We start from the raw sequence: 101,255 nt of genomic DNA on the forward strand, positions 1-101,255 counted from the left end.
TTCGCTCGGTGCTTGCACCTTGGGTCCTGATTACCAGCGGCCGGATCTGCCCGTTTCCACGGAGTTCAAGCAGGCCGAAGGATGGAAGACCGCCGCGCCGGCGGACGTCTTGCAGCGTGGAGACTGGTGGGCGCTCTACGGCGATGCCGAGCTGAATGCGTTGGTTGGTCGGCTGAACGTTTCCAACCAGAACCTGGCGGCAGCCGAAGCGCAGTATCGCCAAGCGCGTGCATTGGTCAGAGGCGCGCGCTCGCAACTGTTTCCCGTCGTGGGGGCCAGTGGCGGTGTGTCGAGAGGGGGGCAGGGCAGCTCCAGCAATAACGCTTCACAGAACTTTGGTAGCAGCAGCGGTGTAAGCGAGAGCTACGAGATCGGCCTCGACGCCTCTTGGGAACTCGATATCTGGGGGCGCCTGCGCCGCAATCTGGAGGCCAATCGCGCCAACATGCAAGCGAGTGCGGCGGACTTGGCGGCGGTCCGCCTGAGTCTGCAATCCGAACTGGTCCAGACCTATCTGCAATTGCGCGTAATGGACGAGCAGCAGCGGTTGCTGGACCAGACGGTCGAGGCGTTCGCCCGCTCGCTGCGCCTGACAGAAAACCAGTACGAAGCTGGCATCGTGCCCAAGTCCGACGTCAGTCAGGCGCTGACTCAGCTTAAAAGCACCCAGGCCCAGGCGATCGACCTGGGCTGGCAGCGGGCACAGATGGAGCATGCCATCGCGGTGCTCGTTGGCGTGCCGCCCTCGGAGCTGACCATTGCCGAGCGCCGCGACATCCCACAGTTGCCCGAGGTGCCACTGGCTTTGCCGTCGCAATTGCTGGAGCGCCGACCAGACATCGCCTCGGCCGAGCGCCAAGTCATCGCAGCCAATGCGCAGATAGGCGTGGCCGAAGCGGCCTGGTATCCGGACCTGACTCTGAGCGCCAGTGGCGGCTATCGCAACAGCAGCTTCAGCGATTTGATCAGCGTGCCCAACCGCTTCTGGTCGCTGGGCCCTCAGTTGGCGCTGACGCTGCTCGACTTCGGCGCTCGCCGTGCCGAACTGGAACAGGTGGAAGCCAGCTATGACCAGACCGTGGCCAACTATCGCCAGACGGTGCTCGATAGCTTCCGTGAAGTCGAGGACAACCTCGTGCAACTCCGCGTCCTGGCCGAGGAGGCGGTTGTACAGCGAGAAGCGCTGGAAGCGGCGCAGGAGTCGCTGCGCCTGATCGAAAACCAGTATCGCGCGGGCACTGTCGACTTCCTCAGCGTCGCGACGGTGCAGACCACTGCATTGAACAACGAGCGGACCAACCTCTTGTTGCTGGGTGATCGGCTGACGGCCAGCGTACAGCTGATCGCGGCGCTTGGCGGTGGTTGGGACGAGGCTCAACTGGAGCAGGAACCGGTGTTCGAAGGGCCGGAGCGCTGAGTGTTTGGCGCCTGTGGTGGCCGGTGATGGATGACGGGGGTTCGTCTAATACCTGGCCCGCGATGCAGAGCGTTCGATTAAAAACGAAACCCCGCAATCGCGGGGTTTCGTCAGATCAGGCGAGCGCCTGGGTGAACTGGTAGATCAATCGCGCTGCTTGCGATTTACCGTCTGTGCCGCTTTGATGATGTCGGCACCGATCACCGGTTCGAACTCCTTCCATACCGGCCGCATGGCTTCACGCCAGGCTTCGCGCTCGGCAGCGGTGAGCTCGATGATTTGCGACGTGCCGGCCTGGCGGATGCGCTCGCGATGGGCCTGGTTGGCTTCTTCGGCCGCGCGGTTCACCGCGTAGGTCACCTCATCGATGATGCCTTCGAGTTCGGTGCGAATGCTGTGCGGGATGCCGTACCAGAAGCGCGTATTGCTCACTAGCATGTAGTCGAGCACGCCGTGGTTGCTCTCGGTGATGTACGGCTGCACGGTGTGCATGTTCTTGCTGTAGATATTCGACCAGGGATTTTCCGCGCCCTGGACGGTGCCGTTCTGCAACGACGCGAAGACATCGGCGAAGGCGATTTTTTTGGTGGGTGCCCCCACCTGGGCGAACTGTGATTCCAGAACCGCTGACGGCTGAATGCGGAAGGCCAGGCCGTTCGCATCGCTCGGTAAGCGCAGCGCCTTGGTAGCCGACAGCTGTTTCATGCCGTTGTGCCAGTAGGCCAGGCCGGTGATGTTTTCTTTCTCCATCGAGCGCAGCAGCTGACGCCCCTTGGCGCGTTTTTGGAAGCGATTGACGGCGTCCAGATCGTCGAACAGGAACGGCAGATCGAAGACCTGCACCTGCTTGGTGTACTGCTCGAACTTGGCCAGCGAGGGCGCGAGCAGTTGGACTTCGTTCTTGCTCAGGGCTTCCAGTTCGTCGGCATCGCCATACAGCGTGGAATTGGGGTAGACCTCGACGGTTACCTGACCCGGCAGGCGCTCTTCGACCAGTCGTTTGAACAGCAGGGCGCCCTTGCCCTTGGGGGTTTCTTCGGCGACGACATGGGCGAACTTGATAACGATTGGCTCTGCTTCGACCACTGTCGCGGTCAGTGCCAGCATCAGTCCTGCGAGGGTGATGATCGGCTTGATCATTTGAAAGGCTCTTTATTTTTGGTTGGTTGGCATTACATCCGGGAGCCGAATGCGATTGAGCTTCAACGCGACGTTATGCCAAATAAGCCGAACCACCTAAAGCGCTTTCTCGCAAAATTCATAATTGAAAGAGCGGGAGCGGGAATACATCACAATTTGCCACCCCATGCGCCGCTGCTTTACCTAGCAAAGCAGCGGCGCAGAGCTATCCGCGTGTCAGCTGTTGGATAGCTGCCAACCGCCACCCAAGGCTTTGTAGAGCGCGACGACACCCCGGTAAAGCTCGACTTCAGCCTGTGCCTGGGCATCTTCGGCGGCGAGCCGTTCGCGTTCGGCGTCCAACAGTACGAGGAAGTCCACCGTGCCCTCGCGGTAGCGAATTTCCGCTTGCTGCGCCGCCGCTCGGCTGGCGCTGGATTGACGCAGCAGTGACAACAACCTTTCCTGAGCACGGGCGTAGTCGCTGAAGGCGTTCTCCGACTCTTCCAGCGCCAGCAACACCTGCTGTTCATAGTTCGCCAGCGCGCCCTCGGCATCGGCCTCGGCACCGCGCAATCTGGCGCGCACGCTGCCCATGTCGAACGCCGCCCAGCTGATGCTCGGTGCGGCTCCCCAGGCCTGCGCGGCGCTGGAGCCAATCTGCGAACCGCGTCCGGCGATGAAACCGAGGAAGCCGGACAGGCTCACCCGCGGAAACAGATCCGCCGTCGCAACGCCAACATTGGCCGTGGCTGCGGCCAATTGGCGCTCTGCCGCCCGGATGTCTGGACGACGGCGCAGCAGTTCGCCGGGGTCGCCAATCGGCAACGCTTTGGCAATCGCCGGCAATTCACGTGGCGACAGGTCGATGCTGAGCTGATCGGCGCGCTGGCCGAGCAGCGTAGCGATGCGATTGCGCGCACGGCTTTGGGCCGCCTGAAATTGCGGCAGGCTGGCCTCGGTAGCGGCCAAACGAGCATCGGCGCGCAGGACATCGAGTTCGCTTCCCATGCCGGCGTCGCGCAGCTGCTCGGTCAATTGATGTGAGTCGCGCTGATTGTCCAGGTTCTCCCGAGCGATGCGCTCGCGCAGCTGGGCGCCGCGCAGCTGTCCATAGGCGTCCACCAGCTCGGCGATCAGGCTCACTTGCAGTTGGTAGAGCTCGGCTTCGGCGGCTTCAGTCTGTGCTTCGCTGGCTTCGATACGCCGCTGGATACGCCCGAACAGATCCAGCTCCCAGGCCATGTCCAGACCCAGGTCGTAGCGCTCGATGTTGCTGCGCTCCTCGCTGAAACCGGGTTGCTGCGCTTTGCCGTATTCGGCACTGGCGCCGGCTGTCACGGTAGGCAAGCGATCATTGGCGGCATCGTCACGGATCGAGCGCGCCGCACGTAGTCTGGAGAAGGCGATGCGCAGCTCACGGTTTTCGGCCAAGGCCTGACCGACCAACGCGTCCAGCGTGGGGTCTTCAAACTGGCGCCACCAGGCGGATTCGAACCGTGAGCGGTCGAAGTCTTTTGCGGCGGAGCGATCAATCTCTGCCGGCGCCGTTTCTGGCGTACGGTAATCGGGCCCGACCGCACAGGCGCTGAGGGCCAATATTGCGGCTAGCAGGAGCGGTGTGGTGATAACAACCTTCATGCATGGATCTCCTTCAGTACAGCCTTTTTCTCCTCGCGCCGTTCGACGAAAGCGCGAATCACCAGATAGAACACCGGGGTCAGCAGTAGCCCGAAGAAGGTCACGCCGAGCATCCCGCTGAACACCGCCACTCCCATGGCATGGCGCATCTCGGCACCGGCACCGCTGGACAACACCAGCGGCACCACGCCCATGATGAAGGCGAAGCTGGTCATCAGGATCGGGCGCAGCCGTAGCCGGCAGGCTTCGAGTACTGCAGCCAACCGATCCATGCCTTCTTCCTGCTTATCCTTGGCGAACTCGACGATGAGGATCGCGTTCTTGCACGCCAGACCCACCAGCACGATCAAGCCGATTTGGGTGAACACGTTGTTATCACCGCCCGAGAGAATTACTCCGACGATGGCCGACAGCAGCGTCATCGGCACGATCAGGATCACGGCCAGCGGCAGGCTCCAGCTCTCGTATTGCGCCGCCAGTACCAGGAAAGCCAGCAGCACGCAGAGTGGGAAGACGAACATCGCGGTGTTGCCAGCCAGGATTTGCTGATAGGTCAGCTCGGTCCATTCGTAACTCATGCCGTTCGGCAGCTCGGCCTGCAGCAAGCGCTCCATGGCATCTTCGGCTTGACCGGAGCTGTAGCCCGGAGCCGCAGCACCATTGATTTCCGCCGTGAGGAAGCCGTTGTAGTGCATCACCCGATCCGGTCCGGCGCTGTCGCTGACCTTGACGAAAGTCGACAGCGGCACCATCTCGCCACGGTCGTTGCGTACCTTCAGCTGGCCGATCTGGTCAGGCGTCAGGCGAAACTTCTGTTCAGCCTGAACATTGACCTGATAGGTGCGCCCGAAGCGGTTGAAGTCGTTCGCATACAGGGAGCCGAGGTAAACCTGCATGGTGTCGAAAATCTGGTCGATCGGCACGCCATGGGTCTTGGCTTTTTCACGGTCGATGTCGGCATCGATTTGCGGCACGTTGACCTGATAGCTGGTGAACAGCCCGGCCAGCTCCGGATATTCAGCGCTCTTGGCAAGGACGTTCTGGACCTGCTTGTACAGTTCCTCGTAGCCAAGGTTGCCGCGATCCTGCACCTGAATGCGGAACCCCCCGATGGTGCCCAGCCCCTGGACCGGCGGCGGAGGGAAGATCGCGATAAAAGCGTCCTGAATCTGAGCGAACTGACCATTCAGATCGGCAGCGATAGCGTTGGCCGACAGCGATGGGTCTTTGCGCTCATCGAACGGTTTGAGCGGGGTAAAGACAATGCCGCTGTTGGGACTGTTGGTAAAGCCGTTGATCGACAATCCCGGGAACGCCACGGTGTTTTCCACGCCCGGATGCTCACTGGCGATTTGCGACATGCGCTTAATCACGTCCTCGGTACGGTCGAGCGTGGCGGCGTCCGGCAGCTGAGCAAAGGCCACTAGGTACTGCTTATCCTGCGGCGGCACGAAACCTGTCGGCGTGCTGGCAAAGCCCATGTAACCGAGGCCCACCAGGCCGACGTAAACCACCAGCGCAATGCCGCTGCCGCGCAGGATGCGTTTCACCGCGCCGACATAACCGTGGCTGGCACGCTCGAACACACGGTTGAACGGCGCAAACAGCCAGCCGCCGAAGAGCTTGTCCAGCAAGCGCGAGAAACCGTCCTTAGGCGCGTCGTGGCTGCGCAGCAGTGCGGCCGCAAGTGCCGGCGACAGGGTTAGCGAGTTGAAGGCCGAGATCACCGTGGAGATAGCGATGGTCAGCGCGAACTGCTGGTAGAACTGCCCGGTAAGGCCAGAGATGAATGCAGTCGGAATGAAGACCGCGCAGAGCACCAGGGCGGTGGCGATAATCGGACCGGTCACTTCCTTCATGGCCTGCTTGGTGGCTTCGACCGGCGACTTGCCGAGGCCGATATTACGTTCGACGTTCTCCACCACGACGATGGCATCGTCCACCACGATGCCGATTGCCAGCACCAGGCCGAACAGCGACAGCGCATTGAGCGAGAAGCCGAGCATGTGCATGACGGCGAAGGTACCGATCAGCGACACCGGCACTGCAGCGAGCGGAATGATCGAGGCACGCCAGGTCTGCAGGAACAGGATCACCACCAGCACCACCAGCACGATGGCCTCGAGTAGCGTGTGCACCACCGCCTCAATGGATCCGCGAACGAAAATGGTCGGGTCGTAGACGATTTCGTAATCTACGCCCTCAGGGAAATCCTTTTTCAGCTCGGCCATGCGCGCCCGCACCGAATCGGAGATCTCGATGGCATTGGAGCCGGGACGCTGGAATACCGGGATGGCGACGGCGGGCTGGTTGTTCAGCAGCGACCGCAGGGCGTACTGACTGGACCCCAGTTCGATACGTGCGATATCCCTGAGGCGAGTGATCGAACCGTCTTCACCAGCGCGAACGATGATGTTCTCGAATTCTTCCTCGGTGACCAGTCGGCCCTGAGTGTTGATTGAAAGCTGGAAATCAGTCGCCCCCGGTGCTGGCGGCGCACCCAGCGAGCCGGCCGCGACTTGACGGTTCTGCTCACGGATCGCGTTGACTACATCGGACGCAGTGAGATTGCGCGAGGCGACCTTGTTCGGGTCGAGCCAAACGCGCAAGGAATAGTTGCCCATGCCAAACAGCTGCACGTCACCGATGCCGTCCAACCGCGCCAGCTCGTCTTTGACGTTGAGCGCCGCGTAGTTGGACAGGTAAAGCATGTCGTAGCGCTCATCCGGCGAGGTCAGGTGCACCACCATAGTCAGGTCCGGCGAGGCCTTGTCCACCGTCACACCGAGGCGCTGCACTTCGGTGGGTAGGGTCGGCATGGTGCGCGTCACGCGGTTCTGTACCTGCACCTGGGCATTGTCCAGATCCGTGCCGAGCGCGAAGGTGATGGTCAGGGTCAACTTGCCGTCGGCGGCGGCCTGAGACGACATGTAAAGCATGCCCTCGACGCCAGTGATGGCCTGTTCCAGCGGCGAGGCGACGGTCTCACCGATCACCTTGGGGTTGGCGCCGGGGAACTCGGCGCGCACCACCACGGTGGGTGGGACGACTTCCGGGTATTCGCTGATCGGCAGCTGGAACAGCGAGATGGCGCCGCCGATGAGGATCACCAGGGACAACACCGCCGCGAAGATTGGCCGCTGAATGAAGAATTGAGAGAAATTCATGACGCACTCCGGGGGGAGAGGGTGCGTATCACGCACCCTGACGGAATCGATTGTTTTGATGTGCGCCGAAGCGCTCGGACGACGGGCTGGGCGTTAGCTCAGCTGCTATCTGTTCAACTGCTAGGACGGCTCGCCACGCTGCGGTCGACCACTTCGGTCTTGAACGCCGCAGTGATGGCGCGATGCTGCTCCTTGAGCGCGGCGAGGGTGTCGGCGTCTGCCATCGGCACGGTTTGCGGTTCAACTGCATTGCCTGGGCGGACGCGCTGCAGGCCGTTGACGACGATGGTTTCGCCTTCGTTGAGACCGCTACGGACGATGCGCAGCCCTTCGAGTTTCGGTCCCAGTTCGATGGAGCGGTAATTCACCTTGCCGTCCTCGCCAAGCACCAGTACGAATTTCTTGCCCAGATCGGTTCCCACCGCGACGTCCTTGATCAACACCGCATCGTAGGTGGCGCTGCCAACCAGCTTCATCCGCGCATAAAGACCAGGCGTGAAGCGCCCGTCACGGTTGTCGAACACGGCGCGCCCGCGAATGGTGCCGGTACGCGGATCGACCTGGTTGTCGATGAAGTCCATGCGGCCGAGGTGCGGGTGACCGTCTTCACTGGAAAGCCCGAGATAGACCGGAGTCGCTTCGCCACGTGTGCCGTTGCGGGCCAGCTCGCGGTACTTCAGGTAGGTACGCTCATCCGCCTCGAAGTAAGCGTAGACCTCGTTGGTGGAAACCAGCGTAGTGAGCAGCGCCTCGCCAGCGCTCACCAGATTGCCTGCGGTGATCATGGCGCGACCCGCGCGGCCATCGATGGGTGCAGTGACGCGGGTAAAGCTGAGGTCCAGCTTGGCTGCGTCCAGTTGTGCCTGTATGGCCGCGACTGCGGATTTCGCTTCGCTGGCGGCGCTGACGCGAGCGTCGGCCAATTCAGCGGAAATCGCGTTATTGGCCCGTAGGCGCTCACCGCGCTGGGCTTCACTGGCGGTTCGTTGCTGCGTGGCGCGCGCCTGTTGCAGTTCGGCCTGCAGACGCTTGACCTGCGCCTCGAACGGGCGCGGGTCGATCTGGAACAGCAGATCGCCTTTCTTGACCAGTGCGCCTTCTTCGAACGCGACCTTGTCGATGAAGCCGGAAACCCGCGGGCGGATATCGACCGACTCCGGCGCTTCCAGACGCCCAGTGAGCTCATCCCATTCGGTGACCTGTTGCTCGATGACTTCAGCGACGCTGACAGCCGGGGCCGGCATCGCCGCCTCGGTGGCTTCAGGCGCCTGCCCACATGCACCGACAAGCGCAGCTACAACTGCAACAAGTGGGTAACGCAGGGCGTTGAGTGAACGTTCCATGCTTGACTCCGCAACTGGGTTTTTATGTTGGGCGAAGTGTGCGGGGCGGGTTCTCGATCCAGAAATCGAACGAGGCGAATGTGAATATCATTCCCGATGATGTTGCAGACTGTTTCATCAATGGCGGGATGAGGAATTCTGGTGGGCTGAAGCCCACCCTACGGAAGGTTTCGCGCTCTTATAGTGATTGTAGGGTGGGCTTCAGCCCACCACAGCGGGCGAAGCGCCGCTGGCCCACACGACAGAAAACGCGGCGATCAGAGACTATCCGGATCGCCGACGAACATTTGAATCCGCGAGCGCAGCCAGCGTTCGGCGGGGTCGTTGTCCTGGGCGCCGCGCCAGGCCATGGAGAGTTCGAAGTCCTGGCTGGTCTCGAAGGGTAGCGGCTCGGCGCGAACGCCCCCGTTGGCGGCCAGGGCCGCAGCGGCGTAATCCGGCACGGTCGCGACCAGATCGGTGCCGGCCAGCAGACTGGCCAGTCCATTGAACTGCGGCACGGCCAGCACCACCTTGCGCTTGCAGCCGTGCAGCGCCAGTTCTTCGTCGATGTAGCCGTTCAGGTCGCCGGCGAAGGACACCATCGCGTGCGGGCGCGAGCAGTAATCGTCCAGGCTCATGCGGCCTGGGATGCTGTCGGCGCGCAGCAACATGGGCTTCGGCCGTCTCAACACCTTGCGCTTGGCATTGGCCGGCAGCTCCACCGTGTAGCAGACGCCCACCGAGATTTCCCCGGATGCCAGCAGGCCCGGCATCAAAAGGTAATTGGCGCGCCGCACCACCAGCACCACACCCGGAGCCTCGGCGCGTATGCGCCTGAGCAATTGAGGCAGCAAGGCGAACTCCACCTCGTCGGTCAAACCGATGCGGAACACCAGTTCACTGGTCGCCGGATCGAAAGTCGAGGCGCGGCTGACCGCGGTGGAAATCGAATCCAGCGCAGGCGAGAGCAGGCCGGCGATTTCCTGTGCGCGAGCAGTGGGCTCCATGCTGCGGCCCGTGCGCACGAACAGCGGATCGTCGAACAGCGTGCGCAGACGAGCCAAAGCGGCGCTGATCGCTGGCTGGCCGAGAAACAGCTTTTCAGCCGCCCGCGTCACGCTGCGCTCGTGCATCAGCGTTTCGAAGACGATCAGCAGATTCAGATCCAGGCGGCGGAGGTCGTTGCGATTCATGCCATTCATTCACGCGTGTGTGGCCACGCAAGATGCTGCGGGCTTCAGAGGGTGCGTCTGCATTCTAGACAGATCGGGGTGACGCCGGCATGTCCATTTCCGCTTTGCAATGACACAAACCTGCAGGACGGGATGCGGCTTTACGTACAGCCGAACATCATTGGCGCGCATGGCGACTATCGAACGGAATGCGGGCATCGCGACTGGAGTTGTGCCGACAGTGCAGATAGAGTCGCTAATACAGTAGTAATCGAGGGGTCTTTCAATGTCCCGCATGATCCGTTTCCATCAGTTCGGTCCTGCCGAAGTGCTGCGTTATGAACAGCAGGACGTGCCACGGCCAGGTCCTGGTGAAGTGCTGATCGGCGTGAACGCGATCGGCATCAGCTGGAGCGATGTGCTCTGGCGGCAAGACCTTGCGCCACGCCATGCACAGTTGCCCGCCGGGCTCGGCTGCGAAGTCGCCGGTGAAGTGCTGGCGGTGGGCGATGAGGTGGATGGTTTTGTCGTCGGTGATCGGGTGGCGAGCTTTCTTGCTCATGACCTCAACCGGTATCCGTTGTACGGCGAGCAGGTGCTGCTGCCTCAGTTCTCTCTTGTTCACTATCCGGACATGCTCAGCCCGGTTGAGGCCAGCGTGCATTACATGCCGGCGTTGGTCGCGTACTTCGCATTGGTCGAACTGGCGCAACTCGAACCCGGACAGTATGTCCTGGTGACCGAAGCGAGCCATTGCACCGGACCGATCGCCGTGCAGCTGGCCAAGGCGTTGGGCGCTCGGGTGATAGCCACCTGCGAGACCGCCGAAGATCGGGACTTTCTCCGCACGCTGGGCGCCGAAACGGTGATCGTCACCGAAGAGGAAGACCTGGTTGGCCGCCTGCAGAAAATCACCGCTGGCGCGGGCGTCGAGGTGGTGCTCGACGCGTGTGGCGGTCCTCAGATGAAGCTGCTGGGCGATGTCATCGCACCACGCGGCAAGCTGATCCTCTACGGGCTCAACGGCGGCAACGAGACAGCCTTTCCTGCGTGCGCGGCGTTCAAGAAAAACTTCAAATTCTTCCTTCATTGTTTGTGCGATTTCACCGGCCAGCCGGAATTGGGCATCGAGCAGAACCGTGACGCGGTCCGGCGCGCGCTGCTGCACATCAACCAGCTCACCGCCGACCGGCTGATCACGCCCCAGGTCGACAAGGTATTCGCGTTCGATGAGGTGGTTGCCGCCCACCGGTACGTCGAGAGCGGTATTCCGCGCGGGCGGGTCGTGCTCGGCGTCGAATGATGGAGGCGCTGCGCAGGGGGCCTCTCATCGCTTCATAGAAACTTTCCACTCTCCGTCCAAGTCCTCCGAAGACAGGTAATTCACTCGACGGAGGAAAAGCACATGGGCGAAGAAAACCAGACCTTGCCACCTCAAGAGCAACCGGAGCCCGGCAAGGAAGGCTTGATGAACCCGCGCCCGGAGTTCAAGGGCGAAGACTACAAGGCAGCCGGCAAGCTGCAGGGCAAGGTGGCGATCATCACGGGTGGCGACAGCGGCATTGGTCGCTCGGTGGCCGTGCTGTTCGCCCGAGAAGGCGCCGATGTGGCAATTCTCTATCTCGACCAACACCAGGACGCGGACGAAACCCGCAAAGTGGTCGAAAGCCATGGCCGTCAATGCCTGACCTTTGCCGGCGACGTGGCCGATCGTGAGGTCTGCCGCAAGGTCATCGACGAGACGCGGGCCAAGTTCGGCAAGCTCGACATCCTGGTCAATAACGCCGCCGAACAGCATCCGCAGGAGCGCCTGGAAGACATCAGCGAAGAGCAGTGGGAGAAGACCTTCCGCACCAATATCTTCGGCATGTTCCAGATGACCAAGGCGGCGCTGCCGCACCTCAAGCAGGGTGCGTCCATCATCAATACCACCTCGGTAACGGCCTACAAGGGCAGCCCGCAGCTGCTCGATTACTCGGCCACCAAAGGCGCTATCACTGCGTTTACCCGCTCGCTGTCGATGAACCTGGCCGAGCGCGGCATCCGTGTGAACGGCGTAGCGCCAGGCCCGATCTGGACGCCGCTGATTCCGTCGACCTTCGATGCGGACAAGGTCGCGAAATTCGGCGCCAACGTGCCGATGAAGCGTCCTGGCCAGCCGGACGAAGTGGCGCCGGCCTATGTCTATCTCGCCAGCAGCGATTCGTCCTATGTCAGCGGCCAGGTGATGCATGTGAACGGCGGTACGGTGCTCAACGGCTGAGCACCAGTCGACAGGAGAAAAGCTTATGCCTCGCACGATCTGGAAGGGCGCCGTCAGTTTCGGCTTGGTTCATATTCCCGTCGCGCTGGTGCCGGCCACCACCCGCACGGGAATCGATTTTGATTGGCTGGACAAACGCAGCATGGACCGGGTCGGCTACAAACGCATCAACAAGACCACCGGCGAAGACATCGACAGCGAGAACATCGTCAAGGGCGTCGAATACGAGAAGGGTCACTACGTCGTGATAAGCGACGATGAGATCAAGGCCGCGCACCCGAAGGCGACGCAGACGGTGGATATCGTCGCCTTCGTCGATGCCAAGGACATCTCCTTTCTTTATATCGATACGCCGTACTACCTGACGCCCGACCGGCGGGGCGAAAAAGTCTACGCACTCTTGCGTGAAACGCTGATCCAGACCGGCAAGGTCGGCATCGCCAATGTGGTGCTGCGCAACAAGCAGCACCTGGCGGTGGTGATGCCGCTGGGCAAGGCGCTGGTGATGAACACGCTGCGCTGGGCCGATGAGGTGCGCGGCGTGGAATACCTCGAAATGAAGGACGAAGCGCTCAACGCCGACCTCAACCTGCGCGAGCTGGACATGGCCAAGCGACTGGTCGAGGACATGAGCGACGAGTGGAACCCCGACCAGTACAAAGACACCTTCCAGGACCAGATCATGGACCTGGTGGAGACCAAGGCCCGCGAAGGCAAGCTCGAAGCCGTGGGCGGACCGGAAGAGGCGGTCGATCGTCGCAGCGCCGATGTCATCGACCTCACCGAACTGCTCAAGCGCAGCCTGGCCGGGAAACCTGGCAAAAAAACAGCGCAGGCCGAAGAAGTCGATGACGAAGACGACACCGAGGAACAGGCGCCGCCGCCCAAGCGCACGGCGAGCAAAAGCGCCGCCAGCAAGCCCAAGGCACCGGCCAAGTCCACGGCGAGCAAATCCTCCGGCAGCAAGTCGTCCACCACAAGCAAGAGTGCCGCCAGTAAGTCCACCAGGAAGAAAGCCAGCTGATCCAGGCCGTGTGAAAACGTAGCGAGCGAAGGTTAGGCAAGGCAGAAACAGGCGAGGAAGCGGAGTTTACGAGTTGTAAATGAGCATTCCGAGCCTGTTTTTAACGCCGCATAACCGAGCGCAGTAGTTTTCACACGGCTTGGATCCACGAGGAGCCTCATGTCAGCAACACCCGGCAAAAGCAAACGCCCCGATGTGGGCGGCATCGGTATCAGCAGTCCGCAACGCGTCATCGATGCGCAAAGCGGCGCCACCAAGTTGCAGCTGGCGGAATACTATCTGTCGGTGGGCAATTGGCTGACGCCGCATCTGGCCGGACGCCCCCTGTCCATCGTCCGCGCGCCGAACGGGGTGGATGGAGATAGTTTCTTTCAGCGCCATTGCGGCCGACTGAAAATGCCGCACATGCGCGTGCTGGACAAATCCCTCGACCCTGAACACGCCCGCCTGATCCAGGCCGACAGCATCACGGCAGTGGTCGAGGCGGCGCAGATGGGCACCGTCGAGTTTCATACCTGGAACGCCCGCAGCGACCGTATCGATCGACCGGACCGAATCGTCTTCGACCTCGATCCTGACCCGGCGCTGCCGTGGTCGAGCATGGTCGAGGCGACCTGTATGACACTCGATCTGCTCGACGAGCTGGGTCTCAAGGCCTTTCTCAAAACCAGTGGTGGCCGCGGTATGCACGTGGTGGTGCCGATCGATCGCCGTCAGGGTTGGGATTGCATCAACGAGTTCGCTCGTGGCGTGACGATGCGCCTGGCGCGAGAGGCGCCAGATAAATTCGCGGAGAAGATGGGGCCGAAGAATCGAATCGGCAAAATATTCGTCGACTATCTGCGAAATCAGCGCGGCGCCAGCACAGTCGCGGCTTACTCGGCTCGTGCGCGGCCCGGCTTGCCGGTGTCGGTGCCTATCGGTCGCGACGAGCTGGAGCAGATCGCCGGGGCGAACCAGTGGAACATCCTCAACCTGCATCAACGCTTGGCGGAGCAGTCTGGCGATCCTTGGTCTGATTACGCATCGACTCGCCAATCCATATCGGCATCGTTGCTAAAAGCACTCGCGCAAGACGGGTGACCTTTCTTTTGCCGAATCTCCAGCTAGCCTTTGAACTAGCGTAGCGAACATGCACCTAACCCATCAGCAGTCTGCAATAACCGCCGTAGAGCGGTTGCAGATGTGATGGGCAGAACATAACGAGTAACAGGAGATACCGATGACCGTGCGAGTATCCCGGCGACAGTTCCTGAAGTTCGGTGCGACCGCTGTAGGCGCATCGAGCATGGCCATGATGGGGTTTGCGCCTGATGAAGCCGTCGCGTCGATTCGTCACTTCAAACTGACCGGCGCCAAAATTTCTCGCAATATCTGCACCTACTGCTCGGTAGGTTGCGGCATGTTGCTCTACTCACGTGGAGACGGCGCCGCCAACGTGGTCGATCAGATCTACCACGTCGAAGGCGATCCGGACCATCCGGTCAGTCGTGGCTCGCTCTGTCCAAGAGGCGCAGGCGTACTCGACTTCATCAACAGCGAATCCCGGGTCAAATATCCGGAAGTGCGTGAACCGTTCACCAACGAGTGGAAGCGCATCAGCTGGGATGAAGCCTTCACGCGCATCGCGCGACAGATGAAGGACGACCGCGACAAGAATTTCGAAACCCATGACGAGCAGGGGCGGCTGGTCAACCGCTGGTTGACGACCTCCATGGTGGCGGCCTCGGCCTGTACCAACGAGACGGCGTACATCACGCAGAAGATCACCCGGGCGCTCGGCATTCTTCAACTCGACAACCAGGCGCGCGTTTGACACGGACCAACGGTGGCAGGTCTTGCCCCAACATTTGGTCGCGGTGCCATGACGAACCACTGGGTCGACATCGCCAATGCTGACGTCATTCTGTCCATGGGCGGCAACTCGGCCGAAGCGCATCCCGTGGGATTCCGCTGGGTCATGCATGCCAAGGAGCGCAGCAATGCGATCCTGATTTCCATAGATCCACGCTTCAACCGCACCACGGCGGTTGCGGACTATCACGCCTGGCTTCGTACCGGCACGGACATCGTGTTCCTGGGTGGTTTCATCAACTACCTGATCGCATCCGACCGTTACGCCCACGAATACGTGCGGGAATACACCGACGCCAGCCTGATCGTCGCCGAAGGTTTCGGTTTCGATGACGGGTTGTTCGTGGGTTACAACCCCGAAGATAAGACCTACAACCGCGAAACCTGGAATTTCGAGCTGGATGAGCGCGGCTTCGCTCGCTCCGATCCAAGCCTCGAACATCCACGTTGCGTGTTCCAGCTGATGCGCGAGCATTACAGCCGTTACACCATCGAACAGGTGGAAAACGTCTGCGGCATGCCCAAGGCCAAGGTGCAGGAGTTGTGGGATCTGATGGCGCAGACATCTGCGCCCGACAAGACCATGACCATCCTCTACGCACTGGGCTGGACGCAGCACACCATCGGTTCGCAGATCATCCGTTGCGGTGCGATGGTGCAGCTGCTGCTCGGCAACATGGGTATGCCTGGTGGTGGTGTGAACGCTTTGCGAGGCCACTCCAACATTCAGGGCCTGACCGACATCGGGCTGCTGTCCAACCTGCTGCCCGGCTACCTCAACCTGCCATCGGCAAACCTGCAAACCTACGCCGACTACATGGAGACGCGCATCAAGCCGCCGCTGGTGGAAGGTGAGGTGTCGTACTGGAAATTCTACGAGCGCTTCTTCGTCAGCCTGATGAAAGACTGGTACGGCGACGTCGCCACGGCGGAAAACAACTGGTGCTACGACTGGTTGCCGAAACTCTCCGTGCCGATCTACGACGTGCTTTACGCCATCAACGACATGACGCTGGGCAAGATGACCGGTGCGTTCTGCCAGGGCTTCAATATCCTGGCGGCGTTTCCGAACAAGGCCAAAGTCATGGATGGGCTGTCGAAGCTCAAGTACTTCGTGATCATGGACCCGCTCACGGTGGAGACCGGAGAGTTCTGGAAGAACTTCGGCGAATACCACGATGTCGATCCGTCGCAGATCGGTACTGAAGTATTCCGCCTGCCTACCACCTGCTTCGCGGAGGATGACGGCTCCATCACCAACAGTTCGCGCTGGCTACAGTGGCATGAGAAGAGTGCACCTGGCCCAGGCGAGTCAATGACCGACACCGAAATTCTCGGTGAGGTCATGTTGCGGTTGAAGCACATGTATCAGGAGGAGGGCGGTGCGTTCCCGGACCCGATCCTGAACATGAGCTGGAACTACAAGGACCCGAAATTTCCGAAGCCCGCCGAATTGGCTCAGGAATACAACGGCAGGGCGCTGGTGGATCTCACCGACGAAGCAGGCAATGTTGTCCGCCGCAAAGGCGAGTTGCTGAAGGACTTCAGCGAGCTGCGTGACGACGGTTCGACGGCCTGCGGTTGCTGGATATATTCCGGCGCCTGGACCGAACAAGGCAACATGATGGCCCGGCGCGACAACTCCGACCCGTACAACACCGGCAATACGCTGGGGTGGGCCTGGGCTTGGCCAATGAACCGGCGAATTCTCTACAACCGTGCATCGGCGCGGCCAGACGGCACGCCATGGGCGCCCAACAAGGCGTTCGTCTGGTGGAACGGTGAGCGCTGGACGGGCGCGGACGTACCGGACTTCCCACTGACATCGCCGCCGTCCCAAGGTGTCGGGCCATTCATCATTACCCAGTCCGGAGGCGGGCATTTCTTCGCCTGCGAATGGTTGAATGAAGGGCCGTTCCCCGAGCATTACGAGCCGATGGAAACCCCCATCGACCGTAACCCGATGAGCCCGAATAACCCGCTGGCGCTGAATAACCCCATCGTCCGCGTGTTCGAGCAGGATCGCGATTCGTTTGGCTCCAACAAGGACTTCCCCTATGCGGCAACGACCTACCGTCTGACCGAACACTTCCATTACTGGACGACGCATGCGCGGCTCAATGCGATCGCCCAGCCTGAGAAATTCATCGAGATAGGTGCGGTGCTGGCCGAGGAGTTGGGCATCGCGGCGGGCGAGCGGGTGCGGGTGACGTCTAAGCGGGGCTTTATCACCGCCGTTGCTGTAGTGACCAAACGGTTGGTGCCGCTGCAGATCGACGGTCGCACCGTGCATCAGATAGGCATTCCCATTCACTGGGGCTTCAAAGGTGTGGCGAAGAAGGCGCACCTGACCAACACCCTCACGCCCTTCGTGGGTGACGGAAACACACAGACACCTGAGTTCAAGTCGTTTCTGGTGAACGTGGAGAAGATTGGAGGAGCCGTCTGATGCGTGGTGACCAGATCAACCTGCAAAACATCATCGCTCGCTCGGCGACCACCACGCCTTCGCCGCAGGTGCGGCAAGGTGGCGTGGAAAAGGTCACCAAACTGATCGACGTGTCGGTCTGCATCGGCTGCAAGGCGTGCCAGGTCGCTTGTTCGGAATGGAACGACCTGCGCGACGAGGTCGGCGAATGCGATGGCACTTACAACAACCCGCAAGACCTGTCTGCCGAGTCGTTCGAGGTCATGCGCTTCAGCGAATACGAGGACGAACAGGGCAACCTTGAATGGCTGATCCGCAAGGACAACTGCATGCATTGCGCCGAGCCGGGCTGCCTCAAGGCCTGTCCATCGCCCGGTGCCATCGTGCAGTACGCCAATGGCATCGTCGATTTCAATTCGGAACACTGCATCGGCTGCGGCTACTGCATCGCCGGCTGTCCCTTCGATATCCCGCGGATCTCGAAAAAGGACAACAAGGCGTACAAGTGCACGCTGTGTTCCGATCGGGTATTCCATGGCCTCGAACCGGCTTGCGTGAAGAGCTGCCCGACCTCGGCGATCATGTTCGGCACCAAGGAAGACATGCTCGACTACGGCGCCAATCGGGTCCAGCACCTTCAGGGGCGGGGCTACGAGAACGCCGGCATCTACGATCCGTCCGGCGTCGGCGGCACCCATGTGGTGTACGTGCTGCAACACGCCGACAAGCCGGAGATCTACAGCGGCCTGCCTAAGGACCCGCATATCAGCCCGACGGTAGAGCTGTGGAAAGGCGTGACCAAGCCGATCATGTCCGTGGCCTTGGGCATGTCGGTACTGGCCGGGTTCTTCCACTACGTGATGAAAGGTCCGAAGGAAGAGCCGGAAGATGATCCGGGCCCAGAACTGGCGGCGTCTGATCGGGCGCTCGATCGTCGAGGGGAGGACCGGTTATGAGCCATTCCAACGTCAAGTACGGCATCCTGCGTTATGGCTGGTGGGCACGGGCCAATCATTGGCTTATCGCGATCAGCTTCGTGCTGCTCACGCTGAGTGGTCTGGCGCTGTTCTACCCGGCTTTCTTCGGGCTCACCACGCTGTTCGGTGGGCCGGAGCCGACGCGAATCGTGCATCCGTACATCGGCGTGTTCATGTCGTTGTTCTTCATCATCCAGGCGGTGCGCTTCTTCGGCGACAACCTGATACGTCGCCACGACGTGCAATGGATGAAGCAGATCGATGACGTGCTCAGTAATCGTGACGAGCGTCTGCCGCCGGTAGGCAAGAACAACGCCGGGCAGAAGCTGGTGTACTGGATCTTCCTTGCCACCGTGCCGGTGCTGCTGATTACCGGCATCGTGCTCTGGCGGCCCTGGATCGCCGACGGCATGCCGGTCTGGGCCTTGCGCTGGGCGGTGTTGATACATGCGATCGCCGCGTTCATCGCCATCATCACGCTGGTCATCCACATTTACTCGGCCATCTGGGTCAAGGGCTCGGTGCGGGCCATGACGCAGGGTCGCGTCAGCCACGCCTGGGCACGTCATCATCATGAGCTGTGGTACGAGGACATCATGCGCAACAAGAAATCCGATACCGAAGCAGCGTCGCCCACCAGCGAAATACAGGATCGTCGTCGATGAACGGAGCTGCAGTGAATCACTCGTACGGAAGCGCGCCGTCCGGGATCATGGAGGCGCCCCACGTGGTGCTGCCGGACGCCAAGGTGTTCAGTAAACGCGCGACTCGGCTGAGAGAACTGGTCGTGCAGGTGCCATCGCTGGATGAGTTCCTGGCGTTCATGGCGCGTCTGGTACAGGCGCAGCATCAGGTGCTGACCGAGCATGAACCTGCTTGGCGACCTGCGGCGGATGCGTTCGATCAGGCGTTGAAGCACGGCATGCCGCCGCTGGGGTTCCAGGCATTGCGACGAGACGTGCGTTGGCATGCCGATTTGCTCGCCATCCTCGACGCAATAGAGCTGCATGTGGGCGAGCGCCAGCGGCCGTTGCTCGCTGCGCTGCGAGAGATGCCCGCTGAGCGACTCGATGAGCTGGCCGATGACGTGTTCGAAATGCGTCCCGGCAATGAGGCGACTCGCGCGCTATTGCCATTGGTCGCTGCGGCGCTGCAGGTAACCTGGGCACGCCTGGCCATCGGACTACCCAACGCGCCGGCGCGTCCCATCGGTGAGGCGAAGGCGCTTTGCCCGTGTTGCGGTGCCGCACCTGTGGCCAGCGTGGTGCACAACGAGCGTAATCGCAGTGGCGTGCGCTATTTGCATTGTTCGCTTTGCGCGACCGAATGGCATCTGGAACGTGTGAAATGCAGCGTGTGCGACACCGGCGGCAAGCTGCTCTATTTGACGCTCGATGAAGGGCAGGGCAAAGCATTTCTGCCGGTCCAGGCAGAAGCCTGCAACGAATGCCACAGCTACCTGAAAGTCATGCAGCGCGAGCTCCACGGGCGCGCAGACCCGGTTGCCGATGATCTGGCCAGCCTCGCGTTGGACATGCTGCTGGCCGAGCAGGACGAATACGCACGCAGTGGCTACAACCCGTTGCTGGTGATGGGGGCTTAGGCCTTTCCGCGATTGCGGGACTCGGTAGGAAACGACTCTTATCGGTGTCCCGCCACGAGTCTGCAACAGCCGTAAAGCGCCTCGAAGACTACCCAAGTAGGGCACAAACGCATCGGCAGTGTTCCGATACGATTTCCTTCTGATTTCTCGACCTTTTCTTGGGCGCTCACCTCGCAACTCAACGTCCGTCAGACAGCCGTACGCAGCGGCTCTCAAGCGGGCTTTCGTGCTGAACTTTTACAGCCTCCTTTGGTTCGGAAGAACAGAGCCCGTGAAACCCGCAGCGGGGTTTCACGACGACAACCCCAACCTTGCCGATGCCGCTCGCGAAGCGGTTGGGTTGCCGTATCGCAATGATTTAGGCCCCAGGAGCCCGTTCGATGAACGACGCACAGCCCCACGCAACCATCCATCCCCGACTTGAACAAGCATTGCAGATGCCGCGTATAGCCATCGAGGCGACCGAGCCGGTGCTCGACGGTGGTCGATTCGCTGCCAAGGCCATCATCGGCCATCCGGTGACCGTGACCACCAAGGTATTCGCCGATGGCCATGATCAGCTGGCCGCCGCGATCTGCTGGCGGACCAACGATGAAAGCGGCTGGCGTCGCGCTCGTCTCAAGCTGCTCGGCAACGACAAGTGGGAAGGTCATTTCACCCCAACGCAGGTGGCAGGCCATGAGTTCATGATCGAGGCCTGGTGGGACGTCTATGAAACCTACCGCTACGAGCTATCGAAAAAACATGCGGCGGGTGTTCCGGTGCAGTTGGAGCTGGAAGAAGGCCGTCTATTGCTGGAGCGTGCCAGCGGGCGGGCCATGGGCGAAACCAAGGCAATCATTGATGATCTCTTGCACCGCCTGAGCATGGCGCATCTGGACGACGAGCGTGTTTCGGTAATGCTGGCCGACGAGACGGCTGCGGCAATGGCTGATGCTGACCCGCGTGAGCATTGCAGCCAGAGCCCGGTATTCCCGCTTGAAGTGGAGCGCCCTCTGGCTCAGTTCGCCAGCTGGTATGAACTCTTCCCGCGCTCGGAGACCGACGACCCTAACCGCCATGGCACCTTTCGCGACGTGCACAAGCGCCTGCCGTCGATCCGTGACATGGGCTTTGACGTGCTCTACTTCACGCCCATTCACCCCATCGGGCGCCAACATCGTAAGGGCCGAAACAACACTCTGAACGCCGGACCCAACGATCCGGGCAGCCCCTATGCCATCGGCAGCGAAGACGGTGGCCACGATGCGGTCCATCCGGAGCTCGGCACGCTTGGCGACTTCCGCGATCTGGTAGCGGCGGCGCGCGACCACGGACTTGAAATTGCGCTGGATTTCGCCATTCAGTGTTCCCAAGATCACCCCTGGCTAAAAGAACATCCGGGCTGGTTCTCCTGGCGCCCTGACGGGACCATCCGCTACGCGGAAAACCCGCCGAAGAAGTACCAGGACATCGTCAACGTCGACTTCTATGCTGAAGACGCCATGCCCGACCTGTGGATCGCCTTGCGCGACGTGGTCTGGCATTGGGTGGAGCAGGGCGTAAAGATCTTCCGCGTCGATAATCCGCACACCAAACCCCTGCCTTTCTGGGAATGGATGATCGCCGATATCCGCGAGCGCGACCCGGACGTGATGTTCCTGTCCGAGGCCTTCACCCGCCCGGCCATGATGGCGCGCCTGGGCAAGGTCGGCTTCAACCAGAGCTACACCTATTTCACCTGGCGCAACAACAAGGCGGAACTGAGCGAATATTTCACCGAGCTCAACGAGCCGCCATTGCGCGATTGCTACCGGCCGAACTTCTTCGTCAACACGCCGGACATCAATCCTTTCTTCCTGCATGACTCCGGTCGCGCCGGTTTCCTCATCCGAGCGGCGCTGGCGACCATGGGGTCCGGTCTCTGGGGCATGTACTCGGGCTTCGAGCTGTGCGAATCCGCTGCGATTCCCGGCAAAGAGGAATATCTGGACTCGGAGAAGTACGAGATCCGTCCGCGCGACTACCACGCGCCGGGCAACATCATCGCCGAGATCGCTCAACTCAATCGCATTCGGCGCCAGAATCCGGCCCTGCAAACCCACCTCGGTTTCCAGGCCTACACGGCCTACAACGACAACATCTTCTATTTCGGCAAGCGCACGGCGGATCGCTCGAACTTCATTCTGGTCGCGGTGAGCCTTGATCCACATAACGCCCAGGAAGCGCATTTCGAGTTGCCGCTCTGGGAACTCGGCTTGCCCGATCACGCTGAAACCCGCGGCGAAGACCTTATGAATGGGCATCGCTGGACTTGGTATGGCAAGACCCAATGGATGCGGATCGAGCCCTGGCATCTGCCATTCGGTATCTGGCGTCTGAGCGCTGGGGCCCCAGATCCAGACCTCAAGTGATTTATTGAGAACAAGGCTATAACCCTATTTATCAGTAGGTTAGAAGTAACAGTTGATCTGATTTGTTACGCCTACTGGTGACCTTTGCCGCCTCGGCTGGAATTCCGCGTCCAGTCTTGAGGCAGAAAAAAGGAACGAGACATGGCCAAATCACGCAAGCCAGCCGCCTTCATCACTGACCCGCTCTGGTACAAGGACGCAGTGGTTTATCAAGTCCACTTGAAATCCTTCTTCGACTCGAACAACGACGGGGTAGGTGACTTTCAGGGTTTGATCGAGAAGCTCGATTACATCGCCGACCTGGGTGTGAACACCGTTTGGCTGTTGCCGTTCTATCCCTCGCCGCGGCGTGATGACGGTTACGACATTGCCGAATACCGTGGTGTGCATGCGGACTACGGCACCATGGCCGATGCCAGACGCTTCATCGCCGCAGCGCATAAGCGCGGGTTGCGGGTGATCACCGAACTGGTCATCAACCACACTTCGGACCAGCACCCCTGGTTCCAGCGTGCGCGCAAGGCGAAGAAGGGCTCTGCAGCACGCGACTTCTATGTTTGGTCGGACACGGACGATAAATACGACGGCACGCGGATCATCTTTCTCGATACCGAAGTATCGAACTGGACCTGGGACCCGGTCGCCCAGCAGTACTTCTGGCATCGCTTCTATTCGCACCAACCGGATCTCAATTTCGACAACCCGCAGGTCATGAAGGCCGTGCTCAGCGTCATGCGCTATTGGCTCGACCTTGGCATCGACGGATTGCGGCTCGACGCTATCCCGTACCTGGTGGAGCGCGACGGCACCAACAACGAGAACCTGCCCGAAACCCATGTGGTGCTAAAACAGATACGCGCCGAGATCGACGCCAATTACCCCGACCGCATGCTCCTGGCCGAGGCCAACCAGTGGCCGGAGGATACCCAGCTGTATTTCGGCGGCGAAGACGGTGGCCCGGGCGACGAATGCCATATGGCCTTTCACTTTCCGCTGATGCCGCGCATGTACATGGCCTTGGCGCAGGAAGACCGCTTCCCGATCACCGACATCCTGCGCCAGACGCCCGACATTCCGGAGAACTGCCAATGGGCAATTTTCCTGCGCAATCATGACGAGCTCACGCTGGAAATGGTGACCGACAAGGAGCGCGACTACCTCTGGAACTACTACGCCTCGGACAAGCGCGCTCGGATCAACCTTGGCATTCGCCGCCGGCTGGCACCGCTGCTGGAACGTGACCGTCGCCGCATCGAGCTACTCAACAGCCTGCTGCTATCGATGCCTGGCACCCCGGTGATCTATTACGGCGACGAAATCGGCATGGGCGATAACATCTTTCTCGGTGACCGCGACGGTGTGCGTACGCCGATGCAATGGTCGGTGGATCGCAACGGCGGCTTCTCCCGAGCCGATCCGCCGAGTCTGGTGCTGCCACCAATCATGGACCCGCTGTACGGCTACCAGGCGATCAACGTCGAGGCACAACAGCGCGACCCGCATTCGTTGCTCAACTGGACGCGGCGGCTGCTCTCGATCCGCAAGCAATTCAAAGCGTTCGGACGGGGCACGCTGAAAATGCTCGCACCGAGCAACCGACGGATTCTGGCGTATTTGCGCGAATACACCGGGCCCAATGGTGATACGGAAGTCATCTTTTGCGTTGCCAACGTATCGCGCTCGGCTCAGGCCGCAGAACTGGAACTGTCGCATTACGCCGGCATGGTGCCGGTGGAAATGGTCGGCGGCAGTGCCTTCCCGCCGATCGGCCAATTGCCGTATCTGCTGACGTTGCCACCTTACGGCTTCTACTGGTTCCAGCTGGCAACCAGCCACCAGATGCCCAGTTGGCACCAGGAACCGGTGGAAACCATGCCCGACTTCCAAACCCTCGTGCTCAAGCGCCTGGATACGCTCACCGCAGCGAATAAGCGCATTCTCGAAACCGAGTCGCTACCGGCTTACCTGCCGAAACGGCGCTGGTTCGCCAGCAAGGATGCCGCGATCGACTCGATCAAGATCTGCTACAGCGTGCCGTTCGGCGATCCACAGCGACCGGTACTGCTGAGCGAGATCGCAGTGGCGACGACCGGGCGAACGGACCTCTATCAGCTGCCGCTGGGCTTCCTCGACGAAGACGACTTCGACATCGCGCTGCCGCAGCAACTGGCCATGGCACGGGTGCGACGTGGCCCGCAGGTGGGTCTGCTGACCGATGCCTTTGCGCTCAAACAGTTCGTCCTCGGCGTGATTCAAGGATTGCGCGACGAGCAAGTGCTGCCTTGCGTAGAAGGCGAGATTCGCTTCGAGCCGATCGGCAATCTGGCCGACGTGGAGTTGCCGGCCGACGCCGAGGTGCGTTACCTCACGGCTGAACAATCCAATAGCTCGGCCATCATCGGCAGCAGCATGATGATCAAGGTGCTGCGCCGGGTTTCGGCGGGCGTGCACCCGGAACTGGAAATGGGCCGCTTCCTGACCGAGCAGGGCTTCCAGCACATTTCGGCGATGCTCGGCCAGGTTACGCGCGTCAACAAGCGGGGCGAGCCGCATGCGCTGATGGTCGCGCAGCGCTTCCTCGACAATCAGGGCGACGCCTGGGAATGGACGTTGAACACCCTGGACCGCGCCGTCCGCGATCAGATTGCCGGCGGTGTATCCGAGCACGAAAACCAGTTCAGCGCGCTGGCGGAGGTCGAAGCCTTCAATCGCTTGCTTGGGCAGCGCCTGGGCGAGATGCACATGACGCTGGCGACGCAGACCAGCGATCAGGCCTTTGCCAGCGAGCCGACCCGTCCGGCTGATAGCAAAGAATGGATCAAGACCATATCCGCACAGGTGGACCGCGCGCTGGAACTACTGCAAGCCCGTCGCGGCGATCTCGACCGCAAGGCCGCGTCGCTGGTGGATCAGCTGCTCGGGCAACGTGAACAATTGCTGGCCGAAGTCAAACGGCTTGCCGAACGATCCGTTGGCGGTCTGCGCACGCGTGTGCACGGTGACCTCCACCTTGGCCAGGTGTTGGTGGTTCAGGGCGATGCGTACTTCATCGACTTCGAAGGTGAGCCGGCGCGCTCGCTGGAAGAGCGCAGAGGCAAGCTGAGCCCGTTCAAGGATGTCGCCGGCGTGCTGCGTTCGTTCGAATACGCAACTGCCATGACCCTGCGTAACGCGCAGATCAGCGACAGCTCTGAAGAGGCGAATCTAGCCCGCCGCACTATTTCCGACACCTACCAGCAGAGCGCGCACGATGTGTTTCTCGAGGCCTACCGCGAGGCGACCGCGCAGATGCCGCACGCCTGGAAGGATGCCGCCGGCGCTGACGCTGCGCTGGCGCTGTTCAGCCTGGAAAAAACCGCCTATGAAGTGGCCTATGAGGCAGAGAACCGCCCGGCCTGGCTATCCGTTCCGCTTCAGGGACTGGCGAAGCTGGCACAACAGATTTCCGATGGAGATTCCCGATGAATGATCGTCCGGCCGTGACCATGCCCGGTGAAACACTGCTGCCAACCGATGCCGACGTCGACGCGCTGGTGCGCGCCGAACATGGCAACCCATTTTCGATACTTGGCCCGCACCCTGACGGCGATGGGCTTGTGGTGCGCGCCTATCTGCCCAACGCGCTGGGCGTCGAAGTGCTCGAACGCTCCAGCGGTCGCCTGCTGGCAGCGATGGAACAGGGCCAGGTGCCCGGCTTCTTCTTCACCCGGCTAACCCACCAGCAGCCTTATCTGCTGAACATTCGCTGGGCAGGGGGAGAGCAGATCACCGAAGACCCTTACAGCTTCGGGCCGCAACTCGGCGAGATGGACATGTATTTGTTCTCCGAAGGCAACCATCGCGAGATCGGCCGCGTATTCGGCGCTCAGCCAATGGAAGTCGATGGGGTCCAGGGCGTGCGTTTCGCCGTGTGGGCACCCAATGCGCGGCGCGTGTCAGTAGTGGGTAGTTTCAATGACTGGGACGGGCGTCGGCATCCCATGCGTTTGCGCATTCCTTCCGGCGTGTGGGAAATCTTCATCCCGCGCTTGCAGCCTGGTGATAAGTATAAATACGAGATTCTGGGGCAGAACGGTGTTCTGCCGCTGAAGGCCGATCCGATTGCGCTGGCGACCGAGCTGCCACCCGGCACCGCTTCGGTGATTTCGCATCCGCTGGACTATGAGTGGAAGGACGAGGCCTGGCTGCAGCATCGCGCGGCGCGCCAGTCTTATACCGCGCCGATGACCATCTATGAGCTGCATGCCGGCTCCTGGCGCAAGGAGGGCGGCGATAACGGGCGGCTCTACGATTGGCACGAACTGGCCGAACGGCTGATCCCGTATGTCGTCGATTTGGGTTTCACCCATATCGAGCTGATGCCGATCATGGAACACCCCTTCGGCGGCTCCTGGGGTTATCAGCTGCTGTCGCAGTTCGCGCCCAGCGCCCGCTACGGCAACGCGCATGACTTCGCCGCCTTCGTCGATGCCTGCCACAACGCCGGCATCGGCGTGATCCTCGACTGGGTACCGGCGCATTTCCCGACCGACGCGCACGGGCTGGGCGAATTCGATGGCACGGCGTTGTACGAATATGCGCACCCCTTCGAAGGCTTCCATCAGGACTGGGATACCTACATCTACAACTTGGGCCGCACCGAAGTGCACGGCTTCATGCTTGCTTCAGCGTTGCACTGGTTGCGTGAATTCCACGTCGACGCACTGCGTGTCGATGCGGTCGCCTCGATGCTCTATCGCGATTATTCGCGCAAGGAAGGCGAGTGGATCCCCAACCGTCACGGCGGTCGAGAGAACCTCGAAGCGATCGACTTCCTGCGTCACCTCAACGACGTGGTAGCCACCGAAACGCCCGGCGCGTTGGTTATCGCCGAAGAGTCCACGGCCTTTCCCGGCGTCAGCAAGCCGACCTCCGAGGGCGGGCTGGGTTTTGCCTACAAATGGAACATGGGTTGGATGCACGACACGCTCAAGTACGTTCAAGAAGACCCGGTCAACCGTCAGTACCACCACGACAAGCTCACCTTCGGCATGGTTTACGCTTATTCGGAGCACTTCGTGCTGCCGATCTCCCACGATGAAGTGGTGCACGGCAAGGGTTCGCTGATCGACAAAATGCCCGGTGATCGCTGGCAGAAGTTCGCCAATTTACGAGCCTACCTGTCCTTCATGTGGACGCATCCAGGGAAGAAGCTCTTGTTCATGGGCAGCGAGTTCGGCCAGTGGCGCGAATGGAGCCACGACCGCGAACTGGACTGGCATCTGCTCGAGGAAACCGATCACCGCGGTGCGCAGAACTTGGTACGGGATATCAACCGTCTGTACGCACATGAGCCTGCCTTGCATGAGCTGGACAGTGATCCGCAGGGTTTCCAGTGGCTGATCGGTGACGACCGCTCCAACAGTGTGTTCGCCTGGCTGCGCAAGAGTTCGACGGGGTATCCCCTGTTGGTTGTGGGCAATTTCACGCCGGTAGTACGTGAGGGCTATCGGGTAGGCGTTCCCGGGGAGGGACGCTGGGAAGAAATCTTCAACAGCGATGCCGGATGCTACGGCGGCTCCAACGTAGGCAACGGCGGCGGCCTGCTGGCCGAACAGGTGCCTTCGCATGGGCAGGACGTATCGCTGATGCTCACGCTTCCGCCGCTTGGGGTGGTGATCCTGCGACCACAGGAGTAGCGGTCGTCACGAATGGGGCGCCCATACTTAGGCGTCCCAGTCCATCGGTCCTCACTCGGCGTCCTGTCTCGCGTCCCCTGTGCACTACGTCCACTCGGCCTCTTGATGGGAACGAAGTCCGTACCGCCTGGAAGCCTTCCGATACCTACTATGGCTTTTATTATTTTTAGAACGAACTGTCAGACAACTCCAGACGCCCCATCAGGAGGGTGAGCGTAATCGTTGCGTAGAGGGGCGAGCCGCATGGATGCGGCGAGAGCCGTATTGGGCCATGGATGGCCCTTGTACGGCGACCCTCGGAGCGGCGATGGAGTGAACGAACCCGGAGCGAAGCGCGGGGCCGGATGCAGGGGCAAGCGTTTTTGGTTACTTTTTCCGCGTCTGGAAAAAGTGACTCGCCCAGCAGGGCGAAACCAAGCTTTCAAGCGACTCGCTAACTGCGCCATGAACGCAAAAAGTTCTTTCACACACCCAATCTTGCCAGCTCGTCATCAAGCTTTTGCGTCCCTGGAAAAGCGCGATGTAATACGAAAAGCCGGAGCGTCGCTCTGGCTTTTTCGTATCCGTTTCCGCTACCGGCTGACGGCTTTTTCTGCGTTGGGCTCTTCCGGCGATTCTTCGTTGGGTTGCGCCTCGTTGCCGGAGCGCAGCTTCTTCGCCCGCGCTTCCAGCACGACGTAGAGAATAGTGGCGAAGAACAGCGGTACCAGGAAATACACGACGCGATAACCGATCAGTCCAGCCACGATTGCACCTTTACTGAGTTCGCCACCCAGCATGGCCACGAACACCGCTTCGATCACACCCAGCCCTGCCGGAATATGAGCAACTACACCAGCGATGCTGCTGATCATGAGAATGCCCAAAACCTCGGGGTAGGGCGCTTTCTGCGACAGCATGAAATAGACCACCAGCGCCATCAGCGACCAGTTGGCGGCGCCCAGCAGCATCTGCACGACGGCCAGTCGCAGCGAGGGCAGATGGATTTCATGCTTGCGTATGGTCCAGTGACGGCGCTTGGAGAAACCACAGGCCCATAGATACACCGCCGCTGCCACCAGCAGACCAACGCCGAGCACACGCAATGCGGTGTGGCCTATTTCCCAGGAATCCGGTGGGGTGATCCAGCCCATGGCGAAGATCAGACCGGCCAGCCAGATGTAGCCAAGCCAGTTGGTCAGCACGCTCATGGTGAACACACGGGTGATTTGGGACGCGCGCAATCCAAGCCGGGAATAGAGGCGATAGCGCAACGCGATGCCTCCGACCCAGGCGCTCAGGTTCAGGTTGAACGCGTAGCACACGAAGGTCACCGGGATAATTTGCCGAACCGGCAGGTTGTGCTGCGCATACCGCTTGCCGAGCACGTCGAAGAAGCAATAGACGACGTAACTGGCGAAGGCCGCAGCGCCGGCCATCCACAGCGTCTTGGCGCTGTAGTTGCGCAAGGTGGTGTAGACCTCGTTCCAGTCGACGTTGCGGGCAAGGCCGATCAGCAAGCCGGCAACCAGAATGAAGAAGATGTAGGTCAGGATCTTCTTGATCTGCGGCCAGCGACGTCGCCAGCCACTGCGTGGCTCAGCGTGGTTGGACTCGGTCATTGCTGATCTCGCTGCAAGGGGGCTGAACGGGCTCCAGCGGCTCGGCATCGAGAAGCTGCAGCTTGGGTCGGTGTGCGGGGAACAGGCCCACCATTTGTGGGAAATGACGCAGGAAATGGAAGATGAAGAAGGCCAGCGGCGCACGCCACCAGTAACCACGAACCATGCGCTCCAGCGGAATACGCCGGCAGTCGTCCTGGAGTAGCTGGTCAAGCTTCTCGTGCAGCTGCCGGTTGAAATTGTGATCGCGAATGATCAGGTTCGCCTCGAGGTTCAACGAGAGGCTGAGCGGGTCGAGGTTGCTCGAACCCACCGTGGACCACTCGTAGTCCGCCAATGCGACCTTACCGTGCAGCGGCCGACGGCAGTACTCATGGATCTCCACGCCGTCGCTCATCAGGTAGTTGTAGAGAATGCGCGCGCCGAACTTGGCGATCGGCATGTCCGGCTGGCCCTGAAGGATCAGCCGCACCCGCACACCGCGGCGGGCTGCGTTACGGATTTCGCGCAACACCCGATAACCGGGGAAGAAGTAGGCATTGGCGATCACCAGCCGCGAGCGTGCATCACGTATCGCTTGCAGGTAATGCTGCTCGATATCGGTGCGGTGTTCGTTGTTGTCACGGGTCACGAACAGCGCACGCGCCTCGCCCCGGCTGACACCGACGTACCCATTGCTTTGCGTGCGCACCCGACGCTGCCACCAACGCCGGTTCGCCTGCTCTGGCGCGATGGTGCTGAGGGCGAAGCGATGGATGTCGTGAATGATCGGACCTTCGACCCGCAGAGCGTAGTCCTGCTTGGCGCCTGGCCCGTAGTCGCCGAGGTGATCGGCGGAGAAGTTGATTCCGCCGATGAAGGCAAGGTCGCCATCCACCACGACGATTTTGCGGTGCATGCGACGGAATACGTTGAGGCGCCAGCCCATCAGTCGTTTGCCGGGATCGAACACATGAATGCGCACCCCGGCGTGGGTCATCGCCGCGGCAAAATCACCGTCCAAGTCCGCCGAGCCATAGCCATCGACAGTAACATCGACGCTGACACCGCGCTCGGCGGCGGCGATCAGCACTTTCTGCAGCTCCTGACCGACCTTGTCCTTGAAGAAGATGAAGGTTTCCAGCAGGACTTCTTTTTTTGCGGCCGCGATGGCCTCGAACACGGCGGGAAAGAATTCCTCGCCGTTTTCCAGCAACTGAAGGCGGTTACCGTCTCTCCAGTGAAAATTCATAGATGTATCTCCACCGCCAAGGGCAGATGATCGGACAAGTGCGTCCAGGGTTTGTTACCAAGTATTTGCGGTTTATGGCTGGTGGCATTACGCACGTAAATGCGATCCAGACGCAGCATGGGCCAGCGGGCCGGGAAGGTTTTGGCGACCTTGCCTTGGGAAACCGCGAACACTTCGTGCATACCGGCGCAGCGATCCAGCACCTGAGCGCCTTTGAGCCGCCAATCATTGAAGTCTCCGGCCACGACCACGGGCGCATCGTCGGGCAAGGAGTCGAGCAGGTCGCACAGCAGGCGAAGTTGCTGCTGGCGATGGGACTCACGCAAGCCTAGATGCACGCAAATCGCGTGGAACTGGTCATGCCCCGGCACCTGTAGCACGCTGTGTAACAAGCCACGGCGCTCCGGTCCGGCGATGGAGATGTCGAGATTCTCGTACTTGGTGATGGGGAATTTCGACAGCAGCGCATTGCCGTGATCGCCGTCGGGGTAGACGGCGTTGCGGCCATAGGCGAAATCGGTCCAGATGCTGTCAGCGAGAAACTCGTACTGCGACATTTTCGGCCAGTCATGAAAGCGCAGGGCATGTTTCTCATGAGTGCCCAACACTTCCTGCAGGAACACGATATCGGCGGAAACGGCCCTGACCGCTTCGCGCAGCTCCGGGAGGATGAATCGCCGATTTAGGGCGGTGAAGCCTTTGTGGGTGTTGACGGTCAGCAGGCGGACGGAACTGACCGCCGTGGACATGTGCGCGTCCAGGTCACTGCTGTCGAGTGGATGATTTTTGTCCAGGTTCACACCAGTACTCCTTCCAGATGGCCCGGAGTGGTTTCCAGGTCTTCCTCCAGCCCGAGCCGGCGCAACAACTGTCGCGCGTCGTATGGCGCCCGGACCTTCACGTCGTTATCGAAATAGCAATAAACCGCTCGCGCCTTGCGTGGCCGGGGTTTAGTGGCGGAGATGAGTTGCGCGTCGTCGGGTTGCCGTCCCTCGCTCCAGCGCGTGATGCGTCGGCACCAGTTATCCAGCGCCTCGTCGCTGTAACCGCTGGTGTAAAGCTCCTCGGCGCCGTGCAGACGGATATAGACGAAATCGCTGGTCAGATCCTCGCGATAAGGCCATTTGCCGGCGGTATCCGCCACCACTAGCGCGACCTTGTACTTGCGCAGCAGCGCAACGAACGCGGGGTCGACAAAGCTTTCGTTGCGGATCTCCACGGCGTGTCGCAACTGGCGCTTTCGATCGATCTGCAGATAACTGCGACCTTCCATGCGCGCCTCGCAGCCCTTGGCCATTTCCAGCGCCGCTTCGGTGTCGTGAGGTAACAGTTTGAGAAAGGTCTCGAACAGCTCGGGGTCGAACTTGAACGACGGCGGAAACTGCCAAAGCATCGGTCCGAGCTTGTCCTTGAGTGCCAGTACGCCGGAGGCGAGGAAGTTGGCGATGGGCTTTTCCACGTCGCGCAACCGCAGAATGTGCGTGATGTAACGCGGCGCCTTGACGCTGAAGACGAAGCCCTTCGGGGTTTCGTCATACCAGCCGGCATACAGCTCTGGCCGTTGCAACGAATAGAAAGACCCGTTGATCTCGATACTGCTTACGGCACGCGACGCGAACTTCAATTCGTTCTTCTGGGTGAGGCCCTTGGGATAGAAATCTCCGCGCCAAGGTGCGTAGCGCCAGCCTGAAATTCCGATATGGATGGCTGCCATCGCCTGCTCCTTTGATTATCGCGGGTTCTGCATGCTGGTCGGATCGCTGGCCGGGAAGGTATCGGCTACCGCCTTGTCGATCACGGTTTCTTCCGACCCGGCGCCGGAGGGGTTGCTGCGCTGTGGCTGCAACTCAACCTTGATCCAGCCGCGCTCGCGCCGATCGAAGGCCTCGAATGCAGCGATGACGTCGGTCATCGGCTTTATTTGAGTCAGTATCTTCGCCGGGTCGATGCGCCGCGCCTGGATCATTTCGATCAGCCGAGGAATGTATTTGCGATGGTGGCAGTTGCCCATGTTCATGGTGATGTTCTTGTTCATCGCCATGCCGATGGGAAAGGTCATGGCATCTGGAGGATAGACACCGATGATCGACAGCGTGCCGGCCTTCGCCAGGCTCTGGACCGCCCATTCCAGCGCTTGCGAAGGAGCGTCGCCCGGCTGCCACTGGCCGCCTTGATCCGCCTTCGCGCCGTCGGCCGGCTTGCCTCCGCAACAGCCATGTTCGGCATCAATGCCCACTGCATCGATGACTCGATCCACACCGATGCCCGACGTGAGGCGCTTGAGTGTCTCGACCGGCTCTTCCCGGTTGAAATCGATGATTTCCGCGCCCTGATGCTGGGCCATGCGTAACCGATCCTCGAACTGGTCGATGGCAAATACCCGACCGGCGCCCAGCAGCTTGGCGCTGGCGATAGCGAACTGACCGACCGGGCCGCAGCCGAACACCGCGACCGTATCGCCGGGTTTGATCTCGGCCATTTCGGCACCAAAGTAACCGGTCGGGAAGATGTCGGAGAGGAGGATCGCCTGGTCATCGCTGACCTCGGGTGGCAGCTTGACCAGACCGATGTTGGCAAACGGAATGCGCGCCTTTTCCGCCTGCAACCCGTGGAACGGGCCGGTAGCGGATGGGCCGCCATAGAAAGCCGTGCCGGCCTCCTTGCCGTTGGGATTGGCCACGTCGCATTGAGCGAAATAACCCGAGCGGCAGTAGGAGCAATTACCGCAGGCGATGGTCGATGGGATCACCACCCGGTCGCCGATCTGCAGGTTGCGTACGTCCGCACCGAGCTCTTCGACGATGCCCACGGCTTCGTGCCCCAGGATGGTGCCGGGCTTCATGCCGCTGAACGTGCCCCGCACGAAGTGCAGATCGGTTCCGCAGATGGCCGAGGCGGTAATGCGCACAATGGCGTCGGTTGGGGCTTCGATGCGCGGGTCGGCTACGTCTTCGAGACGGATGTCGCCCACACCGTGATAAACAACAGCTTTCATAGCGTCTCCGGGGCGGCGGCGCGATGCCGCAGAGGTGAATCCGGCCTTGCGCGCGGTCCGCGCCAAGGTCAGGTGATGCGGAGCCAACCAGGCCCCTCGCATCTATTCCGACTGGCGTCGCCAGCGGCAGTTCACCTTTTGTCGTCTGCGCCCGGTAGGAAATTTGGCGCTATAGCGCCCAGGGCTGAGCGCCAGAGAAGGCTTCGACGAGATAGTCGATCATCACCCGGACCTTGGCCGGCGGGCGCCGATCGGGCGGGTAAAGGGTGTAAATGCCGTCGATGATCAGCGCCGGATGATCCAATTCCAGTACGACCAGTTCGCCACGGCGCACCGCATCTGCGGCGATGAATTGCGGGCCGTAGAGCAGCCCTTGTCCACGCACGGCCGCTGCGAGCAACGCCTCGCCATTGTTGGCCAGCAGGTCGCCATCGACCTTGGCCCGTATGTCGCCGTTGCGTCCGAATACCCATTCATGCGCGCTAGTGGATGTCGACAGGCTGTAGGTCAGGCAATTGTGTTGCGCCAGATCGGCGACTCGGCGCGGCACGCCACGGGCGTCCAGATAAGCGGGCGCAGCGCACAACACCAGCGGGACGTCACCGAGCTTTCGGGCCTGAAGCGAACTGTCGCCGAGCCGGCCGATGCGTACCGCCATGTCCCAGCCGCCATCGATGAGATCGACCTGGCTATCGGACAGTCCCAGTTCCACCTTCACCGCCGGATGCCGGTGGCTGAACTCGAACAGTAGCGGGGCGATGTAATGAGTGCCGAACACCAGCGGCACGTTGAGCCGCAGCAGTCCGGTCGCCTCGACGCGTTGCGACGCGATGCCGGCCTCGGTTTCGTCAATGTCGAGCAGAATTCTCTGGCAGGCGTCGAGGTAGCGATTGCCAGCTTCGGTGAGCGTCAGCCGCCGCGTGCTGCGGTGAAACAGCTTGACCCCCAGGCGTGCCTCCAGCGCATCGACATGCTTGGTCGCCATGGCCGGTGACATGCCCAGATGACGTGCCGCGGCGGACAGGCTGCCGGCACTGGTCGTACGCACAATACGCGCATGCCGGTGATACGGTCGAGCATATTGGCTCCTACTCCTGGTAATAAGTGCTAGCCGTTTATGACAGGTTCTAAGATTACTGATGGTAATCCATACTGCTCGCACATTCATTCAAGAGGGCATGTCCCATGCAGACGTCCAGCGTTTTAGCGAACGGCAAGCGCATGCCGACCCTGTTCGTACCGCACGGCGCGGGGCCGTGTTTCTTCATGGACTGGAATCCGTTCCACGCCTGGGACGCCACGGCAAAATTTCTCAAGAGCGTCGCCGCGAGTCTGCCGGCGAAGCCGAAGGCGATCGTGGTGATTTCGGGGCATTGGCTGGAAGACGATTTCCGTGTTACCGGCGCCGCACATCCGGGCTTGATCTACGACTACAACGGCTTTCCGGCGCACACCTATGAATTGCGCTATCCGGCGCCGGGCGATCCCGCCCTGGCTGCACGAATCGTCGAGATGCTGGGCGCAGCGGGAATGGCCGCGAGCCGGGACGACGAGCGCGGCTACGATCACGGCGTGTTCATTCCGCTGAAGCTGATGTTCCCCGAGGCGCAGATCCCGGTCGTGCAGTTGTCGCTGCGCAACGATCTCGATCCGCAGGCGCTGCTCGATGCAGGCCAGGCGCTGGCTGGATTGCGTGACGAAGGCGTTTTGATCGTCGGCAGCGGCATGAGTTTTCACAACATGCGCGGCTATGGCGATGCCCGTTTCGGGCCGATTTCCGATGAGTTCGACGCTTGGCTGAGTTCAACGGTCGAATCGGAGCCGACACACCGCAACGCAGCACTTTTAGATTGGGAACAAGCGCCTTCGGCGCGCCTGTGCCACCCGCCGCGTGGCGAGGAGCACCTGTTGCCGCTGTTTGTTGCGGCCGGAGCGGGCGGTGATTCCACCGGACACAAGCTGTTCAGTGACCGCGTCATGGAAACCACGCTCTCGGCGTTCGGTTTTGGTGTTGAATAGCGCCAGCCTCTACGATGCCAGACCGTAACTAGAAATCGGCTACGAGAACCGGACCCCTAATATCTGCCTGTATGCTCCTTTGCAACAGGCCAGCGCAACCACGGACGCGGCATTGCGCGTCGAAGGAGGAATAGTTGAAAGCATTACCTGAAACGGCGACCGCCACGGTCGCGACCGAGAAGCCATCTCGACTGATCAACCGGCTCTGCAAGCACTGGGGCCACAAGTTTCCCGTACAGCACGATGAGCAGAAGGGTGAGATCGAGCTGCCTATCGGCAATTGCCGGCTACAGGTCGCAGAAGGCGGGCTGCAGGTCGTGGTCGAAGCCGAAGACTCAGAGCAGCTGCAGAAGCTGCAACAGGTGGTTGCTGATCATCTGGAACGCATGGCGACCGGCGAAGCTCTGAGCTTTACCTGGCAGTGATTCAAACGAACGACGTTGGAGCAGAAGCGATGATTCACGACTCGAGAGAGCGTTACGGAAAGGTCAGTAAATGGTTTCACTGGCTGATGGGCGGGCTGATCATCTGGCAGCTGCTCAAGCTCGGCGACCGCATCAGCGAAGGCGAGCATTGGATTGGCCAGACGCTCGTACCCTGGCATGTCTCCATCGGCTCGCTGCTCCTGGTGCTGATCGTTCTGCGCATTCTCTGGGCATCAAGCCAGCTCAAGCAGCGGCCGCTGCATGATCCGGCGACGGCATTCGTGGTCAAGGCAGGACACTTCGCGTTGTACGTCGGCATGCTGTTGATGCCCATTACCGGCTTGCTGACCATGCTGGGTAACGGCTATGGATTGAAAGTGTTCGGCATGCAGTTGGTAGCCAAAGGCCCGGAAATCGATTGGGCAGCGAGCGTCGGCAGTCTGCATTCGCCGCTGGCCTGGATCATGGTGGTGCTGGTGATCGGACATATCGGCATGGCATTGCTCCATCATTTCGTCAAACGTGACGACATCATGCGGCGGATGCTGTAACCCGGCTTCAACGCTCACTAAGGGCGAAATTGGGCAGCGACTCCACTGGCTGGGTAAAACGGAAGGGGACAGATACCAAGCTGTCCCCGATGTTTTTCTGCACTACGAAATGCAAATGCGGCCCCGTGCTGCGTCCGGTGTTGCCGGATTGTCCCAACAGGCTACCGATCTTCACCCGCTGACCCGCCTTCACCTGCACCGAACCACGCTTCAAATGCAGGTACGCGCTGTGCGTACCGTCATCGTGGAGAATTCGCACATAGTTCCCCGCCGGGTCCGGCCGACGTCCGTGCTGGTCATTGCGTATCTTCACCACCGTACCCGCACGTGCTGCAACGATCGGCGTACCCACCGGCATGGCGATATCCACGGCAAAGCGGCCTTTGGGCGAGTTGTGGCTGAAATCGCCACCGACCCCCTGTGATATACGGAACGGACCGCCTTTCCAGGGCAGCGCATAGGCGTAGCCGCCCACCGAACCTTTCTTGCCCGGCTCCGGCGAGTAGATCAGCGAATAGCTGAACGACTGCTGATACATCAACGGATAACCCGACTGGCGCTTGCGCAAGGTGGCGATGCGCATGCGGGTGCGAGCGGGAACCGTCTTGCGCACCACACCCTTGCCAACGCCCGCGACATTGACCATTCGCGTCAGGCGCAGCACCACCTCGACCGGCACGTCCGTATCGTTGCGCACATCCATCGCCTTGCCGGAGCCGACGCGGTTCACGAACAGCCGGACGCTACCGGCTTTGCCCGCCGGGAGCGTCGCATTGGTGATGGCACCACCGGCCAGAACGGGCAGGGCGCTGATGGAAATGAAGATCAGCAGAGCAAGTGAAACGATCAGCCGAGTCGAAGCCATAAGGTGTGATCCGTCACGGAAGGGACAACCCGCCTGCGGCTGGCAGAACAAATCCGTCGAGTTTCGTGAGTGCCGCGCTGGGGGTTGGGACTGGAGACATTCGCGAGGGTTCATACCGCACGTCGAGAACCATCGAAGGGTTGAGTAGCTGCCGGCGTGGCCTTTAGATAAGTCGAAGCCCCGATGTCGGGGCTCCGCGTTTGGCGATGGATCGGCGTTATTCCTCTTCCTTGATCAACTCGAACAGCAGCAGCGAGCGGCCGGTCAGTCCGTATTCATCGCTGAATTCGAAACGCTCGGCGCGTGCGACGGGGTTGTTGGTGTCGATCAAGCGGTTCCAGTAAATGCCTTGCGGTACTTCCGGCAGGGTGAAATTCACGATGTCGTGATGTGAGTTGACGATCAGCAGCAAGGTTGCGTCCGAACCGGCCTTGCGAATGCCGGTCGCCTGCGCGCGGCCATCGAGCAGCATGCCCATGCAGCGGTTGTTGCCGTCTTCCCAGTGCTCGACGGTCATCTCTTCAGCATGCGGCGCGAGCCAGGTGACGTCCTTGACGCCCAGTTCCTCGTTGTAGGCGCCGACCAGGAAACGTCCACGACGCAGCATCGGGTAGCGCTGGCGCAGGCGAATCAGTTTGCGAACGAAGGCCTGCAAGGTCCGACTATCTTCGGGGATATCCCAATTCACCCAACCGATTTCACTGTCCTGGCAGTAGGCGTTGTTGTTGCCGTGCTGGGTCCGCGCGAACTCATCGCCGGCAACGATCATCGGCGTGCCCTGCGAGAACAGCAGCGTGGCGAAGAAGTTACGCATCTGACGGAAGCGCAGTTCGTTGATTTCCGCATCATCGGTCGGGCCTTCGACGCCGTGATTCCAGGAAATGTTGTTATCGCTGCCGTCGCGGTTGTCTTCGTCGTTGTCCTCGTTGTGCTTGTGGTTGTAAGACACCAAGTCCTTGAGCGTGAAACCGTCGTGTGCCGTCACGAAATTGACCGAACTGAACGGCCGGCGGCCGCGCTGGTTGAACAGATCACCCGAGCCGGTAAGACGGCTGGCGAAATCGGCCAGCTGGCCGTCATCACCTCTCCAGAACGCTCGCACGGTGTCGCGATATTGATCGTTCCACTCGGCCCATCCGGGTGGGAAACCACCGACCTGATAGCCGCCAGGCCCGCAGTCCCAAGGCTCGGCGATGAGCTTGGTCTTGGCCAGTACCGGGTCCTGACGACAGGCGACGAGGAAGCCGTGGCGTTCGTCATAACCATCGTGCTCCCGGCCCAGAATGGTCGCCAGATCGAAGCGGAAGCCATCGACGTGCATTTCTTCAGCCCAGTAGCGCAGGGAGTCGGTGACCATCTGCACCACGCAGGGATGGCTCATGTCCAGCGTGTTGCCAGTGCCGGAGTCGTTGATGTAGTAGCGCTTTTCGTCCGGCATCAACCGGTAGTAGGAGACGTTATCGATGCCGCGCATGGACAGGGTCGGGCCCAGCTCGTTGCCTTCGGCGGTGTGGTTGTAGACCACATCGAGAATGACCTCGAGGTCGGCATTGTGCAGGTGCGCGACCATTTCCTTGAACTCGCTGATCTTGCCGCTGGCCAGGTATTTCGGATGCGGCGCGAAGAAGGCGATGCTGTTGTAGCCCCAGTAGTTGCTCATGCCTTTCTCCAGCAGATGCTGGTCCTGGACGAAGGCATGAATGGGCAGAAACTCGATAGACGACACGCCGAGTTTGCTCAGGTAGTCGATCACTTCTGGCGTCTTGAAGCCGCCAAAAGTGCCGCGCATGTCTTCGGCTACCGACGGATGCCGCATGGTGAAGCCACGCACGTGGGTTTCATAAATGATGGTGCGATCCCAGGGGACCTGTACCGGGCGGTCGTGGCCCCAGGTGAACGCCGGATCGATGATCTTGCATTTTGGGACGAAGGGCGCGCTGTCTCGCTCGTCAAAGCTGAGGTCGGCATCGGGATGGCCGATGGTGTACCCGAACAGCGCCTCGGACCATTTCAGCTCGCCCACCAATTGCTTGGCATACGGGTCGATCAGCAATTTGTTGGGATTGAAACGGTGACCGGCTTCGGGCTCGTACGGGCCGTGCACGCGATAGCCATAGATCTGCCCCGGATGGGCGTCTGGCAGGTAGCCATGCCAGATCTCGTCGGTGTATTCGGGTAGTTCGATGCGCTCGAGTTCGGTTTCGCCATCGGCATCGAACAGGCACAGCTCAACCTTGGTGGCGTTCGCGGAAAAGATCGCGAAGTTGACCCCAAGCCCGTCCCAGGTGGCGCCAAGCGGGAAGGGGAGGCCTTCGCGAATACGCGAAGAGGTTAGAATCTGAGGCGCCGTAGGCTTTTTTCTACTCATGAAATCTCCGATGGCAGCTCGTGCGTGCTCGAGGCCGTGCAGGCGGTTACCCGCGGTTGTTCGATGCGCCAATGCAGCTGGAGCCTTGGCGCATCTGGTCGTTCAGGTTTCTTTTCGGGTGCGGGGTGCGCGGGTTTTCTTAACGCCCGCTGGCGTGCCTTCAGCGGCATCGGTGCCGGCTTTGGCTTTCGGACTTGCCGTGCCCTTGGCGGCAGCGGCGGCCTTGGCGGGTTTGACGTCTTTCGGATCGTTGGCATCCTTCGCCGTTTTCGCCTTCGAGGTTTTGGCGGCTGGGGTTGCGTCGGTCGGTTTGGTGGCGGTCTTGCGGGCGCGGCTTGCGGGTTTATCACCCGGCTTGGCCTCTGCCTCGGCGAGCTTGCGAGCCATTTCCCAATGACGTTCGTCCTCGCCGTGCGGGCGGCCCTCCGATACCCAAATGTCGTAAGCGAGTTCGCGGATGCGCTGCTCGTTCTTGTTCATCGTTCTGATTCTCCTGTTGAACTGATCGTTACCTGTAGAACCGCCACCGGCAGTTGTTGCAATGTTTCTGTGACACTCAAAACCGCTTGTTTGGGTGTGACTGTCATTCCGTCAAAAAGTCGCTCCAGCCCGTGACCGCTCAGCGCATCGGGCAATCGCACCCGCGTGTCACCCCAGCGCTCAGCCGGGATCTGCGGTGTTTGGCTGTCGGCCAGCAAGTCGCTGGCGAGCCGTACCGCCACCACGATGAGCCAACTGCCGTCGAACTCGCGGGCGAAGGCGATCAACCGATCGGCGTGTTCGCCCTCGATAGCCAACGGCAGGTAGTTACCCTCAGTGAACAGCCGTGGCTGCGAACGCCGCAATCCGAGGATGCGACCGATCAGCCATTGTTTGATGCGGCCGTCCTGCCAGTTCGCCAGCAGCTCAGCCGGTTGCGCCTGTAGGTCGAAAGTGGCGCGACGCCGGTCGAAGTCGACGGGGCGGCGGTTGTCCGGATCGACCAGGCTGAAATCCCAGTAATCGGCACCTTGATAAAGGTCCGGCACGCCGGGCGTGGTCATGCGCAGCAGTGTCTGGGTCAGGCTGTTCAAGGCGCCGGCCGGCGCCAGTTCGAGCGCAGCCTCGGCGATTTCATTGCGCAGCGTCCGGCATTCATCGCCAAGCAGCAGGGCACGCAAGTACTGCTGGCAGGCGCTTTCGTATTCGCTGTGAGGATCGGTCCAGGTGCTGCGCAGCTTGGCTTCGCGCACGGCCTTTTCCTGCCACTTGATGATCCGCTCGCAAAACGCCTCCATGGCTGGCTTGTCATCGGCGTTCAGGTCCAGCGGCCAGCACCCGAGCAATATCTGGAACAACAGCATCTCGTCGCCCGCCGACGGCGCCGGCCCGTCGGCCAACTCTTGACGCTGGCCGTAAGCGAGTTGTCGCCAGTGGCGCACCTTGGCGGCGAACCATTCGGCGCGTTCGCTGATCACCGTCATACGAGCGCGGGTGTCTTCGCCGCGCTTATGGTCGTGGGTCGCGGTGGTCAGCAGGTTGCGCGGAAAGTGTTCGGCACGCTCCAGACAAGCAGCGTGAAAAGCCTGCACCGGTGCGCTGAAGGTCTGCGGATCGAACCCCACGTCGTTGCGTGACAGCAATGCACCGGAGCGATAGCAGGCGGTGTCTTCCACGGCCTTGGCAGCCGCAGGCGAGGTGAGCTGCTGAAAGCGCGTGCAGGCATAGCGACGGATTCGCCGGGCCGGGCCTGGCGGCAATGCGCGCAGGCTTTCGCCGCCGAGCCAGCGATCGAGCAGATCCAGCAAAGGCCAGTCCGCCTCGCCAAGCGTTGTGCGTGCGCCGGCCAGCGCCTGCTGGAAGAACGGCTCGTCAGCCTCGCGCCGGCCACGGGCACCGACATAGGTTCGGTACACCGGGAAGTGCACGATCAGCTCCAGCAGCGCGCGGCGGATCGCGCCAAGCGTGATATCCCGCGTCATCACGTCGTAGCGCGCTACTTGCAGGAGTGCCTGGGCGACGGCCTCGAAGTCGCCGGCCAATGGCCCGGTTAGCACCAACTGCCGCGCCTGCCGCACTTCCTCCATGAAATCCGCAGGGCGTTCGGCGGTTTCGCTCCATAGCCCGCAGAGCACGGCCTTGCCGGCGGGATCGTGCTGCAGCAGCGAAATCTGATTCATGAATTCGTAGCCAGTGGTGCCATCCACGCCCCAGTCGTCGTGCAGGCGTTCGCCCTCGGCGAGGATTTTTTCGACGTAGATGGGTACGTGATCCTGTGCCGCTTCCACAGGCCGAGCAGCGTTCAGGCGGTCCACCCGGCGTCGCAGCCGACGGCAATAACCACGCGGATTGGCCAGCCCGTCGATGTGATCGATGCGCAAACCATCTACCAACCCTTCGGCGAGCAATTCGAAGATCTTTGCGTGGGTTTCCTCGAACACCACCGGCCGCTCGACACGCAGGCCGCCCAGCTCGTTGATATCGAAGAAACGCCGCCAGTTGATGTCGTCGCCTGCGGTACGCCAGCTGGCGAGGCGGTAGTTCTGCCGTTCGAGCAGTCCGTGAAGACGTTTGAAGCCTTCCTCGGTGGTCGAGTCGTAGTGTCTGAGCGCGTCTTCGAGGGTTTGCCGTAGTGCGCTGTCTTTCAGTAACTGCGCCAAATCGGCGCGCAGCTGACGAGCAGTCTGATAAGGCGCCGGCTCGGTTTTAAGCGCATCGAAATGTTGCGCCAGGGCGCGCAGCTCCGGGTTATCGGTCAGCCGTAGGAGCTCGCCGTAGCTGGGTGGCGTAATAGGGAAGCGGTGCTCGTAGTGTTCGGCATGGAAGGCGCCGTTTTCCACATCCAGCCGCAGCGGAATCTTGCCGTCCTGCAGGGCCTCGCCATAGTCGCAGCCCAGGAAGGGGACCAGCAGTTGGCCTTCGAGCAAGGGATCGGGCGAATTCCATTGGATATCGAAGAACTGTGCATAGGGGCTGCGGCGGCCCCATTCGAGCACGTCCAACCACCAGGGATTGCCCGCGCCGCCAACGGCCATGTGGTTGGAGACGATATCGAGGATCAGCCCCATGCCTTTGGCGCGTAGCGCGTCGACCAGACGGCGCAGGGCCGGCTCGCCGCCAAGTTCAGGATTGATGCGGGTCGGGTCGATGACATCGTAGCCGTGCATCGAGCCGGGCCGCGCCGTCAACAGGGGCGATGCGTAGAGGTGGCTAATACCGAGGTCGGCGAAGTAATCGACCAGAGCGGTCGCATCGTCCAAGGTGAAGTCCCGATGAAATTGCAATCGCAGGGTGGCGCTCAGGTCTTTCATCGATGATCGCTTCCAATGTTCTGCTTACGGGCTTCAGCAAGGGTGTCCAGACGGCGCGTAGATGCTGGCTCGTCGAGCAGCGTGGCGCTGTCGCCGGGGTAGCGGCGACGCCAGTTGGGGTGGGCGTCGGTGGTGCCTGGCATGTTCGGCTGTTCCAGCAGGCACAGCGCATCCTCGACCGGAAACAACACCAGCGGCGCTGGCGTGCGCCCGAGAAAGGCCGCGCAAGCGTCGGCCAGCACTTGCGGGTCGCTAAGATCGCCTTCGACATTCGGCGCGTACTCGCGCAACAGACGAAGCAGGCCGGCCCGTTCGCGCTCGCGTTCTTCCAGTTGCGCCGGACGTTCATGCTCTTGGTGCTGGCCAACCTGGATGCGCCAATCGATGTCGTGGCCTTGCCACCAGCCGTTGATGGTTGGCAGGTCATGGGTGGTGGAGGTGGCCAGCGCACTGCGCGGCCACTGCATCGGTGGTTTGAAGTTGCCGTTATGGTCGCGCTCGAAGAACAGCACGCGCATGGCCAGCAGGTTGCGCGCCGCCAGTTTCTCACGCAGCCCCTCCGGTACGGTGCCCAAGTCCTCGCCGAGGATCACCGCATTGCGCCGCCAGGCTTCCAGCGAGAGCAGCCGCAGCAAGTCGTCGAACGGGTAATTCAGATAGGCGCCTTCAGCAGGCCCTGCGCCGGAGGGCATCACCCACAGGCGCATCAGGCCCATCACGTGATCGATGCGCATGCCGCCGGCGTGCGCCAGGTTGGCGCGCACCATCTCGATGAAGGCGCGATAACCGTGGGCCTTCAGACCCCAGGGCGAAAATGCGGAAATGCCCCAGCTCTGACCCTGGCGATTGATGATGTCCGGCGGCGCGCCGACGCTCAGTGCGGCCAGTACTTCGTCCTGCCGGCTCCAGGCCTGACTGCCGCCGCCATCGGCGCCGACGGCCAGATCGCTGATCAGGCCGATCTTCATCCCGGCGCTCTGCGCTGCGGTCTGCGCACGCTCCAGCCCGCGCGCGATCAGCCACTGGCAGAAGGCGTAATAGCTCAACTCGTTGGCGTGTTCCTGGGCAAATTGCTCGATACCAGGGCTCTGTGGGGTGCGGTACTGCTCCGGCCAGTCGCGCCAGTGTTGCGGATGTCCGTCGGGACTGAGCAGCGTTGCGTGCAGGGCCTCGAATCGACAATGGTTTTCCAGCGCCTCGCCGCCTGCCTCGCGGAAACTATCGAAGTCGGCCTGCTGGGCATTTCCGCCCGTGCAGAAATCTTCGTAAAGCGCACGAAGCAGGCACTGACGGGTTCTGGACACGGCGTTCCAGTCGATCAGCTCGAGTTGTTCCAGACGCTGCAGTTCTTCGCCCAGGCCGCAGGACTCGATGGCGATCCGTACGGGCTTCTCACCAAGCACCGCTTCCGGTGCGCTATGCAGAATGTTGTAGAAAAGCCGGCTGGAGGGTGAATACGGGCTGTACTGACCACTATTGACCGGGAACATGGCATGGATCGGGCTGATGCCCAGCGCTGAAGCGCCATGCGCGGCGGCGTTACGCACCAGGGTTTCCAGCGCCAGGGTATCGCCCAGTCCACCATCGCCGGGGCGGCGTAGGCCGTACAGCTGAGCAGTAAGCCCCCAAGCGTTGGGGCCGGCGACGTCTTCGACACTGGGGCAGGCATGCGGCGCCACCGCGATAGTCAGTCGCTGACCGGCGATATCCAGTTGGTGGTAGCCGGGCGTGTCGATCGCGGCCAGGCGGGCCTGACCATCCAGCGTTCCGTCATGCAGGCTGCCGTCTTCCAATTCCAGGCGGTAGGGCGTGGACGGTTTGCAGTATTGGCCCAGCTCCAGTGCAATCCCCTGATCCAGGGTGAGCAAGGGCGGCAAGTTGGCGCCGCCATTGATAGCGTCGAGCTTTTTCAGGCTGCTCTCGATTTCTTCATCGCTGCCGGCCGCTAGCCCTAATCCGTTGAGCACGGCACTCAGCACTTCGGGGCTTACCCGCTGGTCGCGGCCATCGGCGTCTACCCAATCGATGGACAGGCCCGCTGCCTCGGCCAGGCGGTTCAGTCGTTCATCGCTCATCTGCAGTCTCCAAATACATCCTGGCGGAGCGCGCGGGCAGCGTGCCTGGATTGGAAGTGTCGGTGTTTCGGCTGGTGTGCAGCAGGCGCGCCGTCGCAGCGAGAGTCACCTCAACGTCGCGGTCGCCGAGATTCAATTCCAGGCGCAGCTCGCTGCCATCGCCGAGACGCCAGCGGGCGAGGGCGGCGACATCTGCAAGCGCCTGCGCGCCGAGGAACCGCGAGCCTTCGAGGCGCGGCATGATTTCGCGATGGCGGATTTTCAACAGTTGGCGATACAGCGCCAGCCACTCGGCATGTTCCGGCTGATCTCGCTTGCTGAAGTCAGGTTTGGACGCCTCGAACGTCTCCACTGCGTTCGGGTCCGGGATGCGCGCGCGGGTCTGCTCGTCGGCAAATTCGGAAAACTCGGCGAATTCGCCGCGGCGGCCTTCCCGAACGGCATCAGCCAGTTCGCCGTGGTGGCTGGTGAAAAACAGGAAAGGTTCGCGCGCCCCCCATTCCTCGCCCATGAACAGCAGCGGGATCATAGGCGAGAGCAGCAGGATGGTGGTCGCCGCCTTCAGGGAATCGGGATCGGTAAGGCTGATCAGCCGGTCGCCGAACGCGCGGTTGCCGGTCTGGTCATGGTTCTGCAGAAACAGCACGAACGACGTCGGGGAAAGATGGCCACTGGGCTCGCCACGGGATTCACCGCGACGGTTCTGCTGGCCCTGATAGATAAAGCCTTCGCCGAGGAAACGCACCAGTTTGTCGGTCGCGTCCTGATGGTATTCCGCGTAGTAACCCTGGCTTTCCCCGGTCAGCAGCGTATGCAGCACGTTGTGCCCGTCATCGTCCCATTGGGCGGTAAACCCTTGGGTAAGCAGGCTGGCGCGGTTGTCTTCGTTTTCCAGTACCAGATGCACATGACGGCCCGGCTCCGTTTCGGCGCGCACCCGCTCGGCGAGTTCGGTGAGGAAGGTTCGATCCGGAATGGCATGAACGGCATCCATGCGCAGGCCATCGAAGCGGTATTCCATCAGCCACATCAGCGCGTTATCGATGAAGAAGTCGCGCACTTCACGGCGGCGGAAATCGATGGCGTCTCCCCAAGGCGTCTGCTGATCGTGGCGGAAGAAATGTTTGGCGTAGCGGTGCAGGTAATTGCCGTCCGGCCCGAAGTGGTTGTAGACCACATCGATAAAAACCATCAGCCCCACACCGTGGGCCGTGTCGATCAGGTGCTTGAGCTGCTCGGGCGTGCCGTAGGACGCCTCGGGTGCATAGAGCAGAACGCCGTCGTAGCCCCAGTTGCGATCACCGGGAAATTCGGCGAGCGGCATCAGTTCGATGGCGGTGACGCCCAGTTCGGCAAGGGCAGGAAGGCGCTGCTCGATCTGCGTGTAGCCGCCGTATGCGGACACGTGCAATTCATAGAGCACGGTTTCGTGCCACGGCCGACCCTGCCAGTCACGGTTGCACCACTGATAGGCATCGGGATCGACCACGACGCTGGGGTCGTGCACGTCGATAGATTGCGCACGCGAGGCGGGGTCGGGCACCGTCAGTTCGTCATCGATGAGAAAGCTGTATTGCGAGCCGGCGGTTGCATTCGCCTCGATGCTGTACCAACCGTCTTCGCCTTCCTGCATGGGCAGCGTATCGCCGCCGACCATCACCAGGCTGACGCGTTGCGCGTCGGGTGCCCAGAGCCTGAACCGGATACGCGAAGCGTCGAGTAGCACCGGTCCGTGTCGCCCGTCACGGGCTGGCCTGTTTTGCATTGATTGACCTCGTTAAAAGATGGCCTGGGCTTCGCGCCGCTCACCCAGCAACTGTCGATACAGCCGGTCATACGGTTCGATTGCGTGGCGCCAGAAGAAACCGCCGCTCATGGCCCGGCAACGCATCGCGTTGAGTAAGTGCGGGTTCTCATGCACTGCCAGTGCCCGTTCCACAGCCTGGCGGTAGCTTGGCGTCGTGGCTTCGCTGAACAGAAACCCGGTGACGCCGTCGTCGATGCTGTCCGCCAGCCCGCCGGTGCGGTGGGCGATGGGCAGCGCCGCGAAGCGCTGGGCGTACATCTGGCTCAGGCCGCAGGGCTCGTAGCGCGAGGGCATGAGCAGGAAGTCACTGCCGGCGAACAGCCGTCGGGCATCGGTCTCGTTGAAGCCGATGTGCGCGCCGACCCGACCGGGAAAGCGCTCCGTGAGCCGGCGCACCTGGTCTTCGATATGCGGCTCACCACGACCGAGAATGGCCAGCTGGCCGCCGTGCTGGACGATGGTTTCGGCCACCTCGATGGTCAGGTCGATGCCTTTCTGGTGCACGAGCCGGGACACCACGGCGAATAGCGGGCCCTCGCCCGGCTCCAGACCGAACAGGTCACGCACATGGGCCGCATTGGCCTGCTTGCCGGCCCACTCATGCGGACCGAACTGGCTGATCAGGTGCGTGCAGGTCTGTGGCTCCCAGCTCTCGTCGATGCCGTTCAGCAGTCCGCTTAGCAGGCCCTGGCGCGCTTTCATCGCAAGAAAACCCTCCATACCGCAGCCGAACTCGGGCGTCGTGATTTCTTCGGCGTAGGTCGCGCTGACGGTCGTGACCCGGTTGGCGTAGGCAATCCCTGCCTTGAGGAACGACAGCGCGCCGTAGAATTCCATTCGCTCGGGGCTGCAGGCTTCCTGGGGAATGCCCAGTTTGCGCCGCAGGCTCATGTCGATGTTGCCCTGATACGCCAGGTTGTGAATGGTGAAGATGCTGGGCGTGCTCAAGCCGCGCCACTTCATGTACGCAGGCGTCAGGCCGGTCGGCCAGTCGTGCGCATGGACCAGATCAGGTGCCCAGCGAATGCAGGCGGTGCCCGCGGCGATGTCCGCTGCCGCCAGGCACAAGCGGGCGAAACGCACCGGGTTATCCGGCCAGTCATTGCCATGTTCGTCGCCATACGGCAGACCGTCGCGCTCGTACAGTTCCGGGCAGATCAGCACGTAGATGATCAGGCCGTCCGGCATGTCGAGGCGGCCGACTTTGCAGGGCGGCAGGTCGCTGTAGGCGTGCACGCTGCCAACGATGCGGATCGGTTCGCCGCATTCCATGACCTGTGTGTAACCGGGGATCAGCACGCGGACATCGTGCATATCGCCCAGCGCGCGGGGCAGGGCGGCAGAAACGTCGGCGAGCCCGCCCGTCTTGACCAGATCGGTCAGCTCCGAAGTTACGAAAAGGATCTTTTTCTTATCGATCTGCGTGCTGCGAAGTTGCAGCACTGGTCGCTCGACGAGCACGCCCGGACGTTGGATTGTTTTTGGTCGGGCAGATTGGCCATTTACCGCAGCAATACTCATAAGCACTTTCCCCAGGTGATCGGTGTTGGCGTGAGGCCGATCACAAGCACGTTTGTTTTCCAAGCAGCATCCCTCTGGAGCTGCAGATCATGAGCACGGCAAGAGTGGTTTCTTCTTTTTTTGGAGTCGCTTGTTACGCGGCGTAGACGCGCGAAGGCCCTACCTTGAAAAAGACTCCAGCGCTATGAATTCGTTCTCAGTTTTCGACCAAAACCGCCAGGTGGAACTTTGCCCTCGAAGGCCGGCTCGGAAAACTGACGCGACACCGTTGTTTTACCGCTGCCAGTCGGAGCCAAGACCATGCAAGACCTTGCTGAAATCGTGCGGTTTTTTAGCGACAAAGAGATGAAATTGACCACGGCGGAATCCTGCACCTGTGGCCTGATGGCCTCGCTGCTAGGCGACGTTCCTGGGTGCGGCCAAGTGCTCGACAGCGGCTTCGTCGTTTACTCGCCAAAAGCGAAGAACCGTCTACTTCATGTCAGTTTCGAAACCATCGAAACCTTTGGCCTGACCAGCGAAGAGGTTGCCACCGAGATGGCGATCGGCGCGCTGAATGCCAGCGTCGCCAATGTCGCCGTCGCCAACACCGGCGTTGCCGATGACAGTGAAGAAGATGCCGGCGGCACTCAGTGCTACGCCTTTGCGTTGATGCAAGGCGAACGCCAGGTCAGCATCAGCGAGACCGTGCGGTTCGCCGGAGACCGAGTGGACATTCGCAAGCAGGCCGCGCGCTACGGATTGGAGCAGTTGCCGATCAAATACGAGCAGCTGCTCGATAAACTCCGCGAGCAGGACTGATCGACATAAGCGCTGCACCGAAGTGGTAACCAGGCGCCCGCACTCGGGGCGAGCCGAGGGTCTCATCCGCCGCGTTCAAACCGGCGGCTGACGCTCCGGTTCCATATGCTCCGGAACGGACTTGTCGATGTTCGGCTTGTGCCCAACGCTAAGGTCTGCCCGCAGTTGCGGCAGGCATTGTGGGTATTGACGCTGAACGAAGCCGATCAAGCCCTCACGTAAATGGCAGCGCAGATCCCAATTGCGCGACGAATCCGGGGAGCTCACCAGCACCCGCAGCTGAATGGATTTCTCACTGGTGTCTGTCACCTGCAGCACGATGACGCGGCCGTCCCACAGCTGCGGAACGTCTTGGCAGAGCCGTCGCAGTTCTTCGCGCAACGGCTCCAGTGGCAGTGAATAGTCGACCCAGAGAAACACCGAGCCGATGATGCTGGAGTTGCGCCGCGTCCAGTTCTGGAACGGTTTCTCGATGAAGTACTGCAGAGGCACTACCAACCGGCGGTCATCCCAGATGCGAACGATGACGTACGTCCCGGTGATTTCCTCGATCCGGCCCCACTCGTTTTCAACGATCACCACGTCATCCAGCCGAATCGGCTGAGTGATCGCAATCTGTATGCCTGCGATCAGGTTGGCGAGCACCGGACGCGCAGCGAAGCCCACGGCAAGGCCAGCGAGACCTGCCGAAGCGAGCAGGCTGGCACCGAGCTGGCGCGCCGCCGGGAAGGTCATCAGCATGCTGGCAGCGCCAATCAGCAGGACGAAAAAACCCAGTGTCCGTAGCAGCACGCGCGACTGCGTCTGGATTTGCCGTGCGCGCAGGTTATCGCTGACATCCACGGGGTTCTTCATTCGCACGGCTTGCTCAAGGCCGCGCAAAAGCCGTAGAGCGAGCCAGGTGAAGCAACCGATGATCAACAGGGCCGTTATGCGCCGAGCCGCATCCAGCAAGGCGAATTCATCCCCGGAAGCCGTTAAGACTGCCTGCAGGCCAAGCAGTGGAAGCAACAGCCGAATGGGCTTTTCCAACTGCTCGGACACTGCCTTGGTAAAAAGAAACCTGCGCCCCAATCGCAGCATCACCGCGGTCAGTACACGGCCAAACACGCTTAATACGACCACCACGAAGGAGGCCGCCAGCAGTACCCGCAATGCGGGCTCGTCTATGTAGTTCTCCCAGGGCATGGGCAAGGCGAGGGGTTCGATAAGCCAGCTCCGTACGAATGACTGCTTCAGATGACTGATGGCGGTTTTCCAAAGTTCATCAACGTGCATTCAGTCGGATGCGTGGAACTCCCTGTGGCGGCTCCTTTCACACTTACAAGGGTGTAGACCCAATCGGTATCCAACCCATGGGAGAAGCGACATGCAAAGTGCACAAACCGGAAACGACGTCCGCGTCGAACGTTTGATCGAATGGCTGCGCGATGCTCACGCAATGGAGGCTCAGGCCGAGTCCATGCTCAGCAAACAGGCCAGCCGCATCGAGCACTATCCCCAGTTGAAAGCGAGGATCGAGCAACACATTACCGAGACTCAGAACCAGGCCAAGCTGATCGAAAGCTGTCTACAGCGCTACGACAAGTCCTATTCGGGCCTTAAGGATCTGGGCGGCAAGATGATGGCCATGGGGCAAGCCATGGGCGGCATGATGGTCAATGACGAAATCGTCAAAGGCGCTCAGATGGGCTACGTCTTCGAGAATCTGGAAATCGCGTCCTATGAGATTCTGATCGCGGCGGCCGAGACCATCGGCGATACCCAGACTGCCGAGATCTGCACACGCATTCTGGCTGAAGAAGTGGCGATGGCCGAGTGGATGCGCAGCCACCTTGCCGAGCTGACCCAGGCCTATCTGACCCGCGCGCAGACCCCCAACGTTGAGGCGAAACGCTGACAAGGCGCTGAGTAGCCGCGCAACATTCGGCTACTGCTCGGCGACTTTGTCGGAAAGCGAGGCGGTCATCAGGCCGCCTCGTGTGGCGTACAGCTCGAAGCGCAGTTCCTGAGCCAGCCGCACCAGATTCGCAGCGTCGCGGCACTGATCATCGGTGATGCCGAAAACGGTGAGCTCTTCGCCGTCCACGTGCTCTTCATAGAGCCGGACGGTGACACGACTGTCTTCCTGAGCATGGCAGTCACAGCGGAAGGGATACAGGTAGTTGCGGAGGATGTTCTCAATCGTCAGCAGAGGTAGACGTGAAGCCATGATCCTTCCTCCTTTCGAGTCTCCAGAGTCGGCGAGCGTGCTCGCGGTCGGATGCTACGGTTTTGCGTCAGCGGCATCTAACAACGCTAGCAGGCCCTGTCCCGTTGTAAACATCACTTTGCCGCCGCTCGGCAGACCAGAAGCAAGCGGCGAAACCCGCGCCGTTGCGCTTGCCGACGGCTTCCGTCCCTCGAAATTCGGCGCTACCAACCAGTCACGGAACTCGCGAGCCCACTTGCAGCGAGCGCCAATACCTGACGACGAGGAATCACCATGAAATCCATATTCGCATTGGTATTCGCAAGCCTCATTGCTTCATCCGCGTTCGCCCAGTGGCCTGCCGGCACGCCTGAAGACGAACGCGGTGCCCGTCCCAGCCCGATGGGCAACCCGACGCCTCAGGAAACGCTTGATACGCACAAGGACAGCCAGGGCCGTACCGTGACCGAAGACGGTGATCTTGTCAGCGAGCCTCCGGCGACTGAGGGTGAGGCCGATCAGGAGGCCGACGATGCATCAGTCAATCCAGGGCGTCATTCCAGCCACGGCGGGCCGACCGACTCGGCGTCCGATCCCGGCACGCTCGAATAAACCGGCGTCACGGAGCCGGCACCATGGCCCTCGACGAATACAACCGTAAGCGGGATTTCGCCGCGACGCCCGAGCCGGGCGGCGACACCCGAAAGCGTCGCAAGCAAGACAAAAGCGGAGCGCTTCAGTACTGCATCCAGAAGCACGATGCGTCCCGGCTGCATTACGACTTCCGCCTCGAACTGGACGGCACGCTCAAGAGCTGGGCGGTGCCCAAAGGTCCGTCACTGGATCCCAAGTCGCGCCGGCTGGCGGTGCACGTCGAGGACCATCCGCTGGACTACGCCACCTTCGAAGGCACTATTCCGGCCGGCCATTACGGCGCGGGTGATGTGATCGTCTGGGACCGGGGCATCTGGATTCCGGAAGGCGATCCGCACGAGGGGTATCGCAAAGGCAAACTCAAATTCACGCTGGAAGGGGAAAAGCTCGGCGGCGTCTGGAACCTGGTGCGCACGCGCATGGACGGCGGCAAGGAACAGTGGTTTCTGATCAAGTCGAACGACGACGCAGCGCGACCCGAGCAGGACTACGACATCGTCAAGGAACAGCCCAACAGCGTGCTCAGCGACCGCACGTTGATCCCGCGCAAACGCGGCAAGGCGAAGCTCGAGATAGACGCCAAGCCGGTCAAGACACCTGCAGCGCGCACTCGCAAGAAAGCCGCGCACACCACGCTGTCCGGCGCCAAGCCCGCGCCGCTCCCGGACAGCCTCAAACCGCAACTCGCGACGCTGGTCGAGTCCGTGCCCGACGGGGACTGGCGCTACGAGATCAAATTCGATGGCTATCGAATCATGGCGCGCATCGAGTCGGGCAAGGTTCAGCTGTTCACTCGCAACGGGCACGATTGGACGGCTAAGATGCCACAACAAGCCGAAGCGCTAGCTGCGCTCGGGCTTGAGTCGGCTTGGCTCGACGGCGAAGTGGTGGTGCCGAACGAGGAGGGCACTCCGGACTTCCAGGCGCTACAGAACGCCTTCGAAATCGGGCGTAGCGGCACCATCATTTATTACCTGTTCGATTTGCCTTTTTTGAACGGCATGGACCTGCGCGAAGTCCCGCTGGAAGAGCGCCGGGCGGCTTTGAGTCAGCTGCTGGAAGCCAATGACAACGAGCTGCTGCGGTTTTCCGCGGACTTCACTGAACAGCCTGAAAGCGTGTTGGACAGCGCCTGCCAGATGAAGCTCGAAGGATTGATTGGCAAGCGCGCTGGCAGCACCTATGTCTCCAAACGCAGCAATAGCTGGGTGAAGATCAAGTGCAAGAATCGCCAGGAATTCATCATTGTCGGTTTTACCGATCCAAAGGGCACACGCGCCGGCTTCGGTGCCTTGCTGCTGGGTCTGCATAACGATGAGGGCGAGTTGCATTATGCGGGCAAGGTGGGTACGGGTTTTAACCAGGCAACGCTCAAGAGCCTACACGCCAAGCTGAAGACGCTGAAAATCGACAAGAGCCCGCTGGCGAAGGCGCCGCCAGCCGCGGATGTGCGAGGCGCGCATTGGCTCAAGCCGGAATTGATGTGCGAAGTCGCCTTCGCCGAAATGACCCGTCAGGGCGTGATTCGTCACTCGGTCTTCCACGGGTTGCGCTCGGACAAGCCCGCACAGGCCATTACCCATGAGCGCCCGGCGAAAGCGCCCAAGACCAAGAGTAAAGCCGCTGATAAATCAGCAAGCAGCGCGGGCGGCAAGATTAAGATCTCCAACCCCGAGCGCATCATCGACAAATCCATTGGCGCAACCAAGATGGAACTGGCGCGCTTCTACGCCGAGGTGGCGCCTTGGGCATTGCCGCATCTTCGCCAGAGGCCGCTGGCACTGGTCCGCGCCCCGGAAGGCATCGAAGGCGAGCTGTTCTTTCAGAAACACACCGAGAAGCTGAGCATTCCGCATATTACCCAGCTGGATACGGCGTTGTTTCCCAAACACGCCGCACTGATGACCATCGACAGCGTCGAAGCCCTGGTCAGCGCCGCGCAGATGGGCACCATCGAGTTGCATACCTGGAACGCCGTCGCTCCGGTACTCGATCATCCGGACCGCTTCGTGCTGGATCTCGATCCCGACCCAGCGCTGCCTTGGAAGCGCATGGTCGAGGCGACCCAACTGACCCAGACGCTGCTGGATGAAATCGGCCTGCAATCCTTCCTCAAGACCAGCGGAGGCAAGGGGCTACACATTCTAGTACCTCTAAAGCCAACTCAGAGCTGGAAGGAAGTAAAGGCGTTCAGCCAGGCGATCGCGCAGTACATGGCGAAGTTGCTGCCGCAGCATTTCTCTGCGGTCAGCGGGCCGAAGAACCGCGTCGGACGGATCTTCATCGACTATTTGCGCAACAGTCAGGGCGCCAGCACTGTCGCCGCCTATTCGGTGCGGGCGCGTGAAGGGCTTTCGGTGTCGGTGCCGATTCACCGCGACGAGCTCGCCGAGCTCAAGGGTGCCAATCTCTGGACCATCCGCAACCTTATGTCACGGCTGGAAGAGCAGGGCGACGACGACCCCTGGGCCGAAATCGACGAGACGGATCAAACGATTACAGCGGATATGCGCGAGCGGCTAGGGATGAAATGACCGATTGAGGGGATGGCGGACAGTCGATCAGTGATCGTTGCAGTCAGCGCCCTGGCGCAGATAGCTCATCACCTGGGTTTCGCCCTTGGAGTCGAGATAGGTCATCTTGGCTTCGACCACTTCACAGCCGCCGTTCGGCACTTCCATCGAGATGATCTCGGCGATGTCCAGCTTGTCGCCGTATTGATAAGGAGCGGGCTGCGGAGCAGCGATAGCCAGTTGAGTGAACACGGACAAGCCGGCAATCCAGAGTAGATTTTTCATAACGACCTCTTTGCGTTTTTGACGCCCGCCAGATGCGGCGAGCGCTTGGGGAATTAAAACTGGCTGCCAACGAGGAAAGGCAGCCAAAGATGACAGGGCATCGGTCGACCGAAAGGAGCGATCATGCAACCGATGCAGCGCGGGATCGAAATCAACCGCGTACTGCCACGAGGCAAAGAATAAAGAATGCCGAACCGCAGAAAAATGGCGCTTCCGGAGAGGGATCGTTACCGCTGTGGTAACAATCTTCAGGCCCAGTATTTGGGGTTCTGGATGAGCTGGTGATAGATGGCGAAGGCTTGCGGCAATTCCGCTTTAAGGAACTCGACCCAGGTCTTGACCTTGGCATCGAGGAACCGTCGCGACGGGTAGAGCGCGTAGATGGTTTTTTCCTGCAGACGGAACTGCGGCAACAGCCGCACCAGCGTGCCGCGCTGGAGCGCCGGGACCGCCACGTAATCGGGCAACAAACACACGCCCATGCCCGCTTCGGCGGCCGAACTCATGGCTTCGGCCACGTTCACCTTGAAGGTTTCGCTGGGTTGAATCGTTTGCTCGATGCCATCGCCGATGAAGCTCCAGCTGTCGGCGAACACCGGATCGGCAAGCCGCAGGCAGCGATGCCGTTCGAGATCGGCCGGCACCTTCGGCGCACCGTGCTGTTCGATGTAACTCGGCGAGGCGCAGACGACGTGAAATACCGTACCCAGTCGCTGGGCAATCAACTCGGAATCCGGCAGCTCGCGCGACAGTGTGATGATCACGTCGAGGTTGTCTTCCAGCAAATCGGGTTGGCGCTGGGAGAGGATCAGGTCCAGATAGACATCCGGATAGATCTCGTCGTAGCGGCCGGCGAGCGTCGCCAGCAGCTGGATGCCCAGGCCGATGGTGGAATGCACCCGCAACCGCCCTCTGGGCACCAGATGCGCGCCGCTGGCTTCGACCCGCGCCAGCTCGACCTGATCAAGGATCGCGCGGCTTTGCTCGAGAAAACGCTGGCCCGCTTCGGTCAGAGACAGACGCCGCGTTGTGCGGTGCAGCAGACGCGCTTGCAGCTGATTTTCCAGCTCCGACACCAGCCGGGAAACCTGAGCGGTGGAGGTATCGGACTGCAGCGCCGCCGCCGTGAAGCTGCCGGCGTCGGCTACCCGTACGAATACTCGCATCGCATGAAGTAAATCCATTGGTTACCTATCCTCTATGCCACTTGCCAAGTCCCGCTTGCTGACACCGGGCGCGACGAATGAAGCGGTTCTTCCTGTCATCTCACTCTGAGTCTGGAAAGCGTCATTTGTCCTGGCATCGCGCGATCAGCGTTGTGCAGATAGCTCAATGGGCAAGCTGGGTCGACGGCGTACGCTCAGCGTCTTCCCATCCGCCACCCAACGCCAGGAACAGGTTGACCTGATCCAGCGACAGTTGTGCTTCCGATTCCGCCAGCGCGGCCTCGGCAAAGGCCAGGGTGCGCTCGGTGTCGAGGCTGTCGAGATAGGCCAAACGGCCTTCCTGATAGAGCCGACGGGTGTGATCGGCAGCGCGGCTGGCGGCGTCGCGGGAATCGCGCAGGGCACGGTTGCGCTGCAGATCGTGCGCATACCGCGCCAACAGCGTTTGGGTTTCGCGCAGGGCGTTGAGTACCACGCCGTCGAAACGCGCAAGAGCCGCGTCGGCGCCGGCTTCCATGGCACGGACCCGCGCGCGGTCGACTTTCGTCGGGATGTGCCAGGAAATGGACGGCCCGAATTCCCAGCGACGGGTAATAGGGTCGGCGATGTGTTCGAGCATGCCGGTATAGCCGGCCGAGGCGCCGAGGTTGATTTCCGGATACATCATTGCGGTGGCGACCCCGATATCTGCGGTGGCAGCAGCCAGGCTGCGTTCCGCCGCGCGGACGTCCGGACGACGCTTGAGCAACGCCGTGCCATCGCCAACCGGAATCGGCTGGCTCAGCTGCGGCGCGTGGCTGCAGGTAATGACCGGTTCTGGCAAGTCACCGGGCGTGCGGCCGAGCAGGGCGGCGACTTGATAAAACGCTGCGGATTTTTTCGTCTCGAACGGAGGAACCTCGGCACGCAGCGCCTCGACCTGAGCGCGTGCGCGAGCCACGTCTACTTCGGTGCCGCGACCGCCGCTGAACAGCCGCGTGGCCACATCCAGCTGGCGTTGTTGAATATCCAATGAATGCTTGGCGATCTTCAGTTCTTCGCCCGCGTGGCAGGCCTCGACATAATTGCGCACGACCTGAGCCACGACGGTGATGCGGGCGGCATCGAGGGCCGCGGCGCTGGCTTCAGCACTGGCTCCGGCTGATTCGGCGGCGCGCTTGAGCTTGCCGAACAGATCGAGCTGATAGCCGACCGAAAGCCCGGCATCGGCGAGGTTCATCACCGGGATCTTTTCCTGCAGTGCCAGTGACTCACTGGATAGCTGACCACGCGCGAGCGAGCCGGCACCACCAATCTCGATTTCCTGCGCGTGATGGGCCATCTGGAAGCCCTCGTAGGCGCGTCGCAGGTTGTGATAGGCCAGGCGCACGTCGGTATTGCGTTCCAGCGCCTCGCTCACCAGCCGGTCGAGGAGGGGGTCGTCATAGAGTTTCCACCAGTCGGCGGGCAACTCGGCTTGTTCCACCTTCGCATTACCGGCCAGATCGAATGGTGCCTGAGCTTCGGCACGTTGAATCGCGGCATCGCCCGGCAGCCGGTAATCGGGGCCCACCATGGTGCAGGCGCTGAGGGTGCCGACCAGAGCCAGCAGAGCAGTGAGGTTATGGCGTCTCATGGCGTTGCAGGCTCCACCTGGCCGGCTTGTGGCCAGGGCAGCACCGAGAGGGTCGCGGTTCGGCCGATGACCAGTCGGATGTCGGTTTGCTGGCCGTCTTCCAGCACCACGCGCACCGGTATTCGCTGGGCCAGTCGCACCCAGTTGAAGCTTGGATTGATGTTAGGCAGCAGCGAGTTTCCGCGTGCGCGGTCGCGGTCCTCGATACCGGCGGCAATGCTCTGGACATGGCCACGCAGGTGCTGCGATTCACCCATCAGCCGGATGTCCACCGGCTGGCCGATCTCGATGGCGTGCAGTTTGGTTTCTTCGAAGTAGCCCTCGACGCGCAACGAACGGGTATCGACGATCGACAGCACCGGTTTGCCGGTGTGGACGTAATCGCCGACGCGCATGGTCTGATCGCTGAGATAGCCATCGACAGGGCTGAGCACACGGGTGCGCTCCAGGTCGAGCCGCGCCACGCCGAGGGCGGCTTCGGCGGTCTTCAGTGCGGCTTCGGCGCGTTTAACCTGGGTGTCGCCGATTTCGATGGTTTCAGCGGCGATCAGGTCTTTCAGTACGCGGTTGCGCTTGGCTTCCCGGCGCGCCTGGGCGAGCCGCGCACGACGCTCCAGCACGGTCGCTTCGGCTTCTTCGAGGGCGAGTTCGAAGCGCGCCTGATCGATGATGAACAGCACCTGACCACGGCCGACCTTCTGGTTGTCCCGCACGCGCAGTTCGGTGACCAGGCCGGAAACGTCAGGCGCCACCTGAATGATGTCGGCGTGCACATGGCCGTCGCGGGTCCAGGGCGCTTCCATGTAGTAGTCCCACAGATGCACGCTCACCACGACGGCGATGGCGACGGCCAACAGGGTCAGCATCACCGAGCCGGCGGCAGGTATCCATTTCTTCACGATTCGACTCCCGGTATGAGGGTGGACAGGGCGCCCAGCACCATGACGTAGAGGGCGAGGTTGAACAGCGGCGGATGCCAGACCCAGCGGTACAGGCCCAGCCGGGCGAGGGCGACGCCCAGCAGGCTTTTGAGCAGATAGGCGGCAAGCATCAACACCAGCAGTACCGGCACGTAGACGCCATAGATATTCAAATGTCCGGTCATGCGGAGGCTCCGAGAGGGTCGTACCCGGTTGTGGTCGGTAGCGGCGCGGTGGCATGCGAAACCGCAGGGAACAGCGCGAGACGCAGGCCATGCAGCGCCAGGCAGGCGTCGTGCGCGGCCTGGCCGTCACGGCTCCATAGGTACTGCACGCCTTCATCCAGTTGCTCGCGCAGGCCATCTGTCGCGGACTGCGGATGACGGGCGCGAGCGCACACCTGGAAGTAATCGTGCAGCGCCAGAATGACCGGTTGCAGCCGTTGCTCGGCGTCTGCGGGCAGCGGCACTCGCTTGAGTTCCAGCAAGCGGAAGCACAGTCTCAAACCTCGGGTCGCGTCGTGCAGCGCCAGGCCCTGGTCGGCCAATTGGGCGAGGCGCGGCAGTAATTGAGCGGTACGGTCGATGACCTTGGAGGCGACGTCGTCGTGATCCTGTTTCGGCTTGGCCAGCGCAAGCCGCGAGAGACTGATCCAGCCGCTGCGAGCAAGACGCCGCGCCGCCCACTGCGTGCCGAATGGTCGGGTCAGGCGGGCCCAGATCAGCGCGAAGGTCACGCCCATGGCCGAGGACAGGGCGACATCGGCAAACCGCGAGAAATCGGCGGCGTAACGATCCTGAATGGTGAGGGTGGAAATGGTCTGAACCGCCAACAGAATCGCCGTCCCGGCATATTGAGGGCGACCGGAAAAGGTACCCAACAGCAGCAACGGTGCGGCTAGGAGAATGGCCAGGCTGCCAAAGTCATGCACGTTGGGCATCAGTGCAAAGAGGTAGATGGCGGCGGCTACGGTGGAGATCAGCGTCGCCACCAGCATCGATTTGATGAAAGGCGCCGGGTTGTCCTGGCTGGCGAAGAAACAGCTGGCGACGGCCGCAAGGAACACTCCGGTGTAGCCGTGCGCCCAGCCTGACCAATACCACAGCAGACTGACCAGCAGTACGAGGACCCCAGCGGACAAGGCGCTGAACGCCAGCAACGGATAGTCGTAATGACGGGGGGCGCCGATCAACTGGCGCACTCGATAGCGCAGCATCGGCGCCTGCTCGGGATGGCCCAGGGCAAAGCACCAGCGCAGCTCCAGGGCGTCCTGCCAGAGATCGATCAGTGCACGGATCTGCCCGAACGCACCGGCCAGCGCCAAGTGCTGTTCCGGATAGCTATCGCTCAGCCATGTTTGCAGCTGCCAGCTGCGCTCGACGAGGCGATCAGCATCGAGCTGCGCATCCTCGCCCTGCAACCATTGGCCGACGCGCTGCAGATATTCTTCGAACTCCGGCAGCGGCTCCGGCAGTTCCTGGCGTAGCTGACGCAGCGCGTCGCCCATGGAGATCAGCTGCGGCGCGAGCATCGCCATGCGTGCGCGGAATTCCCGGGCATGGCGGGTCGGAAGATGGCTGTCGGCGTCGTACTCAAGGTGCACGATCATGCCGTCGAGCCCCATCACATCGATCATCAATTGGTGCAACGCACGCTGATCGAGGGCAGCCGATCCCGTTGCGCCGAGCATCTGCAGCGCCCCGACGCGGGCATCGGCGAGCAGCACCGTCATACGCGCATTCAGCACCGGTGCGATGCGGCTGGGAAAGAGCAGCGCATTGACCAGGCTGGCACAGACGATGCCCAGCAGAATTTCCTCGGACCGGGCCAGCGCTACATCGAAGATATGCTGCGGATTGTTGACTTCGGTGAGGCTGATCAACGGCACGGTGTAGGCCGCAAGCATGAAGATGTAGCTGCGCGGTGAGCGGTCGATCAGCGAAAGGTAGAGCAGGGTGGTGAGCCACAACGATATGACCAGGCTCAGCATCACCGGCTGCTGGCCGAACAGCGGCAATATCGCAACCGATGCCGCTGCACCGAGTACGGTTCCCAGCGCCCGGTAGATCGCCTTCGAGCGCGTGGCGCCCGACAGCGGGTGCGAAACGACGTAAACCGAGGCCATCGCCCAATAGGGATTGTCCAGCGGAATGGCGAGCGCGATGTAAAGCGACAGCAACGCAGCGGTCAGCGCTTTGGCTGAAAACAGCCATTCGCGCCAGGTAGGCATATTCATGGTTTTAGTTTTTTCACGAGGCCGCATCGCGGGGAGCAGAGCGCTACGGCATGTTGCACAATTTGTTACATTTAACGGCGTTTCGATGTGACAAATCGAACAACCAACAGGACAATTCGGATTTTAAAAAATGTACCCGTGATCGTTGAGCATCGCGGGGCGCGTAAAGCAGGCGGTTTGCCTGTCGAGGTACGATGAAGCGAATTCCCAACTACGGCCTATATGGCGAGACCGCCCAGCCCGCCTGGCGCGACATGCTGCACTGCGAATGGATCAACGAACGCAGCGAGCAATTTCAGTGGGAAATCAAACCGCATCAGCACGATGCGCTGCTGCAGTTGTTCTACATCCGCAGCGGTGGCGGCGAGGTTTCGCTGGAAAACCAGCGCCTGCCATTCACCGGCCCGAGCATCCTGGTCCTGCCGAACCGCACCGTGCATGCGTTCAGCTACCAACGCGACACCGACGGACCGGTCATCACCGCGGCACAACGGCCGCTGGAATCGATGGCGCGCATCGTGGCGCCGGGGCTGTTGGGCTTCCTGCAGCGCCCGAGCGTCGTGCCGTTACCCTGGCAGGCGGACGGCAGCGAACCCATCTGGCCACTGATCGAACTGATCCAGGCGGAAGCGCGAAGCGAGGCCCGCGGGAACCTCGCAGCGGGCCATTCACTGCTGCTGACGTTGCTGATTCATGCCGCGCGGCTGGACGTCTCCATCAACACCGCACCACGGCCTGGAAAAAGCCGGCGTGCCGCCGTGCTAAGGCAATTCCGCGAATTGGTCGATAAGCACTTCCGCAACCACTGGACGCTGAGCCGCTACAGCGAAACCCTGGGAATGACAACAGCCACGCTCGGTCGCGTTTGCCGCGAAGAGGCCGGCGTTGCGCCCAGCGCGATCATCAACGAACGCATCGTCCGCGAGGCACAGCGGCAACTAGCCTATACGAGCCTGCATATCCAGCAGATCGCGCGTGACCTGGGTTTCGCCGACACCGCTTATTTCAGTCGATTCTTCCGCAAGCAGGCCGGACTCAAGCCCAGTGAATTTCGTGGTGCGTTCAAACGAGATGGTTGAGCACAAGTAGGTGGCCAATGGATTTACTTCATGCGATGCGAGTACAGGTAGTAATGGATGTGCGTTTTGTAATCCGTTACGGAGTTCGTGCATAGAGGGTTATGTTAACGATTCGCATAATCTATATTATGTTAAATAAACAATATGGACTGGCTATTGATTAGCCGTATGTATCTCTTTTCTTCGCACCCAATGTGACCGTTGGCATTTACGGACACTGCCAGCCCCTTATACCCCACATCCCCCGCAGATCCTGGCCTGCAGCCATTCTGCATAGCTCTTTCACGTGGAGAATCCGACAAATTCTGGACACCCAAACCTATGGGCAGCATGCGTAACCTATTGATTTATATGGATTGGCCATTCAATCGATCGTTTGAAGTATCGCTCTCAGTTTTCCGGCTATCTGGACAACGCATGCGCCGGCGCGAAAGCACCAGAATCTTGCAGCATCAGCAACCACGCGGCCTACAGCGGAGTGTGCACATTCCAGGACAAAATCTGGTGTTATTGCGCCCTGCGCTTATCTGGACAAAATCCTTTATCTCGCCGCTTTTATGCGTTTATTCAGTGTCAGGCCAATAGGCTGCCGGCCACCCAATGCTCACGCTCAGAGCCCATTTCAAGAGGCCTCGCGGCACAATCCAACGGCCGCTCTCGCCAAAGGCCGCTGCCATTCCACACGGAAGCACCAGACCCCGGCTCTGCAGGAAAGCACTGAAAACGACATCTTCCAGGACAAAATCCTGACCTAGCCATGCTCCTCATTCGCATCAGAGGTTGGTCGGGGCCCAATTTCATTGAGCCTGTGATCAGCTACGGAATTCAGGACAAAATCCGAAGTAAGCGCGACTTAAAATAAAAGAGGACAAATTCTTTGCTGTGCACGATGCAGTGCGTGCTCTATTTATCGCGAGGCCATCGTAGGCGCAGGTTCATTCAATATATTAGATAAAGTCGTTGCCGCGAAGGATAAATACACGTGAAGGCCAAATAAAAGGCAGCTTCGGGCCGCGCTACGCAGTAAAAATAAATCCACAATCCCGCACACAAAAATCAGTACGCAGAAATGCATGTACTGACCAACATGCTGACAATTAAATACTTAATCGAAGCTTCCTCCTGCGCACAAATAAAAACACACTGACAGTCGCTTTTAACGCTTTTGTCAAGAGCGTTTCTAAACTTTACGGATGAAAGGAGCGCCAGCAATAAGGGAGGTTGCGGCCGGCCGAAGTTGTAGCTAGGATCGAACTATTCGATTTGCATGCATGGCGATTGAGAGTAGCAACGGATGATGCTCAAACTTCCTAAAACAGTCAGATTAGGAAGTTCTTGATTCGTGAGGATTTGACCCTTTTACCGGTAACTTTGATGACCAGCACACCTCGGCCAATTTTTGAATCTCATGGCGATTTTGTCGATCAGGATTTCACAATTCTCCGATCTTCAATTAAAAGTGTTGGATTATATATGGATGAGTTTCCACTGGAGCTTGAAGCGAGTGCGAATTTTCTTTCGGCGCGTGGATACTTGCGTTGCTATGCACAGAATTCGCTTACATATAGTACCTACCGGGGGCATGTCGAACGCCTGATACTTTGGTCACTGATCATTCGTAAGAAATCGCTCAAAGACCTCCGGAGGGCTGACGCAGAGGCCTACCTTGCGTTTTGCAAGGCACCACCAGCTAGCTGGGTTGGCCCAGTAATTCGAAATCGATTCATTGCGTGTGCAGAACAAGATTTATCAAACTCAGGATTATGCCCTAACCCAAAATGGCGACCATTCACCCATCGTGTGCCCAAACAAGATAGCCAGCTTAAACTGCCTGAAAATAGTGATCAATCTCCGACGCCTGATTATCAGTCCTCGAAGGGAAGCATGAGTAATGTATTCAAAATAGCAAACGGATTTTATGAGTACCTAGTCGAAGAAGAGTTTGTCAGCGTGAACCCTTTCCGGAAAGTTTCGAAAAAAGGTCAGTACAGCGCGCCTGAACAGGACTCTAACACCTCACGCGCGCTAACACCTTTGCAGTGGGATTATGTTATTGATACCGCAGAGGCGATGGCACAAGCAGAGCCTGAGCGACATGAGCGGACTCTGTTTATTCTAACTACAATGTTTAGCATGTACCTTCGTATATCTGACCTAGTAGGACGAATCAACTGGCAACCTACCATGGGTGACTTCAGGCAAGATTTTGACGGGAACTGGTGGTTTCATGTAATTGGCAAGGGTGATAAGTCCGGTAAAATTGCTGTGCGTGATGAGTATATTGAGAAGTACCTCAAGCGATATAGAACGTTTTTAGGCCTCAACCCCCTGCCCGACTATCGGGAAAAAACACCGCTATTAAAAACATTAAGTGGGCGCTCTGGCCTCTCGGATAGACAAGTCCGCACCCTCCTCCAGATCGTCTTCGATAATGCACTGGTTCGTATGCGTGATGAGGGGCGCGAGCCTTACGAAATGGATAGTCTCAGGGCTGCGTCCTCCCACTGGCTTCGCCACACATCAGCCACATTCGACGCCCCCTTCAGGAGCCCTAAGGATCTGCAGTTCGACTTACGACACACGAACCTGGCGACCACTCAGAACACCTACTACCACTCACACGACCAGGAGAGAGCTCTGTCTGTAAAGCGTTTGAGAACTCGCGATAGAGGATAGCTAGCGGCGCCCTCCTTCGTTCCGCTTGTCAACATGTCACCCATTCGCGGCTGGGGTTTTCCTTGGGCCTGTGGTCAGTTCTTCAGACTGGGGGCTATGAGACGATGACTGAACCTTGAGCCGCGCCCTGTCGGGCCGGCTGTCGTGAACCAGGCCCCTGTCATGAATGACTGGGTCTTGGCCCTCCGGGCTTTCATCCTCGCGCCTGCGCGCTCCGCTTGCCGTGCGCTTCAGGAGTAACTCTGGAAAATACGGCTCTAAAGCCTAACCGAGCTATGACAACACAATACCCTCCTACCCTCTCTTACGGACGATGCGTTTGGCCGCATGCTTATTCCTGACAATAAGCAGTTCGGCGTCCAGGACTGTGCGCGAAATAAATGCAAGCGTCCGAAGCGTAGGCTGATCATCGATTGCTCGTGCGACCTCATCAGGATTGACTGACTTGTGCCCAACAAGTGAACGTCGCTTTCTGCTGCTACGAAGCACGTCGACCATCAACTGGCCAAGTTGACGAATCCCGCCCTCGTTCAGTTCCTGAGAGGGCTGTTGATCCCGTGAAGCGCCTAGGCACTTTTCTACCCATTGGCTGGGTAGAAAAATGCCGACATCAGGGCAGTCAATCGGTCACTGCACGCTCGCGAGCCCGGCGTACCCAAGGCGAGGTAACCAGCATGAAACATGCAATCCCGATAGCATCAGCCACAAAATTTTCGTAGGCGTAGACAAACGGAGTGCCGTTCATCACTGGGTCAACGAACATCTCGTTTCCAACTGAAAACGCCATAGTAATCAGCGCGCCAATCCAAGGCGTCCAGGGCAGGCCCGCGTTCAGATCACGCACGGTCGAACGATACACAACCCGCACAAATGCCAGTGGCCAGGTATAAAACGGGACTATCAGGATCTGCCTCAACACCTCCATGAAAGGCGTCACCTGAACTCGCCCCCGAGGCACACTGACGTAGCTTAGGAAAAACGGGAATGCGAACCCGAACAGCCAATGGCAGGCATTGTAATTCCAGCCGATCAGGTCGAAACACCGAAATTGGATCACCCAAAATCCAATCGAAATTGCCACGAAAATCAGGAACGGTACCGGAGCAGTGAATCGTTTAAGGAGCATTGATCAAAATCCTCTCAGGGCAACGGCGCCCATCAGGGAGACTATGCTTGATAAATTTGTGGCTCAACTCAATCCATGGCGTTTGCTCATAGTGGAACGTGAGTGCTGATTTCGTGCGCCTGCGAGACCAGGGCAAATCGACCACAGCATCTAGGTCTACCAACAAACCTATCCACCTCTCGACGTCCAGCGCTTGACGTGAACTGTATATCCAACCAGTATTTGAGCTCGACCTGCTTTTGGAGTCAAACATGAGCCCTTTCGTCGACATCCCTTTGTTCCACATGAGTCGCGAGCACTGCAAGCAAGCACGGGATCGGCTGAACTGGAGTGTCTATCAGCTCGCGGAGCAGTCTGGCGTGTCGCCCCTCGCGATCGAGCAATATGAGAGTGGCTTCAGAAAGCTCAAGCCTATCAGCCAACAAGCCATTGCGTACGCTTGCGAAGCTAGGGGGATGATGTTCATCCCAGGCCACCAAGTGATGTTCGGTGATAACGTGCGCGGTGCATGCCCAGATCCACGCCTCTCGCCCGATTATCACGAGACTGAGTAACTGCGATGCAGCAGGAGTCCCTCACCTCCTTCGCGATATCGTGCGAGAGACACGCATCACCACGGGTGGTCGACTCAAGAAATTGGGCACTGTATACGGATAGAGGAGTATCTACTTTCCGTCGCCAATCTCAGTGAGATTGAACCGATCAGGGGTGAACATCTCCCTGTGGTGGGCGGACGCCTTCCGCATCGCATCCTTGACGGGGGCAATATATGCCTTCCAACGGACAGGGTTGTATTGCTTTATGATGGACAGAACTGAATATTCCAAATTATGCAAAGGGTAATTAAATAGGGTATCCCCCTTAGAGAGCTTGGCCTTGAGATTACTGTAATACCCGTGACAATCAATTCGCCCCTTGTCATCTTTCAGAGTATAAAACAATATTTCCCTTGAAGCATCAGCTATTCTATTAACCTCCGTCATGTCTTTCTTAAGCAGAATCAACTCCAACTCAATAAAAGGCTTGTTCTTTTCTTCGGCCCGCTCTAGGGCGGACTCAAGGAGTTGAACTTTTTCCTGGTGATGAGCGGCAACGACATCCTGAGATACCTCATTCAGCCACAACTGATGGTTATATTCGGGAAGGCCACGGATAGGCTTTGAACTGTCCAATGCAAAGCCATACAAGCTGCCGCTAATCAGGGCCAATGCTTTTTTCATGTCTTCGGGCACATCAATACCGCTATGTACTTTTCCGAGAACATTACTCAGATTTTCGTTACGAACATCGCCATCGGTCACGCATACAACTTCAAGGAATCTCTTATCCCCGGCCGCCGCCAGCTGCTCGCGATAGAGAAAAATTCCATACAAAAGCGTGGCCATGTTATCCCATGCACCGGCTGTGATGATCTTGTAAGACCCCTCCGCTTCGTAAGCGACCATCTCAAGAATGGTCTTGGCCAAATTATCCTCGCAAATAACAATCACGGACGGGATCACATTTCCAACCGCAGAGCCCCGACGCTCTATCAATGTTGTCTTTGAGTTTTCACCTACCGACGTGGTGACAGAGGTCATGCCCATAAGCCCGACTCCAACGTTCACCTTGAATGCAATACTCTTCTTGTCTTCCATGACTCATCCTGTCAACAAGGCTTAGGGCAGCTTTTGTAGTGGTCAACGACACCCTCGATCCGCTCCCTGCATAGCTTACTCTTTTCAGTAGAATCCGGTTCATCCTTAGGGGTCAAAACGACAAAGGCTGTACAGCGCTGAAGCAAGATGGCCTGAGCCAGGCCGGTGTGGCATTGGCGCTCAAGCTTTCCACGTAGACAGGGGTGGCCACAGCGTCAGTACCGCCATGCCTAATGCCAGTGCGGCCGTTCTGTAGGTACCACGCTATCCATGTTCTTCGGAATAACTAATTGAAGAGGATCAGGGCTGTATCTCTCTGAAAATTAAACGGAAGGTTGGTCAATTTGTCTCTTAGATAGAGTTCCTTTAGCGGCAGCCGCTGAACGCAACCGGTATCGCAAAAGGGAGCTATCGGGCCGGAAGCGGCCCTAAATATCCCTTTCCTGGATGCTCATCGCCGCACGCAATTCACGTTAAGCCATTTGGTTTCGTTTGCTGAACACGACGGTACGTTTGGATTCAAACCTCACAGCCCCCACGAACTCTCTCCGCTTCAGCGCGTCAACTAGTCGACGATCATCGTTGGAGGTTGGGAGGTGTGCACGTCTCTTCCAAACGAGCGCACCATGTTCCTCTCCGAGTAGAGGGAGAACCCTCGCTACATCAGCCCAGCTGCAGTTCATCTGCAGCGCCTGGATGATCATCTCTGTCCGCTTCTGGCTGCTCAAAGCGGGATCTGAAAGGCAGTGTGTAATCACGGGCAAATAACTGGACGGGAATGTGGCTTGTTCCTTGTTCGCGCGCGCGCAAACGTTTGCCAGCTCCTCGACCGCGCCTTCCCATGTGCTATACATCTCTGCCGTTATGCCCTGCCATATCGTCATGGTATCCGCTAGGGATGCAACACCAGAGCGAGTTAGAGAAACTACCAACCCTATCGGTAATGCTGACAAGTTCAGTGAGTTACGGGCTTCCCGCCAATGATGGGCGATATAGCGAAACTCCGCTGAAGACTCATATTGCGAAATAAGTTCTTTGATTTCTTTGCTGAAAGGGACGAAGGACGCGTTGGAGAAAAAGGCCCAGCGCGTCGCTGGGACAGTCCCGTTCACCAACACTGACGGCGCCAAGACGATGGACGAGAAAAGGGTCTTCAGTGTGTCACCGCTGACCTGCTCATTTTGGATGATGAACGTCTGCAACTCCTCCTCACCTTCGACACCCCAAAGCTCATTGGCAAGGGTTGCCGCATTACGGGTCAGGAACTCGACGAAGATAGGTACTGCTGTGTCGCCCAAGTCAGCTAGCTCAGGCTCATTAGAGGATTTGGAGTTGCTGTTGGGCGTAATGACAACGCCGTCGAAGAATGTCCACGCGGCATCCCCGGGTTTGCTGAGACGCTCAGACTGCAGGGCCGGCAACCACAGCGCGGATGGAAGCTTATCCAGCTCGGTCAGCATGCAGGTTGTACGCTCGAACATTTCCAACCGGAGGTCATCTTCGTCTTCAAGAAGAGCAAGCACAGCAAGTAGTGAGCCCTCCGTTTCGTCCAAGAAGCCCATCTGGCCCAGCAGCTCTCCCACATACTTTGAGGGTGATTTTTCAACAAGGCCATCGAAGCCCACCAGCCCCAGCCGACCAAGCCGGTGATGGGATACTGTTCCGACTTCGGTGTGTGGCTCCAAGGCACTACATAGCAGCCTCAGCATCGGCATAGTAGGACTGATGCAGCCCCACTCGACCAAGGCTTTGAGATCTTCAGCTGTCGTAGCGTCGCTGGCATTACAAAACTGTGCAGGTTTGTTTTTCAGCCATGCCCAGCCCATTTGGCCGGACGCAAGCCCAGGAACCAGCTTTGATACCTCACGCAGGTCGTTGATAACCTTCAGCAGCGTACCCCTACGCCCCTGCAGTTGTTCAACCTGATCAGCCGACAAGCTGTCCAACACCATAACCACCAGGTCTTCGCGAGCGAGGTTCGCTTTGTCGTAGGAGAGGAGCTGATTGATAAGGTTGGAATCGTTCCTGAAAAGTGCCTTGATGACAGCACTTCTGTCCTCCTCTGGTAGAAGCTCGACCGCCCCAGAAAGGCGCCCCATGTGGTGATGGCTGCTTTTGAGGATTACCGAGAGCTTTTCTTCCCTGGCCTCGACGTCATCCTGGCGCGGGCGAACAAGCTCAGCCATCAAGTGCATTAACAATCCTTTGCCCTTGTCGACTGAGTCGAGATCTAGCTTGCTAGCGACTCGCTCCGGGTTTCGTATTGGGGTACCGACATCGAGCATTTCGCCCCGGGCGAGCGCCATCGTGAGTTTCTTGTCCGACTGGCTCAACGAGCCTTCGTAGAAATAACCAAGGTAGTCTGTGTAATCGGTGTCAAGATGACCTCGATGCAGCAGGAAAGTGATCAGCTCGTAGCCTTTGGGCTCCGGGGTGAACGAATCCCCATAGCCATCGTTACATGCCTCCCTGAACGGCATGGTTTTCAACTTGGCAATCTTTCTCTGAAGATCAATTATCTCGTCGTCAATGTCATCGATTGACACCTCGAGGCCCGCAACGCGCTGCGGATACGACAGCTCCTGCAGCAGAGTCTTAGGCTGTTGGGCCGTCCCTTTCTGGTGACCATATGCCCGTCCAGTCATCTGCACTGGGTAGACATTTCTCTCGCTAGCCACCCGGTTAAACACTTCGTCTTCGACAAATTCTAATAGGGAAACAACAGTTTGGTCTTCCAACCATAGGACGTTGGCGCCTCTAATATCGCCTCTGCGGATGAGCTCAAACCAGACGCACGCGCGCAGACTCGTAAGATCAGTGGCGACCTCCGATTCACGCGTCGCACGGCGGCTTTTTAACGCTGAAATGGCAAGCTGATGGCGTTGAACCTCCGATTTGACCCAAGCGGGATAGCCTTCAATTACCTGGTAGATCAGGCCTCTTCGCTTGAGCAGATCCGAATACGCCTCAGGGTGCAGGTTCCTCAGCGCTACCATCGCGAAAAGCTTATTCGGGTCGAGCACCAGACCGTCATTCGCAAGGTTGTGGGCGTAGATGTCGAACTCGTTCACGATGTTCTTGATCAGCCGCATCTCATCGATGTGGTATCCCACCGTCTCGATCAGCTTGGGCGTGAGGCCGGCATGAAGCGGCTCACCGCCCACATATCGCTGCCCCAAAAGCTCAATGAGCTTTTCCCGCGAGTTTTCTGAGTTCACCACAGGGATGATTGGGATTATCAGGTCAAAAAATTTCGTCTTGTCTGTGACGGTAAACATCTCATCTCGCAGCGCATAGATGAAATGGATGGGACGCTTGACCTGTGGGGACTGCCTAATGATGAAGTTAATCTCTCGCAGTCTGAAAAATATCTCCTGAATGTCGAACCTATCCAGGTCTTCGATGACCACAACATTGATGTCGCTGCGTTCAAAGCAGTAGATAATCTCGTCGATGTTCTTGTGCAAAACCGACGCATGATGGATCGCCTCAAGCTTGCCGCCTCTGAGCGTGAGGCCATCGATACTAAACAGAGAAAGCAGCTTCAAGCCCGAGTACAAGATCCATACGCCACCGGCCAGCACTACACCCAGGGCAACAGGTTCGGGCACCCACATCAGCCCCTTTAATGCGAAATCCTTGGCCACGTCCGAAAGGGTTTGGAGCTTTGGCGCTCCCAGGCGCAATGCACAAATTCCAATTCCAGCAACGCATAACGTACGCCAGCCAACTCGTAGTGTTGAAGCGTGCGAAATACGTTTAAGCCGGGTCTTGGGAAGCTGCTTCGCTTGTACCGCGTACAGAAGCTGTTGGACGATCGTCTCTTCGATACGATTGATCAGATCGGTACTGGCTGCGCCATCGCTATTGGCGGCAACAGATGCAGAAGTCCCAGGTTCCACAGATTCAGCTGACTCATTAGATGATTTCTGCGCGACAGGCGAGGGAGCATTCGCTTTGGTGAACGTGGCCAGCGAGACGAAGGTGTGTTTGAAGCTGCGGTGGTGCTCGAAAAACGTTTTTAGGACACTACTCTTGCCCGCGCCATAGCCACCAGTGATCGCAATGTTTAGTACTTCGTCGTTTTGCAGCGCTCGTAGAAGCTCGCGTTCATACCGCGCGGCTCTTTCGTCCTCCACCAACACCGGGGTGAGAGGTTCGAAAAAGCGGTCATCGTCACTACGCCAAGCTTTAAAGGATCGCCGTGCTGCACGGCCACCGGCGACAAGCGCCCACCAACAACGGCTAGCGCCGCGCGTGATTCTCCTAAACATCTACCTGATCCTGATTCTTGGGCTTTCGTACATCGCTGAGCGCGCAGACCTTCCAATGCCACGTCCACGCGATGGCCTGCAGGCCTAGGCAACGCCCTGATAGTAGCTATATGCCATACACCAAGGCTTCGCGCTAGGCAAGCTTACGATAAGCATGATCAGCCCATACGGAAGCAACCACGGCGTCCGGCTACCAGTGCGTCGACCCCCTCCCCGCTGAAAGAAGATGTGGATAGACCAAGATGGGTTGGGCTCTGGTTTCTCGCTGTGCTTTGCTCATGCCCCAACCGCGAAGTGGGCGTTCGTATCGTCAACTTGCCGGAGCCTACCCCGAAGACGTGAGTTGCGCCGGCTATTGGCCAGATTCATACGAGGGCTGCAATCCCCAAACGACCGATTAGACCAAAGGCAGTCACGGCTTCAGCCCAGGTGGCCACAAGTTCCAGTGGCTACCGGATGCGAGGTATTAGCCGCCGACAAACTGCTGGGGTAGAAGAAAAACTTAACTCAATGTCCGGAATGAACTAGCCACTTCATTGCCCGACCGTCCTCGGATTTCGCGCCGAACACGTCGGGTACGGTCAGCATGCTGATTGTCCTTGCCTAAAGGTATTTTCATTGCTGCATGCCTCAAAGCTCCCAGCTCGACCAGACCGCTCTGCTTTTGAAAATGACACCAGCGAATCTGATTCCGGCGCATTTCGCGAACATTGTGCCGCGAAGCCCACTTACTGCTCCGGGAGCAGATTTGGCAATCGAGGAAAAACTGATGAATCCGACGAAATACTAATGCCAATTAGTATTTAAATTTCGTATGCACCTGCTCACCATGACGGTATGAAATTACAAATGCGCTCCAATTCTCGCCGCGTGCCTTAGCTGAAGCCCGAAGTTTTTCGACGAGTTCGTACAGAACTGCACCATTGTAATCCGTTTCAGCGTTCGTAACTTCAACACTGTTTTTTTCGACTGTCAGCTCTTCCACAATATAGTCATCATTGACTTCAATTTCGAGCCTAAACGCGTCGTAACCGGACACAATCCCCTCATCCACAAGGGCAAATATGTCCTTAACCAATTCAAAATCTTCAGTAATCACTAACCTTGCTCCGGGTTTGAGTTGGCCGAATTTTTGAACGTAACGGTTTTTTGTCGCCCATCGATGGTGTACGTCACCCGTAGCGCATCTGGCCGTATTGTAGCACTGTCTTTACGCACGAAAACTATCGTCGTTGGCCCCACTACCTTTGTAGGATCATTCAGTGCTTTTCTGATGACGTTTTCGTAAAAAACCTTATAACTGGAATTATTGAAATTTTTGTCCTGCGGAAAAAGATTGTATCCGTCACAAGTGCCACCTTGGCTACAAGCTTGGGCATGGCCACCAACATCCGTTTCCAGGCCTTGTTTTCCAGCAGCGGTTTGCCTCGGATCCCTAGGTACCTTCGTATTCGTTGGTGTGAATGTAAGCTCTTCGACATGCCCTTCACTATTCGTTTTGAATGAGTTTCCATTGTCGAGGTCATAACGAGTATCAGGGCTTCGAGCGCTGGGATTGTTCAGTATGTCGTATTCAACTGAACCCTTTACCGAATTTTTTGTTTCGATTCTAACTATGGTTTCGTTAGAGCCGACTTTGCCCGCGATCCATTTCCCGCCGACTTTTACCGCCTTCATGCCGTACTTACCGACATTGCCAGCGATAACCTGTGCTATGTATTCTTCGCCCTTTTCAGCTGCTAGCTGCTCTAACGTTTTTTCACCAGCGCGAACTGCTTGGATATCTTGATACGCATCGTAGGCGGTCATTCCTTTGTCCACCAGCCAAGCAGCGCCGATGATGACTGGCACCCAGAATGCGTTGTTTTCAGCCTCGATCTGAGCGGCCGTATTGGCTATAGCCACTTCGCCGCCTGAGGCCGCAGTGATACCGGAGATAAGGGAGCTAACAAGGTTCTTGCGCGCCTCTTTTTCAGCCGGGGTGAGCGCCCCTCCCGCTTGGCCCGTTACCTGTTCAACCAAGTTGTTTATGACAACACTAGAGGCTGCACCCAATGCACCGCTCCCGCAGTCAGCGCCCTGTGCGGCGGCTCCGGCACATGCAACTACTGCATGCAATGCGGTACGGGCGACATCGGAGTCCAGGCGGTCTGCGATGATTTTGACTTCTTTAGCTGCCAGCCCTTGCATATAGTTAACCGTGGCCGCTTGCAGCATGCTTGCACCGCTTCCAGAGATGTTCCCCCCAGCCGCGGCAGTCAGCGCTGTCAATACTGCTCGACTGGTACCTCCAAATTCCCAGGTTTGGTTGTCTTTTAATGTCTGGGTGAGGTGCTGTATCAACGCCGGATTTTGCTGATCGCTAGGCTTTTGCCGTTCCTTATCCAAGTCCTCCTTCGCCGCTGTCGACTCTTTGGCCTTATTATCCAAGAAGGTGCCAACTTCACGCGTAAAGGAGCCGGCAATTTCGAAACCAGCCCGGATCTCTTCTTCGTTGAAGATTGGCTTTAGTGCATTCGAAGTATCGCGATCACTCGAAACGTCGCGGTTCAACGATGCCACCGTCTGCTCTGCGGTGGCGCCTGTCAGGGCCAGCTGACTAGCGTCGTCCCTGATTTCTATTGTCGCACCGCTTATACCGCTACGGGTGGTACTGCTCGCGCTGTCCTTGGCGGCAAGCACCACAGGCAACGTAGAACTGAATCCACCTTCGTTCGGCAAAGTTGTCCCTGGAGTCTGAGCGGTACCCGCCTGCGCATTGCCCTGCTGATCCTTCCCGACGTCCCCGCCAAATCCCCCACCCAGGCTGATACTGCTACCGCTGTATTTCGCGCCGTTCTCAATGTCACGGGTCGTTAGCGTGGCCGTACTGAGCGTGTTACGACCGTCCTGGATGGCCTTGTCGGAGCTCGTGATGACCGCGCCTGCCAGGTCGGTATTGCCACCCACCCGGATCTGGAATCCGTCATCGCCCGCCCTGATGCCGGACTGCTCGGTGACGCTTGCAAACTCGGAATTGATGTCCGTCTTGCCGATATTTCCGGATACGGAACTTGCACCATAGCAGAACGGCGGGATGCACAGACTCACGCCTACGCTCATGCTCTTCTCATCGACCTTGTAGGTGCTAGTGTCCTGCAGGCTCTCGATGTTCAGGTCGCGCCCGACATCGGCAATAACCTGCTTGCCGGTCGCAACGGCGCCCTTGAGGTTAGTGTCTCGCCCTGATTTCAAGGTCAAGGCGTTGCCGGCGTCTACACGCGCGTTGGTGTGGGTAACATCCTCTCCGTCACTTTCGCCCCGGTTGCCAGCAACGCCGAGATTGAAGGAAATTCCGTTCTGACTTCCGCCAAACGAGATCCCGATTCCGACACTGGCATTGCTTCCCTCGCTATCGCTTTTCTGTTCAGCGCTATCTTTGGCGGCGAGCAGATTGATATCGCCCTCAGACACGAGGGTTGCATTGTTCCCCGCCTTGATCTGGCTGCCACGAACAGTGATGTTGCTGTCATCGCCGGCCCCACGGGCATTCAACGTCACGTCATTGCCCGCAGCAACAGTAGAAGCCGCCGACGTGTCGCTCCGCTGAGTGACTGTGTTTTCGCTCTTTTGAGCACCTAGGGAAATACTGATGTTGATTCCGCCGGCTTGCGCCGGATTCTGGGCGACGGCGGTGGCAGCGTTGTTTGCAGACAGCGCGGTCGTGGCCAGCGCCAATGCTTGCATACGAGTGTTATCAGTTTTATCCGCTGCCTGTTTCATCTGCTCGGCGGTCTGAATCGCGCTGATCACCGGATTGGTGATCGTGATCGACACACCCGCTTGCTTGAATTTGGTCTCGCGCTCACGCTCACTGAGATTACGTGCTTCAAGAATATCGATGCGCTCGGCACTGATGTCGACATCGCCCTTGGGGGCGACCACCTGGCTGCCTATCTGGCGATAGTTTTTTCCAGCGGCAATCAAAACATCGCCGTCGGTTGAGCCGATAGTGCTGCCCACCGCTGTCCGCCGAGTCGATTCATCTTCGACGCTTTGCTGCTGGCTCCCGATCGTTACGGCGATGCCGCCACCGCTGAACAAGCCGCTCTTTTTCTCGGTCTTGTCGTGACGTTCAGCGACGCTGTCAGCAGCAGCTTCGATGTTGATGTTGTTATCGGCCACCAGGATCGTCTGTTGCGAGGAAACGACGTTGCTGCCGCGCACGTTGATATCTCGGCCGGCCTGCAGGTACGTTTGCTCACCACTAACGGTCGTGCCGGCCACCAGGGTCTGGGTGACGGTGTCTCGGGTCGTCGTGGTCTTGCTTGAGAACATCCCACTCTTGCCCTTGAACTTGTGCGCCTCGTCGGCAAACTGGTAGTTCTCGGCTTCAGTGAGATTGATGTCACGCTGCGCGTCAGCCAGTACCATCCCTTTGTCGCTTGTTACATCTGCGCCACGGGCGTTGATGTCTTGACCCGCGCTCAGCTGAAGGTCGCCGGTAGACTGAATGACAGAGCCGACCTCGGTACGGCTGGCATCTTTACGCCAGTTGCTGGCGTTCCAGACGATGGATTGCTCCTGCGTCTCTGTAACCGTTCCCAAATTGATGTCTCGACCGGCGCTAATTGCCGTTTGGCCGTTGCCGGCGTTGACCACCTGCGCTGCATCGAGATTGACATCGTTGCCTGCACTGACCTTCATGGTGCCGTTGGCGCCACTGACGAAGAGCCCTGCCACCCGGGACAGGTTTGTCCGGCTTCCTTGAGCACCTGAGCTCTCATGGGTGGTGGACGCAACAGTGATGTCCTGTCCTGCGCTTATGGACAGCGAATCCACCGCGCCGATCAGCCCGCCGAGGTTATTGAGGTTCTCACGTGCTTGAATTGATGCCTTGTCAGCCTGGATGCGTCCACCGAGGTTGTCGATATTCTGTGCAGTCAACGACATGACGCTGCGGCCAGCCAAACTGCCGCTGTTGATCACATCGCCGCTGATGTCTAGGTTCAGCTGCTGACCGGCAATCAGAGCGCCGGATCCGTTAAGATCACCCTCTTTGACGCGGACGTAAACCTGCGGCACTAGAACATTTTTTACCTCACCGCTGGCGAGTGTCACCGGCTGCTCAACTAGCCATACGATATCGCTGGTAAGCGAGGCCATTTGCTCAGCTGTGAGCGCTATACCCGGAACGAGCTGCCACTCGCTGGCTACGGTAACGGCATTGTCTATCAGCGTTCGATACTGCTGCTCGTCGCTTGCATAGCCCTCCAGAAAGCGCCGCCCAGTCAATTGCGCGATCTGCTCGCGAACAAGTCTCTGCTCGTAGAAACCATCGCCAAGACGAAGTTGGCTCTGCGCCGGATCGATTTTAAGCCGATCCAGCATGTAGTCAGAGGACAGCCAGTTCCGATAGCTTGCAAACCTTGGATCAGTCTCAATCAGAAAGCCAGTGAGTGCGCTCGGATTGGTTTTGAACAAACTATTGGTAGGCAGGTTTACCGTGTAACCGCCGGTGCGCACTTGCTCTGGAACAGCACTCCCCTGCTCGGATGATTGGGCGGCTACCTGGATGATTGATCCAACCTGATGCATAGCACCCGCATTCGCGGCGATTGCGCCAGTTGTGGCGACCTGCTGCGCTACTTGATGGCTGCCGCGCCCGGCCACCGACGTGCCAGTACCAACCACGTTGGCATTCTGTTGGTACACGGTCGGCGACAGGGATATCGATTGGATGACTTGCGCTGGGGTATAGGCTGCGTGGCTGCTGCCCTGGTCATCGCGTCCCTTCTTCTTCTTGCGGTAGAAATTGGTGACCGAACCTTCATCGGCAATGACCCTCTCACCTTGCAGCTGGGTATTAGTCAGCTGATCGATGTGGCCCTGAAGCAAACCACCGGCAATGATCCGGCTGTTGTCGTTGAGTACATCACCTGACTTGATCAGCAGGTTGCCGCCCGAGAGAATCTGCGCAGGGGCCGAGGAGACGATCCGCGTCTCTTGAATAATGCGCGTGTAGTCGTATCGATTCCAGGTATCGTCGCTCCCTTCAGGCGTGTGCAGGTAATCCACCTCGTCATGGGTTAGCCTGATCTGGTCTTTGGAATAGCGATTTGGTGACCCGGAGAGCTGGTACTCCTGCACCGCCTCCCGGCTGACCTCGGCAACGCGAGTACTGAAGTGCTCGTTGGTGTTGCGGATACTCTGCACATCCATGGAAAGGTTGCCGATCGACTCAATCGTAGCGCTCGCGTTATGGAGCGAACGGGCGCGCCCTTGCGCTTGCCCATTGGCCGTCAGCGTCTTTCCTATCGACAGATCCCCGGCGCTGAAGATCAGCGACTGTTCGCGATTGTGAAGTACGTCGGCGCCAATATTGAGTTCGTCCCGCGCGGCAATGACAGCCGCACGGCCATTCTCGTCGCTATTCAAAAGGCTAGACGCCTCAATGGACAGCTGATCGCCGTACAGCCGTCCAGTCCCCAGGTTGGTTAACGCATTGGTTTGCAGCCGAACACGCTGACCATCTATTAGGCCCCGGTTAACGAGCGAGTCACTTGTATCTACGCTCACCTGTGCCGCGCTGATTTCCCCGCTGGCGAGGTTGTTCAGGGATTTGGCGCTAAGCAGCAAACTGTTACCTGCCACCAAGCGGCCGCTGTTGCTTAGTTCGCCCCCAACGCCCAGATCAAGCTGATTGTTCGCCTGTAGCAGACCGCTGTTGATCAACCCATTGCGGCTGCGCAACGTCAGGTCACCGAGGCTCAAGGCTCGGCCGTTGCCCGAAAAGTAGGCGGCGTTGAGCGATAGGAGATTGCCTGCTATTAGGGTTCCGGCGGTGTTCGATACGGATAGGCGCTGCAAGCTGGGGTCGCGGTCACTGACCTTCAGCTGCGTGCCCCCCGAGATAAGACCGCTGTCGTTGTCGACGGACTGGCTGGCACCGATCTCAATTGATTCGTCTGCCCGAATTGCCCCGGACTGGTTTATAACGCTGTCAACGGCCAGGCGCATCGAACGCCCCTCGATGCCGGTTTCGGCTCCTGAGGTAAGGCTGTTATCTAGTTTGGCAGTCTCTAGATCGAGGTGACTGCCCGAGCGGATCAAGCCGCCGGTGTTTTTGATTTGTTGGATTATTTCCAGAGTAATGTTGCTGCGCGCCTGGATCGTGCCCGACTCGTTGTCTAGATTGGAGCCTTGGATACGAACGCCGGCCTCACCAATCACTTGCCCGCGGTTTATGACGCTTGTTGCGCCAAGGAGTACGTCCTCCCTGGCCGCAATAAAGCCTTTATCATTGAGGATGTGTGCGCTCAGGATTTGCAGTTCGCCCTGACTGACAATACCTCCGGCGTCACCTGAAGCCGCGTTAACAAGCCGGTCGGCACCCGTGTCTAGGTTGAGGTCGCCCGCCGATTGGATCAGTCCTCCGACATTGAGCAACTCACCGCTTTTGGAGACCAAGCCCGCCTGGGCGTTGATCGTTCCTCCGCCGTTGTCCAGGCGTGCAGCGTGGGCATCCAAATCCAGGTGATTCCCGCTAATGGTTCCCTTTGCATTGTCGATACCGGCGGCGTTCACGCTGATGTCGCCAGCAGCCTCCAGCCGGCCGGCCGCATTTCCCAGCTTTTCCTTCACGCTGATCGTCAGATCCGACTCCACGGAGCCAATAGCGCCTTGCTCGTTGGTCAGTCGCTCGGTTGTAAGCGTGACGTCCTTCTTGGCCGCCACTGTGCCCTTGGCGTTATTCAGGTCATCGGCTACAACAACCAGAGTATCCGCTGCACTAAGCGTGCCCCCGCCGTTGCTGAGAGATTCAGCGGTCAGGGTGGCGGTACCGCTTGAACCCAAGATCCCCTTGGTATTGACGACCGATTCCTCGGCTCCAATGACTAGGTTTCCACCATCGGTGGTCAGGATCTTGCCTTCGGTATTATCCAGCGTTCTGGCTTCCAGGGTTGCAGGGCCGCTGCTGCTGATGAGGCCTCCGACGTTATTCAGGCTGCCTGTCGCGGTGATGCTCAGCGGCTTGTCGCCTACCTGCAGCATCTTCCCGTGCCGGTTGCTGAGATCGCCTACCTGAAAAGAAATCCCGCGGCCTTGGGTTACGCCGCTATCAAGGACAACGTCGTTTGCCTTTACCTGGAGCGAGCCGTTGCTCGCCAGCAATCCCTGGGAGCCATCAAACGATTCGGTCTGAACATCCAGCAGACCGTTGCCCGCATGTTCGATGCGGCCCTTCGTGTTGTCTATATCAGCCGCGCCAATACGAAGGTCAGTACCGTTACTCGCTATTCGCCCATCTTGGTTATCCAGCGCGCCGGCAACTTGTATCGTCGTAACATCCGTTCCGGACTGCACGATTTGGCCACCATGGTTTGACAGTGTTCCTGCATCAATACTGAGGGCATCCGCTGTGATTCTTGCCCGATCTGTGGCCATGGACGAGGACGCGTTCGCTGACAGGCGCTTCGAAGCGTCCACGGTGCTGCCTGATAGATCGAGTTGGCCTGATTCGATCTGGATGTTCTTGGCCCGGATCTGGCTCCCGCTAACGTCGACATTTACACCCTTTGCGGTGATATCACCACCGGCCAGACTCTGCCCATTCGCCTTGATTTGTTCGGCCGTAAGGACAAGGTTACCCGTCTTCCCCAGCCCACCGTCATCAGTCAGTCCCGCTGCAAGGCTCGAGTCAGTATCGCTGTCGATTGCCTTGGCGCTGACGTTAACGTCACCTTGAGCCGCGATGGTGCCGCTGTTGGTGACATTCGCGCCGCTCTCCACTGTTACGTGGCCCTTGGCGTACAGCGACCCGCTGTTCTCGATTGCGGCATGGCTGCCTAACCGCGTAGAAACCGCACTGCTGATCGTGCCGGCATTCTGTATCTTGCCGTCTGCACTGATGGCGACATCGCCAGCCATGGCGCCAATCTGTCCGGCGTTGCGAACCCCCACGCCTGACTCCGTGCCGATCAGCATAATTTTGCCGGCGTACATCCCGCCCAATTGAGCCACGTCAATTGCAACGCTTGGCTTGTCCGCGGCGTTATCGGCCAAAGGCTTGGGTTGTGTATTGTCCGAGTTGACCTGATTCCGCCCGGCGGTGACCTTTAGATCGTTTGCCCAGATCCCTGCATTGACCTCAACCGCACGAGCGATCAGATTGGTGTAGTCGGATTGAGCTGTGTCGAGCCCTTTTCCCTCGATTCGAAGCGTCCCTCCTTGCACTTCAAAACCAGTGATGCGCCCATTCTCCATCTGTGCCCGGCCGGTACTGAGCGTGGCACGTTCGGCATTGATGAAACCGCACCCGTCACAGGTGATTCCAGCAGGATTGGCAATGATGACTTCCGCACGCCGTCCCGCCACTTCGGTATAACCGCGCAGTTGGCTGGGGTTGGCCGCATTCACCTCGTTGAGAATGACCCGAGCGCTGGTCTGCCCTAGTAGCGGGTTACCCTCAATCCATCCACCGAGTTGCGTCTGAACACTGCGGTTTGAGTTGTTGAGGATGACGCCCTTCCCATCCACATCGAACCGGCTGTAGGTGTTTCGCGATACACCGGCCGCACTGGGCGCGCGGATATTGACCTGGGGTGTGCCGTTGGCACTGCCGATGATGCCTGGCTGTTGATTCGATGGCGCAGTTGAGTCCGCGACCACACCAGACGCCCAGGATGGCGTACTGAGAACGGCAACAAGCCCGAGAGCAGCCATGATTGCGAACCGGACGCCGCCGATGACTGCGACGCACGGGGTTCCAACAGCACCTTCAGACGCTCCGGGTGATTTTCCCTGGCTGCTCACATTTTCGGCCACCACCATCAGCAGCCCACGAGCCTTGTTGAACACAACGCGGTAGAGGTTCTTATTCATTGCAATTCCGTTTGCGGTACTACACCGCCAAGATCGAAAACTGGGTTAAAGGGCGACAGCCATTGGCCGTGCAGCGAACCACGCGTTTGCCTGCTCGCGTGTCACGTTGCTTCCTTTGAATGTCTTAACGCGCGCGCCACGGCTCTCCCCTTGGTGATGCAGGGAGCGCATGCATACATTGGCGAACAGATGACGTTGAACCAGTCGCCGAAAAGCGGCGGAGTGACCAAATGGTGCAATCCAATCCTCAATCCACACGCGGTCACCACTGTTCCAGTCCTCTTCCGAGAGCATGAGCGGCGAGTTCTTGAGATATCGCGCTTCGCTCTCTTCGCTCAGATTCAGCCAGGAGAGATAAAAAACAGGCTTACCTGCTTCACTGCCAAGCATGAACTGGCGATGCTTGATCGCAGGAAGCAACACGGCTGGAAGTGTGTGAAGGGGGGCGTCACGATGCGTATCCGAATGCATCCAGAGCCAGGTGATAGCTCCCAGTGCACTCGCCTCAATCCATGGCTCATCAATCAGCCCTGGGGCCATGATCTCAAAATTGTTGAATTGCATGCTGACGGCTCTCAGAACGAAACAGACACGGTGAAGGCGCTGGTGACATGGTCGGTTTCAAAGCCACTGGGCTTCTTCAGCGGTGTGCCCCAAGACCAGTCGTAGTACAGCCACTTGTAACCACCCCTGATGCCAGCAACGGCGCCCATCAGGTAGTTGCCGATCAGGTACTCGCTGGAAGGGCCACCGACACGTCCGTAATCAATCCCGGTATAGAGTTCCTGCCCGGTAGCGCCCAAGCTCAGTCCCAGCTCGTTGCGCAGCGTCCAACCGCGGTCAGCAGAAAGGATGGTCTCGCCGTCGAACCCACGAACCGTGTAACGCCCCCCGATCGAGAAGCGATCCTGCGGAACCAGTGGTGTTCGATTCCATTGCGCACGCCATCCGCCGATGTAACGAAGCTGCTGCCCGTACATCTCGAACGGAACCTGCAGTTGGGCGCTAGCTGTAATGATCTTGGAGCGGGACGTGCCTTCACCGAACTCTTCCTCGGGCGCCGAGAGAGACGCGCGTGCGCCTGTTCCACGCCGGTAGGCCGCACTGAGCTCTAATGTAGAGGCACCGATGTACTCGCGGTGATTGAGCCCGCCCTCCCAACCGGACATACGGCGACGCTGGATCTCAATCTCGGTGTCATCAATGAAGTTTTCTGAAGAGCGTGTCCACAGGCTGCTCCATGCACTGGTCTTACGTAGCGCGTCTCGGTAGAGAATACGGGAGAGTCGAAGCTCGTTGTTCCGACTTTCCCCGCGGTAGAGGTAGGACTGATTAACCCCAGCCACAGACTGGTGGTAGTCGTATTCACTGCCGGTCAGTCCAACCGTCCAGTAGCCCAAAGGCAACGAATAATGCAGTGTGCTGCCTTTGGATCCCCGATTGCCTGACTCACCGCCGCCGAGGTCGTGAGTGAAGCTGGCATAGAACAAATCATTGAGTGAAAGGACGTTGTCGAGCGACAACGCTACGTTACCTTGATACTTGCCCGTCCCTTCGCTGCCAGAATTGTCGACCGAGAAGCTCACCCGCGCGGGAAGCTTTTGCCTCCAGGCGATCACCACATCGCTTTCGCCTGGTTTGGCGTTCGCAGCCTGTGCAGGTGCGATCTGGATATCAGCCTCCACCGTAGGCACACGCTTGAAGTTCTCCAACGCCTGTTCTATGTCGCGCAAGTTGAGAAGATCGCCTGACGATGCAGGCATTGCGTTCCAGGCATTAGCTCGAAAGCTCGTGCCTTCGGCAAACCTGATGCTGGCGATACGGCCAGGAATTACCGTAAGAACGAGAACGCCACTTTTTAGGTCTTGGGCTTCTGCAAGAATCCGCGTAGTCACATAGCCGCGCTCGATGATCGCGTTCTGAATACGCGTCATCGTGAGATTGACCCCGCCAGCACCAAGGCACTCCCCGATGGCGCGATCATAGGCCGGATTGGCAGCGGTCAACGCCCAATGGAATTGATCAGAGGTCTCCCCAATCAGCCGAATATCATTGATGGGAAAACAAGGCACCTCGCCGATTGGGAGATCGCCTCCCTGAACGATTGGTGCTTCAAGCCGCACATCAGGGCGGGCTTCGAGCTGCTCTTGCAGAACGCGCTCGCGCTCACGTTGACGCAGAAGCTCGTCCTCCGCGCCTGGTACCTGCGCATAAGCATGACTGATCGCCGTTGCGAGCAGAACGGCGCTGACAAGGACTGGAGCGTGGCGGCTGCCATAAACGGATTTTACAGGCCGGTATGTAGGGACATCCTTCGAAATCCGCACGCGGCGAAAGCCAATGCACTGCATGGCACATCCCTGTTGGCCAAAATGAGCCGCGATCCTATGAAAAGGTTCGGTATCCGACAACGATGCATGTCGCGGAACATGACAAAAGTCTCCATTCAGCTAATCTTTCTGACAGATTCTCGCGGTGGAATCCGTTAGAGCCGGAGCTGACTGTTACTTTCACGCACCTGGGTTCAAGGTAATGCTGGAATAGAAGCGGATTCGTTATCTCGGCTAATACCACGCCGGTATAAGTTGCGAACGTCCAAGCAACATTAACCGCGAGCAGACTTAACAGCGCGATCAAACACCCCCTAACAGCACCGCCTGCGCAAAGTCGAGTAGGTTGCTGAAGCCGCTAGTCCCCGCACGATTCAGATGAAACCCTGCAATCCCAGCGGCCCTAGCCCCATCTCGATCGCAGCGGATGGAATCTCCGATCATTACAATCCGTTCGCCTCCCAGCTGGTGACCAGGCTCAACCTCAAGCATCCGACACACTGACTCATAGACGATCGGATCTGGCTTTACCGCACCGATCTCGAAACTAAAGCCATACGCGTCGACCCCAGGCAGCAACCTGCGAACGGCTGGCCCATAAGGCGCAGCCAAGTTTGAGCACAAACCAACTTTTAGCCCAGTTGCCTGCAGCATGTGGATTGCCTCAAGGGCATCTTCATAGAGCTTCAGGCTCGATAGTTCCTCTGTTAGCAGCCCCTCCAGGCCTTGGAGCCTCACATACCCGATAGGGATTGCCAGGCGGATTGCGGCTTCTGACAGGGTAAGGTCATGAGTCATCAAGGTCATCGCATCGTCAGGGTGCGGTCGACGTCCTCGTGTCCTTCCATGTCGTAGCAGCTGAAGGTATGGGCTACGTCGGTTTTCAATCTTGATCAACGTCCCAAAGACGTCAAAGAGCACGGCAGCGGTCTTCATGGGCATTGCTGACCTCAGCCAATCGTCGGTAAGTTTTTGATTTAGAGCGTAATATTCCACCATACGTGCTCGTCAGATCCCCAAGTCGATCTGGAACCTGAGGTCACGTAGCTCATCGTTGAGTGCTTCAGCTGGAAGCACTACCAACAAGGCAATAGCTAGATGATTCGTCGCAGATTGGGACACGTTGAATTGGCCGTCCAAAACAAGGATTGACTGCCATTCAGGCAGGTATCCCAACGACACCAGAGTGAGCAGAGACGGATCCGGACGCCGCTTCGTGCATTCGATCAGAACCTGCGTTCCCTCCTGTTCCATAAACTCGTCTCGTGCTGATTCAAGCGTGCGCTGCAGCTTGGATAGCTCAACCTTGCCTAGGGCTTGTTGGAATATCTCGAAGTTTCGATCGATCATAGGTTTTTCTGAAGTCGATACAGTGTCCTCTTGGACGGTTACTGCTCGATGCCTGCGCTGATTCGGGAGCCCGACACGGATCAGCTTCACTTCGTCTTGACCAGCAACTTCGATGTCGCTCTCGAAGTCGCGCTGGCGATCGGGGTCTATACTGAACACGAAATCCACAGGATGGATGCCGTCGGAAAAGTCCAGGTTACTCAATGGCTCATCAAAACGCCGCCAACTTGCAATCATATAGAGATTTCCAGATTGCGTTAGGAAGAGCTGATGTCCCAGTGCTTGAAAGCCAAAATTAACCGGGGAACTCATGATGCGTGTAGCGTCACGAAATCGTTTTTTCCTATCGCCATGAATCTCGCCTGATAGGTGTCCATTAATAAAATAAACATCGCTCATGACTCCCGTGACCTGCTCCCGAAAAGGCAAAGAATGCATGTTCCTTAGAGCTTTTATGACATCAAGCATTGGCACCTACTGTTTCAGGACATATTCTTTTAAGTTAGGGAATGGTAAGCAGCGAGTTTGGATTTTGTTGAAAGCTGGGCTGCGATCTTGGGCTCCAGAGCAGCTTCTGCGTTCAGTACGGTCGGATCGTTACGCCAAACTTCGCGAAGTCTTCGATGAGTCTCTTTTGACTCAGCATTGCGGGAACCTTGAAAAGGTGGCGGTACGCGTAATAGCCGATCCAGGGAACAAGGAGCAACCCAAATCCAAAGGTAGCCGTGGCTATGATTATCGACGCCGGCACTGCCGCAACGGCGAATTTGAGGCCCATCATCACGCTTGATTTGGAGAGAGCTTTGATCTCATCCAGGTCATATTCGATTTGACCGTCAGGCGTTTCGTACGCAATTATCACCGAAACATTTTTGGCAGTATTTTTTACAAACCAAACCCGTGGCCTGTCATTTACGATGGCGCCTTTAGATCTCAAGTAATCTGGTACTACTAGGTTTTTGAAATAAAAAGTCTTACCCTGCTCGTCTTCGACGCGAACACGCTTATAGATTGAAAATGAAGAGACTGAGTTTTCATACACTGAGTTTTTGATAACAACTACTTGCCTTTTCAATTCTGACATATTCTGATTATTCCCTTAACGTCAGTGGACATCTAAATGTTGCGTAGAGAATTTTTCACACTAATCCCGAATGGGAAAGCGTGGGTCGGTATTCAGACACCAGGACGTAGTAATCGCGCCCGTTAGTACTTTGCATCAAGCTAAATTCACCACGAGCTGCGACTCTTCGTAGCGGAGGAGTTACTGCCGTCGCGCCGTTCTCGATCGCCCCCGCGCGATCGAGATAGACTGATGCGGTAAATCGATCGCCCACCCGCGCAGCGTTAATCAGATAGGCGTCGACGAGCACATCCCAATTTAAGCGACTTGCCCGCATAACAGCGGCGGGTATTGGTTTTCCTGCTTGCACAGCAACTCCTATTGATTCTTTAGAACTCAACCACGAAGGCTGGGTTAAAACCTGTCTCTTCACCGGGATAGCCTCTAGGGTTGGATAGCACTCGGCACCCCAAAATATCGGTATCAACAGCAAAGTGGGTGTGGCCGAACACCCAGAGGTCAGCTTGCTCCACAAGCTTCGGCCAGTTGTTCGCATAGGAAGCACTAAGGTGGCCCTGATACTCGTCGCTTAACACCCCAGGAAGCGGAGCATGATGAGTGACCACAACTGTTTTGCCATCAAAAGGCTTAGCCAACTCACTATTCAGCCAGTCGTGGGAAATACGATTTAGCTTGATCACGTCATCGGGGCGAAGCCTTCGATAGCTCTCCTCAGTGCGTATTTGCCTGAAGTCATTCATCTCCCGCCAAGCTGTGAAGCTCGCCGCGACTGGATTCCCTGTAAGCGAAAAGTCTGTCCACGCGGTGGTGCCCAGCAAGCGGATGCCCTTCCAAACGAACGCTTCGTTCTCCAGAAGGCAAACGTGCGGGGCTGCGGCGTCTTTCATCTTTCGCCAAGTTCGATGGAGGTGACCCGAATAAAACTCATGGTTCCCAGCGATCAGTACTACTTGGCATTTAAATACGTCGTTCGCCCAATGAACTGCCTTCGCACCCTTGCCGATATCACCAGCCAAGACGACCAGGTCGACATCGATATCGGGCGGTTCAAAGCCAGCTCCAAACTCAAGATGGAGGTCGGAATAAATCAAAACTCTCATGCTGAACTGCACCGGTTGCTATTCGCGAATAAGGCATAAATTGCTCCACGCCCCTTAAGGAAGCCCCGCCCGTTGCAGCATCAGACCGATCATCCCGTGCTGTTGAATATATACATTTGTGCGGGACAACTCAAACACGGCATATAGTTGCATTTGCAGGAATGCCACATGCTGCTCCGCCAGGCCCTAGCCGATGCCTTGCTGTTGCTCCGAGCACGCAAAGGGGTCACTCAACGCAAGCTTGCTGCCGAGCTAGATCCCTCTCAGATTAGCCGGCTGGAAAGGGCCCAAAACGCAGCCACCCTGGAGTCCATCGATCTGCTGGCCCAGGCGATGGAGATTCAGCCCCTTACATTGCTCTCGCTCGTGTATGCGATCAAAGCAGGCTCGACTCCACATGACGCTCTGAAGCTGGTCATCGAGGAACTCGCACAGCATGAGTACCTTGATGCTCGCGTTTCATCACTGGTGCCCGCCCCTGTACACCCGCTTAGGGCCAGAGGCCATGAAACCACCAGAGCAGTCCTGAAGCTCAAAAGCCAGGGTCTCAGCCAAGCTGAGGCTGCGAGAACGCTTGGCATCTCGACGTCGACGGTTGGCCGGCATTGGTACAGGTCTACAGAGTAAATATTTAAGATGTAGATGAGCGAATGAATCGCACGGAAGAAAGGCTGGTGTGGGCTCGTGCCCTGGAGCTGGACTTGGGCGATTGCGATATCCCTCGCCTTGCTAGTCCTGAAGGTATGTCGGAAGTCACGGGCATGCTCTTTACCAACATCAAGCAAGGGAGACGCCCGCTTTCTTGTGACTTCCGCAGGTTCAATCGTGAGCATCTTCAGGCCCTGAAATCGCTGAGGTTTCTAATCGCGGGCGAAATTCTTAGTCACGTGCCAAATGACGGACTAACAGCCAGGCTTTCCGAGATCAAGCTTCAACGCGATGTAGGGCTGTGACGGCAGCAAGCGGTGAAGCGTTGCTTCAGGCGCAGCAACGATGATTCACCCTAATGGGTCGATCAACTCTGCCCCCTCGTTACGAACGTTTCCAACCGCACGCCCTACGGCAAACCACGTGAACTCAGCGACAGGCAGCGCACTTTCTTGCAGCAACTGGTCAGCCACCTCAGAGCTCACATCTGATAGCCACACTCTGGCGTCATTCGCGCCGAACACAACAGGTCGCCGGTCGAGGACATCAAGCATGCCGCCCCCGGAATCTGCTGTGATTATCCTGCATCCTTTCATGCCCTCCAGGCTCGACGCTCGGCTCTGAGAACTGCCCAATGGCAGGCAGAAAGAGAGGTTCATCATCTGCCCTACTAATGTAGTACGGCGGCTTGGCCTTCTCACCCTCGACCACACACCACTCGTACCAACCGTCAGCGCAGACCAAGGCCCGGTGCGGCCAGATCTGCCGGAAGTACTTGCTCCTAGCTGCCTTCTCCCGCGTCGCGTTGATGTCCCGCCGCGCCGGTTTGGAGTCCCATGCAGGCGTCCATCCCCATTTCTCCGCCGTCCAGATGTCCATGGCCGCCTGGAAGCGCCATGGTGGCCTGGAGCCGCACCAGATCCGACTGCGCCAGGGCATGCTGGAACGGGGCTACAGCGAGGAGTTTGCGGCTCGCATTTTCAAGCAGATCAAGGGCTTCGGCAGCTATGGTTTTCCGGAATCGCACGCAGCGAGTTTCGCCCTGCTCACCTATGCAAGCTGCTGGCTTAAATGCCACGAGCAATCGGCGTACGCGTGCGCCCTGATTAACTCCTGGCCCATGGGTTTTTACTCGCCAGATCAGGTGCTCCAGGATGCTCGCCGGCACGGTATTGAGATCCGTCCTGTCGACGTGACTGTGAGCGATTGGGACTGCACTCTGGAAGCGCTGGATCGAAGGCTGCCGGCGCTGCGGATGGGTCTGCGAATGATCAGAGGATTAGCTGAAGCCGTCGGCAGAAGGATTCAGATCGAGCGGGAGGCGAAGTCGTTCAGCGACGTCGGCGACCTCTGTCTGCGCGCGGAGCTGGATCACAAGGCGCGCGAGCTACTTGCCGAGGCTGATGCGCTGAAGAACCTCGCTCGGCACCGCCATGCGGCCCGGTGGGAAATCGCAGCGGTGCAGCAGCCCATACCTCTTTTGCCCAGGAGCCCGATGAGAAGCCGGTAGCGATTCCGGAGCCTAGCGTCGTGGAAAACATGCACGCGGATTATGCGCGGACAGGCACGACCCTGGGGCCGCATCCAATGTCGTTACTCAGGGCTCAGCTTAAGAAAATGCGTGCGAAGAGCTCGCGGGATTTGCGGGAGATGGGCGATTGCAATCACGTCACAGTGATCGGGATCGTGACTGGTCGCCAGCGGCCTTCTACAGCGAGTGGCGTGACCTTTGTGACCCTGGAAGATGAGTTCGGCATGATCAACGTGATCGTTTGGAAGGACTTGGCCGAGGAGTACCGATCAGCCCTGGTGCATTCGAAGCTGCTCCAGGTAAAGGGCAAGCTGGAAGATCAGGAAGGCGTGGTGCATTTGATCGCGAGCTATCTAGCGGACAGGAGCGATTTACTGGAGGGGCTGGATGTGAGGAGTAGGAATTTTCAAAATAGATGAGAGCCTAATCAAAGGCATAAACGCCCTCAAGCGCAGATATTAGGCCGACCGAAGCCTGGGCTCACAATTACTCAAAAGTTAAAGTGAGCTTACAAACACAATTAATAAGATGAGTTAAAGGCAAAGGCATCAAGCGCAGACTCCATTCTGGCATATTCTCTTTGAATGCTTTCTATATAGTCAGTTGTTTCAGGGCCCTCCCAAACACTAGCTAGACCACGTGGATCGATTTCATCGCCCTGCAAACGCATATAGGACTCTTCGCATTCGAGTGCCCAACCAAGCACATAATCCTTCGCGAGCCCAGAAGGTATATTAAATATCTCACCGGAAAGAACTTCAGAACTAAAGATATATATGAGATACATCATGCGTACTGGCGGAGCGGGATGCGACCTTGGCTTTTGCAAATCCGCAGACCAACAGTTAGCCTCGAACATTCTAAGCGGCATATACTTAGATATAAATAAGTATCTTGCTGCATCAATCGAATTAGAATTCAAAATACCCAAGGCATCCCTTATTGCGGTGGTTGGGAAGCTAAGCCGACCGTGAGATAAATTCTCTTGAGTTACAAACAAAAAGTTAAAGCACTCTTGAATCGCCCCTATATCTGCGTCAATTCAAAGTACGCCAGATGCCCGCACATAACCTACATGACCACGCACCAAATGCGAAACTTCATGCATAAAGACACTCTCGATGAATTTGACTAGAAAAAATATGGAAAAATTCTTTCGAACATCGCATTTAGGCCTAGATGGAATTATATCTGAACCAGCAAGATTACTAGGTATGTACGGTAGCGGAGTCCCATCTCCCTCTAAGCTAGCCGCACCAACCTCAGCAAACATATCTCCCCGCGACAACATTAAGGTTACAATGCATGCGGCATTATAAACAAACCCAAAGCTGATCCCGATAAAGGCACATTTATCATCGACCTCTCTTGGTGATACGTAGGCAAAAGCCATTGGCGAGTTGCAATTATAAATAGTCGAATGTAGCTTGTAACCATTTGGGCTAAAGTATATATGCTCAATTCTTCGCCGTTGAACTCAATTGCAGCCTTGCTCTCGGTAACTAGCTTGTTAACCCACGCATCTGAATGATGTGGCAACTGAAGTCCACCACGCAGGGCAATAATATCTGAAAGCTCTTGTGAATATCCCAACACACCTCAACCTCCAAGTTAAATAAAACTTAAAGCTAGCAGCTCACTACATAACGCAACCACAATTGAACGCATCGAATTTAGTTACAGGGAGTCGACATAATCCAGCGACTCAAAATAGTCCTGCCTTATAGGTGCATAGAACAATATATGCTTGTCTTTCGTAGCCGCGACTAACGTATTTTTGGCAGTGAAAGCTAGGCCTACAAGCTCTGTCTCTCTACCCCCGCTTGTATCGAGCTGCTGGTAAGCCTCCCAGACCCGAGTATCGATAATTGTAACAACACCTTCAGAACTGCCAATGGCAAGTATCGGGAGAGTATTTGATCGCGATATGTACAATAAATCGTTGGATCCAAGACGCTCCTTCATAAGTTTTACAGCTGACTCGTCCAAACCCTTCGGAGCAAAAAGAAATTCGTTAATAATTTGGTCATCACCAACAACATGGAGCAGCGAGCTTCTGCGACTCGACGGCAGTCTAGGTGACTCTCCTAAATTCATAACGAGGCCGGAAATTTCGGCCTCCCTATTGATCATGTAAATATTGCCCGATGATGTCGCGAGAATGACATGATTATCGTCATGCTTGCATATAGCGTACAAATGGTCGAGAAGTTTTAGCTCTAGATGCCTAGCACTCACTTTGTCAGATATAATTCGCACAGAGAGTACACTAAAGTAGTCTCCGCCAACCCACACTTCGGTATTGCTAATAAATTCAGCGCAATAAAAACTTTTCTTAATCCGCTTTTCGTAAACAAGATGAAGGCCTTCATCTTGTTTACGAAACATAACGCAATGATGCAAGCCATAAACGAAAATAAATTCCCCATCACCACTGACCGCAACACCTTCGGGATCAATCTCCTTGAGATCCACTTCCAAACCGATGCTAACGACAAGCAGCTTACCTTCATTAGTAATTGCGAAAAGGTCTCCCGCCTCGGACTGCCGAATAGCTCTTACCCCAGTTTCAAATCTTAACTTACCATTTGCTCCTGAGTCAGCTAATAACTGAAGGTATTTATTATCGCTAACGAAGAACACACCGTCTCTGTGTTTCGACACAACAAGTGCATTTAAACATCCGCCCGCATTCGCAAAGAAACTCTGCTGCTGCTTGAAATTAGGCAGATCCGATATCTTTATTTTAGATACCAAGCTAGAATAAAACCATGGCCTCTGTCGATTTTTAGTTTCATGTATTACTGCGCTACCAATGTCCTTAAACATCTCCTCGACACTTAACTTATGATCAAGCAAAGCTCTCTTCAGGTGCTTTGTAAAAACACTATTAGAGCCCATGCCGTCAAGAGCTACATCACCATAGCTAGTTGAGTATGATACCAAGACATTACTTTGGCTCTTCTCGGTTTCTGAGCGGGCCTCATGAATACGCTCGTTAACGGCTTTCGAAGAGTAGTCCTTAGCATTAAACGGCAATCTACAAGCATCCAGAACCACTATGCGTACTAAGCCAAGCCCTTGAGTCTCACGAAGTAAATCCTCAAGGTGATAAGAACAATATTCAACTGAGGCAGGAGTAAACTCATCAATATCAATTGGAACTAGATAGCCATATCCTAAATGCTCATAAGCATGCCCGGCGAAATAAACAAACAGCAGGTCGCCAGAAACCACTTTATCTTTAACCTTAACTATAGCCTCGATGATTTGATCTTTAGTTGCATCGCAGAGCAAAAAAGATTCAAAACCGCGCATCTGCAAGGCTTTATGAATCGACCTCGCATCATTGACTGCATTTTTTAGGGGATCTTTACCATAAGCTGCATTGCCAATGACCAGTCCATAGCGTGCCATAATTCCCTAACTCCGTTCCGGCCACGAAACAATTAATTACGTTCGTGGCAACAATTTAATTTTCTATCTAGAAGACAATCCCTTTCAAGCAATAACGCACATACTAGATAATAGGAAAACACATCTATTATCTGCTATACGCAAGCCACGACTTTAACTAGCTAAACATTTAACTACTCGCTTAGCTGCAATTACCTGCCTTCCGGTAACCGGCCTTAATCGCTTCTGCTTCAGACCCAAACTTCACCTGGTTCTTCAAAGAAACCTGGCCGTAGCTCGGACATCCAACACGCAAGTGATACACGTTGCTGCGCCGATTGCCAACCACATCACCTGGAGCATGGCTGGTGTCCGCTGGAACATCTTGAGCTTTTGCCACCTGCCGCACGGGAGCTGCCGGCGAGCCTCCCTTCACACCATCACCTGTAGGTTTGTACCCCAAACTCCATACTCGCTCGCCAGTCACAAAGGCATTCGGGTACCCAACAATTTTTGCGATCCGCGCGTTCCGCTCGATCTCCCATTCATTGGGCGGGAACTGTTTGCTCCAGGCCATCAGTAGCTGCTGCTGTTGCCGCGACATGTTCAGTCCATACCGATCGAACATGTAAAACGTTGTGCGAGCAATGAGCCCTTTCACCTCGTCACGAGGCTCCGCAGTCCTCGCGTTGAAATCTACGCGCGTTGTGCACTGACCGTATTGCGGAGAAACGCCGGAGACCATCCCGTAGTTAAAATTCGCCCTGTCTCCGTTCACTTCGCCAACTGCGGGGTAGAGGTTGAAAAGGTCAGCTTCCATCGCCCTGAAAACGGGATCATTGGCCACGCAGTTCTTACGCCCGCCGTTCTGCCAACACTGCCGCTGGTGGCCGAACTGCCAGGCAGGGACAATATGCTCCCACTCCGTCCGTTCAGCGCGGGTCTGCTGCTTCCTGGTCTCGTAGCCGCAAGACTCTGCATCTACTCTTCCCCCGGACTTCCCAACCCAACGCCATTTGCAGCCGCAGTAAAGATCGCCGACGGGCCCGTCGGCTTGATCAAAAAACACCTCACGCTTTGCGACGACCTTTGCCTCACCAAAACTGGCCGGAGCACTAGCGAACGATGAGGTTGCAGCGAAAACAAGTACCGTAAAGAGGAGAAAAACCTGCTTCATGCTAAAGCTTAATTCTGGGGATCGAGCGCGGCATTATAAGCAGACTGCCCTCGTCTAGGTCATTATCAAAAAATGCAACGGAATGTCTTTTCGTATAGACTTTCCAACAAACCATCGCTAGTTTTAGTCAAAATTTTATTGGGGAGAAATCATGTCCAAACTTGCAGAATTCAAAGCCCTTGAAGCTCAAATCGAAGAGCACAAGCAGCGCCTTGCCGCGCTTCAGGGTGACGAAGACCTGAAGAAAGAAATTGAATTTGAAAGCAAACTGCGCAAGCTCCTTGCTGAGTACAACTACTCGCTACGCAACGTGATTGATCTGTTGGATCCTTCAGCGGGTACCGGGCGCAAAGCTGCTGCAGCTAAGCCGGCTCGTCGTGAGCGTACCCTCAAGCGTTACAAGAACCCGAAGACCGGTGAGGTGATTGAGACTAAGGGCGGGAACCATAAAGTGCTGAAGGCTTGGAAAGAAGAGCATGGCGCTGAGACGGTTGAAAGCTGGGTGCAGTGAGTGATTGATCAAAGGCCGCGAGAGCGGCCTTTTTTACTGACTGACGCAAAATTGTTAGCCCGCTCTCTCCGCGTTGCATTAAATCCAATTAACTCGCCCCAATCCTCAGCCTTTGCGCGCCAAGCTGGGTGAAGCGGTTATCCATCCCTCTCAAAATGCTGACGTAGCTAACTTCAAACGCATCCATCAGATCACGCAGATGGGCGTCGAGCTCACCTTTCCTAGAAAGTCGAGATACGAATTCATCAGGGCTTTCTTCTTTGCTTTTATCAAGTGGATGATTTAATCGCGAATGAAACCTGGAATAGCAGCTAACCGAGCCCATAATTTTGTTAATATCTGCAGCATCCTTAGCGTCTGGTGGAGTGCAAGGATCGGGTGATCTAAGGTTATCCGTTGGGCTGATGTCAATCTCATCAAGATGGATAATGCTATTGGCAAGATCCTTGCCAAAATATCGGATCAATTTAAACTGATTCTCGATGATGCGTTGTTTCCATAGACGATAAAACTGATCGTATTCGGCTTCAGGGCCATCGAGGTATTCTTCGAAACTCTTATCAGCACCTTCGGCTTGCAATTTGTCGAGTGCATTGTACCCCTCAGCTAAGAGTTTACTCGTCTCTTGCGCGGTGGCTTGCGCTTCGTCCAGGAATTTCACATGAGCTGCTTTGTTATTTTGGTAGATTTGAAGAACAGTAGTACCTAGAAGTGTCAAGCACGTTGTGGTTACAGCGACCATCACGGTGGACAGTAAAGACTTTTCAGACATTGAGTTGAAATCACCAATATAGACTTACGCATTTAAAATTTTGGGGGATGCTTAAGACAAGTCAGAGACCCGCCATCAGCTCAGCAGCCAACGCCTTAAAACACTGATATTGGCACCGAGATAAACCGGCAAGTAGAGCGCTCTAAGCCTCATCGCAGAGCCTGCTCTGAATACTACTAAAGATGTTCGTCGAGACACTGATCGGTGTTCTGTACTAACAGCTTGATAAACCGGATGGCTTTCTCCAGATCGTCCCGCTTGACCAGGTGAGCAGCTGGCACACCTGTGCTCTGTACCTTGGATCGATGCACCGCTTGGCCTCGCTTGCTGATCAAAGCATCAAGCGCCTTCCGATTTCCCGTCGCGTCGGTGCTCATTCCAGCCCAGTTGGCTGTGACGTCAACGCCGAGGTAGTCCAGGAATAGCTGCTTGGTCTTCGCCGAATCAGGGTTGTGAAAACGCTTGAGCTCATTCTCCAACTTCTCAGCCATGAAGTCGCCACATCGGCTTCCCTTGATCAGCTTGAGCTGGATTGCCAGCGCTTCGGTGACCCTATCTTCGACGTAGGTTTCCCAGGCGGTCAGGGCCATTACCAAGCCCGCACGCTTGAGCACCTCCGCGTTGGCCGGTGGCGGATTGGAGTTGAGCGCGTCGAAATGCTCCAGGAGCTCCTCGGCATCCTTGATCGAGTACTGAAAAGCCTGCTCTGCTTTTGACATCAAAAATCCCTCTAATAGATAACGCGATTTCCGCGTCACTGGCCATACGCGGGCAATGCTCTAGCTATGGCTTAGGTGACTGCAAGTACGCCACGAAGCCTGCCCAATCATGCGCACCATACTTTTCGAGCATCCGCTTAGGCAGCTTGAGCTGGGCCATCCGCCAATCGATCGACAATTGCCACTCAGCTTCGTCGAGAATCTGCTGGCCCGTGAAATACCGAACCTCGTCTGCGGTGGTGTTATAAATCAGAAAAACCCGTTCTGGGTTCAGACTGACCGCGTCGCGGCTGAGTCCACGCTGGTTGTTCCAGTTACTACCACTTTTGATCTGGATCTCGAAATAGCGCCCTTTGTGACCAACGATTCCATCAATACCCTTGTCATCTACCAGAGAAGGGAAAACGTCAAATCCTTCGCTAAGAAGGTATCCCCAGATTGCTAACTCGTTGCGCTTGCCAATAGCCAGTTTACTTTCTTTTTTCACTTTGCTCTCAGTCATTGCCGTTCCACTGGCAGTACTAGATACAGGCAGTATGCCATCGAGGCGCATCAGCAGTTGCGGCTAATCTCTGTGCCTCTAGGCGCCCCTCAGCGACAGATACTGCTCGACATGAGTGACCGCACGCCTTTGGGCTATGCACGCGCGGATCGCCTATGTGATCTCACTGGATGATCCTGAGTCTTATCAGCAGTCCCACTTATCGGGAGGTACAACCTCCTTCAGAATTCGCAGCGCCACCCTATCCACACGAAATTTTTTAGGCATATAATCTCGCTTAACGAAATCAGAGACTCCCTCTATGCCCCAGCGTCACGCGCCATCTATTCCAGCCCTTCTCCTTGCAAGCGTTCCACGCGACCTCGTCATGGGCGTTGAAGATGCCTTCGATGCTGGTGCGATGCGCGCCTACCTGGCTACCAAGGATCTGAGCAAAAAACATCGAAAAAACGCATTGGGTCAGATGCGTCATTTCTACATGAACGAGCTGTTCAGCGAAGCCTTGCTGGCTGCCGGCGCTGAGCATGCGCCACTTCAAGGCAACGGCGTGGTGGTGGGGCAAACGGGGATGTTCAAGTTTAGCCGCGTGAACATGTCCTCGACCGTTTGGAATAACGCCAAGCGCAGCTCTATTCGGCGGAAGCTTTCCGAGGTGAACCAGGCGATGACGCAATTGGTGCAGCCTTCCCTCTTCGTTCCAGAGGCTATTACCGCAGGCACATTCTTCTTTGTGGCGTGCTTCTCGGGCTCTTTGAGCAACCAACCAGAGCGTCCTATTCAGGTTTTCATCGCAGTTCCGGATGCCAAGATGGAAGGATGGTTGTTTCGCGAACCGCTCAAGACATTTCTCGCGCGCTATGACGAAGTGCCACAACAGATTGACCGTGTCACGCCGACTCTCAAAACAGGTGTGCTTAAAACAGGACAACAAGCTGCATCATGAGCCGTGGAATTACAGGCTTCGAGCCTGAGCGTTTAATACAGGTGCTCTCTGCCCGAGCAGTCTCTCAGGTAGAGCTGGCCGCGATGGTTGGAGTCTCTCCAGCCACAATCAGCAAGTGGAAATCAGGCCAGCAGTCCCCAGAAGCGGAAGCCCTTCAGAGCCTTTCTGTTGCGATGAATGTAACCCCTGAATGGTTCACTAGGCCGCTTCCTGAAAAGTGCACCTTGCCGCTGTACCGTAGCAATGCATCGGCACATGCTGCAGCACGTACCAAGCTCGCCACGCGATTGGAGTGGGCACAGGATATTGCTTTGGCACTGGGTGAGTTCGTTGACTTCCCTGAGGTCAACTTGCCCACCCGCTCATTTAGCGATCCAGAGCAGATCACCAATTCAGACATCGAGCAGGCAGCGTGCGAGTGTCGTGATCTTTGGAGCTTGGGACGTCGAGCAGTTCCAGACCTCGCAATGGCTGTTGAAGGTGCCGGGGTCATCCTTGTCCGAGAGGAAACAGGGGTCGCCACCATTGAGGGGCTATCTGCCTGGAGCCCGGCCCTTGAACGTCCAATGATTCTCCTATCTTCCGACAAGGAGAATGCTTTTCGCAGTAGGTTCGATCTCGCCCACGAGCTGGGTCACCTCATCCTTCACAAAGGCATTGAACGCTCTACCGACCCTGATCGATATAAGCTGATGGAAGATCAGGCTCATCGGTTCGCTGGTGCATTTTTGCTGCCTGCTGAAACCTTTGCAGCTGACGTGCGTACCCCAGTAACACTCGACAGCCTGCTTCTTTTGAAACAGCGCTGGGGCGTCTCAGTCGGTGCCATGATCATGCGCTTGTTCGCGCTGAAGGTTATCGACAGCAATACTAAAGCGCAGCTCTTCAAGCGCCGGTCGTCACGCTGGGGCGTCAAGGCTGAACCTGGTGACGATGGCCGCTCGCCCGAACAGGTTCGACTCCTCAGGCGCACAGTGGAATTGCTGGCCTCTTCCGGCGTGATGCCACTTGAGTCTGTTACTGACTACCTGGGCTTAGGTGAGGCTGATGTGGAGATGCTCACGGGGCTACCAAAGCATTACCTGAAAAGCCAATCTGCAGTGGTTCAGCTAGCGACACTCAAGAGTAAAGTGGCAAATTCATTGGGTTCAGATAGCAAGGAATCCGCGAAAGTACTCCCCTTCAATCGAAGCAAATGAATACTGACTGGGCCATTTCTATGGCCCAGATTTTGAGCGCTGGCTCCAGTTTTCGGTCGGATTCCCACACGCAAACCTCGCATCTGAAGTTACTTCGTAGCAACTGATCGAGGAAAAATCACGTTTACGCAAGGAAGCGCCCAGAGCTCAGGGCTGAATCAGATGACAAGGATTTTATACTCCCCTTGGTGGGCCAAATGGCTTCCAGCTGGGGTTAGGTCAGCCAAAATAACAGAACAAGGCGTTGAGATATGTAGCCGTAGAGGCGAGCAGTTTCTCGACTGGACAACGCTTGCGTTACCTAAAAAGGGCCGCTCACTTTTCACGTACTCGTTGATCTTGCGCTGCGCTACTGGTGATATCCGACTCCATTTCACAAGAACAGCAGTGCGCGATGAAGCTTGGGCTCTCGTTACTCGGGGATGGTTCGGCCCGAGGCTGGGCTCTATCAAATCACAGATGCTGGCGTTCACCGACAGCCTTCCTAAAAAAGGCTATGTCCGTGGCTCCCAATGGGCTCCCATTGCCCAAGAGTTCGAAAGGCTTCGGGCAATCTTGCCTCCCGAACAACCCTCATACGTGCTTGATGCTGAACAGAATTACTTCCTAGAAGCGACCCGCGAATTCCTGGAAAACCCAACGACCTGGCTTAAGCAATCCCGGGAGCGTTATGTCCGAGAGAACCTGTCTCGCCACGCACACCTTTTCGATACAGTCGAGAGCAAACCACTCTCCCCCAGGCAACGAGAGGCATGTGTCGTTGACGAGGACAACAACCTAATACTTGCAGGTGCCGGCAGCGGCAAGACCAGTACGGTAATGGGCCGTGTTGCGTTCCTCGTTCAGAGTGGCCAGGCAAAGCCTGAAGAAATACTCCTGCTGGCCTATGGCAAACAAGCTGCTGCCGAGATGCGAGAGCGGCTCGAAAAGCGCCTCGGGATAAAAGGGATAACCGCCACTACCTTCCACGCGCTCGGCCTATCCGTAGTTGCAGTAGCAGAGCGTAAAAAACCATCGCTGAGCCCCATGGCTGAAGACGATAAGTTGAAAGCAAAATTCGTCGACCTGGAGTTTCAGCGCCTCCAGAAAGAAGATCCTGAGTACCGCCAGCTCATACTGTCCTACTTCGAGCGCTGGCTAAATCCCGACCGCAATCCGTTCGATTTCGAGACGCTGGGCGATTACTACCAATTCCTTAACGACAACAACCTACGAACGCTCAAAGGCGAGAAAGTCAAAGGTTTTGGCGAGTGCGACATCGCCAATTTCCTTTTCAAAAACGGCATTGAATACCGTTACGAAGCCCGCTTCGAACCCCCGGAGCAAGCCAAAGCACGCGCGGCATACCACCCCGATTTTTTCCTTCCTGAACACGGGATCTACATCGAGCACTTCGGCATTGATGAGCTGGGCAACACTGCGCCCTACATTGATCGCCGAAAATACCATGACGATATGGCATGGAAGAGAAGCGTACATAAGCTGGCAGGGACAACTCTGCTTGAGACATACCACTATCAAAAGCAGAAGGGGCAACTGCTGGAAACCCTTGAGAAATCGCTCACTACGGCCGGTGTAAATCTCAACCCGTTACCCCCAGAAGCTGTACTCGAAACTCTCCGGGAATTTGGAGCCATCACCGAGTTTTCGAATATCCTGGTGAAGATGCTTGGGCTGCTGAAGGCGGCAAACCTAAACGAGCTGGAACGCGAACGTATAGCCACTAAGACACCTCAGCTTGGGGCAGCCCTAAAGCTCCTGATACCTATATTCGAGGCCTACGAGGCCGAGCTCGAAAGCGAGGGCCAGCTAGACTTTGACGGCATGGTCAGTAAAGCGAATACCTATATCGAAGAGGGGAAATTCGACGTCCCCTGGAGATTCATCATCGTCGACGAGTTTCAGGACATAGCGAAATCGCGGGCCGAACTCGTGCAATCAATCAGAATGCGGATTCCACGCTGACTCGGACACCCATTCCACGCGCACCCGGACAGTGATTCCACGCTGATCCGGACACTCATTCCACAAGCATCCGGACACCGACTCCACGGTCATCCGGACACTTTTCTGGCAGGCAGCCACGCAGGATTTATTCACTACCATCGATCTCTTTTTCGAAGCAGAGAGGTCGTTGTGGAGCGTTT

71 protein-coding genes and 3 pseudogenes (1 of these 74 only partly in view) are annotated in these 101,255 nt (G+C 58.1%); 29 read left to right on the plus strand and 45 right to left on the minus strand.

What is annotated here, in order from left to right; translation table 11 throughout:
• Positions 1-1,417, plus strand: partial view of an efflux transporter outer membrane subunit gene (locus V6943_RS18305; RefSeq protein WP_340554961.1) — the 3' portion only. 59 nt of this gene lie to the left of the window's left edge; 1,417 of the gene's 1,476 nt are visible here — the last part of the coding sequence; the start codon falls outside the window, past its left edge; it ends in the stop codon at positions 1,415-1,417.
• Between the two features lie 144 nt (positions 1,418-1,561).
• Here the strand turns inward: V6943_RS18305 and V6943_RS18310 are convergent, their stop codons facing one another.
• The 5 genes from V6943_RS18310 to V6943_RS18330 form a co-directional block, all read right to left on the minus strand.
• Positions 1,562-2,554 (minus strand): TRAP transporter substrate-binding protein, encoded by a 993-nt coding sequence (locus tag V6943_RS18310; RefSeq protein WP_131648987.1) that lies wholly within the window; start codon positions 2,552-2,554, stop codon positions 1,562-1,564.
• Between the two features lie 219 nt (positions 2,555-2,773).
• Positions 2,774-4,177, minus strand: coding sequence for an efflux transporter outer membrane subunit (locus V6943_RS18315; protein WP_340554962.1), 1,404 nt, complete (start codon positions 4,175-4,177; stop codon positions 2,774-2,776).
• Positions 4,174-7,344, minus strand: coding sequence for an efflux RND transporter permease subunit (locus V6943_RS18320; RefSeq protein ID WP_340554963.1), 3,171 nt, complete (start codon positions 7,342-7,344; stop codon positions 4,174-4,176). Before V6943_RS18320 ends, V6943_RS18315 begins: the two co-directional genes overlap by 4 nt.
• A 113-nt stretch (positions 7,345-7,457) precedes the next feature.
• Positions 7,458-8,687, minus strand: coding sequence for an efflux RND transporter periplasmic adaptor subunit (locus V6943_RS18325; RefSeq protein WP_340554964.1), 1,230 nt, complete (start codon positions 8,685-8,687; stop codon positions 7,458-7,460).
• 257 nt (positions 8,688-8,944) lie between these two features.
• Positions 8,945-9,862: a LysR family transcriptional regulator gene (locus V6943_RS18330; RefSeq protein ID WP_131648843.1), complete on the minus strand. Its 918-nt coding sequence runs from the start codon at positions 9,860-9,862 to the stop codon at positions 8,945-8,947.
• Between the two features lie 265 nt (positions 9,863-10,127).
• On the opposite strand from V6943_RS18330, the gene V6943_RS18335 reads away from it, so the two are divergent.
• The 11 genes from V6943_RS18335 to glgB all read left to right on the plus strand — a co-directional run bounded on the left by V6943_RS18335 (position 10,128) and on the right by glgB (position 28,061).
• Positions 10,128-11,144 carry a zinc-dependent alcohol dehydrogenase family protein gene (locus V6943_RS18335; RefSeq protein ID WP_340554965.1) on the plus strand — a complete coding sequence of 339 codons (1,017 nt, stop codon included), beginning with the start codon at positions 10,128-10,130 and terminating at the stop codon, positions 11,142-11,144.
• A 102-nt stretch (positions 11,145-11,246) separates the two neighbouring features.
• Complete coding sequence (locus V6943_RS18340) at positions 11,247-12,104, plus strand: SDR family oxidoreductase (protein WP_181103507.1); 858 nt, start codon at positions 11,247-11,249, stop codon at positions 12,102-12,104.
• 25 nt (positions 12,105-12,129) lie between these two features.
• Complete coding sequence (ku, locus tag V6943_RS18345) at positions 12,130-13,128, plus strand: non-homologous end joining protein Ku (protein WP_340554966.1); 999 nt, start codon at positions 12,130-12,132, stop codon at positions 13,126-13,128.
• A gap of 159 nt (positions 13,129-13,287) precedes the next feature.
• Positions 13,288-14,211, plus strand: coding sequence for a non-homologous end-joining DNA ligase (gene ligD / locus V6943_RS18350; RefSeq protein WP_340554967.1), 924 nt, complete (start codon positions 13,288-13,290; stop codon positions 14,209-14,211).
• 139 nt (positions 14,212-14,350) lie between these two features.
• The gene (gene fdnG / locus V6943_RS18355; RefSeq protein WP_340554968.1) at positions 14,351-17,431 is read left to right on the plus strand and encodes a formate dehydrogenase-N subunit alpha; all 3,081 of its coding nucleotides are present in this window, start codon (positions 14,351-14,353) and stop codon (positions 17,429-17,431) included.
• Entirely contained in the window at positions 17,431-18,366 is a 936-nt protein-coding gene (gene fdxH / locus V6943_RS18360) for a formate dehydrogenase subunit beta (protein WP_340554969.1), read from the plus strand. Before fdnG ends, fdxH begins: the two co-directional genes overlap by 1 nt.
• Positions 18,363-19,052, plus strand: a complete 690-nt coding sequence (locus V6943_RS18365) for a formate dehydrogenase subunit gamma (RefSeq protein ID WP_340554970.1) — start codon at positions 18,363-18,365, stop codon at positions 19,050-19,052. Before fdxH ends, V6943_RS18365 begins: the two co-directional genes overlap by 4 nt.
• Before the next feature lie 47 nt (positions 19,053-19,099).
• Entirely contained in the window at positions 19,100-19,990 is an 891-nt protein-coding gene (gene fdhE / locus V6943_RS18370) for a formate dehydrogenase accessory protein FdhE (RefSeq protein WP_340555024.1), read from the plus strand.
• A gap of 380 nt (positions 19,991-20,370) precedes the next feature.
• On the plus strand, positions 20,371-22,383 hold the full coding sequence (locus tag V6943_RS18375; protein ID WP_340554971.1) for an alpha-1,4-glucan--maltose-1-phosphate maltosyltransferase: 2,013 nt from the start codon (positions 20,371-20,373) through the stop codon (positions 22,381-22,383).
• A 141-nt stretch (positions 22,384-22,524) separates the two neighbouring features.
• Positions 22,525-25,848, plus strand: coding sequence for a maltose alpha-D-glucosyltransferase (treS, locus tag V6943_RS18380; protein ID WP_340554972.1), 3,324 nt, complete (start codon positions 22,525-22,527; stop codon positions 25,846-25,848).
• Entirely contained in the window at positions 25,845-28,061 is a 2,217-nt protein-coding gene (glgB, locus tag V6943_RS18385) for a 1,4-alpha-glucan branching protein GlgB (RefSeq protein ID WP_340554973.1), read from the plus strand. Before treS ends, glgB begins: the two co-directional genes overlap by 4 nt.
• A 572-nt stretch (positions 28,062-28,633) precedes the next feature.
• Here glgB and V6943_RS18390 read toward each other — a convergent pair.
• The 6 genes and pseudogenes from V6943_RS18390 to V6943_RS18415 all read right to left on the minus strand — a co-directional run bounded on the left by V6943_RS18390 (position 28,634) and on the right by V6943_RS18415 (position 34,968).
• Positions 28,634-29,662, minus strand: a complete 1,029-nt coding sequence (locus V6943_RS18390; RefSeq protein ID WP_131648831.1) for a lysylphosphatidylglycerol synthase domain-containing protein — start codon at positions 29,660-29,662, stop codon at positions 28,634-28,636.
• Positions 29,659-30,893, minus strand: a pseudogene (clsB, locus tag V6943_RS18395) (cardiolipin synthase ClsB). Before clsB ends, V6943_RS18390 begins: the two are co-directional and overlap by 4 nt.
• Positions 30,890-31,693 (minus strand): endonuclease/exonuclease/phosphatase family protein, encoded by an 804-nt coding sequence (locus tag V6943_RS18400; RefSeq protein WP_131648829.1) that lies wholly within the window; start codon positions 31,691-31,693, stop codon positions 30,890-30,892. The pseudogene clsB and the gene V6943_RS18400 overlap by 4 nt, the downstream one beginning before the upstream one ends.
• Complete coding sequence (locus V6943_RS18405; protein WP_131648828.1) at positions 31,690-32,607, minus strand: DUF72 domain-containing protein; 918 nt, start codon at positions 32,605-32,607, stop codon at positions 31,690-31,692. The genes V6943_RS18400 and V6943_RS18405 overlap by 4 nt, the downstream gene beginning before the upstream one ends.
• A 15-nt stretch (positions 32,608-32,622) precedes the next feature.
• On the minus strand, positions 32,623-33,888 hold the full coding sequence (locus V6943_RS18410; protein WP_340554974.1) for a zinc-dependent alcohol dehydrogenase: 1,266 nt from the start codon (positions 33,886-33,888) through the stop codon (positions 32,623-32,625).
• Between the two features lie 169 nt (positions 33,889-34,057).
• A pseudogene (locus tag V6943_RS18415) lies at positions 34,058-34,968 on the minus strand (LysR family transcriptional regulator).
• A 105-nt stretch (positions 34,969-35,073) separates the two neighbouring features.
• On the opposite strand from V6943_RS18415, the gene V6943_RS18420 reads away from it, so the two are divergent.
• From V6943_RS18420 to V6943_RS18430, 3 genes are all read left to right on the plus strand, one after another.
• A complete protein-coding gene (locus V6943_RS18420) occupies positions 35,074-35,907 on the plus strand; it encodes a DODA-type extradiol aromatic ring-opening family dioxygenase (protein ID WP_340554975.1) in 834 nt (277 codons plus the stop codon).
• A gap of 134 nt (positions 35,908-36,041) precedes the next feature.
• Positions 36,042-36,332, plus strand: coding sequence for a DUF2218 domain-containing protein (locus tag V6943_RS18425; RefSeq protein ID WP_340554976.1), 291 nt, complete (start codon positions 36,042-36,044; stop codon positions 36,330-36,332).
• 29 nt (positions 36,333-36,361) lie between these two features.
• Positions 36,362-36,883, plus strand: coding sequence for a cytochrome b (locus V6943_RS18430; protein WP_340554977.1), 522 nt, complete (start codon positions 36,362-36,364; stop codon positions 36,881-36,883).
• Positions 36,884-36,890: 7 nt separating this feature from the next.
• Here V6943_RS18430 and V6943_RS18435 read toward each other — a convergent pair whose 3' ends face one another.
• The 7 genes from V6943_RS18435 to glgA form a co-directional block, all read right to left on the minus strand.
• On the minus strand, positions 36,891-37,748 hold the full coding sequence (locus V6943_RS18435; RefSeq protein ID WP_340554978.1) for a M23 family metallopeptidase: 858 nt from the start codon (positions 37,746-37,748) through the stop codon (positions 36,891-36,893).
• A gap of 217 nt (positions 37,749-37,965) precedes the next feature.
• A complete protein-coding gene (gene glgX / locus V6943_RS18440; protein ID WP_340554979.1) occupies positions 37,966-40,116 on the minus strand; it encodes a glycogen debranching protein GlgX in 2,151 nt (716 codons plus the stop codon).
• Positions 40,117-40,218: 102 nt separating this feature from the next.
• Positions 40,219-40,596, minus strand: a complete 378-nt coding sequence (locus V6943_RS18445; RefSeq protein ID WP_340554980.1) for a DUF2934 domain-containing protein — start codon at positions 40,594-40,596, stop codon at positions 40,219-40,221.
• Complete coding sequence (locus tag V6943_RS18450) at positions 40,593-43,406, minus strand: malto-oligosyltrehalose synthase (protein ID WP_340554981.1); 2,814 nt, start codon at positions 43,404-43,406, stop codon at positions 40,593-40,595. Before V6943_RS18450 ends, V6943_RS18445 begins: the two co-directional genes overlap by 4 nt.
• Positions 43,403-45,481, minus strand: coding sequence for a 4-alpha-glucanotransferase (malQ, locus tag V6943_RS18455; protein WP_340554982.1), 2,079 nt, complete (start codon positions 45,479-45,481; stop codon positions 43,403-43,405). Before malQ ends, V6943_RS18450 begins: the two co-directional genes overlap by 4 nt.
• Entirely contained in the window at positions 45,471-47,246 is a 1,776-nt protein-coding gene (treZ, locus tag V6943_RS18460; protein ID WP_340554983.1) for a malto-oligosyltrehalose trehalohydrolase, read from the minus strand. The genes malQ and treZ overlap by 11 nt, the downstream gene beginning before the upstream one ends.
• Before the next feature lie 12 nt (positions 47,247-47,258).
• Positions 47,259-48,809, minus strand: a complete 1,551-nt coding sequence (gene glgA, locus V6943_RS18465; RefSeq protein ID WP_131648817.1) for a glycogen synthase GlgA — start codon at positions 48,807-48,809, stop codon at positions 47,259-47,261.
• Between the two features lie 300 nt (positions 48,810-49,109).
• On the opposite strand from glgA, the gene V6943_RS18470 reads away from it, so the two are divergent.
• Positions 49,110-49,610, plus strand: coding sequence for a CinA family protein (locus V6943_RS18470; RefSeq protein WP_131648816.1), 501 nt, complete (start codon positions 49,110-49,112; stop codon positions 49,608-49,610).
• 75 nt (positions 49,611-49,685) lie between these two features.
• Here V6943_RS18470 and V6943_RS18475 read toward each other — a convergent pair whose 3' ends face one another.
• Entirely contained in the window at positions 49,686-50,798 is a 1,113-nt protein-coding gene (locus V6943_RS18475; protein ID WP_131648984.1) for a mechanosensitive ion channel family protein, read from the minus strand.
• Positions 50,799-50,979: 181 nt separating this feature from the next.
• Between V6943_RS18475 and V6943_RS18480 the strand changes: the two genes are divergently transcribed.
• Complete coding sequence (locus V6943_RS18480; protein ID WP_131648815.1) at positions 50,980-51,510, plus strand: ferritin-like domain-containing protein; 531 nt, start codon at positions 50,980-50,982, stop codon at positions 51,508-51,510.
• A 30-nt stretch (positions 51,511-51,540) separates the two neighbouring features.
• On the opposite strand, the gene V6943_RS18485 is transcribed toward V6943_RS18480, so the two are convergent.
• Positions 51,541-51,822 carry a DUF1652 domain-containing protein gene (locus V6943_RS18485; RefSeq protein ID WP_131648814.1) on the minus strand — a complete coding sequence of 94 codons (282 nt, stop codon included), beginning with the start codon at positions 51,820-51,822 and terminating at the stop codon, positions 51,541-51,543.
• Between the two features lie 273 nt (positions 51,823-52,095).
• Between V6943_RS18485 and V6943_RS18490 the strand changes: the two genes are divergently transcribed.
• Together V6943_RS18490 and ligD (V6943_RS18495) are read left to right on the plus strand one after the other, a co-directional pair.
• Positions 52,096-52,413, plus strand: a complete 318-nt coding sequence (locus tag V6943_RS18490; protein WP_340554984.1) for a hypothetical protein — start codon at positions 52,096-52,098, stop codon at positions 52,411-52,413.
• A gap of 23 nt (positions 52,414-52,436) precedes the next feature.
• A complete protein-coding gene (gene ligD, locus V6943_RS18495) occupies positions 52,437-54,989 on the plus strand; it encodes a DNA ligase D (protein WP_340554985.1) in 2,553 nt (850 codons plus the stop codon).
• A gap of 27 nt (positions 54,990-55,016) precedes the next feature.
• On the opposite strand, the gene V6943_RS18500 is transcribed toward ligD (V6943_RS18495), so the two are convergent.
• The 6 genes from V6943_RS18500 to V6943_RS18525 all read right to left on the minus strand — a co-directional run bounded on the left by V6943_RS18500 (position 55,017) and on the right by V6943_RS18525 (position 61,190).
• A complete protein-coding gene (locus V6943_RS18500; protein ID WP_340554986.1) occupies positions 55,017-55,253 on the minus strand; it encodes a DUF2790 domain-containing protein in 237 nt (78 codons plus the stop codon).
• A 248-nt stretch (positions 55,254-55,501) separates the two neighbouring features.
• Positions 55,502-56,437, minus strand: coding sequence for a LysR family transcriptional regulator (locus V6943_RS18505; protein WP_340554987.1), 936 nt, complete (start codon positions 56,435-56,437; stop codon positions 55,502-55,504).
• Positions 56,438-56,582: 145 nt separating this feature from the next.
• Positions 56,583-58,034 (minus strand): efflux transporter outer membrane subunit, encoded by a 1,452-nt coding sequence (locus tag V6943_RS18510; RefSeq protein ID WP_340554988.1) that lies wholly within the window; start codon positions 58,032-58,034, stop codon positions 56,583-56,585.
• The gene (locus V6943_RS18515; RefSeq protein WP_340554989.1) at positions 58,031-58,933 is read right to left on the minus strand and encodes an HlyD family secretion protein; all 903 of its coding nucleotides are present in this window, start codon (positions 58,931-58,933) and stop codon (positions 58,031-58,033) included. The genes V6943_RS18510 and V6943_RS18515 overlap by 4 nt, the downstream gene beginning before the upstream one ends.
• Positions 58,930-59,139, minus strand: a complete 210-nt coding sequence (locus tag V6943_RS18520; protein WP_340554990.1) for a DUF1656 domain-containing protein — start codon at positions 59,137-59,139, stop codon at positions 58,930-58,932. The genes V6943_RS18515 and V6943_RS18520 overlap by 4 nt, the downstream gene beginning before the upstream one ends.
• A complete protein-coding gene (locus tag V6943_RS18525) occupies positions 59,136-61,190 on the minus strand; it encodes an FUSC family protein (RefSeq protein WP_340554991.1) in 2,055 nt (684 codons plus the stop codon). The genes V6943_RS18520 and V6943_RS18525 overlap by 4 nt, the downstream gene beginning before the upstream one ends.
• Positions 61,191-61,384: 194 nt before the next feature.
• Between V6943_RS18525 and V6943_RS18530 the strand changes: the two genes are divergently transcribed.
• Both V6943_RS18530 and V6943_RS18535 read left to right on the plus strand, forming a co-directional pair.
• Positions 61,385-62,269 (plus strand): helix-turn-helix domain-containing protein, encoded by an 885-nt coding sequence (locus V6943_RS18530; RefSeq protein ID WP_340554992.1) that lies wholly within the window; start codon positions 61,385-61,387, stop codon positions 62,267-62,269.
• 1,374 nt (positions 62,270-63,643) lie between these two features.
• A complete protein-coding gene (locus V6943_RS18535; RefSeq protein ID WP_340554993.1) occupies positions 63,644-64,945 on the plus strand; it encodes a tyrosine-type recombinase/integrase in 1,302 nt (433 codons plus the stop codon).
• Positions 64,946-65,564: 619 nt separating this feature from the next.
• Here V6943_RS18535 and V6943_RS18540 read toward each other — a convergent pair.
• Entirely contained in the window at positions 65,565-66,071 is a 507-nt protein-coding gene (locus V6943_RS18540) for a hypothetical protein (RefSeq protein ID WP_340554994.1), read from the minus strand.
• Between the two features lie 251 nt (positions 66,072-66,322).
• Here V6943_RS18540 and V6943_RS18545 point away from each other — a divergent pair, with 251 nt between their 5' ends.
• Entirely contained in the window at positions 66,323-66,625 is a 303-nt protein-coding gene (locus V6943_RS18545; RefSeq protein ID WP_340554995.1) for a helix-turn-helix domain-containing protein, read from the plus strand.
• Positions 66,626-66,736: 111 nt separating this feature from the next.
• Here the strand turns inward: V6943_RS18545 and V6943_RS18550 are convergent, their stop codons facing one another.
• The 10 genes from V6943_RS18550 to V6943_RS18595 all read right to left on the minus strand — a co-directional run bounded on the left by V6943_RS18550 (position 66,737) and on the right by V6943_RS18595 (position 87,710).
• Complete coding sequence (locus V6943_RS18550; RefSeq protein WP_340554996.1) at positions 66,737-67,708, minus strand: hypothetical protein; 972 nt, start codon at positions 67,706-67,708, stop codon at positions 66,737-66,739.
• 473 nt (positions 67,709-68,181) lie between these two features.
• Positions 68,182-71,982 (minus strand): YobI family P-loop NTPase, encoded by a 3,801-nt coding sequence (locus tag V6943_RS18555; protein WP_340554997.1) that lies wholly within the window; start codon positions 71,980-71,982, stop codon positions 68,182-68,184.
• A gap of 796 nt (positions 71,983-72,778) precedes the next feature.
• A complete protein-coding gene (locus V6943_RS18560) occupies positions 72,779-73,081 on the minus strand; it encodes a hypothetical protein (RefSeq protein WP_340554998.1) in 303 nt (100 codons plus the stop codon).
• On the minus strand, positions 73,081-81,846 hold the full coding sequence (locus tag V6943_RS18565) for a two-partner secretion domain-containing protein (protein WP_340554999.1): 8,766 nt from the start codon (positions 81,844-81,846) through the stop codon (positions 73,081-73,083). The genes V6943_RS18560 and V6943_RS18565 overlap by 1 nt, the downstream gene beginning before the upstream one ends.
• A 45-nt stretch (positions 81,847-81,891) precedes the next feature.
• A complete protein-coding gene (locus tag V6943_RS18570) occupies positions 81,892-82,410 on the minus strand; it encodes a toxin-activating lysine-acyltransferase (protein WP_340555000.1) in 519 nt (172 codons plus the stop codon).
• An 11-nt stretch (positions 82,411-82,421) separates the two neighbouring features.
• Complete coding sequence (locus V6943_RS18575; protein ID WP_340555001.1) at positions 82,422-84,197, minus strand: ShlB/FhaC/HecB family hemolysin secretion/activation protein; 1,776 nt, start codon at positions 84,195-84,197, stop codon at positions 82,422-82,424.
• Positions 84,198-84,479: 282 nt separating this feature from the next.
• On the minus strand, positions 84,480-85,175 hold the full coding sequence (locus V6943_RS18580) for an HAD family hydrolase (RefSeq protein ID WP_340555002.1): 696 nt from the start codon (positions 85,173-85,175) through the stop codon (positions 84,480-84,482).
• A 9-nt stretch (positions 85,176-85,184) separates the two neighbouring features.
• A complete protein-coding gene (locus V6943_RS18585) occupies positions 85,185-85,925 on the minus strand; it encodes a hypothetical protein (protein WP_340555003.1) in 741 nt (246 codons plus the stop codon).
• A gap of 181 nt (positions 85,926-86,106) precedes the next feature.
• Complete coding sequence (locus tag V6943_RS18590; protein WP_340555004.1) at positions 86,107-86,610, minus strand: hypothetical protein; 504 nt, start codon at positions 86,608-86,610, stop codon at positions 86,107-86,109.
• 368 nt (positions 86,611-86,978) lie between these two features.
• Positions 86,979-87,710 carry a metallophosphoesterase gene (locus tag V6943_RS18595; RefSeq protein WP_340555005.1) on the minus strand — a complete coding sequence of 244 codons (732 nt, stop codon included), beginning with the start codon at positions 87,708-87,710 and terminating at the stop codon, positions 86,979-86,981.
• 168 nt (positions 87,711-87,878) lie between these two features.
• Between V6943_RS18595 and V6943_RS18600 the strand changes: the two genes are divergently transcribed.
• Both V6943_RS18600 and V6943_RS18605 read left to right on the plus strand, forming a co-directional pair.
• A complete protein-coding gene (locus V6943_RS18600) occupies positions 87,879-88,337 on the plus strand; it encodes a helix-turn-helix domain-containing protein (RefSeq protein WP_340555006.1) in 459 nt (152 codons plus the stop codon).
• 23 nt (positions 88,338-88,360) lie between these two features.
• A complete protein-coding gene (locus tag V6943_RS18605; RefSeq protein ID WP_340555007.1) occupies positions 88,361-88,663 on the plus strand; it encodes a hypothetical protein in 303 nt (100 codons plus the stop codon).
• A gap of 45 nt (positions 88,664-88,708) precedes the next feature.
• Here the strand turns inward: V6943_RS18605 and V6943_RS20540 are convergent, their stop codons facing one another.
• Positions 88,709-89,020: an SOS response-associated peptidase family protein gene (locus V6943_RS20540; protein ID WP_445324157.1), complete on the minus strand. Its 312-nt coding sequence runs from the start codon at positions 89,018-89,020 to the stop codon at positions 88,709-88,711.
• Positions 88,905-89,297, minus strand: coding sequence for an SOS response-associated peptidase family protein (locus tag V6943_RS20545; protein ID WP_445324158.1), 393 nt, complete (start codon positions 89,295-89,297; stop codon positions 88,905-88,907). Before V6943_RS20545 ends, V6943_RS20540 begins: the two co-directional genes overlap by 116 nt.
• Here V6943_RS20545 and V6943_RS18610 point away from each other — a divergent pair.
• Positions 89,224-90,308 (plus strand): annotated as a pseudogene (locus V6943_RS18610) (helix-hairpin-helix domain-containing protein); the annotation flags it as partial. The gene V6943_RS20545 and the pseudogene V6943_RS18610 overlap by 74 nt on opposite strands.
• Positions 90,309-90,409: 101 nt before the next feature.
• Here V6943_RS18610 and V6943_RS18615 read toward each other — a convergent pair.
• From V6943_RS18615 to V6943_RS18625, 3 genes are all read right to left on the minus strand, one after another.
• A complete protein-coding gene (locus V6943_RS18615; RefSeq protein ID WP_340555008.1) occupies positions 90,410-90,820 on the minus strand; it encodes a hypothetical protein in 411 nt (136 codons plus the stop codon).
• Between the two features lie 746 nt (positions 90,821-91,566).
• Complete coding sequence (locus V6943_RS18620) at positions 91,567-93,306, minus strand: caspase family protein (protein WP_340555009.1); 1,740 nt, start codon at positions 93,304-93,306, stop codon at positions 91,567-91,569.
• Between the two features lie 181 nt (positions 93,307-93,487).
• Positions 93,488-94,462 (minus strand): endonuclease, encoded by a 975-nt coding sequence (locus V6943_RS18625; protein WP_340555010.1) that lies wholly within the window; start codon positions 94,460-94,462, stop codon positions 93,488-93,490.
• 151 nt (positions 94,463-94,613) lie between these two features.
• Here V6943_RS18625 and V6943_RS18630 point away from each other — a divergent pair, with 151 nt between their 5' ends.
• Entirely contained in the window at positions 94,614-94,973 is a 360-nt protein-coding gene (locus tag V6943_RS18630) for a histone-like nucleoid-structuring protein, MvaT/MvaU family (RefSeq protein ID WP_340555011.1), read from the plus strand.
• Positions 94,974-95,061: 88 nt separating this feature from the next.
• Here the strand turns inward: V6943_RS18630 and V6943_RS18635 are convergent, their stop codons facing one another.
• The 3 genes from V6943_RS18635 to V6943_RS18645 form a co-directional block, all read right to left on the minus strand.
• Positions 95,062-95,634 (minus strand): hypothetical protein, encoded by a 573-nt coding sequence (locus tag V6943_RS18635; RefSeq protein WP_340555012.1) that lies wholly within the window; start codon positions 95,632-95,634, stop codon positions 95,062-95,064.
• 287 nt (positions 95,635-95,921) lie between these two features.
• Entirely contained in the window at positions 95,922-96,464 is a 543-nt protein-coding gene (locus V6943_RS18640; protein ID WP_340555013.1) for a HEPN domain-containing protein, read from the minus strand.
• A 64-nt stretch (positions 96,465-96,528) separates the two neighbouring features.
• The gene (locus tag V6943_RS18645) at positions 96,529-96,966 is read right to left on the minus strand and encodes a hypothetical protein (protein ID WP_340555014.1); all 438 of its coding nucleotides are present in this window, start codon (positions 96,964-96,966) and stop codon (positions 96,529-96,531) included.
• Positions 96,967-97,333: 367 nt separating this feature from the next.
• On the opposite strand from V6943_RS18645, the gene V6943_RS18650 reads away from it, so the two are divergent.
• From V6943_RS18650 to V6943_RS18660, 3 genes are all read left to right on the plus strand, one after another.
• Positions 97,334-97,909, plus strand: coding sequence for a hypothetical protein (locus V6943_RS18650; protein ID WP_340555015.1), 576 nt, complete (start codon positions 97,334-97,336; stop codon positions 97,907-97,909).
• Entirely contained in the window at positions 97,906-99,108 is a 1,203-nt protein-coding gene (locus tag V6943_RS18655; RefSeq protein ID WP_340555016.1) for an XRE family transcriptional regulator, read from the plus strand. The genes V6943_RS18650 and V6943_RS18655 overlap by 4 nt, the downstream gene beginning before the upstream one ends.
• A gap of 387 nt (positions 99,109-99,495) precedes the next feature.
• Positions 99,496-101,073, plus strand: coding sequence for a UvrD-helicase domain-containing protein (locus tag V6943_RS18660; protein WP_340555017.1), 1,578 nt, complete (start codon positions 99,496-99,498; stop codon positions 101,071-101,073).
• Positions 101,074-101,255 lie beyond the last annotated feature (182 nt).

Origin of the sequence: Pseudomonas sp. CBC3, from assembly GCF_037967085.1 — a bacterium.
Classification (GTDB): domain Bacteria; phylum Pseudomonadota; class Gammaproteobacteria; order Pseudomonadales; family Pseudomonadaceae; genus Stutzerimonas.

Excerpts from the sequence above, each read along its gene's own strand:
- V6943_RS18315 (WP_340554962.1), bottom strand. The coding sequence starts at position 4,177 with ATGAAGGTTGTTATCACCACACCGCTCCTGCTAGCCGCAATATTGGCC.
- V6943_RS18320 (WP_340554963.1), bottom strand. The coding sequence starts at position 7,344 with ATGAATTTCTCTCAATTCTTCATTCAGCGGCCAATCTTCGCGGCGGTG.
- V6943_RS18325 (WP_340554964.1), bottom strand. The coding sequence starts at position 8,687 with ATGGAACGTTCACTCAACGCCCTGCGTTACCCACTTGTTGCAGTTGTA.
- V6943_RS18330 (WP_131648843.1), bottom strand. The coding sequence starts at position 9,862 with ATGAATCGCAACGACCTCCGCCGCCTGGATCTGAATCTGCTGATCGTC.
- V6943_RS18335 (WP_340554965.1), top strand. The coding sequence starts at position 10,128 with ATGTCCCGCATGATCCGTTTCCATCAGTTCGGTCCTGCCGAAGTGCTG.
- V6943_RS18340 (WP_181103507.1), top strand. The coding sequence starts at position 11,247 with ATGGGCGAAGAAAACCAGACCTTGCCACCTCAAGAGCAACCGGAGCCC.
- ku (WP_340554966.1), top strand. The coding sequence starts at position 12,130 with ATGCCTCGCACGATCTGGAAGGGCGCCGTCAGTTTCGGCTTGGTTCAT.
- ligD (WP_340554967.1), top strand. The coding sequence starts at position 13,288 with ATGTCAGCAACACCCGGCAAAAGCAAACGCCCCGATGTGGGCGGCATC.
- fdxH (WP_340554969.1), top strand. The coding sequence starts at position 17,431 with ATGCGTGGTGACCAGATCAACCTGCAAAACATCATCGCTCGCTCGGCG.
- V6943_RS18365 (WP_340554970.1), top strand. The coding sequence starts at position 18,363 with ATGAGCCATTCCAACGTCAAGTACGGCATCCTGCGTTATGGCTGGTGG.
- fdhE (WP_340555024.1), top strand. The coding sequence starts at position 19,100 with ATGGAGGCGCCCCACGTGGTGCTGCCGGACGCCAAGGTGTTCAGTAAA.
- V6943_RS18375 (WP_340554971.1), top strand. The coding sequence starts at position 20,371 with ATGAACGACGCACAGCCCCACGCAACCATCCATCCCCGACTTGAACAA.
- treS (WP_340554972.1), top strand. The coding sequence starts at position 22,525 with ATGGCCAAATCACGCAAGCCAGCCGCCTTCATCACTGACCCGCTCTGG.
- glgB (WP_340554973.1), top strand. The coding sequence starts at position 25,845 with ATGAATGATCGTCCGGCCGTGACCATGCCCGGTGAAACACTGCTGCCA.
- V6943_RS18390 (WP_131648831.1), bottom strand. The coding sequence starts at position 29,662 with ATGACCGAGTCCAACCACGCTGAGCCACGCAGTGGCTGGCGACGTCGC.
- V6943_RS18405 (WP_131648828.1), bottom strand. The coding sequence starts at position 32,607 with ATGGCAGCCATCCATATCGGAATTTCAGGCTGGCGCTACGCACCTTGG.
- V6943_RS18410 (WP_340554974.1), bottom strand. The coding sequence starts at position 33,888 with ATGAAAGCTGTTGTTTATCACGGTGTGGGCGACATCCGTCTCGAAGAC.
- V6943_RS18420 (WP_340554975.1), top strand. The coding sequence starts at position 35,074 with ATGCAGACGTCCAGCGTTTTAGCGAACGGCAAGCGCATGCCGACCCTG.
- V6943_RS18430 (WP_340554977.1), top strand. The coding sequence starts at position 36,362 with ATGATTCACGACTCGAGAGAGCGTTACGGAAAGGTCAGTAAATGGTTT.
- V6943_RS18435 (WP_340554978.1), bottom strand. The coding sequence starts at position 37,748 with ATGGCTTCGACTCGGCTGATCGTTTCACTTGCTCTGCTGATCTTCATT.
- glgX (WP_340554979.1), bottom strand. The coding sequence starts at position 40,116 with ATGAGTAGAAAAAAGCCTACGGCGCCTCAGATTCTAACCTCTTCGCGT.
- V6943_RS18445 (WP_340554980.1), bottom strand. The coding sequence starts at position 40,596 with ATGAACAAGAACGAGCAGCGCATCCGCGAACTCGCTTACGACATTTGG.
- V6943_RS18450 (WP_340554981.1), bottom strand. The coding sequence starts at position 43,406 with ATGAAAGACCTGAGCGCCACCCTGCGATTGCAATTTCATCGGGACTTC.
- malQ (WP_340554982.1), bottom strand. The coding sequence starts at position 45,481 with ATGAGCGATGAACGACTGAACCGCCTGGCCGAGGCAGCGGGCCTGTCC.
- treZ (WP_340554983.1), bottom strand. The coding sequence starts at position 47,246 with ATGCAAAACAGGCCAGCCCGTGACGGGCGACACGGACCGGTGCTACTC.
- glgA (WP_131648817.1), bottom strand. The coding sequence starts at position 48,809 with ATGAGTATTGCTGCGGTAAATGGCCAATCTGCCCGACCAAAAACAATC.
- V6943_RS18470 (WP_131648816.1), top strand. The coding sequence starts at position 49,110 with ATGCAAGACCTTGCTGAAATCGTGCGGTTTTTTAGCGACAAAGAGATG.
- V6943_RS18475 (WP_131648984.1), bottom strand. The coding sequence starts at position 50,798 with ATGCCCTGGGAGAACTACATAGACGAGCCCGCATTGCGGGTACTGCTG.
- V6943_RS18480 (WP_131648815.1), top strand. The coding sequence starts at position 50,980 with ATGCAAAGTGCACAAACCGGAAACGACGTCCGCGTCGAACGTTTGATC.
- V6943_RS18485 (WP_131648814.1), bottom strand. The coding sequence starts at position 51,822 with ATGGCTTCACGTCTACCTCTGCTGACGATTGAGAACATCCTCCGCAAC.
- V6943_RS18490 (WP_340554984.1), top strand. The coding sequence starts at position 52,096 with ATGAAATCCATATTCGCATTGGTATTCGCAAGCCTCATTGCTTCATCC.
- ligD (WP_340554985.1), top strand. The coding sequence starts at position 52,437 with ATGGCCCTCGACGAATACAACCGTAAGCGGGATTTCGCCGCGACGCCC.
- V6943_RS18500 (WP_340554986.1), bottom strand. The coding sequence starts at position 55,253 with ATGAAAAATCTACTCTGGATTGCCGGCTTGTCCGTGTTCACTCAACTG.
- V6943_RS18505 (WP_340554987.1), bottom strand. The coding sequence starts at position 56,437 with ATGGATTTACTTCATGCGATGCGAGTATTCGTACGGGTAGCCGACGCC.
- V6943_RS18510 (WP_340554988.1), bottom strand. The coding sequence starts at position 58,034 with ATGAGACGCCATAACCTCACTGCTCTGCTGGCTCTGGTCGGCACCCTC.
- V6943_RS18520 (WP_340554990.1), bottom strand. The coding sequence starts at position 59,139 with ATGACCGGACATTTGAATATCTATGGCGTCTACGTGCCGGTACTGCTG.
- V6943_RS18525 (WP_340554991.1), bottom strand. The coding sequence starts at position 61,190 with ATGAATATGCCTACCTGGCGCGAATGGCTGTTTTCAGCCAAAGCGCTG.
- V6943_RS18530 (WP_340554992.1), top strand. The coding sequence starts at position 61,385 with ATGAAGCGAATTCCCAACTACGGCCTATATGGCGAGACCGCCCAGCCC.
- V6943_RS18535 (WP_340554993.1), top strand. The coding sequence starts at position 63,644 with ATGACCAGCACACCTCGGCCAATTTTTGAATCTCATGGCGATTTTGTC.
- V6943_RS18540 (WP_340554994.1), bottom strand. The coding sequence starts at position 66,071 with ATGCTCCTTAAACGATTCACTGCTCCGGTACCGTTCCTGATTTTCGTG.
- V6943_RS18545 (WP_340554995.1), top strand. The coding sequence starts at position 66,323 with ATGAGCCCTTTCGTCGACATCCCTTTGTTCCACATGAGTCGCGAGCAC.
- V6943_RS18550 (WP_340554996.1), bottom strand. The coding sequence starts at position 67,708 with ATGGAAGACAAGAAGAGTATTGCATTCAAGGTGAACGTTGGAGTCGGG.
- V6943_RS18555 (WP_340554997.1), bottom strand. The coding sequence starts at position 71,982 with ATGTTTAGGAGAATCACGCGCGGCGCTAGCCGTTGTTGGTGGGCGCTT.
- V6943_RS18565 (WP_340554999.1), bottom strand. The coding sequence starts at position 81,846 with ATGAATAAGAACCTCTACCGCGTTGTGTTCAACAAGGCTCGTGGGCTG.
- V6943_RS18570 (WP_340555000.1), bottom strand. The coding sequence starts at position 82,410 with ATGCAATTCAACAATTTTGAGATCATGGCCCCAGGGCTGATTGATGAG.
- V6943_RS18575 (WP_340555001.1), bottom strand. The coding sequence starts at position 84,197 with ATGCAGTGCATTGGCTTTCGCCGCGTGCGGATTTCGAAGGATGTCCCT.
- V6943_RS18580 (WP_340555002.1), bottom strand. The coding sequence starts at position 85,175 with ATGGTGGAATATTACGCTCTAAATCAAAAACTTACCGACGATTGGCTG.
- V6943_RS18585 (WP_340555003.1), bottom strand. The coding sequence starts at position 85,925 with ATGAGCGATGTTTATTTTATTAATGGACACCTATCAGGCGAGATTCAT.
- V6943_RS18590 (WP_340555004.1), bottom strand. The coding sequence starts at position 86,610 with ATGTCAGAATTGAAAAGGCAAGTAGTTGTTATCAAAAACTCAGTGTAT.
- V6943_RS18595 (WP_340555005.1), bottom strand. The coding sequence starts at position 87,710 with ATGAGAGTTTTGATTTATTCCGACCTCCATCTTGAGTTTGGAGCTGGC.
- V6943_RS18600 (WP_340555006.1), top strand. The coding sequence starts at position 87,879 with ATGCTGCTCCGCCAGGCCCTAGCCGATGCCTTGCTGTTGCTCCGAGCA.
- V6943_RS18605 (WP_340555007.1), top strand. The coding sequence starts at position 88,361 with ATGAATCGCACGGAAGAAAGGCTGGTGTGGGCTCGTGCCCTGGAGCTG.
- V6943_RS20540 (WP_445324157.1), bottom strand. The coding sequence starts at position 89,020 with ATGATGAACCTCTCTTTCTGCCTGCCATTGGGCAGTTCTCAGAGCCGA.
- V6943_RS20545 (WP_445324158.1), bottom strand. The coding sequence starts at position 89,297 with ATGCCCTGGCGCAGTCGGATCTGGTGCGGCTCCAGGCCACCATGGCGC.
- V6943_RS18620 (WP_340555009.1), bottom strand. The coding sequence starts at position 93,306 with ATGGCACGCTATGGACTGGTCATTGGCAATGCAGCTTATGGTAAAGAT.
- V6943_RS18625 (WP_340555010.1), bottom strand. The coding sequence starts at position 94,462 with ATGAAGCAGGTTTTTCTCCTCTTTACGGTACTTGTTTTCGCTGCAACC.
- V6943_RS18630 (WP_340555011.1), top strand. The coding sequence starts at position 94,614 with ATGTCCAAACTTGCAGAATTCAAAGCCCTTGAAGCTCAAATCGAAGAG.
- V6943_RS18640 (WP_340555013.1), bottom strand. The coding sequence starts at position 96,464 with ATGTCAAAAGCAGAGCAGGCTTTTCAGTACTCGATCAAGGATGCCGAG.
- V6943_RS18645 (WP_340555014.1), bottom strand. The coding sequence starts at position 96,966 with ATGACTGAGAGCAAAGTGAAAAAAGAAAGTAAACTGGCTATTGGCAAG.
- V6943_RS18650 (WP_340555015.1), top strand. The coding sequence starts at position 97,334 with ATGGGCGTTGAAGATGCCTTCGATGCTGGTGCGATGCGCGCCTACCTG.
- V6943_RS18655 (WP_340555016.1), top strand. The coding sequence starts at position 97,906 with ATGAGCCGTGGAATTACAGGCTTCGAGCCTGAGCGTTTAATACAGGTG.